86 protein-coding genes and 9 pseudogenes (2 of these 95 cut by a window edge) are annotated in these 115343 nt (G+C 56.8%); 47 read left to right on the plus strand and 48 right to left on the minus strand.

Annotated elements, in window-relative coordinates:
- The 6 genes from ACIP1X_RS02925 to ACIP1X_RS02950 form a co-directional block, all read right to left on the minus strand.
- Positions 1–501: the 5' portion of an amino acid ABC transporter permease gene (locus tag ACIP1X_RS02925; RefSeq protein WP_400749191.1), read on the minus strand. It extends 150 nt beyond the left edge of the window; the window shows 501 of its 651 coding nt (coding positions 1–501); it begins with the start codon at positions 499–501; its stop codon lies beyond the left edge, outside the window.
- Positions 502–522: 21 nt separating this feature from the next.
- Positions 523–1185 (minus strand): amino acid ABC transporter permease, encoded by a 663-nt coding sequence (locus ACIP1X_RS02930; RefSeq protein WP_320396038.1) that lies wholly within the window; start codon positions 1183–1185, stop codon positions 523–525.
- A 37-nt stretch (positions 1186–1222) separates the two neighbouring features.
- Positions 1223–2038, minus strand: coding sequence for a transporter substrate-binding domain-containing protein (locus tag ACIP1X_RS02935; RefSeq protein ID WP_400749194.1), 816 nt, complete (start codon positions 2036–2038; stop codon positions 1223–1225).
- Between the two features lie 612 nt (positions 2039–2650).
- Complete coding sequence (gene proC / locus ACIP1X_RS02940; protein ID WP_400749197.1) at positions 2651–3436, minus strand: pyrroline-5-carboxylate reductase; 786 nt, start codon at positions 3434–3436, stop codon at positions 2651–2653.
- A 29-nt stretch (positions 3437–3465) separates the two neighbouring features.
- Positions 3466–7425 carry a trifunctional transcriptional regulator/proline dehydrogenase/L-glutamate gamma-semialdehyde dehydrogenase gene (gene putA / locus ACIP1X_RS02945; RefSeq protein ID WP_400749200.1) on the minus strand — a complete coding sequence of 1320 codons (3960 nt, stop codon included), beginning with the start codon at positions 7423–7425 and terminating at the stop codon, positions 3466–3468.
- Between the two features lie 286 nt (positions 7426–7711).
- Positions 7712–7912 (minus strand): 4-oxalocrotonate tautomerase, encoded by a 201-nt coding sequence (locus ACIP1X_RS02950; protein WP_259198756.1) that lies wholly within the window; start codon positions 7910–7912, stop codon positions 7712–7714.
- A gap of 417 nt (positions 7913–8329) precedes the next feature.
- Between ACIP1X_RS02950 and ACIP1X_RS02955 the strand changes: the two are divergent.
- A pseudogene (locus ACIP1X_RS02955) lies at positions 8330–9388 on the plus strand (NAD(P)/FAD-dependent oxidoreductase); the annotation flags it as partial.
- A gap of 145 nt (positions 9389–9533) precedes the next feature.
- Here the strand turns inward: ACIP1X_RS02955 and ACIP1X_RS02960 are convergent.
- Positions 9534–10214, minus strand: a complete 681-nt coding sequence (locus ACIP1X_RS02960) for a GntR family transcriptional regulator (RefSeq protein WP_400749203.1) — start codon at positions 10212–10214, stop codon at positions 9534–9536.
- Positions 10215–10450: 236 nt separating this feature from the next.
- Here ACIP1X_RS02960 and ACIP1X_RS02965 point away from each other — a divergent pair, with 236 nt between their 5' ends.
- Both ACIP1X_RS02965 and ACIP1X_RS02970 read left to right on the plus strand, forming a co-directional pair.
- The gene (locus ACIP1X_RS02965; RefSeq protein ID WP_400749206.1) at positions 10451–11299 is read left to right on the plus strand and encodes a VOC family protein; all 849 of its coding nucleotides are present in this window, start codon (positions 10451–10453) and stop codon (positions 11297–11299) included.
- 699 nt (positions 11300–11998) lie between these two features.
- Positions 11999–12226, plus strand: a pseudogene (locus tag ACIP1X_RS02970) (hypothetical protein); the annotation flags it as partial.
- A gap of 160 nt (positions 12227–12386) precedes the next feature.
- On the opposite strand, the gene ACIP1X_RS02975 reads toward ACIP1X_RS02970, so the two are convergent.
- Together ACIP1X_RS02975 and ACIP1X_RS02980 are read right to left on the minus strand one after the other, a co-directional pair.
- On the minus strand, positions 12387–12620 hold the full coding sequence (locus ACIP1X_RS02975) for an AbrB/MazE/SpoVT family DNA-binding domain-containing protein (RefSeq protein ID WP_400749208.1): 234 nt from the start codon (positions 12618–12620) through the stop codon (positions 12387–12389).
- A 63-nt stretch (positions 12621–12683) separates the two neighbouring features.
- Complete coding sequence (locus ACIP1X_RS02980) at positions 12684–12965, minus strand: hypothetical protein (RefSeq protein ID WP_400749211.1); 282 nt, start codon at positions 12963–12965, stop codon at positions 12684–12686.
- Between the two features lie 473 nt (positions 12966–13438).
- Here ACIP1X_RS02980 and ACIP1X_RS02985 point away from each other — a divergent pair, with 473 nt between their 5' ends.
- Positions 13439–15097 (plus strand): ATP-dependent nuclease, encoded by a 1659-nt coding sequence (locus ACIP1X_RS02985; protein WP_400749213.1) that lies wholly within the window; start codon positions 13439–13441, stop codon positions 15095–15097.
- Positions 15090–16289: a UvrD-helicase domain-containing protein gene (locus tag ACIP1X_RS02990; RefSeq protein WP_400749216.1), complete on the plus strand. Its 1200-nt coding sequence runs from the start codon at positions 15090–15092 to the stop codon at positions 16287–16289. The genes ACIP1X_RS02985 and ACIP1X_RS02990 overlap by 8 nt, the downstream gene beginning before the upstream one ends.
- 200 nt (positions 16290–16489) lie before the next feature.
- On the opposite strand, the gene ACIP1X_RS02995 is transcribed toward ACIP1X_RS02990, so the two are convergent.
- The gene (locus tag ACIP1X_RS02995; RefSeq protein WP_400749219.1) at positions 16490–16765 is read right to left on the minus strand and encodes a hypothetical protein; all 276 of its coding nucleotides are present in this window, start codon (positions 16763–16765) and stop codon (positions 16490–16492) included.
- 142 nt (positions 16766–16907) lie between these two features.
- The gene (locus ACIP1X_RS03000; RefSeq protein WP_400749222.1) at positions 16908–17525 is read right to left on the minus strand and encodes an exonuclease domain-containing protein; all 618 of its coding nucleotides are present in this window, start codon (positions 17523–17525) and stop codon (positions 16908–16910) included.
- Positions 17526–18072: 547 nt separating this feature from the next.
- On the opposite strand from ACIP1X_RS03000, the gene ACIP1X_RS03005 reads away from it, so the two are divergent.
- From ACIP1X_RS03005 to ACIP1X_RS03025, 5 genes and pseudogenes are all read left to right on the plus strand, one after another.
- Positions 18073–19290 (plus strand): DUF262 domain-containing protein, encoded by a 1218-nt coding sequence (locus tag ACIP1X_RS03005; RefSeq protein ID WP_400749224.1) that lies wholly within the window; start codon positions 18073–18075, stop codon positions 19288–19290.
- Positions 19287–20354 carry a DUF3696 domain-containing protein gene (locus ACIP1X_RS03010; protein WP_400749227.1) on the plus strand — a complete coding sequence of 356 codons (1068 nt, stop codon included), beginning with the start codon at positions 19287–19289 and terminating at the stop codon, positions 20352–20354. Before ACIP1X_RS03005 ends, ACIP1X_RS03010 begins: the two co-directional genes overlap by 4 nt.
- A 5-nt stretch (positions 20355–20359) precedes the next feature.
- Complete coding sequence (locus ACIP1X_RS03015) at positions 20360–21244, plus strand: type II toxin-antitoxin system RelE/ParE family toxin (protein WP_400749230.1); 885 nt, start codon at positions 20360–20362, stop codon at positions 21242–21244.
- A gap of 292 nt (positions 21245–21536) precedes the next feature.
- Positions 21537–21689 (plus strand): annotated as a pseudogene (locus ACIP1X_RS03020) (transposase); the annotation flags it as partial.
- Between the two features lie 222 nt (positions 21690–21911).
- Complete coding sequence (locus ACIP1X_RS03025; RefSeq protein WP_400749233.1) at positions 21912–22490, plus strand: DUF6037 family protein; 579 nt, start codon at positions 21912–21914, stop codon at positions 22488–22490.
- A 502-nt stretch (positions 22491–22992) separates the two neighbouring features.
- Here the strand turns inward: ACIP1X_RS03025 and ACIP1X_RS03030 are convergent.
- The 3 genes from ACIP1X_RS03030 to ACIP1X_RS03040 all read right to left on the minus strand — a co-directional run bounded on the left by ACIP1X_RS03030 (position 22993) and on the right by ACIP1X_RS03040 (position 24305).
- Positions 22993–23619 (minus strand): hypothetical protein, encoded by a 627-nt coding sequence (locus ACIP1X_RS03030; protein WP_400749236.1) that lies wholly within the window; start codon positions 23617–23619, stop codon positions 22993–22995.
- Positions 23620–23770: 151 nt separating this feature from the next.
- Positions 23771–23995 (minus strand): AbrB/MazE/SpoVT family DNA-binding domain-containing protein, encoded by a 225-nt coding sequence (locus tag ACIP1X_RS03035; protein WP_400749239.1) that lies wholly within the window; start codon positions 23993–23995, stop codon positions 23771–23773.
- Between the two features lie 145 nt (positions 23996–24140).
- Positions 24141–24305 (minus strand): hypothetical protein, encoded by a 165-nt coding sequence (locus ACIP1X_RS03040; RefSeq protein ID WP_400749241.1) that lies wholly within the window; start codon positions 24303–24305, stop codon positions 24141–24143.
- Positions 24306–25678: 1373 nt separating this feature from the next.
- Here ACIP1X_RS03040 and ACIP1X_RS03045 point away from each other — a divergent pair.
- A complete protein-coding gene (locus ACIP1X_RS03045) occupies positions 25679–26047 on the plus strand; it encodes a hypothetical protein (protein WP_400749244.1) in 369 nt (122 codons plus the stop codon).
- Positions 26037–27317 (plus strand): relaxase/mobilization nuclease domain-containing protein, encoded by a 1281-nt coding sequence (locus ACIP1X_RS03050; RefSeq protein WP_400749247.1) that lies wholly within the window; start codon positions 26037–26039, stop codon positions 27315–27317. The genes ACIP1X_RS03045 and ACIP1X_RS03050 overlap by 11 nt, the downstream gene beginning before the upstream one ends.
- Positions 27318–27631: 314 nt before the next feature.
- Here ACIP1X_RS03050 and ACIP1X_RS03055 read toward each other — a convergent pair.
- Positions 27632–27727, minus strand: a pseudogene (locus ACIP1X_RS03055) (hypothetical protein); the annotation flags it as partial.
- A gap of 102 nt (positions 27728–27829) precedes the next feature.
- Between ACIP1X_RS03055 and ACIP1X_RS03060 the strand changes: the two are divergent.
- Positions 27830–27916: pseudogene (locus ACIP1X_RS03060) on the plus strand (integrase); the annotation flags it as partial.
- A 32-nt stretch (positions 27917–27948) separates the two neighbouring features.
- Here ACIP1X_RS03060 and ACIP1X_RS03065 read toward each other — a convergent pair.
- From ACIP1X_RS03065 to ACIP1X_RS03075, 3 genes and pseudogenes are all read right to left on the minus strand, one after another.
- Positions 27949–28672 (minus strand): annotated as a pseudogene (locus ACIP1X_RS03065) (tyrosine-type recombinase/integrase); the annotation flags it as partial.
- A 120-nt stretch (positions 28673–28792) separates the two neighbouring features.
- A complete protein-coding gene (locus ACIP1X_RS03070; RefSeq protein ID WP_400749250.1) occupies positions 28793–29209 on the minus strand; it encodes an N-acetyltransferase in 417 nt (138 codons plus the stop codon).
- Positions 29210–29285: 76 nt separating this feature from the next.
- Positions 29286–29969: a hypothetical protein gene (locus ACIP1X_RS03075; RefSeq protein ID WP_400749256.1), complete on the minus strand. Its 684-nt coding sequence runs from the start codon at positions 29967–29969 to the stop codon at positions 29286–29288.
- 773 nt (positions 29970–30742) lie between these two features.
- Between ACIP1X_RS03075 and ACIP1X_RS03080 the strand changes: the two genes are divergently transcribed.
- A complete protein-coding gene (locus ACIP1X_RS03080; protein WP_400749259.1) occupies positions 30743–31576 on the plus strand; it encodes a DUF4760 domain-containing protein in 834 nt (277 codons plus the stop codon).
- Between the two features lie 920 nt (positions 31577–32496).
- Here ACIP1X_RS03080 and ACIP1X_RS03085 read toward each other — a convergent pair.
- Positions 32497–32811 (minus strand): thioredoxin family protein, encoded by a 315-nt coding sequence (locus tag ACIP1X_RS03085; protein ID WP_400749262.1) that lies wholly within the window; start codon positions 32809–32811, stop codon positions 32497–32499.
- A 635-nt stretch (positions 32812–33446) separates the two neighbouring features.
- Between ACIP1X_RS03085 and ACIP1X_RS03090 the strand changes: the two genes are divergently transcribed.
- Positions 33447–33809: a DUF6124 family protein gene (locus ACIP1X_RS03090; RefSeq protein WP_400749265.1), complete on the plus strand. Its 363-nt coding sequence runs from the start codon at positions 33447–33449 to the stop codon at positions 33807–33809.
- A 45-nt stretch (positions 33810–33854) separates the two neighbouring features.
- Here the strand turns inward: ACIP1X_RS03090 and ACIP1X_RS03095 are convergent, their stop codons facing one another.
- A complete protein-coding gene (locus ACIP1X_RS03095; protein ID WP_400749268.1) occupies positions 33855–34223 on the minus strand; it encodes a hypothetical protein in 369 nt (122 codons plus the stop codon).
- A 16-nt stretch (positions 34224–34239) separates the two neighbouring features.
- Complete coding sequence (pseH, locus tag ACIP1X_RS03100; RefSeq protein WP_400749271.1) at positions 34240–34791, minus strand: UDP-4-amino-4,6-dideoxy-N-acetyl-beta-L-altrosamine N-acetyltransferase; 552 nt, start codon at positions 34789–34791, stop codon at positions 34240–34242.
- A gap of 136 nt (positions 34792–34927) precedes the next feature.
- Between pseH and ACIP1X_RS03105 the strand changes: the two genes are divergently transcribed.
- The gene (locus ACIP1X_RS03105) at positions 34928–35143 is read left to right on the plus strand and encodes a hypothetical protein (protein ID WP_082341465.1); all 216 of its coding nucleotides are present in this window, start codon (positions 34928–34930) and stop codon (positions 35141–35143) included.
- Between the two features lie 150 nt (positions 35144–35293).
- On the opposite strand, the gene ACIP1X_RS03110 is transcribed toward ACIP1X_RS03105, so the two are convergent.
- From ACIP1X_RS03110 to ACIP1X_RS03140, 7 genes are all read right to left on the minus strand, one after another.
- The gene (locus ACIP1X_RS03110) at positions 35294–36085 is read right to left on the minus strand and encodes a transporter substrate-binding domain-containing protein (protein ID WP_400749274.1); all 792 of its coding nucleotides are present in this window, start codon (positions 36083–36085) and stop codon (positions 35294–35296) included.
- An 80-nt stretch (positions 36086–36165) separates the two neighbouring features.
- Complete coding sequence (locus ACIP1X_RS03115) at positions 36166–36603, minus strand: PaaI family thioesterase (protein WP_053121970.1); 438 nt, start codon at positions 36601–36603, stop codon at positions 36166–36168.
- A gap of 28 nt (positions 36604–36631) precedes the next feature.
- Positions 36632–37069, minus strand: coding sequence for a hypothetical protein (locus ACIP1X_RS03120; RefSeq protein ID WP_400749277.1), 438 nt, complete (start codon positions 37067–37069; stop codon positions 36632–36634).
- Positions 37070–37208: 139 nt separating this feature from the next.
- A complete protein-coding gene (locus ACIP1X_RS03125; RefSeq protein WP_400749280.1) occupies positions 37209–38078 on the minus strand; it encodes a copper resistance protein B in 870 nt (289 codons plus the stop codon).
- 11 nt (positions 38079–38089) lie between these two features.
- Positions 38090–39787 (minus strand): copper resistance system multicopper oxidase, encoded by a 1698-nt coding sequence (locus tag ACIP1X_RS03130; protein ID WP_400749283.1) that lies wholly within the window; start codon positions 39785–39787, stop codon positions 38090–38092.
- 73 nt (positions 39788–39860) lie between these two features.
- A complete protein-coding gene (locus ACIP1X_RS03135) occupies positions 39861–41111 on the minus strand; it encodes a hypothetical protein (protein WP_400749286.1) in 1251 nt (416 codons plus the stop codon).
- A gap of 122 nt (positions 41112–41233) precedes the next feature.
- On the minus strand, positions 41234–41704 hold the full coding sequence (locus ACIP1X_RS03140; protein ID WP_159815491.1) for a hypothetical protein: 471 nt from the start codon (positions 41702–41704) through the stop codon (positions 41234–41236).
- A 165-nt stretch (positions 41705–41869) separates the two neighbouring features.
- Between ACIP1X_RS03140 and ACIP1X_RS03145 the strand changes: the two genes are divergently transcribed.
- Together ACIP1X_RS03145 and ACIP1X_RS03150 are read left to right on the plus strand one after the other, a co-directional pair.
- The gene (locus ACIP1X_RS03145) at positions 41870–42535 is read left to right on the plus strand and encodes a ribonuclease T2 (protein WP_400749289.1); all 666 of its coding nucleotides are present in this window, start codon (positions 41870–41872) and stop codon (positions 42533–42535) included.
- 312 nt (positions 42536–42847) lie between these two features.
- The gene (locus ACIP1X_RS03150) at positions 42848–44416 is read left to right on the plus strand and encodes a diguanylate cyclase (RefSeq protein WP_159815489.1); all 1569 of its coding nucleotides are present in this window, start codon (positions 42848–42850) and stop codon (positions 44414–44416) included.
- A 165-nt stretch (positions 44417–44581) separates the two neighbouring features.
- On the opposite strand, the gene ACIP1X_RS03155 is transcribed toward ACIP1X_RS03150, so the two are convergent.
- A complete protein-coding gene (locus ACIP1X_RS03155) occupies positions 44582–44881 on the minus strand; it encodes a hypothetical protein (RefSeq protein WP_159815834.1) in 300 nt (99 codons plus the stop codon).
- 187 nt (positions 44882–45068) lie between these two features.
- On the opposite strand from ACIP1X_RS03155, the gene ACIP1X_RS03160 reads away from it, so the two are divergent.
- On the plus strand, positions 45069–45509 hold the full coding sequence (locus ACIP1X_RS03160) for a carboxymuconolactone decarboxylase family protein (RefSeq protein WP_053121963.1): 441 nt from the start codon (positions 45069–45071) through the stop codon (positions 45507–45509).
- Between the two features lie 125 nt (positions 45510–45634).
- Here ACIP1X_RS03160 and ACIP1X_RS03165 read toward each other — a convergent pair whose 3' ends face one another.
- The 3 genes from ACIP1X_RS03165 to ACIP1X_RS03175 all read right to left on the minus strand — a co-directional run bounded on the left by ACIP1X_RS03165 (position 45635) and on the right by ACIP1X_RS03175 (position 49197).
- Positions 45635–47230, minus strand: coding sequence for a DHA2 family efflux MFS transporter permease subunit (locus ACIP1X_RS03165; protein ID WP_400749292.1), 1596 nt, complete (start codon positions 47228–47230; stop codon positions 45635–45637).
- Positions 47227–48336 carry an HlyD family secretion protein gene (locus ACIP1X_RS03170; protein WP_400749295.1) on the minus strand — a complete coding sequence of 370 codons (1110 nt, stop codon included), beginning with the start codon at positions 48334–48336 and terminating at the stop codon, positions 47227–47229. The genes ACIP1X_RS03165 and ACIP1X_RS03170 overlap by 4 nt, the downstream gene beginning before the upstream one ends.
- Positions 48337–48432: 96 nt before the next feature.
- Complete coding sequence (locus ACIP1X_RS03175) at positions 48433–49197, minus strand: AraC family transcriptional regulator (protein ID WP_400749298.1); 765 nt, start codon at positions 49195–49197, stop codon at positions 48433–48435.
- A 98-nt stretch (positions 49198–49295) separates the two neighbouring features.
- Here ACIP1X_RS03175 and ACIP1X_RS03180 point away from each other — a divergent pair, with 98 nt between their 5' ends.
- From ACIP1X_RS03180 to ACIP1X_RS03195, 4 genes are all read left to right on the plus strand, one after another.
- The gene (locus tag ACIP1X_RS03180) at positions 49296–50447 is read left to right on the plus strand and encodes an MFS transporter (RefSeq protein ID WP_400749301.1); all 1152 of its coding nucleotides are present in this window, start codon (positions 49296–49298) and stop codon (positions 50445–50447) included.
- 223 nt (positions 50448–50670) lie between these two features.
- The gene (locus tag ACIP1X_RS03185) at positions 50671–51162 is read left to right on the plus strand and encodes a sigma-70 family RNA polymerase sigma factor (RefSeq protein WP_400749304.1); all 492 of its coding nucleotides are present in this window, start codon (positions 50671–50673) and stop codon (positions 51160–51162) included.
- 88 nt (positions 51163–51250) lie between these two features.
- Positions 51251–52234 carry a FecR family protein gene (locus ACIP1X_RS03190; RefSeq protein WP_400749306.1) on the plus strand — a complete coding sequence of 328 codons (984 nt, stop codon included), beginning with the start codon at positions 51251–51253 and terminating at the stop codon, positions 52232–52234.
- A 98-nt stretch (positions 52235–52332) separates the two neighbouring features.
- Positions 52333–54759, plus strand: coding sequence for a TonB-dependent siderophore receptor (locus tag ACIP1X_RS03195; RefSeq protein WP_400749309.1), 2427 nt, complete (start codon positions 52333–52335; stop codon positions 54757–54759).
- Positions 54760–54805: 46 nt separating this feature from the next.
- On the opposite strand, the gene ACIP1X_RS03200 is transcribed toward ACIP1X_RS03195, so the two are convergent.
- Together ACIP1X_RS03200 and ACIP1X_RS03205 are read right to left on the minus strand one after the other, a co-directional pair.
- Positions 54806–56335 carry a trypsin-like serine peptidase gene (locus ACIP1X_RS03200; RefSeq protein ID WP_400749312.1) on the minus strand — a complete coding sequence of 510 codons (1530 nt, stop codon included), beginning with the start codon at positions 56333–56335 and terminating at the stop codon, positions 54806–54808.
- Between the two features lie 142 nt (positions 56336–56477).
- The gene (locus ACIP1X_RS03205; protein WP_053121948.1) at positions 56478–57629 is read right to left on the minus strand and encodes an MFS transporter; all 1152 of its coding nucleotides are present in this window, start codon (positions 57627–57629) and stop codon (positions 56478–56480) included.
- Positions 57630–57868: 239 nt separating this feature from the next.
- Between ACIP1X_RS03205 and ACIP1X_RS03210 the strand changes: the two genes are divergently transcribed.
- Positions 57869–58849 carry a diaminopimelate epimerase gene (locus ACIP1X_RS03210; RefSeq protein ID WP_400749315.1) on the plus strand — a complete coding sequence of 327 codons (981 nt, stop codon included), beginning with the start codon at positions 57869–57871 and terminating at the stop codon, positions 58847–58849.
- Positions 58850–59302: 453 nt separating this feature from the next.
- On the opposite strand, the gene ACIP1X_RS03215 is transcribed toward ACIP1X_RS03210, so the two are convergent.
- The 4 genes from ACIP1X_RS03215 to ACIP1X_RS03230 form a co-directional block, all read right to left on the minus strand.
- Positions 59303–59950, minus strand: a complete 648-nt coding sequence (locus tag ACIP1X_RS03215) for a carboxymuconolactone decarboxylase family protein (RefSeq protein WP_400749317.1) — start codon at positions 59948–59950, stop codon at positions 59303–59305.
- A 115-nt stretch (positions 59951–60065) separates the two neighbouring features.
- Entirely contained in the window at positions 60066–61301 is a 1236-nt protein-coding gene (gene codA / locus ACIP1X_RS03220) for a cytosine deaminase (RefSeq protein ID WP_053121942.1), read from the minus strand.
- A 15-nt stretch (positions 61302–61316) separates the two neighbouring features.
- Positions 61317–62588, minus strand: coding sequence for a cytosine permease (codB, locus tag ACIP1X_RS03225; RefSeq protein WP_008085403.1), 1272 nt, complete (start codon positions 62586–62588; stop codon positions 61317–61319).
- A gap of 303 nt (positions 62589–62891) precedes the next feature.
- Complete coding sequence (locus ACIP1X_RS03230; protein WP_400749320.1) at positions 62892–63704, minus strand: alpha/beta fold hydrolase; 813 nt, start codon at positions 63702–63704, stop codon at positions 62892–62894.
- A 359-nt stretch (positions 63705–64063) separates the two neighbouring features.
- Here ACIP1X_RS03230 and ACIP1X_RS03235 point away from each other — a divergent pair, with 359 nt between their 5' ends.
- Entirely contained in the window at positions 64064–71098 is a 7035-nt protein-coding gene (locus tag ACIP1X_RS03235) for a TcdA/TcdB pore-forming domain-containing protein (RefSeq protein ID WP_400749323.1), read from the plus strand.
- A gap of 60 nt (positions 71099–71158) precedes the next feature.
- Here the strand turns inward: ACIP1X_RS03235 and queD are convergent, their stop codons facing one another.
- Positions 71159–71515 (minus strand): 6-carboxytetrahydropterin synthase QueD, encoded by a 357-nt coding sequence (gene queD / locus ACIP1X_RS03240; protein ID WP_007915588.1) that lies wholly within the window; start codon positions 71513–71515, stop codon positions 71159–71161.
- Between the two features lie 85 nt (positions 71516–71600).
- A complete protein-coding gene (locus ACIP1X_RS03245; protein WP_400749326.1) occupies positions 71601–72680 on the minus strand; it encodes a patatin-like phospholipase family protein in 1080 nt (359 codons plus the stop codon).
- Positions 72681–72929: 249 nt separating this feature from the next.
- On the opposite strand from ACIP1X_RS03245, the gene ACIP1X_RS03250 reads away from it, so the two are divergent.
- The 5 genes from ACIP1X_RS03250 to ACIP1X_RS03270 are packed head-to-tail and all read left to right on the plus strand — an operon-like array spanning position 72930 to position 76131.
- Positions 72930–73238 (plus strand): PepSY domain-containing protein, encoded by a 309-nt coding sequence (locus tag ACIP1X_RS03250; protein WP_053121932.1) that lies wholly within the window; start codon positions 72930–72932, stop codon positions 73236–73238.
- Positions 73238–73549 (plus strand): PepSY domain-containing protein, encoded by a 312-nt coding sequence (locus ACIP1X_RS03255; RefSeq protein WP_053121930.1) that lies wholly within the window; start codon positions 73238–73240, stop codon positions 73547–73549. Before ACIP1X_RS03250 ends, ACIP1X_RS03255 begins: the two co-directional genes overlap by 1 nt.
- A 3-nt stretch (positions 73550–73552) precedes the next feature.
- Positions 73553–74221 (plus strand): response regulator transcription factor, encoded by a 669-nt coding sequence (locus ACIP1X_RS03260; protein ID WP_053121928.1) that lies wholly within the window; start codon positions 73553–73555, stop codon positions 74219–74221.
- Positions 74218–75531 carry a sensor histidine kinase gene (locus tag ACIP1X_RS03265; protein ID WP_400749327.1) on the plus strand — a complete coding sequence of 438 codons (1314 nt, stop codon included), beginning with the start codon at positions 74218–74220 and terminating at the stop codon, positions 75529–75531. Before ACIP1X_RS03260 ends, ACIP1X_RS03265 begins: the two co-directional genes overlap by 4 nt.
- Before the next feature lie 48 nt (positions 75532–75579).
- Positions 75580–76131 (plus strand): hypothetical protein, encoded by a 552-nt coding sequence (locus tag ACIP1X_RS03270; protein ID WP_400749330.1) that lies wholly within the window; start codon positions 75580–75582, stop codon positions 76129–76131.
- 38 nt (positions 76132–76169) lie between these two features.
- Here ACIP1X_RS03270 and ACIP1X_RS03275 read toward each other — a convergent pair whose 3' ends face one another.
- Positions 76170–76925: a methyl-accepting chemotaxis protein gene (locus ACIP1X_RS03275; protein ID WP_400749427.1), complete on the minus strand. Its 756-nt coding sequence runs from the start codon at positions 76923–76925 to the stop codon at positions 76170–76172.
- A gap of 102 nt (positions 76926–77027) precedes the next feature.
- Positions 77028–78548 (minus strand): annotated as a pseudogene (locus ACIP1X_RS03280) (HAMP domain-containing protein); the annotation flags it as partial.
- 196 nt (positions 78549–78744) lie between these two features.
- Here ACIP1X_RS03280 and ACIP1X_RS03285 point away from each other — a divergent pair.
- The 3 genes and pseudogenes from ACIP1X_RS03285 to ACIP1X_RS03295 form a co-directional block, all read left to right on the plus strand.
- Positions 78745–80064 (plus strand): Na+/H+ antiporter family protein, encoded by a 1320-nt coding sequence (locus ACIP1X_RS03285; RefSeq protein ID WP_212545675.1) that lies wholly within the window; start codon positions 78745–78747, stop codon positions 80062–80064.
- 201 nt (positions 80065–80265) lie between these two features.
- Positions 80266–81042, plus strand: a pseudogene (locus tag ACIP1X_RS03290) (cache domain-containing protein); the annotation flags it as partial.
- A gap of 312 nt (positions 81043–81354) precedes the next feature.
- Positions 81355–81948 (plus strand): annotated as a pseudogene (locus ACIP1X_RS03295) (methyl-accepting chemotaxis protein); the annotation flags it as partial.
- 214 nt (positions 81949–82162) lie between these two features.
- Here ACIP1X_RS03295 and ACIP1X_RS03300 read toward each other — a convergent pair.
- The gene (locus tag ACIP1X_RS03300) at positions 82163–83098 is read right to left on the minus strand and encodes a LysR family transcriptional regulator (protein ID WP_400749332.1); all 936 of its coding nucleotides are present in this window, start codon (positions 83096–83098) and stop codon (positions 82163–82165) included.
- Positions 83099–83210: 112 nt separating this feature from the next.
- Here ACIP1X_RS03300 and ACIP1X_RS03305 point away from each other — a divergent pair, with 112 nt between their 5' ends.
- The 3 genes from ACIP1X_RS03305 to ACIP1X_RS03315 all read left to right on the plus strand — a co-directional run bounded on the left by ACIP1X_RS03305 (position 83211) and on the right by ACIP1X_RS03315 (position 85297).
- Positions 83211–83696: a DMT family transporter gene (locus ACIP1X_RS03305; RefSeq protein WP_400749335.1), complete on the plus strand. Its 486-nt coding sequence runs from the start codon at positions 83211–83213 to the stop codon at positions 83694–83696.
- Positions 83696–84154, plus strand: coding sequence for a DMT family transporter (locus ACIP1X_RS03310; RefSeq protein WP_400749337.1), 459 nt, complete (start codon positions 83696–83698; stop codon positions 84152–84154). Before ACIP1X_RS03305 ends, ACIP1X_RS03310 begins: the two co-directional genes overlap by 1 nt.
- 975 nt (positions 84155–85129) lie before the next feature.
- Positions 85130–85297, plus strand: coding sequence for a metallothionein (locus ACIP1X_RS03315; protein ID WP_081730276.1), 168 nt, complete (start codon positions 85130–85132; stop codon positions 85295–85297).
- A 23-nt stretch (positions 85298–85320) separates the two neighbouring features.
- Here the strand turns inward: ACIP1X_RS03315 and ACIP1X_RS03320 are convergent, their stop codons facing one another.
- Together ACIP1X_RS03320 and ACIP1X_RS03325 are read right to left on the minus strand one after the other, a co-directional pair.
- Positions 85321–85596 carry a hypothetical protein gene (locus tag ACIP1X_RS03320; protein WP_053121912.1) on the minus strand — a complete coding sequence of 92 codons (276 nt, stop codon included), beginning with the start codon at positions 85594–85596 and terminating at the stop codon, positions 85321–85323.
- A 37-nt stretch (positions 85597–85633) separates the two neighbouring features.
- Positions 85634–85861: a DUF6555 family protein gene (locus tag ACIP1X_RS03325; protein WP_053121910.1), complete on the minus strand. Its 228-nt coding sequence runs from the start codon at positions 85859–85861 to the stop codon at positions 85634–85636.
- 136 nt (positions 85862–85997) lie between these two features.
- Here ACIP1X_RS03325 and ACIP1X_RS03330 point away from each other — a divergent pair, with 136 nt between their 5' ends.
- The 3 genes from ACIP1X_RS03330 (at position 85998) to ACIP1X_RS03340 (ending at position 88167) form a co-directional block, all read left to right on the plus strand.
- The gene (locus ACIP1X_RS03330) at positions 85998–86771 is read left to right on the plus strand and encodes a helix-turn-helix domain-containing protein (protein ID WP_212545678.1); all 774 of its coding nucleotides are present in this window, start codon (positions 85998–86000) and stop codon (positions 86769–86771) included.
- Positions 86772–87006: 235 nt separating this feature from the next.
- Positions 87007–87180, plus strand: coding sequence for a DUF1427 family protein (locus ACIP1X_RS03335; RefSeq protein ID WP_082341460.1), 174 nt, complete (start codon positions 87007–87009; stop codon positions 87178–87180).
- 30 nt (positions 87181–87210) lie between these two features.
- The gene (locus ACIP1X_RS03340) at positions 87211–88167 is read left to right on the plus strand and encodes a zinc-binding alcohol dehydrogenase family protein (protein ID WP_400749339.1); all 957 of its coding nucleotides are present in this window, start codon (positions 87211–87213) and stop codon (positions 88165–88167) included.
- A 143-nt stretch (positions 88168–88310) separates the two neighbouring features.
- Here the strand turns inward: ACIP1X_RS03340 and ACIP1X_RS03345 are convergent, their stop codons facing one another.
- From ACIP1X_RS03345 to ACIP1X_RS03355, 3 genes are all read right to left on the minus strand, one after another.
- On the minus strand, positions 88311–88670 hold the full coding sequence (locus ACIP1X_RS03345) for a DUF6124 family protein (protein WP_400749342.1): 360 nt from the start codon (positions 88668–88670) through the stop codon (positions 88311–88313).
- A 397-nt stretch (positions 88671–89067) separates the two neighbouring features.
- The gene (locus ACIP1X_RS03350) at positions 89068–91329 is read right to left on the minus strand and encodes a hypothetical protein (RefSeq protein ID WP_400749344.1); all 2262 of its coding nucleotides are present in this window, start codon (positions 91327–91329) and stop codon (positions 89068–89070) included.
- A gap of 228 nt (positions 91330–91557) precedes the next feature.
- Entirely contained in the window at positions 91558–92526 is a 969-nt protein-coding gene (locus ACIP1X_RS03355) for a nucleoside-specific channel-forming protein Tsx (protein ID WP_400749347.1), read from the minus strand.
- 526 nt (positions 92527–93052) lie between these two features.
- Between ACIP1X_RS03355 and ACIP1X_RS03360 the strand changes: the two genes are divergently transcribed.
- From ACIP1X_RS03360 to ACIP1X_RS03395, 8 genes are all read left to right on the plus strand, one after another.
- A complete protein-coding gene (locus ACIP1X_RS03360; protein WP_400749349.1) occupies positions 93053–103576 on the plus strand; it encodes an autotransporter-associated beta strand repeat-containing protein in 10524 nt (3507 codons plus the stop codon).
- Between the two features lie 232 nt (positions 103577–103808).
- Positions 103809–105812 carry a type VI secretion system tip protein VgrG gene (locus ACIP1X_RS03365; RefSeq protein ID WP_400749352.1) on the plus strand — a complete coding sequence of 668 codons (2004 nt, stop codon included), beginning with the start codon at positions 103809–103811 and terminating at the stop codon, positions 105810–105812.
- Positions 105809–106675 carry a DUF4123 domain-containing protein gene (locus tag ACIP1X_RS03370; protein ID WP_400749355.1) on the plus strand — a complete coding sequence of 289 codons (867 nt, stop codon included), beginning with the start codon at positions 105809–105811 and terminating at the stop codon, positions 106673–106675. Before ACIP1X_RS03365 ends, ACIP1X_RS03370 begins: the two co-directional genes overlap by 4 nt.
- Complete coding sequence (locus ACIP1X_RS03375) at positions 106672–110226, plus strand: toxin VasX (protein ID WP_400749357.1); 3555 nt, start codon at positions 106672–106674, stop codon at positions 110224–110226. The genes ACIP1X_RS03370 and ACIP1X_RS03375 overlap by 4 nt, the downstream gene beginning before the upstream one ends.
- Positions 110216–111346 carry a hypothetical protein gene (locus ACIP1X_RS03380; protein WP_400749360.1) on the plus strand — a complete coding sequence of 377 codons (1131 nt, stop codon included), beginning with the start codon at positions 110216–110218 and terminating at the stop codon, positions 111344–111346. The genes ACIP1X_RS03375 and ACIP1X_RS03380 overlap by 11 nt, the downstream gene beginning before the upstream one ends.
- Positions 111343–113508 (plus strand): hypothetical protein, encoded by a 2166-nt coding sequence (locus ACIP1X_RS03385; protein WP_400749362.1) that lies wholly within the window; start codon positions 111343–111345, stop codon positions 113506–113508. The genes ACIP1X_RS03380 and ACIP1X_RS03385 overlap by 4 nt, the downstream gene beginning before the upstream one ends.
- A gap of 46 nt (positions 113509–113554) precedes the next feature.
- Entirely contained in the window at positions 113555–114619 is a 1065-nt protein-coding gene (locus ACIP1X_RS03390) for a hypothetical protein (RefSeq protein WP_400749365.1), read from the plus strand.
- Positions 114616–115343, plus strand: the 5' portion of a protein-coding gene (locus tag ACIP1X_RS03395) for a hypothetical protein (protein ID WP_400749368.1). Its footprint extends 394 nt past the window's final position; the window shows 728 of its 1122 coding nt (coding positions 1–728); it begins with the start codon at positions 114616–114618; the stop codon falls past the right edge of the window. Before ACIP1X_RS03390 ends, ACIP1X_RS03395 begins: the two co-directional genes overlap by 4 nt.

Below are 115343 nucleotides of genomic sequence, written 5' to 3' on the forward strand. Positions count from 1 at the left end.
GTACAAACCCAGCCAGGTTACAAGAGCTGTATCCTTCATTGCCGCCAGGGTCATATTTACCCAAGATGGAAACGAAACTCGTGCAGCAAGTGGCGCACTAATGTAGCGAATTTCCTGCCAGTAAGTTAAGCCCAGTGAGCGCGCAGCACGGGTAACGTTGAATGACACTGACTGCAGTCCACTCCGGACGATATCTGTACAGTAGGCCGTGCAATAAAGTCCCAATGCGATACAGCCGATAGTGAAGGTTTGGAAGTGCCAGCCCAAGATGCTGTTTAGCGAGTTGGCGACTACAAATTGAATCAACAGTGGCACGCTTCTGAAAATATCCAGGATCCAGCCTAGTGGTAGTGTCAGTCTGGGTGCGTAATTTCGCAACCAGCCCAACGCCATGCCCAAGACGGTTCCTATTAGCACTGCCCAAAATGTCAATTGTATGGTGAGCCAAGTGCCTGATAGCAATATCATCAGGTCAGAGCTTGTAAAGCTTGTGGTGAGCATGTGTCTATCCCTCGCTGGTGTTTAATAGCGGAATAAGCGCCAACCCAAAAGGCGGGCTAATCCGACCACCAACTTGCAAATGCAGTAGTACATCACGGCTGCTGTTACAAAGAGTTCAAACGTACGGAAGGTCTTGATGTTGATTTCTTGGGTTACCCCGGCGAGATCATTATTCAGTCCTACAATAACTCCGAGGGACGTCATCAGTACGGCCCAAACCATCTGGTTAGCTATAGGATGGAACACAATTCGCAAAAGTTGTGGTACGACGATGTGTAGGTACGCTTGGGTAGCGGTAAGCCCAAGCGACCTTGCAGCTCTGACCTGAGTATCAGGTACCGCCTTCATCCCTCCTCGGAAACTTTCAGCCAGGTAGCCGGCATTGTTGAAGGTAATGCCGGCCACCAGAGCGACAAGCGATGGCACATGAAGGCCAAAGGAGCCAAGACCAAAGTACAAGATGTAGATCTGAAAAAGCGAAGGCGTATTGCGAGCAATCGACACCCAGCTCATTGCTATGCCTTTCAGGATACGGAACGGCGATTCCCTCATAACCGTCAGCAGCAGCGCAATGATGACTCCGAGTACCATTGAGATCGCTGCGATCTCAATGGTGACAAGGGCCCCGTCTAGCATAGCGGGGAGCGCTCGGCGTATTGCGCTCCATTGGATGTTGTAACTCATAACGGCCCTCGCAAATCAGATAACGGGTGACACAGAATCATAGGAGCTCGCCGGATTTGCTCGGATCCAGAACTGGCCCGCCGATCCACTTGTTCCACAGTTCGGTATAACGGCCGGAGCGCGTTTGTTGATTAACAAATAGGTTCAGGTAATTCAGAAAGCCATACTCATCTCGTGCTACAGCCAGAGACACATAATCAATCTGCCACGGTGCAGCGCCAACAATCTTCAAGCCTTTAAATTTCCCAGACTTAACCGCGTCCTGAGCAACGGTATTCACAACAACAGTGGCATCGCTGTGACCTTGGCTGACGGCCAAGATGTTGTCATTCATGTTCTGGAATGACTTAAGGCTTCCTTTAGGGTCGTTCCATCGTTTGATATCAGCGGTGATGAACTCAGTGCCGTAGTTGCCTTGAGGGGTACTAACGGTGTGCCCTTTCAAATCCTCGTAGCCTTTGATACCGGTATCTTCTCGTGTAAGTACGACGTACTGGTAAGCGAAATATGGAACCGAAAAGCCAATCGATCTGGCGCGTTCCATTGTTGGTGATGTCGATGCAACAGCGACATCGGCGCGGCCGGAAATAATGGATGGAATGCGGTCAGGAAATGGGACGTCAATGATCGAGGCCTTAACTCCCAGGGCGGCAGCGAGGTCTTTACAGTAATCTACGTCGAAGCCTGCCGGGTTGTTTTGGGCATCGCGAAAGCCTGCTTGACCATTATCCAGTGTGATTGCACAGCGAAGCGTTCCGTCCCCCACAATATCTTCCAATTTATCGGCATGAGCTGCGGAAACAGAAGCCAGGCTGATCGCGGTCGCGAGAGACACAATATTCAACTTGTTCATAACGTTTGGATGCCTTTGTGGGTTAAGCACTAAGTGCTACAGGATCGATAAGTGATAGAGCAGAGAGCGTGCCAGTCTTTGGCTATGGTGCATGTGGCGACCGGTAAGCCTCGAAGATTCATCACGTGTTTTTGATCCAGCTAGGAGAGTCGATATGCGTCGCAGCCCTGTTGGGGCAAGGGTTTACGGGTCACTGCAAATTTACGAAGGCGGTGAGAGGTGTCCTCGTAAAATCGGCAAAATTTTTTTTCTAAAAATTGTGCAGAAAACCGTGATTTTATTTTTGTGCAGAATTCCGTTTCTCACTCACGGCTTAAATCCACACTGCTACAAAAGGGAACATCTCTAAAAGCCACCTAGTTGCACACTTTTTGGGCCATATTTATAAGGGTTCTCAGGTGGCGCACCTAGCTGGTGCAACTGATTGAAATGAAAGCGAGGTAACGGCGAAATTTGCACACATTTGATTTTATAATGTGTGCAGTAATCCGCTGGAATAGGGTGGCAAGTTGTACCTTTGATTGGCGTTGGATGTAGGAATTTGCCGTTGGAGTAATCAGGGGAACTGGAGATGTAGGCCCTGGCAACAGGTTGCCAGGGTCTGGGAGGGGATTAGTCTTGGGACAATTCCACTGATCGTTGGCGAGCAGCCTCTGCCGCAGTCTTCACGAGCTCGCGTAGCGAGCTCTGCTTCTCAAATATATCGATCGCCGCAGCAGTCGTTCCATTGGGAGAGGTAACGGCCTTACGCAGCGCTTCAAAGCTAGCATCTGGTTGGCATTGCAGTTTCGCAGCCCCCAGCGCTGTGTGGCCCGCCAACCTTTTTGCAAGCTCCTCCGGGAGGCCCATAGCCGCGCCAGCATCAGCCAATGATTCGCTAAAGAGATGGTAATAAGCCGGGCCGCTTCCGCTGATAGCGGTAACCGCGTGGAGCTGCTCCTCTTCAGCAACCCAGCAGGCAATACCAACTGCTTCGAATAACCGAGTCAGATCATGGCGACGCTGTCCGATATCCGAGTCTGTATAGAGCCCGGTGCAGCCGGCATTTACCATTACCGGTGTATTTGGCATTGCTCGTACCACTGGAATAGCGCCACCGCTGGCAGATTTCAACGTGGCACTGGTGACCCCAGCCATTACCGATAGCAAAATTGCACCTTGGAGCGCTGAAGCAGGTAATGCTGAAATTGCCTGGGCAGCCATGTTGGGTTTGACCGCCACGATGACAAGATCAAACCCATGGGATGGCAATTGGGAGAGGTCGCTAGCTATCAGCGCCTGCATGCCGCTAGGTGCTCCCGGATCGTACGCAGTTACTTCTTCGACAAGGCCTGTGTTCAACCATGCCTCGCCCAGTGCACTGCCCATTTTCCCGTAGCCTAAAAACAAGACTTTCATTTAAATATCCTCGGATCGGTTTGGCTGACTTAGTCGATGGTCATCAAGCTTGCATTTCCGCCGGCAGCTGCCGTATTCACGCTCACCGCTCGTTCGATGACCAGACGTTCAAGCGCGATCGTCGTTTCGCCTTGGGATAGGCCTTGAACCCCAATAATGGCTCCTGCGCGCTTCGCAACCTGCTGGCAGATCATCCGCAACTGATCTGAATCGCCGTGGTGAAGCACCGCATCAAAATGCACATCATCTTTGTCCCAGTCAGGCACCATCTGAATTTGAGAGGTGACCTCTTTAGGAAGGTTCGTCAGGAGATGAGCTCCGGGCTCGGCATCGAGCCAAACCGCACTACTACCCACAGCCAAAACAGCCGCTAACTGGATCAGCAAATCGCCCTGTGTCTCTGCTATGCAGAGCACCCGATCGCGACCCAGGATGCTGTAAGAGTTGCGTTCTCCTGTTGGGCCCGGGAGCAGATAAGTTACCCCGCTCTCGGACTGCTCTGCGAACCTTACGCAGACCTCATGTAGCCCGATTTCTTTATTCGCGCCCGCCCAGGCAGTTAACACTTTTAGGGGGACGAGTTGCTGATATTTGGCCCGTACATCAGCGGCTGAGGAAGCGGTGCGTGTGAGAGTTTTGGAAACTGAGTCCGAAGAAGAGGTCGAAAGAAGTCGATATAGGTAGAGCGGGCCACCCGCTTTTGGGCCTGTTCCCGACAAGCCCTCACCACCAAATGGCTGCACTCCGACCACTGCACCTACGATGTTGCGGTTGACGTAGATATTGCCTGCATGGGCATTGTCGACGACTTTGGCAATGGTCTCATCGATGCGCGTGTGTACGCCTAGTGTCAGGCCGTAACCTGACGCGTTGATTTGCGCAATCAGCTGATCCAACTCTTTGCGTTTGTAGCGGACAACGTGCAGCACCGGGCCGAAGATCTCGCGTTTCAGTTCGTCGAGGCTTTCAAGCTCGATGAGCGTTGGCATTACATAAGTGCCACGCTTTACTTCGTCCTTATCGGCGATAGCGACCTGGTAGACGGGACGACCCTTATCACGCATGGCCTGAATGTGTTTTTCAATACCAGCTTTGGCTTCGGCGTCGATTACCGGGCCGATATCTACGGACAGGCGCTCAGGGTTGCCAAGGCGGCTTTCAGCCATTGCGCCTTTCAGCATCTCGATTACACGGTCGGCGGAATCTTCCTGCAAACAGAGTACGCGCAACGCCGAGCAGCGTTGCCCGGCGCTGTCAAAAGCTGACGAAACCACGTCTATGACTACTTGCTCAGTCAGAGCCGAGGAGTCGACGATCATCGCGTTCTGGCCACCGGTTTCGGCGATCAATGGTATCGGCCGTCCTTGAGAGTCCAAACGGCCAGCGACATTACGCTGCAGTAGGCGCGCGACCTCAGTAGAGCCAGTGAACATAACCCCTTTAACGCGCTCATCGCCGACCAAGCCGGCGCCTACAGTTTCCCCGTGACCGGGGATAAGCTGCAGCACCCCCTCTGGTACGCCAGCGCCTAGGAGAATACGGACTGCTTGCGCTGCAACGAGTGGAGTTTGTTCGGCTGGTTTGGCCAGTACAGAGTTGCCAGCGGCCAATGCTGCAGCGACTTGGCCAGTGAAAATGGCCAGAGGGAAGTTCCACGGACTGATGCACACCACGGGCCCTAGAGGTCGATGGGTGTCATTAGTAAGGTCTTGCCTGGCCTGCGCTGCGTAGTAACGCAAGAAGTCTACGGCTTCCCGGACTTCGGCGATCGCATTGGAAAACGTTTTACCCGCCTCGCGTACGAGTAAGCCCATCAACGGTTGAATCTCCGACTCCATTTGATCAGCCGCGCGATCAAGAATTGAAGCACGCTCACTTGGTGGGGTTGCTTGCCAGATTGGCCCCGTGATCAAGGAAGACTCAATCGCGGTGTTGACGTCATCAAGACAGGCTTCTTGAACGTATCCCACGATGTCTCGATGATCTGAAGGGTTGCGTACTGGAACGGATGTTCCCTGTGCTGCGGGGCCGCCAAGCAAAGGGCCTGCTACCCATTCGTTGTGAGCGGTAGCAAGCAGGGCGCTGGATAGGGAACCGAGACGATGCTCGTTGGCCATGTCGATGCCAGACGAGTTGACGCGTTCGCTGCCGTAAAGATCTCGCGGCAGCGGTATGCGAGGGTGGGGTAAGCCGAACCCTCCCTCCTGATTAGCCATAGTTTCGATGGTCAGGACAGGGTCTGCGACCAGTTCTTGTATGGAGATGGAGTGGTCAGCAATGCGATTAACGAACGAAGTATTGGCCCCGTTTTCCAACAGGCGACGTACGAGGTACGCCAATAAGGTTTCGTGCGTCCCGACCGGCGCGTACACGCGACATGGACGGTTCAACTTGCTATCGGCGATCTTCCCGACAACCTGTTCATACAGTGGCTCACCCATGCCATGGAGGCATTGGAACTCGTACTGACCAGGGTAGTAATTCTGTCCGGCAATGTGATAAATCGCGGACAGTGTATGCGCGTTATGAGTGGCGAACTGTGGGTAGATCGCTTCCGGCACTGAGAGCAACTTACGTGCGCAGGCGATGTAAGAAACATCGGTGTATACCTTGCGGGTGTAGACCGGATAGCCCTCAAGGCCCTCGACCTGTGCGCGTTTGATTTCACTGTCCCAATAGGCGCCTTTCACAAGGCGAATCATCAAGCGATGGCGGCTGCGGCGGGCTAGATCGATTACATAGTCGATCACATAGGGGCATCGCTTTTGGTACGCCTGAATCACGAAACCGATACCATTCCATCCGGCGAGTTGTGGCTCAAAGCACAGGCGTTCCAACAGATCCAGTGACAGCTCCAGACGGTCAGCTTCCTCAGCGTCAATGTTCAAGCCGATGTCGTACTGCTTGGCGAGCAAGGTCAGCGACAGCAGGCGGGGGTATAACTCGTTCATCACCCGCTCGTACTGGGCACGGCTGTAACGGGGGTGCAGGGCCGAAAGCTTGATAGAGATCCCTGGCCCCTCATAGATGCCACGGCCGTGCGAGGCCTTGCCGATGGAGTGAATAGCTTGTTCGTAAGACGCAAGGTATTTCTGTGCATCGACTTCAGTGAGAGCTGCTTCACCCAACATGTCGTAGGAGTATCGGAAGCCTTTGCTTTCGAATTTATTTGCATTCGCCAGGGCAGCGGCGATGGTTTCGCCAGTGACGAATTGCTCTCCCATCAGACGCATGGCCATGTCGACGCCTTTGCGGATCATAGGCTCGCCAGACTTGCCAATGATTCGACTCAGGGAGGATGTGAGCCCCGTTTCATTATGAGTGCTGACCAGTTTCCCTGTGAGCAGGAGGCCCCAAGTAGCCGCGTTTACGAATAGTGATGTGCTGTTGCCTAGGTGCGGTTGCCAGTTGCCGGTACTGATCTTGTCGCGGATCAAAGCATCGCGCGTGCCTTTGTCCGGAACGCGGAGTAATGCCTCGGCAAGGCACATCAACGCTACGCCTTCTTGCGAAGAAAGCGAAAACTCTTGTAGCAAGCCTTGGACGATACCGGCGCGGCCGCTGGCATTTTTCTGGTTGCGCAGTTTCTCTGCGATCCCCGCCGCGAGTTTATTGGTGGCTTCGATCATCGAGTCAGTTAGGCGGGCCTGTTCCAGCAACATTGGCACCGCTTCAGTTTCGGGACGGCGGTAAGCGCCTGTGATCGCCGCGCGCAATGTGGACTGGGGTAAAACGGTTTCGGCGAAATCCAGAAACGGCATGAGCGGGCCGGGGACTTCGATCTCTGACAATGACGAGGAGGGCTCATCATCGAAGGTCGGAAAATTTAGGAGATCGTTGACGATATCTCCGCGCTCGGATCGCTCGATGAAGTGGAGGATGAGTTGCTTGATGACAAAGTGAGGAGTTCTGTCGGCGCCGTGGGCCGCCTTCTTTAGGCGGTCTCGGGTTTCGGGGGATAACTTCACTCCAACAGTCGACGTGCTCATGTGTGATCCTTGCTAATCAGAGTAGCGTTTGTTCGGTGCTTGGCACAAACCACAACGCCTTGAAATATTATTCGTTAATTAGATTTCGTATACTTTAACGTCTGCATCAATTGATGCCGTGCTGGTCTGCTAAGCAGTTAGCCGGCGAGAGCGCCAAGTCAATGCCATTGACTAAAAGCTTTCCGCTGGGGTGATTTTGCTCGGAGCTTAAGCGTCTCTCCCTGTTATCGTCGCTCTACTAGGTATCCCCATCGCATGCGGTTGGATGGGGGGCGCCATTAGGATCTTAGCTAGCCTCTGTAGCGGGGGTTGAGTAAAAGCGGCCTCCATGGGCCCAGTTCTCAGGGGCGATTTCAGCAAATATGACATCCACACTTTCCGGAGAGCACTTCAGCACGTCTGCGGTCAGGCGAGTGACCTCCTTCACGTACTGAGCTTTTTGCTCTTGCGACCTACCAGTGCAAAGTTCCACACGGACTGTTGGCATCTCAGATTCCTCAGGTTGTTATCAGATTTAAGAACCGCTCACCGCCGGTACTCCTACCCACCACCTTTCCAGGGAATGAGGTAGCACCTAGGTGCAACCGTACACCGATATCCCAAGTTGCACAATCGTATACTATTGCAGTAGTGTGTATTCCGACTTACGGCCTTAGAAGCAGGAGCCAGTGATGCCTGCGCTGCTACGGGGGGGGGCGTAAGGCATACATAGGTGAAGCAGGTTGGCGGTCAGCGTCGACCATCAATCCCCACTCTGGATTACTCAAAGTCTTTGCGGCTTCGGGCGAACTGAGGTTTAAGAATGAGCAAGCGCCGCAAGGGTTCCCTATTGGGTGAACCACTCAATATGCCTACTTCGCTTTGGTCTACTACTGCCGAGGCTGGCCCGCCATCGGAGCACTTGATGCGCAGTGAGGCGGCGGACGTCATCATTGTGGGGGCAGGATTTACTGGTCTTACGGCAGCCATTCACTTGGCAGAGGCTGGGCTTTCTTGTGTGGTACTCGAAGCAGCTGAGCCGGGATGGGGCGCGTCTGGACGAAACAACGGTCAAGTAATCGCAGGTCTTAAACAGGATCCCGATGTCATCGAAGGTCTCTACCCTGGTGAGCAGGGGCGTAGGTTGGTGCAGTTTGGCAGTGACGCGCCAGCCGAGGTATGGAGGCTGGTGGAGAGACATTCAATTAGCTGCGCGCCGAACCAAAAAGGATGGATTCAGCCAGCCTTCACAGCAGCAGGCGCTGCAGCTGTAAGGTCACGACACTTGGCTTGGCAACAACGCAAGGTGGACGTGCAGTTGTTAGAAGGGGCATGTTTGCACCAGCTTTTAGGCACTACGAAATACAGCTTGGGATGGCTGGATCCGCGTGGTGGGTCTGTACAGCCCCTGAGTTATGCGCGAGGTCTTGCCAAGGTTGCAGTGGCGCTCGGCGTACGCGTATTTGACTCAGCTAAGGTAGATGATTTGCGCGCGTGCACAGGGAAGTGGACTGCATCAGTTGGCCGACACAAGGTCACAGCTCAGCACGTGCTGGTTGCCACCGGGGCATATGCTGACGAGCTGGTTCCGAAACTTCGTACCTCGTTTGTACCCGTGCGCACCGCACAGGTGGCGACTCGACCACTTTCTGAGGCAATGCGCCAAGTCATCCTTCCTAATGGTCACGTTTCATCGGACACACGGCAATTACTCACGTCTTTCCGATTATCGCCTGATGGGCGCCTTGTCATGGGTGGCTCCGGTGCAACGGCCGGCTTGGATCATTCAGCAATTGTGCCTTACCTGCATAAAGCGGGTCAGGAGCTGTTTGGCCACTTAGGACGAATGGAATGGGAGTTTCAGTGGAGTGGCTATTTTGCCGTCACTACAGATCATCTACCGCATGTGCATGAGCCTGAGCGCAATTTGCACATTTCGGTTGGCTGTAATGGCCGAGGAATCGCCGTCTCGACCTCGCTCGGAATTCAGATTACCAATCGAATCCTTGGGGCCTCTGCTTTGGAATTGGAGTTCCTGTTTCGTCGATTGGAACCGTGCATTTCCATATGCTTCGCGGGCTTGGTGTCAAAGCGGCAACGGCCTTCAAGCGACTTCAGGATCGACGGGGTTAGGAGGGCGTTGATTCTGCAAATTCAGCACGGATCGAATGGCGGAAAGAACCCTGAACCTCACGTTGTGTTTGTTCTATGTGTTTACGAAGTAGCGTTACGGCCTTGGCTGTATCACGCTGTTCGCAAGCATCGAGGATCTGAATATGTTCGTTATGCGACCTTGTATGTCCTGCAGCACCGGAGACGCGCAAGCGAAGCATACGGCCCATATGGTCTTGGACGGAACGAATCATCGCGACCAGGCGTGGTCTATTGGCCGGGGCGTAGAGACAGGCATGAAAGCTCATATTCAAATCACTCCAATCCGCTTGGGTCATAGCCTGGTCGTAGGCAGTCAAAAGCTGTCGCGCTTTAGCTATGTCCGAGGACGCCATATTGGGGACTGCCAACTCCAGCGCGCGACACTCCAGGGCCAAACGCATGTCGAGCATTTCGATGTAATCACTGACGGTCAGTGTTGCAACGGTTGCTCCAGCGTTCGGGGTCAACACCACCAAACCCTCGGACTCCAAGCGGGTGAGCGCTTCACGGACAGGTATTTTGCTGACGCCGATTACTCCGGCGATTTCGTCTTGGCGAATGGGAGCACCTTCGGCGAGAGTTCCGTCGGAGATACGCCGCTTGATTTCCTCATAAGCTTTTTGCGCGGCTGTGATTGCCTTCTTCGCTGGTTGCATGCCGACGGATACCTTAATTTGACCGCTTGGTTATGTTTTTACGATCACGAAAGTATACCAAATCTAGATTTTAAATATTCTGGGGCTTTCCGTTATCGACCTTACCGCTGCTGACCTGTCAGCAGGTGAGAAAAGATTTTAAAAAAGATCAGTGACCAAGCTCGTTCGATCTTGCTTCTGCAAAGACAAGGGCGAGCTGTTGATTTCAACTACACACCAATGGATAAGGGAAAGCTATGACTGCAAAAGTTGGACGGGTTGATCATCCTGTTGTAGCAGTACACGACCTCAAAGCTACCCGCGCTCAATTCCAGAAGCTGGGTTTCGTAGTTCCACCCAGCGGGAAACATCAGGAGTGGGGCACCGAGAACCTATGCATCATGCTCCCAGGGGATTATTTGGAAATACGTAGTATCGGGGATCCCAATAAATTTCTGGCAGGGGTCGATAAATTCCTGGAGAAGGGCGAGGGATTGTACAGCGTCGCGTTCAACGCGAAGTCCGCTGATGAAAGCTACCTGGCAGGTATTGAGGCAGACTTGGACATTGATCCGCCCAAGGCGTTGAACCGTAAACTGGTACTCGAAGACAAGGTGCTAGACCTTCATTTTCGGACAGTGATGCTTGGCCATAGTCTTTACCCTGGATTGACCCATGCCAATCTCTGCGAGCACCTCACGGCGGACACCTTGCGCCAACCAGGCTGGCTAGATCACCCAAATGGTGCCGTTTCGTTTGGTCGTCTAGTGGGTGTCATCAGTGATTTCGATGCTGCACAGACTGCTTACAGCAAGCTACTTGGGCCGGCGAACGTGCGCCGTGAAATCGATCGTATATGGCTGAACTTCGAGGAGGGCGCGGATGTAGAGTTGATCACCACCGAGGAAGCTGAATCGCGCGGTGACGCTCATCCCAACCGAGGTGATGCCTATCTTGCCGCCGCTACATTGTTAGTCAAGGACGTGGCTAAAACCGTCCACCTATTTGAAAAGAATGGCGTCCTGTTCACGCAGGTAGCGGAGGGGATACTCAAGGTGAGCCCGGGAGATGCCTGTGGGGCACATCTCTACTTCCAGCAGATCTAACTCCCTGATATGCCCAAAGAGGAAACTGTTTTGGGCACTTCTTTGATGGATGATTTCTTGGATTCTATGCTCCTGAGGAACACTTAATGACGTGGACTGTCTCCATAGTGGTGACGTAGGTCATTCGGCGACTCGCGATCTGAAACGGGTTGTTCATTGGCCCGCGAAGGTACGAATGCCAATCTGGCGTGGGTGCTCGGCATTTAGGATCGAACAAACTGCGTCTGCCTCTCCCCTGATCTTGAACACCCCATGCTTGCTAGCTGAACCTCCCTCTACGAGATCCACAACCCTATATCGCTTGCTGCCATCGTCCAGTGTGGTCGTTTCAATCACTCTGAATCTTGCTTGCATGGTTGCTTTCCCTGCATGGGATTGGTGTCCTACAAGTACCGGCAAAACAAGACGATTTCAAGAACGGGGCCAGCTCCAGCTGAGACAATTTATGACAGTGCAATGCGCTCGTCTTTGCAGGTAGGCCGGCTCAGTAGCAGGTGGTGCGTCGATTCATTTTCTTAAAGTCGCTGCTTCGGGCCGACGGGCCCGGCTGAGCCAGCTTCAATGACTTCGAGGGCTCTGACTGGAGACGGTAGTATGGTGCTGTCATCGATCAACCAGCTCCAACCTTATGAGCTACTGCTTGTCACATCCCGTCAGAATAAACACCAATCAAGAACCTGCTGAGACGAAGGATTAGAGATGGAATGTACTTTCACCCTGACGTACCAATTGCTGTCTGACGACAACGATATGGATGCGATTGTGGATCGCCTGGCGGAAGCAGGCTGTGATGATGCGTTGGTCGGAATCGGACAACCAGGTCGTCTGGCGTTGGAGTTTGTTCGCGAAGCATCATCTGCACATAACGCAATTGAGGGCGCGATAGAAGACGTGCGCCGAGCCGTACCTAATGCACGCTTGATCGAGGCCGTTCTCGCTCCCTGACTGACTGCGCGCGCCATAAATTGCGCGGGTGGCTCATGCGAGATTCGATAGGCGATATGTTCGGCTGCGGAGCTAAAGCTACTTGTTGCTATCGCGTATTCGGGCCTTAGGCCCGGCTCGTCGAGTGACTGCTTTATTTCACCTAGGCGCTGCCAGACTGTCCGCTATCCCAGGCTTCAGTGAGCTCGTCTATTCGATCCGCAATCTGAGGTGTTTTTGATAGGACAAGGCAGCGCGTGTTGCCGACAAATTCCTCTATCAGATACACAGCGTCGCCGACATCTAGCTCCAATTCCTGCAGCGCTTCATCGGGAATTCGAATCGCACCATCACCATCCCATTCTTCGATGACGATTTTCATCGGTGGCTTTTTCACATTTGGTCTCCGTTGCTATGAGCCGGCAAGCAGTACCCGCCAGTAGATTTTCCGTGGCACGTTTTACAGATCCGGATAATCATCAAGCTTAAGGCTAGGAGCTCCTCCTTCCTCCGGTTCGCGCTCAGGCGTATGTATCACTCCAGCTTCGGCATCTGCACGCATCTGCTCGAGCTCCTTGTGAAATGCCTTGTCCTGAACCGTGGGTTTGCTGGTGTACGGTTTTCGGTCTGGTACAGGCTGGGCCGCATAGGTCGTTACCGCGTCTGGGTCGTGCTGTAGTTTCTCTTGGACTTGCGACTCCAGCATTGCACGGAGTGCGTTTTTGTCGGGACGGTTAAGCAATTTGTTAATCCTATTCGGGAGCCAAGCACTAACTATTCGATTGGTACATTGAGCAGTTGGTTAGGGCAGGGCCGTTATTTGTGGTTGCATCGCAGATTGGTAGTTGCCCGGATTGCAGGTTAAAAATCCTGGTAAGCCTACCAAGGCTTGGCGGCAATCGTCTGTGATTAAAATGATGCCATAGCAACAGCCTCTGAAACGGCTTTAGAGATGACTGTAGTGGTCAGACCCTCACCTGCCATTTTGCATGGAGGCCCAGAGGGCAGCGAGCAATCGTTCGAGCTGTTCACGCTCCCAGGCACTCAATAGGTCGACAGGATCAGCTCCGTCACGCAGCCAAAGCTCTAGGTTCTCGACTCGACCGTCCGGCGACCTGCAGTACTCACAATATATGGACAGTTGACACCCTGCGCGGTACCGTTCGATTGCTTTGGCGATGGGCCATCATGGAAGGTTGTCTCGAGGGATTTAGAGTGCACGTTAAATCGATCAGGTTGATTAACTTCAAAAAATTCCGTGACGATCATCTCGAATTCAACGATGACGTGAACATTTTTGTCGGAGACAACAACGCTGGCAAAAGTACGATCCTTGAAGCGCTAGAGATCGTGCTAAATTACAGCCATCGTGGTCGCCCGTTCAACGGCGAATATAGCCCCGATCTATTCCATCAAAAGGCTGTTGATCAGTTTCTCGCCACCGATTTGAGCTCTAAGTATCTGCCCAGTCTGATCATTGAGGCGTATATCGATGGTGTTCCTGAATACAGGGGATCGAACAACAGCCTCAAAGCCGATGCCCAGGGTATTTTGGTGCAAGCCTGCTTCGACCCAGCTCTCGAGGCTGTGTACGAAAGCCGCAGGCTGATGAAACCGACTTTTACCAGCGTTCCTGTTGAGTTCTACAAAATAGAGTGGCTCGATTTCGGCTGGAATCCGATAAAGCCGATCGCCAAAAAATTCAAGGCGCTGTACATCGATCCCACACGCATTCACCCCACCCTGGGAAAGAATCAGTACATCTCCAGCATCCTTAACACAGCGTTGGCCAAGGAAGAGTTGGTCAAGCTGACGCTCAATTACCGTGAAAACCTTCAGGTGTTCAATCACTCTGGAGAGGTCATGGCGGTGAACGCGAATCTCGATGCCGAACATCTCATCACGGATAGCAAGCTCACCATCGCGGCTAGCACGTTGCCGGCTGGCTCCATTCAGACTGGGCTGCAGCTTGAGGTGGACGATGTTCCGTTCCATTTTATCGGCAAGGGTGAGCAGAGCAATGTGCAGATCAAGTTGGCCATCCAGAACAAATCTCATGACATTGATCTGGTAATGATGGAAGAGCCGGAAAACCACCTCTCCCACAGTAATCTGAACAAGCTAGTGCACTACATCGAAACTCAGCGTGGGGATAAGCAGCTTTTTCTGACCACTCATAGCTCGTATGTTCTAAACAAGCTGAGCATCGACAAAATTTGCCTTGTACAGTCCGGTTACAAAAGGCTTCACAAGCTTGACTCTGATGTCGTGAAGACGCTCAAGCGTCTCCCTGGGTACGACACGCTGCGGGTGGCGCTATCTGAGAAGGTGATCCTCGTTGAGGGGCCATCGGACGAACTTGTGCTCAAAAAGATCTATCTACGAAAATATGGTTGGCTTCCTGAAAAGGATGGGATCGATATCATCGTGGTGCGCGGAGTTGGGTTCAAAACCTTCATCGAGGTAGGTAAGGAGATCGGTACCCGCATTCATGTGCTCAGGGATAACGACGGCGATTTTCAAAAGCATGTGGTACCCGCTCGGGCATTTTATGCAGGCTTCGTGAACATCAAATTGTTTTCCTCTGAAGTCGACGAGGAGTTCTCGCTAGAACCAGCGATGATTTACGCAAACGCTATCAGCATCGCCAGCCTGGATGCCTTTGCAAAGGAAGTCCTGTCACCTCAGACATTCAAGCTGTATGACGAGGTTGTCACCCTGGAGGAGCGAAGGGAATTCCTTATCGAATGGTTCAGAAGCGTCAAGGGCAATGGGAAAGGAACGCGGAAGGTAGATTCGGCGATTCGATTGTTCGATGGGAAATTGGACTTCAGATATCCAGCGTTTCTGGAGGAGGTACTCGATTTTGCCTAATGAACTATGGATCGCTGGTGCCGGCTCTGGGAAAACTCACAAGATCATCGCTGATGCGATCAAGGTCATCGAGGCCGGCGGGCGGGTACTTGTCGTTACCTACACCACCAACAACCAGGCAGAGTTGCGTTCCCGCTTTGTTGAGCTTCACGGTGCGAGTAGTGAACACTTTGTCGTCAAAGGCCTGTTCTCGTTCTATCTGGAGGATATGGTGCGGCCGTACCAGAGCGCAGTATTTCCCGATCGAATCGCAAGGCATTTTTTCACTGAGCATAACCCCCATCACCTACCAGGTGTCTTCGTAAAAGGACGACCTGTTTACATTAAGGATAGGGCGGAAGAATTAGCGGACGGGTCAGTCAACCCATTCCACTACCTAACGGCCTGCAAGACCATGGCCTACTCGGGATATCTCGCGAAACTTGCTGCGCTTGTAGCCAAGCGATCCAAGGATGCACCAGCCAAGCGTCTCAAGGACATTTACGAGCGAATCTTCTTCGACGAAGTACAAGATTTGGTTGGTTGGGACTACGAGGCAATTAAGTCGCTCAGCAAAGTGATGCCCGATTCGATTTGTTGCGTTGGCGATTTTAGGCAGACAATTTACAGCACAACCTTTGGCCAGAAGGCACCGTTGAAGCCTCAGCAAAAGGCCGATTATTTTGTGGTAAAACTGAAGTTTGAGAAGCATTCGATGCCCACGAATCGTAGGTGCATCCAGCAAATCTGTGACCTATCAGACACCGTTCACCCGGGGCTGTATGACAAGACGATATCCAATGTAAAGAAGGTGCCCGATGAGGTGTCGCATCATCATGGCACCTTTATCGTTAAGCAGTCTCAAGTTGCCGATTACCTAGCTACCTTCCAGCCGCAGGTACTTCGCTGGTCTTCTACCACTGGTACTGCATATTTGCCCGCCAACTTGGAGTGCTACACGTTTGGTTCGAGCAAAGGGCTCGGTTTTGATCGCGTGCTCGTCATACCACCGGACAAGCATCTTAAATTTGTTCGAGGAGATGCGAAGGCATTCGACACGGACAAAACGGAGGAGTCTCGGAACAAGCTCTATGTTGCGATCACTCGTGCACGTTACAGCTTGGCTTTCGTTGTGGAAGATAAAAAGCTTAAAGGGCTGCCTTTTCCCGTGTGGGAAGCGCCGGCACAGCCCGTAGCGATCAAAGTTGAGTAGTGAGGCCGCGATCGTGCTCATGCAAAATCGGAAGCCCTCCGAGTAAAATCAACCTCACTCCGCACACTCACAAAAATCGATTCCCTATCCACAGCAAATCACGGGCCGTGCAAAACGCGACCACTCCATTTTCGGGCTCTATCTTCAATGCAGATAGACGTGCATTGTGAGCCTCGCCTTACGTGCTTTTGCGTACAGGCTCACAGCGCAACGAGCAAACGTTCGAGCTGTTCACGCTCCCAGACACCCAATAGGCCGACAGGATCAGCTCCGTCGCGCTGCCAGAGTTCAAGTGTCCCGACTCTTCCATCAGGCGACCTGCAGTACTCGCAGTAGTCCAGGGTGTCACAGCCGTTGAAGAGTGTGAGCTGCCAGCCATCAATCTCCACAGGCATGAGGCCGTGGTAGGTCTCATTCCATGACTGGGTGGTGCTTCGCGTCATGAAGCGATTGCCGAGCGCAACGTCCGTCAGCACTTGGCTAACCTCGCTTGCGGGGAGAGAGGAGGTTGTGTTCAAAATGTTCTGAGCTCGAGTCATCGCTTGCCCATAACTAAGCTGCGGTAAGTAACGTCAATGGAGAGATCGCACCTTCGGGCCTTAAGGCCCGGCTCATCAATTAGCCAAGCATTTCCTTCACGATAGAAGCCACATTTCTTGCATCGTCTATCCCCCGGTGGGAGGTACCCTGCCAAACCAAACCCAGTGACTCTACCGTCTGCTTAAGTGATTTCGGTCGATTGTCATACAAGCCTGCATGCCATTTCCTGGCATTGAAATGTGGCAAACCTTCGAGCAGGGAAGGGCACACAGCTAGTCCAGCATCGCGCTCTAGCTGTCTTGCATCATAGTCACCCCATGACGCCCAAGCCGCGTTTGGATAGCTCGCAGCAAACGTTCGTAACTCGTCGCCAACCTCTTGATAGGTTCGGGCGCCGTCCACGTCTGCTTGTTGGATGGAGGTGAGTTTTTTGCAGAAAGGAGTCAGGGTAGGGTTGATCTGAGGCCGAATAAAACGCTGGAACTCATCGACGATCTCAAGCGACTCCAAATCGATTACCACCAGGCCAATTTCAATCGTTTCCATCTGATCGGGGACGACTACAACCTGACGTGGTGGCTCCGATTTCTCAGCCTCATCACAGGTTGCCTCAAGGTCTACGCAATAGAGGTAGCGGTATGGCGCGAGGAGGTTTTGGATTGATTGGAGAAAAAGAAATTTTGCTTGAATACTCATCGCATGGGTGTCCTAGTTTTCATCTATCCAAGAAGCATCGACACAAGCATACAGCCACCTCTCAGGGAGTGATTACAGGGAGTGCTGTCTCGATTTCAGCGTGAATGCTAGTAGTGCCGATTGCAGTAGGACTCGTCCATGCTGCGATCCTTTTTTCCGGCGAGGCCCAGCTAGCTCGTGAGGCAGGCATGGCACGCCTTGAGATTGAACAACAGGTCAATCGTATAGACCTGGGCGATACCGAAAAATTCGGTTGCTCATCAGTTCACTGAGCGATCGGTAAGCAAATGCTTATGGTCGCCATACGCAAATCACTGAGGGTTACCAAAATAGTTACACCCGATACGCCTCACAGGTTCCCGCAGCTAGCTATCTAGGTAAGCCATTAGACGCTAGAATGAGAACCGTTAAACTGGGAATGATTGAACCATTACAGAGAACAAGCGCATTTCTCTGGCAATATATCTGGCGGATGACTGAGCACGGTATGATCGTACTCGGCGAAATTCATAAACCTATGCAGCTTAATTAAAAAGGGAGCTCCGAAATGGAAGAGGTCAACTACAAAGAGGAGCTTTCGGAAAGCGGAGAGGCTACGGGTATTGAGCGGGACTCGGAAGAAGAGTTAACTCTTGAGCCCTTTGATTCCGACTCTATCTCCATAGATCAAAAACCTATCCCAATGGATACACTCATCAGGCGACTTAATCAGAAATCAATCCACTTGAGTCCAAGCTTTCAGCGAAATGAAGTATGGGATGACAAGCGAAGAAGTCGCCTTATTGAATCCATTATGCTTAAAATCCCTTTGCCAATGTTTTATGTGGCGGCTAATGAACTTGGTAAATGGGAGGTTGTAGATGGTCTTCAGCGCTTATCCACAATACGAAATTTTATCTTAGGCGATAACGGAAACTTTCTAAAGTTGCGCGATTTGGAGTTTCTGGGCAGCAAGTACAACGGAAAATATTTCAGTGATTTTAACGAGGACGAACGAGACATTCGTCTCGTGAACACCATTATGGAAACTGAAATGCGTTTCACCGTAATTAATCCAGGTACTCCAGAAGCGGTTAAACGCAATATTTTTAAGCGGATCAACACTGGCGGGATGCCGTTAACGGCGCACGAAATACGTCACGCGCTTTATGAAGGGAAATCTTCTAAGCTCCTTCGGTGTTTAGCCGAAAGTCAAGAATTCAGAACGGCGGTTGACAGCAATATTAATGACACAAGGATGGGGGCACAGGAACTAATTTTGAGGTTTATTTCCTTCATGGTGTTCGGGAGACGGGACTTCAAATCAAGCATGGATTCCTGGCTTAGCAATACCATGCGCGTAATTAATTGCATGCCCGAGCTTGATGATAAACTCTTGCATAAGATTTTTCAAAGTTCCTTGGTTCCTACAATTAATGTCAGAAGCATCGAAACGATCAAAGAACGTTTCAAACTGGCTATGATCAGAAATAAGAAGATCTTTGGAGCGCACGCGTTTCGCAAATCCTTGCCATCCGGAAAAAAGACACCAATAAATAAAGCACTATTTGAAATCTGGTCTAACGTTCTATCCGAACTGACCGAACCTGAATTCGTGATTCTCGAAAATAGCAAAAGCCATCTTGTAGGCAAGTACGAATCGGTTTTAAATGACGAGGCATTCCTGAACTCAATAGGAAGAAACTCATCCCAACCAAAGGACGTAGTTGATCGGTACGGTACAATACTAGGTATTGTCCAGGCGACTATCATGGAGAACAAATGATCAGTTCCATTTCATTGAGGGCTTTTAAGTCCCTTCCAAACAAAACCATTTCCACCAGTGCGCTGACGGTATTATCCGGACTTAATAACAGCGGCAAAAGCTCTATCATACAGGCGATTAGAATGTATGACCTCGCCGCAAAAGGTGGATCGCCGTTGCTTGAAGGTCACGGTTCAATTTCTGAAATTCGCTCAAAATTCTCAACGAAAGATGAGCCAATTGAAGTAATAGTCGAAACAGCCGACAAAGAAAAGCACACACTCACACTCAGTGAAGGATCTTGCAGTCACCCGTCTTTCTCTCCTGTATTTAGCTATGTAGGCGCCGGTCGCCTTGGCCCACAAACAGTACTACCCTTGCGGCGCTCTATTGAAGAGCTACCGTATATTGGTGAAAAAGGGGAGTTTGTTTTTGATTTTATGCAGAAAATGGGTGATGCAATCATCCCAGAAAAACTTCGCCACCCCGAATCGCAAGGTGTAACCCTGGCTTTCGAGTTAGCGGGATGGCTTAGTGAAATTGCGCCTGGTGTAGTCATCGAGCTTTCTACCGATCACAAAGCTGATTTCGCTAGGGCAGAGTATGATAGTTTCCGCCCAGCAAACGTTGGATTTGGCCTAAGTTATACACTGCCGATTTTGACTGCAGTTCTCGGCATGGCTGCAAGTGCACCCGCGGCTGGCTGGGGAGAAGGTTGGGGAGATAAATGGGAGAAACAACGCACTAGTAATGGCACCCTCGTGATTGTCGAAAACCCTGAAGCTCACTTGCATCCGCAGGGGCAAACTGCCATGGGACGTTTGCTCGCTTTAGCTGCTTCTTGCGGTGTTCAGATAGTCACGGAGACTCATAGTGATCACCTGATTGATGGTATCAGAATCGCTGTTAAGGAGTCGCTGATCAAAGCCGAGGATATCTCACTACACTTCCTATCTAAGAGCAAAGAGGGTCTAACCGAAATTGTATCTCCCACTATCAATGACTCCGGGAAACTGGACTATTGGCCAGATGGTTTTTTTGATCAAACACTAAAAAATAGGGCTATTCTTGCCAGAAGGAACTAGGCGCGATGGAACACTTGGTCTGCTTAAATACGAATAGCTTTCCAGCAAATACCCCAGCGGAAGGGTATGCTCTTTTCGAGGATGCACTACAAGGCTTGCTGCAATTGAACGGCGGCGCAGATCGATTTACTCTCTACGTTGATAGCAATATAAAGGATTTTTCGGACTTTTTAATTGGTGAGTCGTTCACATATCAAGATTTTTTGATTCGATTAGCAGATGAAAACGAGCACGACATGCTGCTTTTTTTAACTGAAGTCGATGATAAAACACCCGCACTCGACCATCTCGAGGAAGAGGTATTCAACCAGCTAGCCGAATATACCTTCTATATTCCAGGTCAAGCAACAGCTCAATATCCAGACGTTCTAAGTTTGGCTTTTTTCACCAATGCCACTATGCTCAGCATTAACACTGCCGAGAGTTGGAATTTTTCAAAAATACCTTTGGCTCGGACTTCGGATGGATCTTTTACGGACGAAACTTTATCCGTGAACAATATCTCTTCCGAGCAGCACGGAAAGGAGCTTCTTGAGCTTTTCCGTAATATTGACATTTTTGCAATCTGCGGTAACCACCATGTAACGGAATATTTTCATGACTGGTTCATAAAACTCACAGACGAGAACAAACATCGAGTCGCCGAAAAAATGAAGCTAGCAGTCGAGCGGGAGTTCAAAGGAGGAAGGCCTCTCATTGACACCCTTAACGACGCTGAAGGTTTGAAAGAGATCAGATTTTCTGCGCATGCTGGAGGTGCGATTCGCGTCTTATTTAAAGCATTAAATGCTCCTAAGCATGCCGTGCTTGTAGGGTTTATAAAAAAACGCAACGATGAAGGTTATAAATATAATATCGATAAAGCAAAAGAACTTCTCAAGAGTATTTAACATCTAACCATGAATTCAATTAGATCTCCTGGTTTCAGACTCAGCACCTTTTCAGTATTGTACTGGAATACCTCCGCTTGCCCGGTTTTGACCAGCGCATTCATGCTGGTTGCGGCGTCTAAGGAAAGTAAGAGTCCGGCGAGCTCACTTATTTGATCCCGGCCATAAGGGCGATTGTGTTCATCTAAAACTACGTGGACACCATCACCCTTATCGTCAGGATTTCAATGCGCCAAAGAACCTCTTACCTCAAGCTCTTTAAAGCCCAAGTCGTCCAGCAATGCCCGCAGCCATCGATAATAATCAGGTGGAAAACCAGATCCGACCGTGGGCACTTGGGCGTTCAAACTGGTTGTTTGCCGGATCGCTGCGCAGTGGCAAACGGGCGACGGCGATCATGAGTTTAATTGAGTCGGCGCGCATGAATAGGCATGATCCGTATGCAGCGGCAGCCAGGTATTCCATTCCATTCGCCAGGTGAGCTACAAGGTAGATGAGATGCCGTTGCGAGAGAAAGACACGAAAGCTCTTAGTCAAGCTGACTTTTGAAGTGGCGGTCGAGCGAGTAGCCGGGAGGCAAGTGTGGTTGGGTAGATGGCGGACTGCCACTTGCTCGTCCCGGCGAGTCTCTCCATCATCAGAGGCTCTTGTTTAAGGAACTCATTACATGGAAATGACCTCGCTAAGGCTACTTCATCGCAGCATGATCTCGATCGGTAGTGATATGCAGCAATTTTTGGTGAGAACTGGTGCGGCGAGCTTCGATTGCCTGTTTTCCACGCGGGACACGCCTTTTGTGCTCACGCTCACGGCCCGAGGGTATGCCCGAGGATTCTTCCGATTTGACGTCCTTGCAGGCTATCGGATTCGAGATTTCCTAGGTGACATGTACGGTGATCTCGTCGAGGTTCTTAAAGAGGACGGTTCTAGTGGGAAACGACTGATACCCAAAGAATTCCTGGCCGAACTTAACGATGCCATTCCCACCCAGGCCACTGTGAAGGCCAATCCGAAGCCATCAGAAATCGTACGCTTGCGCCCCGACATTATCGAGGACAGAGAAAAGCCTTACTTCAACTGCTGGTCATACTGGACGCAAGGCCAGAAGCCCAGTGTTGAGAACCAGCACAAAACTTTGCTTCTCTTGGGCCCAGACGCCTTACGCCATAGCCAGGAGCGGAGTGCTTCTTCGCGTTGGAGCTCTACCGAAACTGGCGGCTCATGGACTAAAGATCTCTCGAAATAGTCAGCCGAACTGCTGGGCGCTGGGCACGTACCTATTGGGACTGGAAAGAATTTCCAATAGGTACCGAGCGCTCTCGCGAGAGGCGATAGCCTAGGCGCACTTTCTCTAAACAGGTATAGCCGCAGTTGTCCTCGCCGGACAAGAACATGGTCACCGCGTCGTTATCATCAAATTTCGGATGAGTATCCAGCTCGAGTCGAGCTCTTACCAACGCATGAAACAGGATGTGTTCGAGACCTTTCGGTAGAACCATTTCGCGGCCTCCGATGCGTGGTGAAAACACTTCAATATCTGGTCTAGCAGACAGCACCAGGTTTGCCTATATCCTCGACGGTAAGGCGACGGGCAAAGTCGCTTACTCACCTCACGGCGGAACCATGAGTCCCTGGCATTTTCGATGTGAGTGCCAGGAGTACATTTGTACTCTAGGCGTTTTATAAAGAATTATGGCTCACTGATATCCCGCCAAATGCAGCCGCAGGCTGCGGCTAGCTAAGTGGGCTCAGCCCTTTTTATTAGCCCAGACATACAAGGCAAACTGCGCGGTTTTCGGCCACTTCGCTTTGCCGTTGAGCCAATCACGCATGGTCGTCCAGCCGACCCCCAGGGCCTCGGCCTGATCACGCTGACTGACACCGTGGCGAGACTTGATGGAGTCAATTAGTTCCCGCAATACGGCAGGATCGGTCGAATAGTCCAATTGATCCGGGGACTCTAAACGCGGGCTCGCAAGCAACGCCGTCAGCGCTCCAAATGCGGCAGTGTCGTTGTGATAACGACCAACCGTGAGCTGAAGATTCAGCTCAGAGTCATGGCGACATAGCTCATAACTGCCATCTCCAGACCGGTACAGCACATGACATTGGTTGCGCTGTTCAGACAGTTTCTCAGTCATCGCGTCCAGATCAAAGTTAGGCTCGACCGCCTCGGCGGCGACATAAGCGGCCAGCGCCTCTACCAGTGCCTCGACATCCAGATCATGTAAGCGGTTGTTTTCGTAATCCAGAGTCAAGTTAGGGTTAAGTACAAAACGCTGCTCGAGCCCATCGACGACCGCAACGGCAATTACGCAGTCCGGCAGCTCTGGGTCTACCTCTTCAAAATAAATCTCGGTGATTTCGATGCTCATGCCAGGTGTCCTTGAACAGTGTGTCGCTGCTTACGTCTTTATAGCGGAGCGGAATCCGCCCCGCAAGCGGAATCCGCTCCATTCCCGAAAATAATCTGGTCTATCTATCAAGCTACGCATAACGAGCCAATGTCACTCTTGGAAGAAGGGGTTACGGCTTGATGGCTGCGTTCATGTCATCGATACTCACGGCGATCTCCGGCATGCGGATCATGCCCTTCAGGCGCTCAACAGATTGCGTGACAGCCACGATGGCGAACTGGCCGTTCTCTATCTCGATGAAGTCAACGCTATCGCCTGGCCGCAGACCGAGAGAAGCACGCACCTGAGCAGGGATTGTGATCTGGTTTCTGGAGGTAACAGTCGCGGAGGTCATGGGATACCCGTCAAAAAGGCCTGAGAGCTAGTTTCTTAAGCATAAGCTCTCGATCTCGGTCAGCTTGCGACCGCCGCAGTTCGATCATCTCAGCGAGCATTTGAGCTTCAAGCTCCGTCGCCCGTGCTCGATCATGTGCCAAAGGTTAGGCACTGTCGTAAAGCAGGTGGTGAGCCTCATCGCGGGGACTGATCACTCCGCTGGACTTGTCGATTTTCGCTGTGCCCGCCTGGCCCTGGAAAACGAATGCGTCCTCTCGATCCTCCGACAGCTCTCCCATGACCTCCCACAGCGCTGTGCCGATCATCATGCAGTGATCTCCTTTTTTTCCCGTTGGAGCTCCTTGAGCTCGCGCACGGAATCTGTCCACATTTAAATACTACATAAGCGATTGATTTTTAAGCGTTTATTTTTATAGCACGGCATCCGTCCACATTACCACGACGCTCCTGAGTGCTCGGTTTTGGATTGTTTGGAGGTGAAGGAGTTTTGCTTCAATGCTCATGGCAAGTATGGCCTCGCTTGGATCGGGTCAGGTTAGTCGCTCTCGGTTACTCCAATCAACGGCCTCTTTCACTTGCGTGGAGTGGGGCTTGAGATCACCTTTCCGCAGGGTTGAGAAAGGGGCGAACGACTGGTAGTTACCTACCAACCCGGGCAGATGTCTTAGCCGGACGGTTAGAGCTCATAGACTCTACCGTTTATTTTGGGCCTGTCGGTCGGTAGTCGTATAAATCTGCACGCCATACCTGTGATTGAAAAGTGCTAGATCTACGAGCACGGAAGAGTACTCAGCAAATGTGGAGCACCGCTATATACGTATCGCATCAAATTCGCGACTAGGCGTTAGGGTTCCGTTGTAACGCTTAGACGGGCCCTAAGGAGTCTGTTGAACACAGTTGGATCGAACGCATGCGACGGCGCTCCAGGCTGTCGAGAATGGTCGGTGAGTTGAAATATGTCGCCAATGCCATTTTCTCGAGCAGAGCTCTGAAGGCTTTTAGCTGTTGGTACTCAATAGAGTCGACCTCGATAAATCCGTGATCGTCGTGTCTAGACTCTAAGGTACACAGACGCGCTTCGATCCATTCGTCCACTTGGTGGACGGTAACGGTTGCTAGGTCAAAACTTCTTCCTTTTGTTGAATCTCGCAGCATGCGTCAGCTCCAAGGGTAAGTAACTGTGTTACTCGTAGTCTGCCTGTGGAGAAAGAATTAAATCAACTCCGTACACCATAAAGAGGTTGGTTGCGGCTGGTAGCTACATTGCTTGCAAGATGAAGAACGCAGGGAGTCGACTTATATGCTTATTACGGATAGACCTGTCATTGATCACTTTTCGAGCTTTAGGGGGCATTTAGCTTCTTTGTCTGGCTCTCTAGCGACCGATTTTGGCGTTCTTTGAGCCAGTACTGGTCTTTACTGAGCCTACGCGGGCTTGTCTTGATACTCTATGGGCCCGTATTGGGCCAGACGTAACAATGATATACGCGCTACTTAATGGGGGGCAAAAAAAGCGTTGTTCTAGAGCTATACAAGAAACAAGTTATGTCGGTGATATACCCGACGGTCGATTTCGTGCGAAATAATCTGATGCTCACCCCCTTTGTGGGGGTTGCGCTGGGTGCTGCTCCAAGAGTCATAATAAAGAATAGAAAAGTCTCGATAAGAAGAGAAATGCAGTATGAGTGACCATGTACTCATTACGAAGCCAGTAAAGTCTCCTAAGAAGGACAAAAGTCTGCTGATACGCATGAGCGTTGATGAGCGCGCTATTTTCGATGAGCGTCTCAGGGAGTCGGGCTACAAAGCGGCTGGAGCTTTCGTCAGAGACTACGTAATCAATTCTAAGCCCAAACGCAGATACGTGATTATTCCTCAAGCCCAGAAAGCCAGTGAGCATCTCGTTGAACTTGCCCAGATGATTATGGACGACAAAGAAAAAGAAGTGCTAATGAAAAAGATTATGTACGTGGCGATGAATGTTTTCGGCGAGCTGGAAAAAGTTAGGCTTGGTGGTAAAGGCGAGGAGGGAGAAGACTATGATTGGTAAGATCCTGAAATCTTCCACTGGCTCCTGTGCTAATCGCATCAAATATATCTATGGAGGAAAAAAGCACGACCATGACATCATCAATATTAAAACAATCGATACCAACTGCCTAGCTTTCTGCCCAGAGGTCGGAATACAGAAGGGCTGCGTAGAGAGTCTGGGTTGTATGATCCTCGACATGGATATCGCTACAAAATTGAAAATAGGCGAGCAAGGAAAGCCAAAGAGAAGCTTGAAGCCGGTTTTTCATGCGGTTCTTTCGCTGGATGCTGGTGAGTCACTCACCCCTGCACAGTGGAAGATAGCCGTACGACATTACCTGAAATCGATGGGCTTCAAGAGCAGCACAAAGTACACATCAGTCCTTCATGCTGATACAGGTAACGAACACGTTCATATCGTTGCGAATCGAATTAGCTATGAGTCGGGCTTTCCGATGGTTAGTGATAAAAATAATTTTGAAAAAAACTTGCAAGCGATTAGCGAGATCGAGGTCATGTTCGGCCTCAAAAAGTCCCCAAGACCAGAAGAGACTTGGAACATCGCTGTCAGCGGTAGGGAGGTCGACGGTGCCGCAAGGGCCCGCGCAATACCCTACAGATCCCGTCTTGCTGCAAAGGTTGGAGCTTGTGTCGAGAGTACCAGGGAGCGTAATGGAGACATTATCAATTTTGTCCGGGCTTTAAGGAGGCAACGCGTCTACGTCCACTTACGATACGGCACCGAAGGCCAACCAAAAGGGATTAGCTTTGAATTTGAGGATCGTGTCACCTCAGGTAAGACTTTGAAGAAAGCGCGTTTCACCTTTCAAAAACTGACGACACAGGAAGGCATTAGATATGAACCGAGCATGCTTCCGCAGTTACAAGCAGAGCTTTCTAAGCGAAATCCAGCGAGTAAAGGCAAGCCTAAGCCAACCGAGCAACGCTACTGGGTCAACCGTGGCTGGGTCTACATGTACTTCATCCCGGCCCACACTGCCCATGCGCCCTTCATCAGGCTCAAGGTGAAAAAAACCGGCGCTCAAGTTAGACAGGAGATCGCTCACGAGGAGGCGATGGCACTGGTAAAAGCCATCCTACAGATCCTAGCCGCGCTTTTCGGTGTTGGTGCTAGGTACAGGGCAAAGCCCGGCAATCCCGGAGTCAAAGGCTATACGGAGTACGATCAGGATGAGGCGTTCCCACTTCTTACCCCTGAGTTTGTCCCAATGTTACCGGGAGGGACAGAGGCAGTAGGCTTCAAGCCATCGGATCGCTGTCGTGTGTGACACGATGATATTTTGCTCGAGTGCACGTGCTGCATAAGGAGGTGGGCAGGATGGTCAGCATGGCGTCTCTTTACGGGCTGGTACGGCCAATGTGCCAGTACAAATAGCACGAAGAGCTCGAGATCTCACTCAACGGGTCGATTGAGCAGAATGGGTGGTGCAAGTCGGTAGTACCAAGGCTGGAGCCATCGACTCTCAGAGTCGAGTCCAATCGATCAGTCCAATAAATTGGGTGAAGGATACAGAGCGGGTAGAATTGGTTGAACATAAATTGCACACGAAGTTCATTTTGACCAATGAATTCAGACTTGGTAAGACCAATCCATCATCGGGGCCACACTGAAGCGGCGAGACGGCTCATGGCGGGCTTGGCTAGTATTTACGGGCGCTTCAGATTTTTCGGAATTCATTGATACTGATCTTTTATACAGCGGTTTTTACCCACTTTTCCTTGTTTTTCGAAGTCGGTAACTACAATGTAGCAAGTGAATGCGGCAATGTAGCAACTGGAAATGGGCACGATCACATCACGTAAGCGCAAGGACAACTCGACGGCCTACACGGCGCAGATACGGATCAATCGGGATGGGCGCATAGTTTAGCAGGAAAGCCAAACCTTCGACCGTAAGCAAGTCGCCCGGCCGCGCAGCGGCAAAAAAAAACGGCGCCTTCGGGTCTACTTGGCGATGCCCTGATGCCTCCAGGTAAACGTAAACCCGCTCGGAAGCGACTGGGTGCAACGGCAGAAAACGTGATTTGCCGCCCTTGACATGCCCCCTCAGGTGCTTGATGCCGTGGCGTTCCTGAATATAAGCGACCATCAGCTGCGCGGCCCGCTCGCGCCGTAAGCCGTGGTACAGCATCACGGCGAGAATCGCGCGATCCCGTTGACCTTTCAGGATGCTCGGATCGGTCGCCTCGAGCAGCGCCATGGCCTAATGATCGCCGAGGGCAGGGGGGCTTCGTTGCTGTCTATTCTTGGCCGCTTTGCCTATGCACCGGGTTGCCTTCGGCCACCGCATTGCTTTCCAGCAGGTGGTCGGAGAGGCTGGCCCGGGCGGCGAGCTTGCGACGGACAGTTGCGCCTAACCCGCGCTGCTCGAGCTGGGCGCGCCAGGCCAGTACATGCGCGCGCGTCACCGCGCGAAACTCATCCGCCACCGAGAGCCCTACAAAACCGCAGAAGTCTTCCAAGTCGTCCTGATAGGCGCGCCGGGTGCGAGAGTTGTCGATGTTAGCAAACCATTCCACCGCCGCCGGGACAGCGGCCAAGCGCAGGACTCCACGGCGGTTAGGCGGCGTTCGCCTGCAGTCCGCAGCGCGTCCGTGGTGTCTAGTGGTGTGAAGTCTTTCATCGTATACCCGACCCAGCAGATCGACCTGCGGCGTATTCACTCGCGACCAACTCCCAGTATTTACGGATCGACCGCTCAACCTCCGATTCCGGTACCAGGTGCTGCCAGCGCTGTTTCGCCTCATCCAGTTGGTAGCCGTACAACTGCGCTTCGAGCCGGGCGCCGGCCGCGGTGAAGCGCCGCCGACCAGAATGGCCCGGATATCTCGTATTGCTGAATCGGCACGATCGGCAGTTGGTGTTCTCGCCAGAGCTGCCAGAGTACTGCGAGATCGATCCCCCGACGCTGATGCTCCGACTCGATCTGGATCATGTCGATGTGCAGTCGATCGCATAGTGGGTTGATACTGAAATCGGCGTACCCCACACGCTGGTCATCGCGCTGGATCGTGGCGGCGCCGTTCTGCCCGGGAAATACGAAGGTATTGCGTTGAGCAGGCCGGTACTCACTGACCAGCTGCACCGCGGCCGCTTGTGCATCAAGCCATTTGGCTTTGCGACGCTGGGAAAAATCGCGAATCGGCTCGAACGCTTCCATAGGGTGTCGTTCCGTAGAAAGCTGAAACTCAGCGTCTCTTAGACGGAGATTCTCTTGGGGGATAAGGTCGGACACTTCAAACCCCTCGCCAGTTATTCCGATGAACCTCGCGGCATCGATGCACAACGTGCTCTACCAGCGAATTGCGTGGTTTGGCGTGTATCCAACCTTTCTCAAAAGGAGGAAGCGGCCCATCGGTCTCCAGCACCGCATTCAATTCCAACGAAAGCAAAATCAGCGTTTTGAATGCATTGGGTACCTGATCTGCTTCGAAGGACGCCCATCGTTGCCTCATGGCCGTTTCGGCTTTACCCGCACGATCCCATTCTGTGGTTTTGTGATGAACCAGCGCATTACGTGCCTTAACCAGTTGTTTAAGCCCATTAATGGCTGGACCGTCCTCGCGAAGGGATCGACCACACACCAGTCGCGGGATGACCACCCATTTGCCTACCACATCCAGCTTATCCAGATACATTTTCGCCAGAGGTTCACCCAGTTGGATGAGCGCAAATTCATAGGCCGCTGCTTCGATGGCCATCGCAGAAAACACGATGGTTTTGATGCCGACTACAGTTTTTCTGGCTTCCTGTTCGTCGTAGGCTGTCGCGTTGCTAGGCCATTGCGGCTTAGGAATCGGATTGCCCTTCTCGAATAAAAAACAGCCGAAAGCCTCTTCCGCAATTTCTGCGTAGGTCTCCACCATGGAATCGGCAATGACCCAGCTATCGCGAACCTGAAACGGTTCCTTTGACGTCATCGATCACGTCCCTTTAATAATTGGAACGTATTTTATCGCTAATAGATGGTGACTTATCTATGGACAAATTTAGATTTGCTTTGGCCGGATGCTACTTGTCAGAGGCATTGGGCCGCCAACGTTAGGAATACTGGCAGGATAGTGAGGCGAGAGTGGGCAAAAATGGGGCAAACCATACGTCAATCCATGCCATTCAATGCCAAACATGCGCTTGCGCATGGAATGGTGATATGAGCTGAGCCTCAGTGAATGCGTGGGTTTGAGGATTTTCGGGGAAGATACTGCAACACAATCGGAGTATTCTTAATGAAAAGCTGGCAGCTCGCAGCATTGTCAGTCATTTTCTGGATGTGAAATGCATATCCTGCTGCTCCCAGTCAAGCGACTCGGAAAATTTTCAAAAAAACTGAAATAGAAAGTAATCAATGTAATGATGTCGATAGATTTTTATCATGTATTTGCCTTGGCATAGCGTCTTCGTTCCGCTAAATTGGGTATCACCACAGGCACGAGTAGCCTATGGTTCAAAAAGGAAATAGAAGGAGTGGCGGGTATGAACGTATCAATTGGTTGCGAAGAGTAAGATTTCATAGCGTTGAAAAGGCCTCTATCTTTAGGGGCCTTTTTTGTGGCCTAAATAATTAAGGATATGAAAATTGTCAGAGAAACATGGATTTCATCAAGGGCTCTTGCTTGCTACTGCTTTGATCTTATGCATAGTCGCAGGCGTTCGGAATTATGATAGCCTTAGCCATTTATTAATGATTCAGAACTTGAACGAATGGATTGCTTTTGGGGTGTTTTCTTCATTGGCAGCCCTTTTGATAAATCAGCTTTATGCAAAAATATATCAAAAATATCAAGAGACACGAGCAGGTCTCAAATATATCGCTATTTCGTTTTTTGTTGTGATGGTAGCAACATATTTGGTCTTTCGTTTTCAAGGTCAAACTGATTATCAGACATCACTCGCGCTATTTGTTTCATCTTGCTTGCTAGGCGCCGGATGGTGGGTTCAAGCTACAATAAGTTCAGCTGCTGCTAGAAAAGCACACACCATCAATACTATTATGAATCAGAGAAATAGCGAGCTTTTCGTTCAGACAAATGATCGTCTGATTCACGCGTTTCCGCGTAAGAGAACCATTCCGTCAGTTTTTACTGAGTATCTTCAAGATATTAACAATAAGAAATTCAAGGATGCTAAGTTTCCTGAAGAGTTTCTTCAGGGCGCAAGGGATCTGTCCTACGTGCTGAACTATTATGAATTCATTGCTGTCGGGGTTCTCGGTGGGGACTTTGATGAGAAGCTCATGAAAGAGTGTTTTGTTGGAATAGTTATAGCTCTGGAGAAGAGAGCATATTTGGTGATTCAAAGTGCTCAAAAACAAAATGAGAAAACATTTGAGAGCTTAGTGGCGCTGGTTGATCGCTGGACCGACAACAAGTCGTTAACTACTAGCAGTAAAAAAGGTCAAAATTTTGATGCTTTCGAAATATATCCGGCGCAGGAGGAAATTGATAAGATGATGTGTGCAGGAGTATCTTCGACGCCTCATGCAGGTGTTGTAGACCTCCAGCTCGTAGAACCGGTATCTAGTAATTAAATCAATGGTTCTAAAAGCGCGCAGCTGAAGACGCGAAAGCGTTTTCGGCAGCATCAGTCTTGGTGTGAAGTGATTGCTTACCTAATGTTTTTCAAGTTGGCTCGATATGCGTCGCTTGTCTTAAGGTAAATACATGACACTTTCAGGTGCTGCATAATCCGGATCTGGCGCAAAAAACTTCAAAAGTAGCCTTCGCTCGTCCCTTAAGCTTGGCAAGCCCTTGCTTGAATGGCCATCATTCTCTGCAATCGACCACAAGGCCTCCCCGGAAGTCGCCGACCTCGACCAAACCTTGCTGTTCGGCATGAAGCGTAGCTCCATCACTTCCAGACCGAGTTGATTCTGGTACATCCTCTCCATCACATCCGATAACGAATATTCGTCTGCTATAGCAACGACTCCTTTCGAAAAAGAAAGAAGAATAGTTAACGGAGTGCGCCTTGTGGGCGGCGATTGATGCATGCAATTAGAAATTGCTACAAAGCATTGTGATTTTGAGGAATGAGCCATGGTAGCCGGGGTCGCGCGAGGGACTATGCGCAATCCATCATGGGTGCGACGGAGAAGCGGCGGGAGTGGGGCGGGTACTGCGGTGACATTGGCGATTCTGGATTGGGTGGGGCTGGGAGGTGGGGAGTTTATCAGTATTGTGCTATTGGGGCTGAGTCGACTCTTACGAGCGGTTGTTCGATCGCTCGAGGCGAGCAGAACTCCTCTTCCTCTGAATTTAGAGTTTCGGCAAAGGGTTAACGAATGGATTGGGGATGTGCAATCCAAACGTCATCCCATTTATTTTTTCTACAAAGGGCTTTGTTATCGGTTGTCGGGGTTTATGAGTGAAATAAAAGCGTGGAGCGTCAATCTCTAAGAAGCATGTAAGTGTCGTTAAGTTTTGAAGTTCGTTTCAGAGCGTCCGAACATTAGAGATTTGCCGCGAGTATTGATTCAATTTTTTCTATGTCTACACCTTCGATTCTCGTCATGATATTGCCATCCTTGAATAGAATAACTGTTGGCATAGCCCTTATTGAATACTGCGCTACAATATTCTGGCTTATGTCAACATCCACTATGCAAAGTTCAAAGCGAGCAATGTAAAGATCTGCAAGCTTATGAAGCCTCGGGGCGATCACCTTGCAGGGGCCACACCATTCAGCAGTGAAAAAGACGAGTACGGGTGTGGTAGATTTTAGAACTTTGGCTGCAAAACTTTCATCGTCGCAATAAATGATCATTATGATCTCTCTTTGGCTGTCAAGTATCGAGCTGTAGCAGCTTTCTTTTTTGGAATAGTGGCAATTATTTGTTTTTTGAAACGGGTGGGCAACTGTCAGAAATTACAGTTTTTTATATTTATTAGGAATAATGCTTATTCAGTTTTGGCGAGGAGGGGGGCGAGATTTTACAATCGCGACCTGTGCCGACAAAGAATAGACGGAGAGTGGGCGATTTTATCGAGTGGTTCTTTTCCTGCAAATTAATGGCGAAGCCTGGTTATGAGTTAAACAGCGAATTTCACTGTCGTTTACTGATGTTTTATATCAATAGCTTTTGCCTACAACCCCTTGCGCCATCCCCTACACGTAAGACAGAATCCGCCGGCTTGTGCGTCTAGACCGCAGGTTCTATCGTCCTTAGGTCACTGAAAACCAGTGATCGGGTTTGGTAGCCCGCTTCGTGTCTAGATGCATTGCATCACCTGATTCAGTCGCTTTCCCAGGACTCAGATTTCATGGTGGTCATGCGTGGGGCCCATTCGTGGGCGCCGGGTTCTAGTGCGACCGGTCTACCAACCCGCGTATGGCCACCACCCTTCGTTTGGTAGCGCGGGTGATGGCTTCTTTTAGTAATCGCGCTAGAGGTTCCATCGATGATCAAGCCAACACCGAATCCACCCCCAACCGATCCCGCATCCCCCTACGAATCTCTCGATTCAAAAAAACTCCACGAAGCCGCCGAACGCGCGCTCGATCATTATCTGCTCCCCGCCGACCGCATCATGGCCAGTGCCAACCAGCCTGAGCGCATGTACCTCGCCAATCCGAAGTACGACACCGAATCCCTGTTGGCGAACGCCAGTGAAACGTTGGGCTCAGCCTCTGAAATGCTCATCAACTTTGCCGCTGCGCTAGGTTCCTCGCATCGCAAAACCGCGTTGGGTATTGCGCAGGTGGTGATGTTGGGGGAGTTGGCGGTGAATCAGGCGTTGGATAACGTTGAAGTGAAGGTGTAAAGCACATCCCTCTGTGGCGATGGGGTTCCGGTGCCACAGAGGGAGTCAGTTCGATTGTTTGAGGTGAGCGGAAAGCTCTTCCCAGGCTTCTCTATAGCTATATCGCAACCGGGCGGTGTGCAACTTATGCAGTTGTCGCCGAATCCAGCTGTTCCTGTTTGCGAGCAGCATCTGTTCGATGCCCCGGTTTAAGGAGTCGGGTTCGAAACCTGTCCAGATTGGCGGAAGTACGCATTCCAGGTTCCCGGCGCAGACGACGGCAACTTCCGAATATAAAATCTCTTTGATCTGTTCCGGATCGTGGCCTTCGACTTGTCTGGCGATGTAGGCAAATTCAACTGCGGTGTCGACAAAGATCCACGACAACGCCTCTCTGATTTTGTATAGATCGTCCGGGCTCAGTTCACGTTTCAAAATCCGGCTCCCGGCGTTAAACGGCGCTGATTCGGTCGATCACCGGCGCCAGCGCTGGACGCTTGTTTTGCCATTCCTCTTTGGTGATTCCCAGCAGGACAACGTCGATCCGAGCGCCATCCCTCAGAATGTTCTGTCGCCGAACACCTTCCACCTCAAAGCCGAACTTCTGATGCATCTTCACCACCGCCGAGTTCATCGCCAGCACTTCGCAATTCAGCTTCTCCAGACCTGCGACACCAAATGCGTAATCGAGCATCCAGAATTCGACCACACTGCCCAGCCCCTTACCCTGCAAACCAACATCCAGATAAAACGCCCAATCCGCCGTTTTCTGCAGAACGTTGATTGCGTTCAACGAAACAACCCCAACCGCTTGCTCGTCCTTGATCACCACAAACACTTGCTGCCGCGCGTTTCCCTTTAAGGAGGCGAGCCAGTTCGCATGTTCCTGTTCGCTGATTTCGTGCGAGGTGTACATGTATTTGCGCACGTCCGGCTGGTTGCGCAGGGTGCGGACGTGGGCCTGAATGGCGGGGCTGGTGTCGGTGAGGGGTAGGAATTGCATGGGGATGTCCTTGTCGGGCGGAGGGTCGATTCTGAACCGCTGCTGTCGATCGGCAAAGTTTCATGTAAGCGCGTGCGGGGCGGGCCTAGGATGTTGGCACAAGATCGTCGTTTTTCATCCCGAGGGGAATCGTGCCATGCGCCTGAATGTTGCCAAAGTGCTGTTGGTTGCCGCTGTTGTGTCGGTTCTGAGTGCTTGTTCGGGGGCGGGTGGGTTGACCACGACCAGTTGTTTTTCTACTGATTGTCAGTCGCCGGATGGGCGCAATAATGCGACGACGTTGAAGTTTGGCGGGAACAGTATTGGTAGTAGTTTGAATCAGTACAGTTCCGGGATGTTGCATGAGGATTGATGGGGGAACACATAACTTGTGGTGAAGGGATTTATCCCCGAAGGGTCGCGTAGCGGCCCCCTGCTTCTAATGACATAAGAAGCCGGGACTGCTGCGCAGTCCAACGGGGATAAATCCCCTCGCCACAGGGTTTTGAGTGAAGCTGCAGGGTTATTGGACGGCAGGTACGGCAATCCATTCGCTCAGGGTTTGCTGGTATTTGCCTGTGGCTTTGCTCAGGTGCAGCCATTGATCGACGTACTGTTTCCAGCTGATGTCATCGCGCGGCAGTAAGTAAGCCTTCTCGCCGTACTGCATATATTTATGCGGATTCACCGCGCACAATCCCGGTTTGAGTTTCTGCTGATACAGCGCTTCCGAGGCGTCGGTGATCATCACGTCGGCTTTGTTGTCGAGCAGTTGCTGGAAGATCGTCACGTTGTCGTGCAACGCCAGTTGCGCCTTGGGCAGGAAGGCGTGGACGAAAGCTTCGTTGGTGCCGCCGGCGGGTTCGACCAGGCGCACGTTGGGCTGGTTGATCTGTTCGACCGTTTGATACTTGCTCACCTCTGAGCAGCGCACCAACGGGATCTTGCCGTCGGTGTCGAGGGTGTTGCTGAAGTAGGCTTTTTTCTGCCGCTCAAGCGTTACCGAGATGCCGCCCATGCCGATGTCGCATTTGCCGGCCTGCATGTCGGGCATCAGGGTTTTCCAGGTGGTCTGCACCCATTCGACTTTGACGCCGAGGCTGTCGGCCAGCGAGCGGGCCATGGCGATGTCGATGCCTTCGAATTCGCCGTCAGGGCGTTTGAAGGTGTAGGGCTTGTAGTCGCCGGTGGTGCAGACGCGCAACTGGCCTTGTTGCTGGACGCTGTCGAGGTGTGAGCTTGGCTCGTTTGCCTGAGCACCGAAAGCGAAAGACAGGAGGGTGCCGAGCAATACTGATTTTTTGGAGTTGTGCATATTTACCGGGCTTCTATGAATGGGTTGATCCGTAAATGATGGCGTTCAGTTAAACACGATCACACTATGGATCCGCAATCCTAGACCCTGCTAAACGAGTGGTCACTGATTCGAAAAGTTGCCGTTGCCGTAGCCAGGACGTTGCCTGACGCGTCACTCAGTTGGCCCGAGGTAAAACAGATTTCACGCTTGAGGTGCTCAATGCGCCCAGTGCCAAAAATTCGCCCTGGTAATGCCGGATTGATGTAGTTGGTTTTCGACTCGACGGTGACCGCAATCTGATTTGCTGCCAGGCACGCATAGAGCGCTGGCCCCATGCAGTCGTCAAGCATCGCTGCAAGCATCCCGCCTTGAATATTGCCCATGAGATTGGTGAGTGAAGCGCTGGCTTCAAAAACAATGTGCGCCTCGCTTTTTTCCTCGTCGTAATCAATGAATGTCCAGCCCAATAACTTGGCGGCGTCAGGCGTTGGCAACTCACCGTTAATGACTTTCCAGAACAGGGCATCGGTATTCATATCGAGTAGCCTCTCAGGGGGCCGAGGTTTATAAATATTGGCCAGATAACACTGCGAACGCAAAACCGGCGAGGGTCAGCAACCCGATTGAGCAGACACTCAACACTGGTGTGGGGGCCTTGGTTTTTTTTCGCACATAGAGGGTGACTGCGAGCGGTGGTACGACGGCAATCAAGCAGAAAACTTGAAAGGCAAGTAACTGTGGAAAACCCCATTGCTGCGAAAACAATAGGTACAGCATCAGTATTCCCGATACCCCTAGCGCGAAATTGGTAGCCCCGACCACTCGGATCAGCGCCATCAGCAGGATTTGCATTGCAGGGTCGACATCTTGCCAAGGTCGAGCAACCGCTACGCTGTGATAAGGCATGAACTCTGATCGCACAAGGTAAGCAGCGGCGAGTATCAGTACGCCAAGAAAAGCCAATCCGTAACAGATCAACGCAAACCAGGTGAGCACATTCATGTTCATGCCTCCAATCCACTCGGGACGGATGGGCGATTCACTGCATCGCGGAGAAGGGCTCTAACCTAGTTTTTTTATCGGAAGGCTGTCTACTGTCAGAAGTAACAGGTGGTTGTTTGTCCATAGGTTTGAAAGGCATTCAAAACCACATCCGCACGCCAATCACCAGGCGCGCTTCACTGCGATCTTCGCCATCTTCGCGGGCGTAATCGGCGGTGTTGCCATACGTGCGGTTCCAGGTCACGCCGATGTACGGCGCGAATTCGCGATGGATTTCATAGCGCAAACGCAGGCCGGCTTCGCTGTTGGAAAGGCCGGAACCGATGCCGCGTTGCGGGTCGTTTTTGCCGTAGACGTTGAATTCGGCCGTCGGCTGCAGGATCAGTCGATTGGTCAGCAGGATGTCGTAGTCGCCTTCAAACCGAATCGCGCTCTGGCCACTTTCGCCGATAAACGCCGTGGCTTCGGCCTCGAAGTTGTACAGCGCCATGCCCTGCAAACCGAACGCCGCCCACGTCTGTGGCGCGCCGGGTTTGAAGTCCTGACGCACGCCGCTGACCACGTCCCACCACGGCGAAATCGCGTGGCCCCACAGCGCCTGAATCTCGGCGTCTTCGGTCTTGCCGTTGCTGCGTTCGCCTTCGGAGCGCAGCCACAAGCGGTCGATGTCGCCGCCGATCCAGCCTGATAAATCCCAGGCCAATGCGCTGCCGTCATCGGCGTCCTGCCATTCGAGCTTGTCAGCGAGGAAGTAGCTGTTGATCGCACTGTCGTGCACCTGATGGCCGCCGGGGCTGGTGAAAACAGCGGCGCGGTCGGCATCGGTCAGCGGCGGGATCGGCGTGCGACTTTCGCTCGGCGCGGCGGGCTGCATCATGCCGTCGTCCATGCCTGACATCGTCGAGTGATCCATGCCGGACATCTGGCTGTGATCCATGCCCTGCATGTCGCTGGCAGCCATCGCCGAACTACCGACGAGCAGCAAAGTAAACGCCGTGAATCGAGTCATGTTCGGCCCCTTCATTCTTCCACCCGCACTTCGCGAAACATGCCCATTTCCATGTGGTACAGGAGATGGCAGTGATAGGCCCAACGACCGAGTGCATCGGCGGTTACGCGGTAACTGCGGCACGTGCCGGGCGGCATGTCGATGGTGTGTTTGCGCACCTGGAAGTCGCCGTTTTCGTCCTCCAGATCGCTCCACATGCCGTGCAGGTGAATGGGGTGGGTCATCATCGTGTCGTTGACCAGCACCAGCCGAATGCGCTCGCCGTATTTCAGGCGCAAGGGCTCGGCATCGGAGAATTTAATGCCGTTGAACGACCAGGCGAATTTCTCCATGTGGCCGGTGAGGTGCAACTCGACGGTGCGGCTCGGGTCGCGGCCGTCCGGGTCTATGAAGGTGCTGCGCAGGTCGGCGTAGGTCAGCACTCGGCGACCGTTGTTGCGCAAACCGAGGCCGGGATCGTTGAGTTTCGGCGCGGTGGTCATGGCTTGCATGTCTACCAGCGGATTGTTTTTTTCGCTGTCGGGATGCGTCTGCATCGGGCCCATCGCTGAGTGATCCATGGCGCTCATGTCCATTGAGCCGTGATCCATGCCTCCCATGCCCATGTCGTCCATGCTCACCAACGGGCGCGGATCCAGCGCGGGCACCGCCGCCGAGAGTCCGGTGCGGGTGGCGAGGGTGCCGCGCGCGTAGCCCGTTCTATCCATGGCTTGAGCGAACAGGGTGTAGACCTCGGCGTCGGGCTCAACGATGACGTCGTAGGTTTCCGCCACGGCGATGCGCAATTCATCGACGCTGACCGGTTTGACGTGCAAGCCATCCGCCGCGACCACGGTCATTTTCAGCCCCGGAATGCGCACGTCGAAGTAAGTCATGGCCGAGCCGTTGATCAAGCGCAGACGCAGTTTTTCGCCGGGGCGAAACAGCCCTGTCCAGTTGGAATCGGGCGCGTGGCCATTCATCAGGAAGGTGTACGTGGCGCCACTGACGTCGGCGATGTCAGTGGGATTCATGTTCATTTCCGCCCACATCTTGCGATCGGCGACGGTCGCGCCCCAGCCTTTTTCGCTGACGTCGTTGATGAAGTCGCCGACCGTGCGTTTGTGGAAGTTGTAGTAGTCGGATTGTTTTTTCAAGGTGTTCATCAGACTGGCCGGGTCTTCGTCGCTCCAGTCGCTGAGCATTACTACGAAGTCGCGATCGTACTGGAACGGCTCCGGCTGTTTCGCGTCGATCACCAGCGGGCCGTAGACGCCGGCCTGTTCCTGGAGACCGGAATGGCTGTGATACCAATAAGTGCCGTTTTGCCGCACCTTGAATTGATAGACGTACACGCCACCCGGTTCGATGCCGTGAAAACTCAGGCCGGGCACGCCGTCCATGTTCGCCGGCAACAAAATGCCGTGCCAGTGAATCGAAGTGCTGTCCTTGAGTCGGTTGCGCACGCGCAGCGTCACGGTGTCGCCTTCACGCCAACGCAACAACGGGCCGGGCAGACTGCCGTTGATGGTCATCGCAGTGCGCGGACTGCCAGTGAAGTTGACCGGGGTTTCGCCGATGAACAGCTCGAACTCGCTGCCGTTCAGCTCATTGATCTGCCCGGGGCCATTCAGCGCCCAGACCGGCGCGCGCCACAGGCCGAGGCCGCCGAGCAAACCGCCGGCTGCGAGGCCTTTGACGAAGGTGCGTCTTGAAGTGTTGGAAGGCATGCGCTGGAAGTCCCCGTTTGACACATGACGGGGAGGCTAACCAGCGCTGGCTTTCAGTTGGCTGAGGGCGGGATTACAGTTTTGACAGGTTCAGCGGTCTGGGCACAACACTGCTTGAGGCGGGGGCCACGTAGTGCTGAAGGATGGGTTTGAGAATAGCCGAACGCAGGTTGTCCAGTCCCACGACGTGCTCCGCGCGCTGCTGCCAGGTCAGCGAGCGCGCTAGGCCGGGGCGCCATGGTTTACGAGTCACTTTGCTATTGAGTGTGGCGATGCAAAAGCGGGTGTAGCGGGGCAACTCGTACAAGTTCAAGAACCGCAGATCGATAGAGCACAACAGCAACGTGTCACCGAAAGAAAGCAAAGGAAATGCCGTGACTTCCAGCTTGTTCTTTTCATTGATTCGGGTGCGCCATTGCCTGTTATCCAAGTCACCCAGGCTTATGTTTTCGTCGAGGATATACCGCGCGGGCTGTTGACGAATCGCGAGATTTTCGGCCGCCGCGTAAGTGATGCTGGGCATGGCGCCAGGCGAAAGCAGCAGGAATGCGCAAAACAACACGACTGCTGATACAACACCGTAGGCAACGCGGGTGAATAGATGACCTTTGCTGATGTAAAAAATCAATACAGGTATCAGGCTCAACGCAAGGGTGCCGAAGGAAAGCAGCCCGACCACAATCACAGCTCTGGAAGTGTTCTCACCGACGTAAGTTGAAAGGATCAAAAGTGCTGGGAGCGACGCAAACAGGACAGCTAGCCCAACTACGATACCGACTGAGCCGCGAAAGAATTTCTTTTTCCATGGTCCCAAACCTACAGTGTCTTTGTCGAAAGTCTTACGAAAGGTTCTGAATGAGAACAACAAAAAATAGGCAGCCAAGGTAATGGCCAGAATAATCCCCAGCGAAGCCGCTGCGCTGAACGTATCCGAGAATATGAACAGTAGGACGGTGAATGCACAGAATCCGGAAAGCAAAGGGAAAAGTAGCCACTTCGCGATTCGATAGTGCTTGTCCGGCACCTTATCGAACATGGAAACACTGATGCCATAGAACCATGCACTGGTGGAGAGAATGAACAGATAACCCACCATGATCAATACGATCAACAGTAGCCAAATGGCAAGCGCGGACTTGGCGTCGGTGCCTGCAAGGAACAAGTCTGTACGACCAATTGCTCGCGTATAGATGTACAGACCAAGAATCGCCAGCCCTGCTCCCAGAAAACCCAGTGTGACGGTGATTTGGCCCCAGTAATCCAGAACGCGTTTAAAGTTGCGTCTAAAGAATTGCGAAAACGTTGGTACGGTTGAAGCATCCATGCGATCAAATTATCCAAAAAAGAGAGTGGGTGGTTCTTTAACGACAGTCGGCCAGGCTTCTTTAGGAAGTCTGGCCGCTAATGGAATGGTTCTGTGATTCCCCGACTGGCTGGAGAGTGATGTTATAGCCCCAGACCTTCCTGCACCACCAACAACAAATTGTTCTCGGTCAACGCAATCGCGTCCAGCTGTTGCCCGGTTTCGATCGACTGCATCCACCAATGGCTTTCGCCATGTTCGTCAACAGTGCGCAGCAGAAAAGTGTCTCTGCCCGGCACAAGGATCTGAACCCGGCCGGCACCGTCCTCGGTAAACCGCGCAATCGGATCAAACGTAAGGCTGTGCTCATTGCCTTCGATCACCAGTTGATCCACCGCGTAATCATGACTTTCGCCATCCGGCGACGTTTCACACACGTGGGTCGGGTTGCGCCGGATCTTCAGGCCGACTTCCGCCACGGGCTGCAACCACGCCTCGATGCGGTGGTACAGGCTGTCCACTTGTTTGGCCCAGCAATCGATCTCCAGCGTCGCGTCCGCTTGGGTGTGCCGGGTTTGCTTGAGCTTCGCGGCGAGTTCGTCTGCTTTACTCATTTCGGTTCCCTTGGTTTGATGTCTGCCTGTTAATCGTAGACCTTGCAGCGGCGTACGGCCTTGCCTTGCGTCATGCGCCGGCGCTGTCAGCGTGCCTCATTCATTACAAATCACGTCAGGTCAGCATCGAAAACCACGGGCGCAGGCGTCTCAGGGAGCGGGTACATGAAAAAGCTGTTTACAATTTTCGCGCTGATCGTGCTGACGGCCGGTAGCATCGGGCTGATCTCGTCACGTCAGTCGCCGAGCCACAAGGAGCGGCCGGAAGCAGTGGCGGGAGCGTTCGATTATTACTTGCTGACGCTGTCGTGGTCGCCGACGTTTTGCCTGACGCACAAGGACGATGCGCAGTGTTCCGGCAAGGGTTACGGCTTTGTTTTGCATGGATTGTGGCCACAGTATGCGCAGGGCGGCTGGCCGCAATCGTGTCCGCCGCTGAGCAAGCTTTCGGCTGAACAACGTAGCCAAGGCCTGACGTTGTTCCCGACGCAGAAATTGCTTTATCACGAATGGCGCAAGCACGGCACGTGCAGCGGGCTCGGTGCGACTGGCTATCTTGATGCGGCGGACAAAGCGCTGGCGGCGGTGAACATTCCTGAGCAGCTTCAGCCGTTTGGTGATTCCTATTACTTTAAGGCGCAGGAAATTGCTGATCTGTTCCGTAAAAGTAATCCGAAGATTCCGGCTAATGGCATTGCGGTGATTTGCAGTGGGCCGGAGTTGGCGGAAGTGCGTGTTTGTCTGGACAAGGATTTGCGCTTTGCAGCGTGTGGCAAGGGGGTGAGGACGCAGTGTCGGAAGGGGGATATTCGGGTGCCGCCGAAGCGTTGAGGCCATCTGTGGTGAGGGCGCTTGCTCCTGCTTGAGTGCTCAGCGCTCATGAGATTTTTTGGGGCCGCTTCGCAGCCCAGCGGGGATAAATCCCCTCGCCACGGGGATTTGTGTGATGTCTGGCACTTCAGAATGGATTAACCGTAAAGAAGCAATCGAAAATAAATCTGCCAACAGCGATCATCCTAATTCGCGGCGCGCCGATACAACGGGGCGGGATCGTGGCGTTTGCCCCGAGCACCCCGGTGGACTACGCTCAGACCGTAAGGGTTTCGGGCCTACGCCCTTGTCGTACCTGCCCAGGACACGCTTTTGCCTATTCCCATTCACGATCCGCAACAGGCTCCCGGCGCGCTGAAGCGCCTGCCACTGCGTAAAGCGGCTGTGCTGTTTATCGTTGCGGTGTGCCTGTGTCTGTTCGGCTTGCTCTACCTGCAACTGGAGCAGTCGCGGCGTCAGGATCTGGCCGTGGCGAAAGTGGCATCGAGCAACCTGACCCGGGCGATGGCGCAACAGGCCGAGGACACGTTTCACTCCGCCGATCTGGTGATGACCAGTCTGGTCGACTGGATTGAGGACGACGGCTACGGCGCGACGCAGAAGCCGCGTTTGCAGAAAACCTTCGCCCGGCGCGTGCAGCAGATGGAGCAGTTGCACGGCATCTTTTTCTTCGACAAACAGGGCCAGTGGATCATCACTTCGTTCGCCGATTTGCCCCGTGGCAACGGCGTGGCCGATCGCGATTACTTCAAGTTTCATCAGCAAAATGAATCGACGCTGGCGCACATCGGCCCGGCAATTCGCAGCCGTGAGAACGGCGAATGGATCATCCCGATCTCGAAACGCGTCAATGACCACGCCGGCAATTTTCAGGGCGTGCTGATGGCCGGGATCAAGATGGCGTACTTCGATCAGTTCTTCAAAAGCTTCAGCCTCGACGACAACGGCATCATGTTCCTCGGCCTGACTGACGGCACGCTGTTGGCGCGGCGACCGTTTGAAGAAAACCTCATTGGTACGTCGCTGGCGCAGGGGCGGATTTATCAGAAGTTGCTGCCGGAAGCCCAGTCCGGCACGGCGATGATCAGGTCGGTGGTCGATGACGTCGTGCGTTTGTATGGCTATCGGCAACTGGGGTCGTATCCATTGGTGGTCGCCGCAGCGTCGTCGCGCGACACGATTCTCAAGGGTTGGTATGAGCGCGCGTTTCAGTCCAGCGTGATCATTGCGCTGGTGATTCTGGGCGTCGGACTGTTTGGCTGGGTGTTCATCCATCAGGTGCGCAACGGCGAGCGCATCGAGAAAAATCTGCGCCGGGCTCAGCTAGCGCTGGAGCAGATTGCGACCCACGACAGCCTGACCGGACTGGCCAATCGGCGCTTGTTCGAACGTTCGCTGGAGATTGAGTTTGCCCGAGGCGCGCGGCAGGTGAGTCCGGTGAGCCTGATCATGCTCGATATCGATTTTTTCAAGCGTTACAACGATGCTTACGGCCATGTCGCCGGTGATCATTGCCTGATGCAAGTGGCGCAAGTGGTCAAGACCTGCTGCCAGCGCAAGGCGGATCTGGCGGTGCGTTATGGCGGGGAAGAGTTTGCGGTGTTGCTGCCGGACACTGACATCAACGGCGCGTTGGCGATTGCCGGGCAGATTCGCCGCAGCGTGATCGATAAACACATCATCCACAGCGGCTCGCCCACCGGGTATCTGACGGTGAGCCTGGGTTGCTATGCGTTTATTCCTAGCGGCAATGACAGTCTGGAAACGTTCATCCACCGCGCTGACGCGGCGTTGTATCAAGCGAAAAATGCCGGGCGCAATCGCGCGGCGGTGTTATCGCTGGACGGCGGAATCACCGAACTCATGCGCTCCGATCGCTAATCCAGAATCCAACACAAAACCTGTGGGAGCGAGCCTGCTCGCGAAAGCGGTGTGTCAGGTAAAAATTGTTTATCTGACACGACGCCTTCGCGAGCAGGCTCGCTCCCACAGGGGTGTTGCGTTGATTGGGTGATGGGTTGATCACCACGGATGGCTCTTGTTCGTTCAGCCGCCTGTGCCACCGCCCGCACCGCCAGTCCCGCCGCCGGCCGAACCGGTGCCGCCGCCCGCGCCTGAGCCCGAACCGCTGGAACCGCCATTGGTACCGGTGCCCGAACCGGCGCCGTCGGAACCGTTGCCGCCAGAAGGCGCGCCCGGTGTGTTGTCCGGTGGCATGGTCGAGCCGCTGGTGGCGCCGGATTTGGTGCCCGTGGCGTCAGCGCCATCGTTGGCCGCGAAGCTGGCGGCCGAGGCCGTGGCGAGCAGGCCGGCGAGCATTAACGAAGTGAAAGTGCGCGTCTTCATGGTACGTCTCCAAAAAGGGGATTTACCTGGTATTGGTCTGACGCGTTTGAGCGTTGGTGCCGGTCGGCTGACCAGCGGTCGATCGCGTGGCCAAGTGGCCTACTGTTCTTCTGGAATATTGGCTATTTGCCGAACCCCGCGCCGGGACTACCGTAGTCACACATTCACTCGCCCCCGGATACTCACCATGAAAGCTCGTACCGATTTCTACACCGCTTCCCCGGACGCCCTGAAAGCGATGATCGCCCTCGAAACCGCCGTTTCCAAACTGCCACTGGAAAAGACCCTGGTTGAACTGGTCAAGCTGCGCGCTTCGCAAATCAACGGCTGCGCCTTCTGCATCGACATGCACACCGCCGATGCCATCAAGGGCGGCGAAACCCCGCGTCGTCTGTTCGCCGTGACCGCATGGCGTGAAGCGCCGTTCTTCAGCGACCGCGAACGCGCTGCGCTGCTGTGGACTGAATCGCTGACCCAACTGAGCCTGACCCACGCACCGGATGAAGATTACGAAGTGGTCGCGGCGCAGTTCACCCCGAAAGAACTGGTCGACCTGACCGTGGCAATCAGCACCATCAACAGCTGGAATCGCCTGGCCGTCGGCTTCCGCAAAACCCCACAAGCCTAAACCCCAACACAGCCCTTTGTAGGAGCAGAGCTTGCTCGCGAAAGCGGCTGCTCATTCAACCCTGATGTTGACTGTGACGACGATTTCGCGAGCAAGCTTTGCTCCTACAAGGGCTGCGGTGATGATCAATGCCCATCCGCACTCGGCGCGGCCGGTGGTTGTACTTTGCGCATCAAGGGCACCATCGCCGTGGCGATGACGAAGCAGACCATGATCATCAGAAAGGTGTCGCCGTAGGTTTGCGTTTGCGCCTCGCGGTACGTCAGCAACCACAACTGGCGCAGGCTGGCGGTGACGCCGACGTCACCGCTCTGGCCCAGCGTGGCGAAGTTGCCGCCGACCTGCGACAGCCACCGATTCATCGCCTCATTGCTACTGTTCAGATGCTCGGCCAACCGCGTGAAATGCAGGTTGGTACGGTCATTGAGGATGGTCGCGCACGCCGCAATCCCAATCGCTCCACCCAAATTGCGCATCAGGTTGAACAGGCCCGAGGCATGCTTCAAGCGTGCTGGCGCCAACCCTCCCAAGGTCAATGTCACCGCCGGCGGCACCGCCAGTTGCTGAGCAATTCCGCGCAGTGCTTGCGGCAGCATCAATTGCCCCGCACCCCAGTCGTGGGTGATCGGGCTGAATTCCCACATCGACACCGCGAACAGGCCCAACCCGACCATCATGATCCAGCGCAGATCGACGCGATTGGCGAGAAAGGCGTACAGCGGAATTGCCATGATCTGGAACACGCCGGTGGAGAAAACCGCCAGACCAATGTCCAGCGCGCTGTAGCCGCGTACCCGGCCGAGAAACAACGGCGTCAGGTAAATCGTCGCGAACAGGCCGATGCCGGTGACAAAGGAAAAGAAGCAGCCGAGGGCGAAATTGCGATCCTTTAAGGCACGCAGATCAACGATCGGATTGGCCACGTGCAACGTGCGGCCAATGAAGGCCAATCCGGCGAGCCCGCTGATCCACGCCGTGGTCAAAATCGTCTGGTCGCTGAACCAGTTCCAGCGCGGGCCTTCTTCGAGGGTGTATTCGAGGCAGCCGAGAAACAGCGCGAGAAAGACCATGCTCAGATAGTCCGCGCCCTTGAGCAGCGACAATTCCGGTTGGTCGATTTTCACCAGCATCGGCACCGCCACGGCGACGAAAATCCCCGGCACCAGGTTGATGTAGAACAGCCAGTGCCACGACGAAATATCGGTGATCCAGCCGCCAATCACCGGGCCCATGGTTGGCGCCAATGAGGCGACCGCGCCAATAGTTGCCGCTGCGATTACTCGCTGTTTGCCGGTGAAGAAAAAGAACGCGGTGGTGAACACCAGCGGAATCATCGAGCCGCCGAGAAAACCTTGCAGGGCGCGAAAAGCGATCATGCTCTGGATGTTCCAGGCGATGCCGCAGAGCAGACTGGCGAGGGTGAAACCGACTGCCGACGCGCAGAACAACCACCGCGTCGAGAACACGCGCGACAGCCAGCCCGACAGGGGAATCACGATGATTTCGGCGATCAAATAACTGGTCTGCACCCATGCGGTTTCATCGGTGCCGGCGGACAATCCACCGCCAATATCGCGCAACGACGCGGAGACGATCTGGATGTCGAGCAACGCGATAAACATGCCGATGCACATCGTCGCGAAGGCGAATACCTTGGTCGCGGTGGCCATGTCCGCCGCGTTGAACGGTTGCGCAGGGGCGGCGAGGGCGGCGGCGCTCATGGCGCGACGGCCACGGCGCTGGTTTCAGGCTGGGCGCGGGTGTCGACTTCTGCTGTCACTGACAGCCCCGGGCGCAGGTGGCCGAGCACGCCGTCCGCCGGGTCGAGGAGGATGCGCACCGGCACCCGCTGAACGATTTTGGTGAAGTTGCCGGTGGCGTTTTCCGGCGGCAACACGCTGAATTGTGAACCGGTGGCGGGAGCGAGGCTGTCGAGACGACCGTGGAATTCCTGACCGGACAGCACATCGGCGCGGATGCTTACGCGTTGGCCGGGTTTCATCCGTGCCAATTGGTCTTCCTTGAAATTGGCATCGACCCACAAGCCGCTGGCCGGCACCACCGACAGTTGTTGCGAACCGGCCTGCGCATAAGCGCCAACCCGTGCGCGGCGGTTGCCGATCACGCCATCCACCGGCGCACGCAATTCGGTGTAGCCGAGGTTCAACTGCGCCAGATCACGTTCGGCGCGGGCCTGCTGAAGGGCGGCGCGGGCCTGTTGTTTTTGCGTATCGATCACCGCGAGTTGGCGTTGCGCGGCGAGCAGTTCGGCCTGGGCGCGGGCGCTCAAGGCTTGCGCTCTTTTGAAGGTGGCGTCGGCGCGTTGCGCACTTTCGACCGACACGGCATTGGTCGTCACCAGGCGTTTGTAGCGGGCGTTGTCATCCCGCGAGCGCGCGGTTTCGGCGCCCGCCGCATCGATGCCGGCGCGGGCCTGGCCGATCACTGCTTGCTGCAATTGTTCCGTGGCGTCGAGGTTGGCCAGCAGCGCTTCTTCAGCGGCGACCGCGCCTTCGCTTTTCGCCAGATTGGCGCGGTAGTCGCGCGCGTCGAGACGGATCAGCACATCGCCGGCCTTGACGTGCTGGTTGTCGCTGACCAGCACTTCGTCGATGTAACCGGCGACTTTCGGCCCGATCACCGTGACGTCGCCACCGATGTAGGCATCGTCGGTTTCTTCAAGAAATCGCCCGGCGCCCCACCAATGCACGGCGTAGACGCCGGCGAAAATCAGCGCGAGTAAACCGACGCCCGCAAGCAGCACGCGTCTAAGCAGGGGAGGTTTGGCCTTCACCGCAACAGGTTCGAGGGTGGGCATGCTGGTCATGGCGGAATACCTGCGCAAATGGTTCGTTATTACGGCCGTAATATGACGCAGGTAATATTTGCTGGCAATTTATTTCGGATGCCGATCGTCAGTTGTTTATTTGAGCCAGTGTCCGGGTGTGCTGCCAGTCATTGATTTGAAGAAAGCGATAAACGCGCTGTCGCTGGCGAAACCCAGTTCGAACCCGCAATAGCTGAGGCTGCGCCCGGTGGCGAGCAATTCCATGGCGCGCATCAACCGCCATTGCTGGCGCCATTGTTGATAGCTCATGCCGGTTTCGCGCTGGAAGATCCGCCCGATAGTACGGCTGCTGGCGCCGATCTGTTGTTCCAGCATTTGCAACTCTGGTGGCAGACGCTCGGGCGTATTCAGCAGCGGCGCCAGACGCTTGTCCCGAGGCAGGGGCAATAGCATCGGTTGCTGCGCCGCTTCGGCGATTTCGCTCAGGCACAGACCGAGTAAATGGGCGAACTTGCCCTGTTGCCAATCAATGTCGAAATCCGCTGTTGCGATCGGCTCCAGCACGGCGCGCAGCAGTGGGCTGACTTCGATCACGCAGACTTGCTGCGGCAGCTCGGCGCACAGTTCGGCAGTCAGGTAGATCGAACGGTAATCGACGCTGTGCTGCATCACCGCGCGATGACTCACGCCCGGCGGAATCCACGCCGCCCGCGACGGTGGCAACAGACACAATTGCTGGGCCAGCGTAATCCGCGTGCAACCCTGACGGGTGAATAGCAGTTGCCCGCGTTGATGTTGATGCAGTCCGGAATCATGGTCGCCCAAGGTTGCGGCGATACCGATCACCGGCGCGCGGTAACTGTCAGCGTCAAACGTTGCGTGGGCATCGAGCCAAGCCATGGGTTGTCCGATTTCAGCGATAAGTTGGCAGGATTCGGATAATACGCCAGACGCCGCTTCTTAAACTCCTCTGCGGTTTACTTGAGGAGTCATGAAGGATGAACAACAGAAATCTGTTGCTGCTGGCGATCGCGCTGCTGATGTTTCCGCAGATCGCGCAAACCCTGTACAGCCCGGCGCTGGGCGATATCGGCCGGGTGTTTGACGTCGGCCCCGAAGCGGCGGCGCAAACTTTATCGGTGTATTTCCTCGCGTTTGCCGTAGGCGTGGTGGTGTGGGGGCGGTTGTGCGATCGCATCGGCCGGCGTCCAACGATGCTTGCAGGGCTGGCGATCTATGCATCGGCGACGGTGATCGGCTTGCGGGTTGGCAGTTTTACCGGATTGTTAGCGGTTCAGGCGGTGGCGGCGTTTGGTGCGGCGGTCGGCTCGGTGGTGACGCAAACCGTATTGCGCGACCGCTTTAAGGGCGCAGAACTCGCGCAGGTTTTTTCAATAATGGGCATCGCGCTGGCGGCCAGTCCGGCGATCGGTTTGTTCAGCGGTGCCAGTCTGGTGCAGGCCTTTGGTTATCGCGGTGTCCTCGGCGCTTTGCTAGTGCTTGCCGTACTGCTCTTGCTGTGGAGTATGTACACCCTGCCGGAAACCCGGCCGGAGCAACTGCCGCCGGTGAGTCTGATTGAAACCCTTGGGCGCATGTTGCGTGACCTGGGTATCTGGCGTTCGGCGTTGTGGATTGCCTCGTTCAACGTGGCGCTGTTCAGCTACTACAGCCTCGCGCCGTTCCAGTTTCAGCGGCTGGGCTTGAGTGACACGTTGTTCGGCTACAGCGGCGTGATCCTCGCGCTGGGCTCGGGGTTTGGCGCGTGGTTCAACAAGCGTTTGTTAAAGGCCGGGGTCGCAGCGATGCAGTTGATTCGCCTCGCGGCTGTCAGCGGTTTGCTCGGTGGTCTGGGCGTTTGGTGGTTGCAGGACAGTGCGGCGTTTGTGCTGCCGATGTTGCTGATCGTGCTGGCGTTCGGTATGGCGATCCCGAATATCTTGGGGATGGCGCTGGTTGATTATTCGGATCGATTGGGTACCGCCGGGGCGTTGTTGGGGCTGTTCTATTACCTGTTGATTGGCGCGGGGTTGATGCTTGCCGGTTGGTCTCAGGCGCTTGGCGAAACCTTGATTGCGTGCAGCGCCCTGGCGTTGCTCCTGACCACTAAGCTGCCGCATCTGCAATCGGTGAAAGACAAACAGGCCTGAGCCTGACTCAACCCCCTGTGGGAGCGGGCTTGCTCGCGAAAGCGGAGTGTCAGGCACCTCGATGCAATGTGTGCCGACGCCTTCGCGAGCAAGCCCGCTCCCACATTTGTTTTGTGTTCACAGCACAACAGCCCATCGTCGGCACGCAGAGGAATGAATTGCCGAGGTTAATAGGAAGCATTACTATTCGCACCCCTTTCCTCAGCACGCCGCCCATACCCCCATGCTTCCCCGCAGACCCGGCTTTTTCGAGCATTACGAAGAGTTGATCGGCACCTGGACTCGTCGCCTGCGCAATCGCGCGCAGGCCGAGGATCTGGCGCACGACACCTTTGTGCGGGTGCTCGAATCCGATTCAGCGGCGGTGCAGCAACCTCGGGCGTATTTGCATCAGACCGCGCGCAATATCGCGGTCGACGGTTATCGGCGTGAGGATCGGCGGGGTGCCATGGAGTCGGAGGCGATCGATCACAGTGCGTCGTCGTCCGGCGACCCGGAGCATTACATGCATGCGATCCAGTTGGCCGACTCCATCGAGCGGGCGCTGAGCGAGCTGCCGGTCAATTGCCGGAAGATTTTTGTCTGGCAGAAGATCGAAGGCCTGACTCAGGCCGAAATCGCCGAACGCCTGGGCCTGTCCAAGAACATGGTCGAAAAGTATATGATCCGCACCCTGCGGCATTTGCGTGATCGCCTGGACGGGTTGCAGTCGTGAATGGGCGTTATGGCGAAAAGATCGCAGCCTTCGGCAGCGCCTACAAGGGGCTGTGTGTCTTTATATTCCCGGCCAAACAGGACATTCCATGATGGATACTCGTGATTGCGCGTGCGGGCAAACAACCGTGCGCGATGACGCAGCTCGCTGGTTTGTGCGTTTGCAGGAGCCGGTGGTCAGTGCCGACGAGCAGCAGCGCTTCGATGCCTGGCTGAATGAGCATCCGCAGCACCGTGACGAATTCCAGTTGCTTCAGGGGCTGTGGACGGCCGCTGATCTACTGCCGGCGCCACGCCTCAAAGCTTTGGTTGAAACTCCACCGACGCGCCGCGAACGACGTCCGTTGTTACGTTATGCCGTGGCCGCGAGTGTGGTGGCAGTGGCGCTCGGCCTCGGTCTGTTCAGCGGTTTGAATCATCCGGGCGGTTACAGCGCCGAATTCAGCACCGCGTTGGGCGAGCGCAAACACGTAGCGCTGCCGGACGGTTCGGTGATCGATCTGAACAGCCGCAGCCGCTTGCAGGTGCGCTTCGAAAAAGATCGCCGATTGATCGAATTGAGCGAAGGCGAGGCGATGTTCAGCGTTGAGCACGACACCTCGCGACCGTTCGTGGTCGAGGCCGGCAGCGGCAAAGTCACGGTCACTGGCACCCGTTTCGATGTGCGCCGCGACGTCACGCAAACCCGCGTGGCGGTGGAGCAGGGCACGGTGAAAGTGCAGGGCCACAATGCGCCGGACAACGACTTCATCAGCCTGACCGCAGGCCTCGGTACCTACGTCGATGCGCAGGGCAAAGTCGCTGCCGCCTATGCGGTCAACCCCGCAGAATTCACCGCATGGCGCAGCGGCAAACTGGTGTTCAACAACGCCAGCCTCAGCGAAGTGGCCGCGGAAGTATCGCGTTATCGCGAGAAGCCGCTGACCGTCAGCAACCCTGCGGTGGCCAGTCTGCGCCTGACCAGTGTGTTCAAATCCGACAACACCGAAGCCTTGCTCAAAGCCTTGCCGAGCATCCTGCCAGTGGCCGTTCGCACCCATGCGGATGGCAGTCAGGAAATAATTTCAAAATAAAATTCAGGTTTTTTTCGAGTTCATCGTCTTCCTGTTCAACTGCAACTGGTTTGCATTAACAGCCGCACACTCTTGCGATCCACAGGACTACGTTCGACGTGAAAACCACCACTGCCCACAATAAAAAATCCCCTTGGTTGCCGCTGGCCCTCGCGCTCGCGGTCAACGCTGCGATGCCGCTGGCGTTTGCCGGCGAAGCCATTCATATCCGCGCCCAGCCATTGGGTCAGGCGCTGAGCGAACTGGGCCAGCAAACCTCGCTGCAAGTGTTTTTCAGCCCTGATCTGGTCGCCGGCAAACAAGCCCCGGCCGTCGATGGCGACATCTCCCCGGAGCAGGCGCTGCGTCAGTTGCTGCAAGGCAGCGGTCTGGATTATCAGATCAACGAAGGCTCGGTAACGCTGTCGCCCGCTGCGACTTCAGCTGCGACCAACGGCCCGCTCGAACTGGGCGTGACCGACATCAAAGTAGTCGGCGACTGGCTCGGTGATGCCGACGCCGCCGTGGTGCAAAACCATCCCGGCGCACGCACGGTGATTCGCCGCGAAGCCATGCTCGAGCAAGGGGCGATGAACGTCAGCGACGTGCTCAAGCGTGTGCCGGGCGTGCAGGTGCAGGATTCCAACGGCACCGGCGGCAGCGATATTTCGTTGAACGTCGGCGTGCGTGGTCTGACGTCGCGCCTGTCGCCGCGCTCCACGGTGTTGATCGACGGTGTGCCGGCGGCGTTTGCGCCGTATGGCCAACCACAACTGTCGATGGCACCGATTTCCTCCGGCAACCTGGACAGCATCGACGTGGTTCGTGGTGCCGGTTCCGTGCGTTATGGGCCGCAAAACGTCGGCGGCGTGATCAACTTCGTTACCCGCGCGATCCCGGAAAAAGCCACCGGTGAAATCGGCACCACCCTGGAAACCACCCAGTACGGCGGCTGGAAACACATCGACACCGCGTTCCTCGGCGGCACCGCCGACAACGGCATGGGCGTGGCGTTGTTGTATTCCGGCGTCAACGGCAACGGTTACCGCGAGCGCAACAACGGCAACGACATCGACGACGTGCTGCTCAAGACTCACTGGGCGCCGACCGATCAGGACGACTTCAGCCTCAACTTTCACTACTACGACGCCAGCGCCGACATGCCCGGCGGCCTGACGCAGAAACAATACGACGACAAACCGTATGACTCGGTGCGTGACTACGACCAATTCAGCGGCCGCCGCAAAGACGTGTCGTTCAAGTGGATTCGCCAGATCGACGAACGCACCCAAGCCGAAGTGCTGACCTATTACACCGACAGTTTTCGCGGCAGCACCATCGCCGCTCGCGACCAGAGAACCCTCAGCTCGTACCCGCGTTCCTACTACACGCTGGGCATCGAGCCACGGGTATCGCGGGTCTTCGATGTCGGCCCGACCAGCCAGGAAGTCAGCGTCGGTTATCGCTATTTGAAAGAGGCGATGCACGAGCAGTCGAGTCGTCTGGCGCTGGTCAACAATCAGCCAGTGGTAACGCCGACGTCTGATGGTCACGTCTTCCAGGATCGCACCGGCGGCACCGAGGCCAACTCGGTCTACGTCGATAACAAAATCGACGTCGGCAACTGGACGATCACGCCGGGTATTCGCTTCGAACACATCAGCACTGACTGGCATGATCGCGCCGTGCTCGACACCGCTGGCAAACGCGTACCGGAGAAAAATCGCAGCATCGAAAGCAACGAACCGCTGCCGGCGCTGAGCGTGATGTATCACCTGTCGGACGCGTGGAAACTGTTCGCCAATTACGAAACGTCGTTCGGCAGCCTGCAGTATTTTCAACTCGGCCAGGGCGGTTCGGGTGATCAGACCGCCAACGGTCTGGAGCCGGAAAAGGCCAAGACCTACGAAATCGGCACGCGCTACAACGACGACGTGTGGGGCGGTGAAGTGACGCTGTTCTACATCGACTTCGATGACGAACTGCAATACATCAGCAACGATGTCGGCTGGACGAATCTTGGCGCGACCAAGCACCAGGGACTTGAAGCGTCGGTGCATTACGACATGGCGGCGCTGGATCCGCGTCTTGATGGCCTGACCGCCAACGCCGGTTTCACCTACACCCGCGCGAGTTATGAAGGCGAGATTCCGGGCTTCAAGGGCCGCGATCTGCCGTTCTATTCGCGTCAGGTGGCGACGGTGGGTTTGCGTTACGACATCAACCGCTGGACGTACAACATCGACGGCTTTGCCCAGTCGAAACAGCGTTCGCCGGGTACCGGAGTGAACGCCGATGGCAGCTTCAACGGCAACTACATCACCGAGGGCACGGCGGACGGGCAGTACGGCGACATTCCGGGTTACGTGACCTGGAACGTGCGTGGCGGCTATGACTTCGGGCCGCAGGTGTCGAATTTGAAGTTGGGCGCGGGGGTGAAGAACGTTTTCGACAAGCAGTATTTCACCCGCTCCAGCGATAACAATTCGGGGATGTATGTGGGCGCGCCAAGGACGTTCTTTGTGCAGGCCAGCGTTGGTTTTTGATCGACGTACAGGCGGCTGCTGACAGCCGCCTGCTTACCAATGCGCTTCAGTGACTCTGTTCGGGCAGTTGAAAGTCCACTATCGGCGAGGGATTACCGGCCATATCGGCGGTCTTCAGACATACCTTTTTCCGGCCGTCTGCCACGGGTACCTGGAAATCCAGCAGGGGTGGTCGAACAACCTGGTAGCCTTCTGTGTCATAACAGTCGAGAGTGTTCGGCTGGCCAATCTTGTACTGGTAGCGACTGAGATCCAGGTCAGGTGAAATGCCGACAGGTCTCACTGTGAACACATCTTTTGAATCTTCAAAGACTGAGTAGACAGGCGACGTTTGCACGGGCTCGGCCAGTAGCCAGCGGTAGTAGATCCTGGCATTGAAAGCCGCCCAACGACTTGCAGGCCCCGCTTTGTGTTGTTGTCCGATGATGCACATGAAGTAAAGTCCCGGCCCTTCGCGCAGGTCGTGGCTGGCATGGTCAGCACCGTTGCCAAGGCTGGTCTGTACCGGACCATAGTTGTCAACCAACGCACAATCTCCCGGCGTGCGCGCGAGTTTTACCCGGTAGAACGGTTGATCAGTGGTAAAAGTCTGCTGCCATTGCAGCGGAATGAATTCTCCGTTCTGGTCGCGGAGTATTCTGAGGAAAACGTCACCAAACGCCGCTTCGAAGTTCGTCACTGGACCCAGCATGCAGGCATTGCTTCTAGGGCTGAAATGGCCATCGTTGAAGCAGGCAGGCAGTTGCGTTATTGCGGTGGCGTAGTTTGTTGCAGGTAACGTGACGGCGTTGCCGTTACTGACTTCGCATGGCGTGTTAAGGGTGCATCGGGAGCGTCCGCTGTCTCGCGTCGTTGTGCCGATAATTGCGACAATTTCATTGGTATAGCGATCCAAGACCGGCGAACCCGAAACGCCGGGCGTTACGTCCAGGCAACGATTTTTGAGCTGGTCAATCCACGTCCAGCCCGCTTCGAAAACATCTGCGGCTTGTTCTTGAGGACAGGCGACTCGATGCAGGTGGTTGTCCACAGGCGCACCCACTACCAGTACATTGCTGTCGACAGCCAACGGTTGAGTGGCCAGCTTCAGCGGCATGATGCCGTTATCCATCAATTGACCAAGTGTGCGATCGAGTTCAAGGAGCGCGATGTCCCGCCCACGCAGGGTGCTCCACGCAATACTTTTGACGGTGTAGCTAGTTTGCCGTGATTGGGTGTCATGGAAAAAATTGAACTGGACGCTTCCCGACGCGGGCGTATCGACGAGGTACCGATTGCTGTCGCCTTTTGCGCAATGACCTGAAGTCAGAACGTACGCTGATCCGTCGCTTTCAGGGTTTGCTCCGCGGGTGTCGATCAGGCTGCCAGAACATATGCGTCCGCCATCGACGCGTACGCGACCAATGGCTTGCCAATGAGCATAGCGTCCGTCGGCATTACTCAACAGTTCGGCTGATTTGAAGTTTTCGACGCCTTCACCCCAATCCTGTTGATCCGATAGAAGGGGCGGCGTACACCCACTTGCAGCCAAAACGAGAGCGAGGATAAGTAACGGTTTTCTGACATGTAATTGCATGATTTCAGCACCAGATTGAAGTCGTCTGATGCTGGAACCCATTAAAGAATCTGACTACTGTCACATCTGACAGGTAAGAGGTCCGAAACATATCCGTCTATCGGAAAGTGGCGTCTTCGGCGTTGGCCGGACGCGATAGAGATCAGACTTTGAGCACCTTCCCACCAATCGCCACGGCAACCAACAGCACCGCCATCAACCCAAAGGCAAAGCTCAAACTGCTGGCATGCGCGACAAAGCCAATTACCGCCGGCCCCGCCAAAATCCCCGCGTAGCCCAACGTGGTAATCGCCGGCACCGCGATGCTTTCCGGCATCACCGTCTGTTTGCCCACCGCCGTGTACAGCACCGGCACGATGTTCGAGCAACCGGCGCCGACCAGCGCATACCCGACCAATGCCGCTTCCCAGCTCGGTGCGAACGTCGCCAGAAACAAACCGCCCGCCGCCAGCAAACCGCCAAATAGAATGATCCGCGTGGCGCCGACGATCCGCACAATCCGGTCACCCATCAAGCGTCCCGCCGTCATGGTCAACGCAAACGCTGCATAACCCAATCCGGCATAGGCCGTGTCGATCCCGCGTTCCTGCGCCAGAAACACCGCGCTCCAGTCCAGCGCCGCGCCTTCGGTGAGGAAGACGATGAAGCACATCCCGCCGATAAACAGCACGATGCCGTGGGGAATGGCGAATGCCGGGCCCGAGCTTTCACTGCCGTAAGGCAGCATGTGCGGCACGCATTTGCACAGCGCCGCGATCAGCACCACGACCACCACCAGCATCGCGGCGAGCGGCGTCAGGCCGAGGCCGAGCAGGGCGCTGACGCCCGCCGCACCGACGATCCCGCCGAGGCTGAACAAGCCGTGAAAGCCCGACATCATGTTCTTGCCGCTGGCACGTTCGACGATCACCGCTTGCAGATTGACCGTCGAATCCACCGTGCCGAGTCCGGCGCCGAACATGAACAACGTGGCGACCAGCGCCGGGATCGATGAGACCGTCGCCAGCAACGGCAACGCTGCACAGATCAACAACGTGCCGCCCGTGGCCACGCGCCGACAGCCGAAGCGCGTAGCGAGAATCCCCGCCAGCGGCATTGCCAGAATCGAGCCGACGCCCAGACACAACAACAGCAAACCCAACGTGCCCTCATCCAGTCCGGCGCGCGCCTTGGCGTACGGCACCAACGGCGCCCACGCCGCGATGCCGAGCCCGGCGATGAAAAAGGCGATGCGCGTGGACATCTGTTGCAGGCGTCCGGGGACGAAGGTGGCTTGGGCGTTGAGGCTGGTCATATCGATCCTTGGCAAAAAACTTCGCGTCCCCGAAGGACAGTGATACGGCGTCGAGGTTCGATCGCCAGTCATCCGAGGAAGTACAGATGACATCCTACCTTCTCCTGTAGGAGCTGCGGCACGCTGCGATCTTTTGATCTGTGTTTTCAGGATCAGAATCAAAAGATCGCAGCGTGCCGCAGCTCCTACAGTGGATTGCGGTTTACAGTGGGTTTTTTCGGTTGCAGGGATTACGAGTGATGACGCAGTTTTATGATGCGCGGGGCAATATCTACGGTGTGGTTTCGCCGCAAGCCTTGCGCGAGGCGGGCATTGATCTGCCTGCCAGTGCTGCCGAATGCGCATCCTTGCGCCAGTCCTGGACTGAGGCCGCTATCAAACGCTGCTGCGACTGGCCCGATGGCCAGCGCCCAGCCAACAGCAAATCCCACCGCAGCGACGGCCTGCTGATCGGCCCGTTCCAGACCTCGCCGCCGTTCGATGTGCTGATCGTCAACACCGACGGCACCCTCGCCGAGCGCAGTGGCAACGGTTTGACGATTTTCTCCCAGGCACTGACCGAGCAAGGATTGCTGCGGGAGGAAGGTGCGTTGTTGCGCGTTCATCACGACAAGGGTGACGCGGTGGAAACGTCGGTGAAGTCTGCCGAAGTCGAAGGTGTGCGAGGCTTCTGGCTCGATCTCGGTCAAGCGGATTTCGGGCCGTGCGCGGTGGGTGCGCAGGGCGTTGAAAGTGTTGATTTCAATGGCCGGGAGGTCAGCAGAATTCAGCCATTGGCGGCACTTGATCCGACCTGGGAGCACAGCCAATTTGTGCGCATCGGCAATCCACATTGCGTGACGCTGCTTGGCGACAAGTCGGCGTTGCCGAGTAACGAACAGATGCGTGAGTCGCCACTGAATGAAGGCCTGACCCAGATCGCCTACGCCATGCCGACCGGCGCTGGCGACCCGTGTCCGGCGGGCGTCAATCTGCAATGGGCGGCACGCGATTCCGAGCAACGCATCGTCGCGCGAGTCTTCGAACGTGGCGAAGGGCCGACGGCATCATCAGGCACCAGTGCCAGTGCGGTGGCGTGTGCGGCATGGCGGGTGGGTTGGGTTGAAGCAGGAGAAGTGCAGGTGATCATGCCCGGCGGCACGGCACCCATTTTGCTGGAAGCAATCGACGGCGAGCGGGTGCGCGTCAGGTTGTTTGGTACGGCGCGCTTGATTGGCTGAATTCGAAACCGCCATCGCTGGCAAGCCAGGCTCCCACAGGGTTTTGCGGCGACCACAAACACCAGTCCAAATACATAACCCTGTGGGAGCGAGCTTGCTCGCGAAGGCGGTATGTCAGTCACGTTGATGTTGAATGTGCGGGCCTCTTCGCGAGCAGGCTCGCTCCCACTGTGAATTCTGTTGCACCCAAATAATGTGCCAACCGCAATCGCGAGCAGGCTCACTCCTACAGTGGCTCAGATGTGAACACAAACACCAGTCCAAATACATAATCCTGTGGGAGCGAGCCTGCTCGCGAAAGCGGTATATCAGTCACGTTGATGTTGAATGTGCGGGCCTCTTCGCGAGCAGGCTCGCTCCCACATTAGATTTTGGTGCCCCCAAATAATGTGCCCAACCGAAAACCCTGTGGGAGCTTGGCTTGCCAGCGATAGGGCCCGCCAGGACACCTCGTCAGTGCGCCTTGAACAACGTCACCGACACCACCTGCTCACCCTGCACCTCCAACCGCAGCAATGCGCGGGGCGATGGCTCATCCTCGAAACATTCAACAATCACCGCGTGCGCCGAACTGGCCTGCAATGCCAGCTGCCGCGCATGTTTCAACAGGCGTTTCACCGCTGCACTGACCGGCATCGGCGCGTGCCCGCCGCGCACTTGCTCACAGAATTCCAACGCGATTTCACGGGGTGTCGGTGCCGGCGGTGATGCCAAACCAGACTCGTCGAACAGCCGATTGAGTTGTTCCGCCGCACTCACTGCCCGCGGAAACCCCGCGAATGCCGAGGCCTGCAACAGCACCTCAGTCATTTCACCGGGGGCCAAACCCGAGGCCAGCCCTGTCTTCAGATGCACACTCAATGGCGGGCCGACCATGCCCGACGCCACGATGGCGGCAAACGACACCGCTTCCCGCAGGCGCGGATCGAGGCCAGGGCGGGCGTGCAAATGCCCATAGACCACGCCAACTGCCAATTCACCCAGCGCGGGCACGGTGTGAAACAGCGCATCGAGCCGAGCGCCGCCGTCGGGTACAAGATCGGTAAACGTCTGTCGGCCTTCGTGGTACAGCGAGGCCATGGGTGAGGGTGTGTGGTTCATTGGGAAATCCTCAAGAAAATGAGGATGGTGGCTGATCAACTACGCACGAACTTCAGCATGAAGGAGCATCCATCGCAGGGGTTGCCGGCGTCATTGCGACGCCGGTTTCTTTACCTTAGACGAACTCCACCACCGGCATCTGCCGTTTCATCAGCACTTTGCCGGCGCGAATCGAATATAGCGGCAAACCCTGACTGCGGATCACCTCATAATCACTGTCCGCCGACAGTATCAGTAGGTTCGCCGGGCGCCCCTGTTCCAGCCCATAACGCTCGCCCAGATGCATCGCTTTGGCGCTATTGTCGGTGACCAGATCCAGCGCACTTTGCAGGTTGCGATAACCGAGCATGTGGCAAATGTGCAGCCCGGCCTCAAGCACACGGAGGATGTTGCCGTTGCCCAGCGGATACCACGGATCGACGATTGAATCCTGGCCGAAACACACGTTCATCCCGGCTTCGAGCAACTCGTTCACCCGGGTGACGCCACGGCGTTTCGGGAAGTTGTCGAAGCGCCCTTGCAGGTGGATGCTTTCGGTTGGGCAGGAGACAAAACTGATCCCGGAATGCCCGAGCAAACGGAACAGTTTCGCGCAGTAAGCGTTGTCGTATGAACCCATCGCCGTGGTGTGGCTGGCGGTGACGAGGGCGCCCATGTCGCGGCTGCGTGCTTCTTCGGCGAGTACTTCGAGGAAGCGTGAGTGAGGGTCGTCGGTTTCGTCGCAATGCACATCGACCAGGCAACCGGTGCGCTCGGCCAGATCCATCAGAAACTTCACCGAACTAACGCCTTGATCGCGGGTGTACTCGAAATGCGGAATGCCGCCAACCACGTCAGCACCCATGCGAATCGACTCTTCCATCAACTCGCGGCCATTGCGGAACGACTCGATGCCTTCCTGTGGGAACGCGACGATTTGCAGGTCGATCAGGTGACGGCTTTCTTCGCGCACTTCGAGCATGGCTTTCAGTGCGGTGAGTTGTGGATCGGTGACGTCGACGTGGGTGCGCACGTGCTGAATACCGTGCGCGGCGAGGGTCTGGATGGTTTTCTTGGCGCGGGTCTTGGTGTCTTCTTCGGTGATGGTGACCTTGCGCTCGCCCCAGCACTCAATGCCTTCAAACAGCGTGCCGCTCATGTTCCAGCGCGGCTCGCCAGCGGTGAGGGTGGCGTCGAGGTGAATGTGCGGTTCGACGAAGGGCGGCACCACCAGATTGCCGCCGGCGTCGAGATCGTCGGGGCCCAGCGTCGGCGCTTCGGTCTGCCGGGCGATGCTGCGGATCAGGCCGTCTTCAAGGTGCAATTCGTGCAAACCTTCCTGGTTGCGCAAACGGGCGTTGATGATGTGCATCAGGCGAATCCTTTTTTATAAGTCTTGTAGTGGCGCGGCCGCGCTGCGAGCGCCGAGCGCGCCGGTGACGATGACATACGTTAACGCGGCAGCGGCGATGCCTACCAGCGGCGCAACCCATGGCGAGCTGAACGCGGCGACGGTACCGACCGCGTAAGCCCCCAGGCCCGGCCAGTTGAACGCCGGCAGCCGTGCGTCGGCCAGGCGCGGATAACGCCCGCGCCAGCGGTAGAAAAAGTCGGCCATGATCACCCCGCCAATCGGCGGGATCACCGTGCCGAGCAGAATCAGGTAGGGCACGAGCATGTCGTACATGCCGAGCAAGGCGAGCAGGGTGCCAATCACCGCGCCGGCCAGGGTCACGGTCTTGCGCCGACCGGTGCGCAGCAGGTTGCAACCGGCGACGGCGAAGTTGTAGATGGTGTTGTCCTGGGTGCTCCAGATGTTCAGCAACAGCATGGCCATCGCGGCCATGGCGAAGCCTTGCAACAGCAGCACTTCAACCACGTCCGGCTGCTGATAAACGATGGCGCCGTACGCGCCGATCAGCACCATCAAACCGTTGCCGATGAAGAAACCGATCAGGCTGGCCAGCACCGCGACACGCGCCGAGCGCGAGAAACGCGTCCAGTTGGTCGCTTGCGTCGCGCCGCTGACGAAGGTGCCGAACACCAAAGTAATCGCCGTCGACCAGTCCAGCGAACCACTTGGCACGACGCTGAGCAAACCCTCGAAGCCGCCGACTTTCACTGTCGCCACCCACATCGACAACATCAGCAGCAACATCATCGCCGGCACCGCGATGTACGACAGAATCTCCAGCCCGCGATAACCGACGTAAGCCGTGGCACAGAACACCAGACCGAACAGCACCATCAGCCCGAGCACCGTGCCCTCATCGAGTTCGAAGTATTTGCCGAGCACCACCGCAGCCGTGGCAGTGCCCCAGGCGTACCAGCCGATTTGAGTGAAACCGAGGATCAGGTCGCTGAGTTTGCTGCCGACTTCGCCGAAGCAAAAACGCCCCATCAACACCGAATTGAGGCCGCTTTTGAAGGCGATGTAACCCAAACCTGCGGCATACAACCCAAGCAGCAGGTTGCCGACGATGATCACCGCCATCATCTCGCCGAAACTGAACGCCACGCCGAGCTTGCCGCCGGCAAACATGGTCGCGGTGAAAAACGTGAAGCCCAGTAACACCATCGCCGTCGAGGCCAGGCCTTTACGCGCGTGCATCGGTACTTCGCTGAGGGGGTAATCGTTGCCGGGGGCGTGCTGCGTCATGGGGCGGTCCTTGCTGAAAAGGGAAGACGCGGGGGAGGGTTGCAGTGGTCGTGCCATGTTCCGTTTGGCGCGGGTTATGTATAGACGAGTCGCGTCAAACGGCGCGAAAACAGTGCGCCCGAACACACCAAAGCCCAATGTAGGAGCTGCCGAAGGCTCGGGCCGCGATCGGACGATCTTTTGATTTTGCTCGTTCCCACGCTCTGCGTGGGAATGCAGCCCCGGAAGCTCCGCGTCCCACCCAAAGCCGAACGCGGAGCGTCCGTTGAGGCATTCCCACGCAGAGCGTGGGAACGATCAAGGTCAGAGGAAGCGTAATAGGGCGGCGACGATGGCTTCGGGGGCGTCTTCCTGGACGAGGTGGCCGGCGTTGGGAATCGGGTGGAATTGTGATCCCGGGATCATTTGATGTAACGCTCGGCCACGCTCGATGGGAATCCACTGATCGTCTTCGCCCCAGAGAATCTGTACCGGGCAGCGGATGCCCGGATACAACGGTTCTGCCTCACGGGTATAGCGCTCATCCATCTGCGCAATCTGCCGATAGAACGCCGCTTGCCCGGGATCGCCGAGCCACGGCTCTATGTAAGGCGCGAGTTCGTCGTCGGGAATCGCCCGGTGAATCGCCCCGCGAATGTAAGTCGGCACGACGGCGCGCTGGATGTAATCGGGCAGACCGCTGAATGCCGCTTCGTGCTGGCGAACATGCTGCACAAACGGCGATCCCCATGGCGTCAGCGCCACCGGATCGATCAGCGTCAGGCTGCGGTAATCCTTGCCATTGAGCAGGTGAGTGCGCAGCGCGGTGGCACCGCCAAAGTCATGGGCGACCACGTCGGGATTTTGGATGTTCCAGTGATCGAGCAACTGCGCCAACAACTGGTTTTGCACACCGAGGGAGACATCGGCGTCAGGTTTCGCGGAGCGTCCATAACCGAGCAAATCGAAGTAATACACGCGGTGCGTGGCAAAGAAGTGCGGCGCGATCCGATGCCACACGTAAGACGAGAAAGGTGTGCCATGCACGAACACCAGTGGCGGGCCATCGCCACGTACGGCATGGCGCACTGAGTGACCGTTGAAGTCAAAGACCTGATCCAGCAGCCAGTCTGTCATGGGGCTGTCCTCTTCGCGTGTTTAAGCCAATAGCATAATCAATAATCGGCCAATAGGTTGTGCCGCTTCTATTAAGTGTCTTTCTCAAAGTTTCTATTGTTTGTTGCATGTTTCCGTAATGGCTTGTAGTGCGTTGTTTTTGGTTTTTTTGTGGGCGTGGCGTAGTTTAGTTCTCGTATTTAATTCCAGATCGAATTTTCAACTTCAGTGTTTGTGAAGTTGGATGAACGGCTGCGTGTCGCTTTTATTTTCGAAGTTATCGCTAAAAAGGATGTTTAAGAATGGCTTCAGAAAGTTTTGTAATCAGTGAATATCAAGAATGGCAAAAGATCGCTGCCCCTTCGGAGGTTGAGAGCATCTTGAACGCCTTCAAAGGCGCCGAACACTACGAAGCCGCGCTCAGGTATCAGGCGGCGGCGCTGTTGCAAGAGACATCGGAGGGCATGCTCCAGACCATCAGCCTGTTCCAGGAAACGTTGCTGGCGTTGCAGAGTCAGGAGGAAGTTGCGGGGCTGTCTGATCTTGTGCGTACAGTGGAAAGTTATCGTCAACGTCTGCAAAACACCGTCATGCTTACGGCCCATGAAGTGCCGAAACACCTGCATTTTGTCTGGGTGGGCGGCGCAATGTTTGGCGTCAATCAGCGCGACTACTTCAACATCTGGAAAGCCCGGGCCCCGGCAGACTTTACTTTCAGTCTCTGGTACGACCCCGAGGCGTTGATGGCGTTTGATGTCAATCGCACCCTGGTGCAAGCCGCCAAGGCAGACGCCATGCTTTCAGGGGGCGATCAGCCGATTTCCAGTTTTGCCTTGAGTCAGTTGTACGAAGCGCGGTTGGCGGTCTTGCGGCGACAGGCCTTCGATTTCATCCAGCAGGCACAAGTACGCGGGCTGAGCCCCGATGAAGCGCGCATCGAATTTCTGGTCGAAGCATTTGCTCAGGACAAGTCGCAACTGCGGGCGGCGCGAGAGCGCTACTTGCAAAGTCACTTGGACATGGCCGACGAACGTGTGCAGGTACGCAATGCCCGGCAGGCGTTCAAGGAACACTTCCTGTGGTCTGCCTATGACCGTGAAATATCCTTGCGTGGCAACTTTGCGGCGGCTTCCGATGTGGTGCGGCTGCAAGCTGTGCATGGGGAGGGGGGTGTTTACAGTGACCTTGATTACTTGCCGCCGCTCGCTGATGAGATCGGTGGTATCAATATCGCGAAGATGGACTCGTCGGCGCGAGCCGGTGTCTTGCAGTTACTGCTCAATCACAACCCGCAATTAATGCCTGGGCGCGATGGCAGTCGATATCAGGACGTGTTGGTTAATATTCCTCAAGCACAGTTTGCTGAACTTGAAGCGTTGGCGAAAAGTTTGCCAACACTTGATCAGATTTTTGCACCGGTGAATTCGCAGTCCACCGCCACTGATATGTTTGGCATGGGATCACCGACCGATCCCGGTTCGCCCAATCCAAAGTTGATGAATGCTTACATCGTTGCGCATTCGCAAGCGGACATGACGCTTTTTACGATGAAACTGGTTCGGTATTACTACGACGTCATCGAAGCGGTTGAGCGCGAACTGGATAAAAAGGGCCTTGCCTGGGACGAAGCGCAGGTACTGAGCGAGACGCAAACCAGGTTGGGTGAAATTGATTCGCCATTCGCCGGAAATGAAACGCTGCTACGTCTCTGGAAAGCGTATGAGTTTCGGATTATCAGCGCGATTGTCACGTATCACCGGGACGGTGTCGTACCGGGAGCCGGTGCAACGATCGATCTCACGGGCCCCGGTGCGTTACTGGCGGGGACGGAGCTCTTTACCGAGCATCGATACACGTCGCGCGGGGCATTGCAGGTCAAAGCGTTACAGCACGTAAAATACGGCTACAACACGGCCACTGAAGAGGAGTTGATCAGCGGCTGGAAGGAGCGCGACGACAACGAATCTTCCTGGGTGGCGAACGAACAACAAGCCTGGCGCGACGGCAAATTCAAGGCACGTTACACCGCCAATCTGCAGGAGCTGCTCAAACCGGCGAATACCCTGACCTTCAAGCGTGGCTGGCCGGTGGTTGAGGGCAAACCGGTACTGATCACCGCTATCGTGCAACGGCTGATCGATGAGCTGGGCGAACCGTTCATTCTGGCCATGACCGACAAGCTCAGTGGCGATGTGGTGTTTGCGGGCAACGCCAGCCTGAGTTTCGATGAGCGTCGTCAAATACGAAGCCAACAGATCGACGACATCCCGGCGTCCGTCGGCGCACAGCACCCGGAAAATCTCAATGAACTGCTGGTGCATCTCGGGCGTGGTTCGCTACCCCTTGAGCAACTGAGCCCGGTGCATCGCGTGGTACTTGGCGGGCTGTTTGCTGCTGAAAGTCTTGATAGCGCAGGGTTTGAACCCGCGTGGCAAGCCGCGCAAGCACTCGCCAGAGACAGCGCTGATGGCGGGTTATTCGCGCGTTTTGCCGCTATCGAGAAAACCTTGTCTGAACGTCAGGCCCCGGCCTTCGTAGCGGCGCTGGCGCGTAACGTCAAACGGGGCGAGCAGTCGGCCCGTGAACTCAAGGTACTGGCGCTGTCGCGGTCGCTGACGCTAAGTCATTGGGGCCAATCCATTGCGCAAATCAATGCCACCGCGCAGTGGGAATATCGCACCCGGATCCTCAAGCAGGCAGCGCCCGTGCGCGAGCAGTTTTTCAAGGCGGGCGCGGTCTCTGCGCGGCAAATGCCCCAGGCCTTTCTGGTGCACGCGGCGGGTGATCCCGGCCGCCGTTGTTATCCGCTGGCGTTGCTGATGGCGGCGGCATTCAGCCGTGGTGAGAGCGCCGAACGCGCGCTGATCGGCAGGGTCGCCAACGCCAGTCTGGCACCAGCGGACGCTGACTCCCGGGCGTTACTGTTGTCGCTCGATGAGCTGCGTGAGGTGCGCATGAGCCACGTCGGCACGTCACTGGGTAGTCACGATTTGCAGGGAGTTATTGCGGCGCTGGAAGCGAAAGCGGCGTCCAGTGTGCTGCTGCTCGACACCGGCAATCATGTGTTGCTGGCGGCCCGAGTGGTGACCGCTGACAGCACGGCCTATCGCTTCTTCGAGCCGAATTTTGCGGTGTATGGTTTCGAGCATGGATCGGCGATGCAACAAGGCATCAAAGAACACCTGCTTCGCGATGGTGGTGAGTTGGCAAGGTTGTATGGTTTGGCGGATGCCGGCGATCTGCGCTTCAACGTGGTTGAGCTGAACACTGCCGCCATTGCCGAGACCGTGTTGCCCTCGAGTCTGCAGGTTGGCAGCTTGCTGGAGAACACTGCGCTCCCGGGGGTTGAGTCGATCAGTGTGTGGGAGAAGCAATCAGCGCTGAGGGCACGCTCGCTGTCGGAAAATGCCCGACTGGGCGAAAGCCTCGCGCAAGTGGATGCACGCTATCTGACGCAAGAGTTCGATCTGGCGACGCGCCAATTGCGCAACGAGCATGGGCTGCGCAGCGAATACATGCCGCTACTGGAAAGCGTCAAAAGCACCGCCGACGGCCGCTTTTCGCTCACCATGATCGACGCGCGACGTCCGGCCGACAGCGTCCACATCAACACCACCGATGCGCGCTTCTTGAAAGTAAAAAAAGGAATTCAGCAGTTGGTCGATGCGGTCTCCGGCAATAGCGGCGGCCCTGGCGCGGAGGAGGGTGGCAGTCGGCTGAGTTTCGCTTTTGCCATCCAGACCCTGGTGACGGAAATGCGCGACCGCGAACGTCAGCTCGATGCTGGTTCGCTGCCGACGCTGTCCATCGCCCTGCAGGTTCAGGTCTATGTGAGCTATGCGCAACTGGCATACGGCGTGGTGACAGACACGGTGCAGATGATCAATCTGGTGCGTCAGGTGGCACTCAGCGAACAGGCGTTTATCAAGCAGCAAACCTCGGTGTCGGGTCGGCTGTTGGGGCGTGTTTCGGCGGGTATCGGTATCGGCTTTTCACTGATCAATATCGGCTTCGACATCCATGGCCTGACGGTGGCAAGCAATGATGAAGAACGTTCGCGGCTGACCACGCAACTGGCGTTCAATCTGGCAGCGCTGGGCCTTGATGTGACCGCGTTGGCCGTGGGCGGAACCGTGGGTGCGGCAGCTTCGTTTTTGGCGGTGCCGCTGTTGGGGCTGGGCATCGGTTTCACGGCCATCGCCAGCAACCTTGGACAAATCAGTGACAAGGCACGAAACGTCGGCAGACATCTGTTGATGATTCACGATGCCTACGGGCTTGAAGGGGTCGAGCGTAAGGACGGTGTGCTGAAGTTTGCCGTGGAAGCGGTGATCACCGAACTTGATCTGCAGGCACGTCAGGTCAAGTTCGATAGCCAGCGGTTTTTCCCATTGGAGCCCTACACATTGGGTGTGCCTAGCTACAACTCGTTCCCTGAGCATCTGCATCGGGCCATCAATATTCGCGAGGCGATGTCTCGCGCAGGCACGCTCAAATTCGGCAAGACGGATGATCGGGGTATAGAGATCGTCGTTCTGCCCTGTACGCCCCAGTGTTACTACGGGTATGAGTACCAGTTGGGTTCTTCGGGATTTAAGCCGGACGATGATCTTTACCCGCGCGTAAAGGCCTTGCATGAGGCTTACGATGGCGACCTCGAAGGCTATTTCGAAAGCTCTTCAATGACCCTGTATCCGAACATTCTGGACAGTTGGAAAAAACGCCTGGAATTTGCCAGTGACAATGACGAACAGCGCTTCCAGTTTTTCTCCACCTCCCCGTTTGCACACATTCTTTACAAGCTCCTGCCCGTCAACAAACCGACGACCATCACAGTAACGCTGGATGATCAGGCGCGTTACTTGGTCATCCCTGAATTACCGAAGGGATGGCACAACCTGCTGAGTTACGAGATCACCGGTCAATCCGGGCTTTATCAACTGACACTGACGCCCGGTGTCATCACGGTTCGATTGAGCAAACCCGGCGGCTTGCATGAAGTCGACTGGTTGATCAGGGCCCCTTGGGCGAGCGAGAAACAGGTCGGTTTTGGCGGTGGGGATCTGATCGTCGGCGGCGTACGGGTCGCCGGCTTCAAAGGTTTTCTCCTGCTCAGAGATGGTGAGCTGTTCCAGTTTGATCGAGAGAAAGACACGTGGATGTTGGTGTCGATCACGCTGAGCAAAAGTACCCCCGAGTTGCCAGATGCCAAGCCTGCTGTCATGCCCACGGTGTTGGCGCGCCTGCGCACGCTGGCCAAAGCCAATCGACTGGCTGGCCGCTATGTGCCCCTGTATCACTTCATCGTGCCGTTTAATCACGACGCCGATGTGCAATACACCACCGCTTACTACGACGTGGCACTGGATCGAGTGCTGTATGTGCGCGACATGCCGGCCGCATTACGCGAAGGCATGGCATTGGGCGGCGTCTCCGGTCAAAAGGCGTGGTTCTACCACCCGGATTACGCGACGGTATGGCACGTCGATGCCGCCATGGGCCGCGTCAAATCTGCCTATCGCCTGCTGAGTCCGCGCAAAGGCTCGAAGATCATTGGCTGCGAGCAAACCGCTGACGGCAAGCTGCGTGTCCTCCAGGAAATGATCCAAAATGAAGGCGTGCGCTGCACGCTGGAGTACCTGATCGCCGACAACACCGTCACCTTCGTCCACATCAACGCTGACTACGCATTCAGGAGCGATACTGCGTGGTTAGGCGGGACGTGGGCGGGGCGGCTCAGTCGGTTGAGGGAGTCTGACCAGCAGTCCGCAGCGTTGGCCGGGGTCGAGGTGCCGCTGAGCACTTGGACATCCGCTCCATTCGTGGGCGTGCGTGGATCCTTGTTGGGCGATCCCGTGATGTCGGGCTGGATACGTCTGAGTGATGACCGTTTTTACGCCAATGACGGTGCGGATGATAAGGCGCCGGTGCAAAAAATCATGCTGATGTGGGATCAGTCGGACAATGAGTCAATGCTCTTTTACGACGTGGCGAAAAGCGCGCTGATACGTGGTTTTTCCAATCCCGCAGGTCCGGATAGCGCGCTTGATCAAACCTTGATAAGCGATGTGGCTGAAGTGACGCAATCGCAAGGTCGCTACATCTTGACCAGGGGCGATGGGCAGATGTTCGAGATCGATAAGGACGCTGCGCCGACGTTCATCGGTGTCGGCAAGCGTTGGCTCGACCATCACCCCGACTGGATTTCCGCGCTGCCTGCGCTGGTCATCGAGCACGGCAAACGACCTTTCCCGGTGATTGGCCTGTCGCAGTTCAGCGAACATACCCTGCTGGCGGCCTGGTGTGTCGACGGCAAGCTGTGTGTGAGTCAGGTCAATCCTGGCAAAGAGCTGGCATTGCTCAGTCTGACCCCGGATGGCCAGGCCGTATGGTTTTTCGATACCGAGGCCGGTCAGCTCTATCGTCAGGAGTTCAGCAGCGCCGAAACACTTCGCGAGGCATTTGCCGGTGGTTCGCGGCTGCTGCATCCGGAGCGGTTACCGGCGGCGCAAAAAGTATGGGCCGAGTGGTGTTTTGCCGACGTCGTCAGCGAAGGACAGCGGTTGCGCGGTCGCACTCGCGAAGGCGTCAATCTTGAACTGGTGGATGAGCAGCCAGCGCGGATAGTCAGCGTGGAAAATGCATGGGCTCGTGCCGATCAGAGCGGCTTGTCACTTCAGGCGCGTCTGCACAATCTGCTGGCGGGACACGCCCACGCACCGGTGCTCGCGGTTGAGCACAGTGGCGATCAGTATGCTTACTACCTGGTGGAGCAAGAGCAACTGTTTGTCCTCAAGGGGCGTCCCGACGGTCAGTGGGCGCAGTTCCTGGGGGTGAAAAACGTGTGGCAGACGCTGTTGTTCGATGCGCTGGACAAAGTGTTTTACCGCCGCGATTCGGATAACCGGTTCAACCTTGCGGCCAGTCACGCGGCGCGGGACGGTGAGGTGCTCACGCTGGAAAGCACAATCGATGTCGACGACTTGCAACCGTTGTTGCTTGATGGGGTCGAGACGTTGGTTCTGGCATTCGGTTTGAATGCGCAGACGTTCCGGGTATCAGATGAGGACTGGCAACGGCTGGACTGTATTGTTGTCGATCGCCGGCATGTCTCCGAAGACGCTGCGCCAGGCGAGCATACGCTGCTACTGGAACGGGTCGGCAGTGCGAATTGGCTGGTGTCGGAGGCGCGGGGCAGCCTGTTGCTGGTCGATCCGGACACTGCGCAAACGCTGATTATCCGCGACGTCGAGCCACAGGATGGACAATTGCGGGTGCCGATCTACTTGAGCGTCGCCATTGAGGGGCGCGATCACCGGCTGAATGTCGAGCAACTGCTGAGCACTTTGCAGCAAGTGCAGACTGCGGGGGAGGTGATCGAGTTGAAGACGCTGATTGACTCACTCAGCGACTAAGTCCGCTGAGCGAATAAAAAAAGGGTCGTGAGCAGTAATGCTCACGACCCTTTTTTACGTTTATTCGCCGCGATAGATGCAGCCGCTGGTGCACGTCTCGTGAATACGGATCGCGCTGAGTTCTGGCAGCAACGGCTTCATTTCATTCCAGATGAATTTGGCCAGTACTTCGCTGGTCGGGTTTTCCAGGCCAGGAATGTCATTCAGGTAGTTGTGATCCAGACGCTCGTACAACGGCTTGAAGATCGCTTTGATTTCCGAGAAATCACGGATCCAGCCAGTGTGCGGATCGAGGTCGCCGCTCAGGTGAAGCGCCACTTTGAACGAGTGACCGTGCAGACGTCCGCACTTGTGGCCGTCCGGGACGTGCGGCAGGCGGTGGGCGGATTCGAAGGTAAACTCTTTGAAGATTTCCACGGTATTTTCAGCTCTGTTCAGATGGCGTTCGCCGCAGCGATTCGGGCAGGCGGCGAGTTTACCAGCTTGTGTTTGGCCGTGCTGACTAAAGGGTCAGCAAGCGCTCGGCGAGGCGACCGTTGGCAGTCAGTTCGAGAAACTCATCGCCCAGACGGCGGCTCTCGTCCATCGCCGCGTGCCAGTATTTCTGCCGGCTCGGCGCATCGCCCATGAAGCGTTTGAAGTCGTTACGATCGGGCAGTTTGCCGTAGGGCAGACGCGCCAGATATTCCTTCGACGGCGCGAGCAGCAGCACGTCCTGCAAGCGCTGCACCGAGGCTTTGCGCCACGGCAGGGTCTTGTCGAACCAGCCCGGAATCACCCGGTCGGTGAAGTGCGGATAAAGCACGATGCCGTCACCGCTGTAGGGCAGGTCGAGGTGATAGTCGAGCAAACCGCCGTCGCGGAAGGTGCCAGCCCCGGCGCCCGGCAGATCGCGCACGCCTTCCATGACCATCGGGATCGACCCCGAGGCCAGCAAGGCCTGACGTAAGTTGCCGGCATTCAGGGCGACGAAGCGTGACGGGAAATCGTCGAGCGCATTCACCGGCGGGGCGAGGCGCGGATCGTGGATGATCAGCCGTTCGAAGTGCCGCGACAGTCGCGCACGACCGCGCAGGTTGTCGACGATCACCGAACCCAGCGCCAGACCGAGCCGACCGCGATGGTCATCAGCCAGACGCCCCTGACTTTTCACCACCATGATGTTCAAGCGGTAATGCGCGTTGTCGAGGATGCTCGCGTCGCGACCATCAAGCAGGTCATTGAGCATGCGCTGCGAGCTCTGACTGATCTCGGCCATGGTCACGCCTTTGTTGAAATTCTGCTCGGCGTAGAGCTCGCCGAGGCGGCGGATGCCTTCGGCGGCGTCCGGCAGGCAAGCGCTGGCGAAGCGCCAGGAACCGACCGAGGCACCAATCAGCGAACGCTCACGCGGCGCACTCGGCAGCCATTCATCGAACAGCGCCAGATCCAACCCCTGAATCCCCAACGCCTTCGGCCCACCGGCCGCACCGGGCAGGGTGCCGACGTCAGCGGCGTTCAGACCCTGCGCGCGAATCCGCGCCATGGCCCGTGGGCCGGCCTTGAGGGTGAGGGCGGGGAACTTGATGTGGATGGCGGTCATACCGGTCTCGATCGTTAGCAAGCGAACAATTATAAGCACATGTTACAGATCCTTGTAGGAGCAGAGCTTGCTCGCGAAGGCGGCGTGTCATTCAGCAATGATGTGTCTGAGGTTCCGCCTTCGCGAGCAAGCTTTGCTCCTACAGGGGTGTGTATGGAGCGGGAGAATGATGGCAATTCAGTTTCAGTTAAGTTCATCTGGTTAAGGTGCCGACCGTGAGCAATACATAAAAAATACGGAGACACCCTTTTGAAAACCCTGACTGCCCTGTCCATTTGCGCGATCATCGGCTTCACTGCCAGCATCGCCCATGCCCGCGATCTGGGCCCGGATGAAGCCCTGCGCCTGCGTGACGCTGGTACTATCGTTTCCTTCGAGAAGCTCAACGCGACCGCGCTGGCCAAACATCCGGGCTCGACGATCACCGAAACCGAGCTGGAAGAAGAGTACGGCAAGTACATCTACCAGGTCGAAATGCGTGATCCGCAGGGTCTCAATTGGGATCTGGAATTAGACGCGGTGACCGGGCAGGTTCTCAAGGATCATCAGGATACGTAATGAAGCTTAATGTTCGCGCCACCAGCCGCACGGCGCTGGCGCTGGTAGTTTTTTGCTCGGCGGCGATGGCCCGCGACCTCGATCAGGACGAAGCGCTGAACCTGCGTCGCCAGGGCGTCATCCTGCCGCTGGAGCAAGTGCTGCAGCAGGCGATGGATCGTTATCCGGGCGCCAAACTGCTGGAAGTCGAGCTGGAAGAGAAACACGACGTCTACATTTATGAGGTCGAGTTGCTTACCGTCGAGGGTGTCGCCCGTGAGCTGCACCTCAAGGCCGAAACCGGTGAATTAGTGAAAGACAAGGAAGATTGATCGATGCGTTTGCTTTTGGTGGAAGACCACGTACCGCTGGCCGACGAATTGCTCGCCGGTCTGCAACGCCAAGGCTACGCAGTCGATTGGCTGGCGGACGGCCGTGATGCGCTGTATCAGGGCAGCAGCGAGCCGTACGACCTGATCATCCTCGACCTCGGTCTGCCCGGTGTGCCGGGGCTTGAGGTGCTGGCGCAGTGGCGCGCGGGCGGTCTGGCGATTCCGGTGCTGATCCTCACCGCGCGTGATTCCTGGGCCGAACGCATCGAAGGCCTGAAAGCCGGCGCCGACGATTACCTGACCAAACCGTTTCACCCCGAAGAGCTGTTTCTGCGCATACAGTCGCTGCTGCGCCGCTCCAAGGGCCAGTCCAATCAGGCGACGTTGCAAGCCGCCGGCCTGCATCTGGACGAGGGCCGTCAGTGCGTGGTGCGCGACGGCACCGACATTCAACTGACCGCCGCCGAATTCCGCCTGCTGCGTTATTTCATGCTGCACCCCGAACAAATTCTTTCCAAAAGCCACCTTGCCGAACACCTCTACGACGGTGAAACCGAGCGCGATTCCAACGTCCTCGAAGTCCACGTCAATCACCTGCGCCGCAAGCTCGGCAAAAGCGTGATCGAAACCCGTCGCGGTCAGGGTTACCTGTTCGGCGGGCAGGCTTCATGAGGTCAATCCAGCGCCGCTTGAGCCTGGGTTTGATCAGCGTGATGGTGATCGTCGGTCTGGTGCTGGCGCAAACCAGTTTGTGGTTGTTCGAAGTGGGTTTGCAGCGTTACCTCGAAGCCGGCCTGCGCGACGACAGCGAAACCCTGTTGGTGGCGCTGGTGCGCGGCCCCATGGGGTTGCAGCTGGATGAGCGGCACTTGTCGCCGGCGTATCAGCGACCGTTTTCCGGGCATTACTTCCGCATCGATTTTGCCGACAGCCACTGGCGTTCGCGCTCGCTGTGGGATCAGGATCTGCCGCTGCTGGATCAGCCCGGTCTGCACAGCAACTTGCAACTGGGCCCGGACGGTCAACGCTTGTTGGTGCTGCGTTCGGACTATCGGCGTCTGGGTCAATCGATTTCGATCAGCGTTGCGCAGGACTACACGCCGGTCAGCGACAGCTTTCAGCGCATGCGCCAGATCGGCCTCGGTCTGGGGTTGGCGGCGTTGCTGCTGATTCTGTTTTTGCAACGGCTGACCGTGCGCCGCGCACTGAAGCCGTTGGAAAAGGCTCGCGAGCAGATCGCGCAATTGCAGCAGGGTCAGCGTTCACAACTGGATGATCAGGTGCCGGTGGAACTGGAACCGCTGGTGGCGCAGATCAACCATTTGCTTGCGCACACCGAGGACAGTCTTAAGCGTTCGCGTAATGCCTTGGGCAACCTCGGGCATGCGTTGAAAACGCCGTTGGCGGTGCTGTTGAGCCTGACGTCGAGCGAGAAACTCGATGCCCATCCCGAGCTGCGCAAGATTCTTCTCGAACAACTGGAACAGGTGCAGCAACGGCTCAACCGTGAACTGAATCGTGCACGATTGTCTGGTGATGCGTTGCCGGGGGCGTTGTTTGATTGCGATGCAGAACTGCCAGGGTTGCTGGCGACGCTGAACATGATTCATGGCGAGCATCTGGCGTTGAGTTATGTCGCGCCGGCGGGATTGCAGTTGCCGTGGGATCGTGAGGATTTGCTGGAGCTGCTGGGCAATCTGCTCGACAACGCCTGCAAGTGGGCGGATGCCGAGGTGCGTTTGAGCGTTGTTGAGAGCGCCGAAGGTTTCGCCTTGAGCGTGGAAGATGACGGGCCGGGGATCCCTGAAGAACAGCGCGCGCAGGTGTTCAGTCGTGGAGCGCGGCTGGACGAGCAGACGCACGGGCATGGGTTGGGTTTGGGGATTGTGCGCGATATTGTCGATACGTGGGGCGGGACGCTGATGTTGATGGAAAGCGAGTGGGGCGGGCTGAAAGTGTTGATTGAACTGCCTCGGCGGTGAGGCTTTTAGAAGCCCCTCACCCTAGCCCTCTCCCGGAGGGAGAGGGGATTGACCGAGTTGGATGGCCGAGGTCCGCCGACTTGGGATAACGAGTCGAACTCAAGTTTTGAAAAGCAAAAGCCCCTCACCCTAGCCCTCTCCCGGAGGGAGAGGGGACTGACCGATTTGGATGGCCGAGATACGCCGACTTGGGATATCGAGTTGAACTCAGGTTTTGAAAAGCAAAAGCCCCTCACCCTGGCCCTCTCCCGGAGGGAGAGGGGATTGACCGAGTTGGATGGCCGAGATACGCCGACTTGGGATATCGAGTTGAACTCAGGTTTTGAAAAGCAAAAGCCCCTCACCCTAGCCCTCTCCCGGAGGGAGAGGGGACTGACCGAGTTGGATGGCCGAGATACGCCGACTTGGGATATCGAGTTGAACTCAGGTTTTGAAAAGCAAAAGCCCCTCACCCTGGCCCTCTCCCGGAGGGAAAGGGGACTGACCGAGTTGGATGGCCGAGGTACGCCGACCTGGGATATCGAGTCGAACTCAGGTTTTGAAAAGCACATAGATCGGCTCCCTTTCCCCTCTACCCCTTGGGGGAGAGGGCTGGGGTGAGGGGGAAAGGATTTACCTGACACCCCCAAAATCCCGGGTCACACCCGAAACTGATCCATCAAACTCTGTTGCTGATTCGCCAGGCTGTTCAGCGACTGACTCACCCGCGCCGACTCATTCGCCTGGCCGGACAACGATTCCGTCACATCGCGAATCGTAGCCACGTTGTTGTTGATCTCTTCCGCCACGGCGCTCTGTTCTTCTGCCGCGCTGGCGATCTGCAGGTTCATGTCGCTGATCACCGTCACCGCGTCGCCGATCTGGCGCAGCGCAGTCACCGCTTGGCCAACCTGTTCGACACTGCCCTGCGCCTGACGATGGCTGTTGCCCATCGAACCGACCACTTCCTGCGTCCCGGTCTGCAGTTGTTCGATCACCTGACGGGTTTCTTCCACCGATTCCTGCGTGCGGCGCGCGAGGTTGCGTACTTCATCAGCAACCACGGCAAAACCACGTCCGGCTTCACCGGCGCGCGCTGCTTCAATCGCGGCGTTGAGGGCCAGCAGGTTGGTCTGCTCGGCGATGGCGCGGATGGTTTCCAGCACAGCGCCGATTTTCTCGCTGTTCGCGGCAAGGCCTTCGACCTGCACCATCGCCGCGCTCATGTCGGCGGCGAGGGTGTCGATGATCGCGGTGGTGCGGTCGATCACGGTGAGGCCTTGACGGGTGGCGCGATCGGCGTCCTTGGCGGCTTCGGCAGCTTGCGCGGCACTGCGCGCGACGTCTTGTGCGGTGGCGCTCATTTCGTGGGACGCGGTGGCAACCTGATCGACCTGACGGTATTGCTGCTCCATGCCGGCGCTGGTTTGCGTGGCGATGGCCGAGGACTGATCGGCCGTGTCGCGAGCGTCCTGCACCGAGCGTTTGACGTCGGCAATGATCGGCTGCAATTTATCGAGGAAGCGGTTGAACCAACCGGCCAATTGACCGAGTTCGTCCTTCTTGTCGTAGGCCAGACGGCGGGTCAGATCGCCTTCACCGCTGGCGATGTCTTCGAGCATGTGCGCCACACCGAGGATCGGTTTGGTCACGCTGCGCGCCATCAGCCACACCAGCAGCAGGCCGATCAGCGCGGCGAGCACGCCGAGACTCAGCTCAATCAACGTGCCTGAGGTGTTGCTCGCGTCCAGTTGTTGCTTGAGCGATTCAGCGCGGCTGACGAGGACTTTTTCCGGTACATCGAGCAGCACGCCCCACGACGGGCCGCCGGGAATCGGTTGGAATGGCGACAGCACTTTCAACTGGCCGTTGCTGTGCAGGCTGGTGACGTTGCTGTTCGAGGCCAATAGCCGCAGCAGCTCAGCGCCGCTGGTTTTGTCGACCGCATCCAGACGCTGGCTGAGTTTGCCGGCGTCCGGGCTGTAACCGGCGAGCAAGCCGGCGGGGCTGATGATGCTCACGGCGGTCTGGCCGTCATAGAGCTTCTTGCTCGCGCTCTGGCTGGTGGCTTGCAGGCTGTTGAGGTTGATGTCGACCGACAGCGAGGCGATGACTTTGCCATCCACCACCAGCGGGAACACGATGCTGGTCATCAGCACGTTGTGGCCGTCGATCACGTAGAAGTACGGTTCGATCACGCAGGGTTTGAGTGTGGTGCGCGGGCAGGTAAACCAGGCATTGGCCGCCTGACCGGACGGGCCGGTGCTGGTGTCGGCCATGTCGCTTTCCGGCAGCGCCATCGAGCTGATTTTGCCCGGCGTCGGTTGCGACCAGTACAGAGCGAAACGGCCCTTGTCGTTGCTGCCCAGTTCGGCCTGGTTGGCGAACAATTCGTCTTTGCCGTCCAGTGCATTGGCTTCGAACACCAGCGACAGACCGAGCAGATCCGGGTTGGCTTGCAGCGCGGATTTGACCTGACGGGTCATGTCTTCGCGCAGGTCGAAAGCGTCGAGGAAGCGCTTCTCGGCCTGTTCACGCAGGAACAGCACCTGACGCGAAAACCCGTGGCCGTACTGATAGGCGTCCATGAATTGCTGGCGAATGCCCGCCGATTGCACTTCGCCCTGGGACTCGATGCGCGCCTGCGCCGACTCGGTGAGCATCTCCATGCTCGAAGCTTTCACCAGTGCGGAACTGTGCTCCATGCGATACAGCGAAAGACCCACCAACAGGGTCACGATACCGGCCAGGCAAAGGCCGGCGAGCAGGGTGATTTTCCATTGGATGGAAAGTTGTCTGAGCGACATGGAGACGTCCTTATTCGATAAATATCTGCGACTTTGCACTGTAACGGCCGCGAATCGGCTTTCTTTATCCCTGAAACACAATATGACTAATTGCCACAGGCCATGGCTGAAACACCTTTTTGGGGCAAACACAAAGTTTGTGCCTGGCCCCGGATATTGATCGTTCCCACGCTCCGCGTGGGAATGCAGCCCGGGACGCTCCGCGTCCCAAAGCGGACGCAGAGCGTCCATTGAGGCGTTCCCACGCAGAGCGTGGGGACGATCAAGGGTTGTGAGTAGCCTTCGATGTTTTGACACCGCCGCCACTCTGCGGCACAGTGCGCGCCCTTCTAATAAGACCCTCTTTACAAATCCGCCGGTTTAGCGTTGGCGGACTCATTCTGTCTGGCGGTCGGTTGTCCACCGCAGTGTTTTTTGAGGTAGTGAAATGAATGCAGTCATAGCGGCGGTCGGCGTCATGCTGATTCTCAGCCTGTCGCGCGTGCACGTGGTGATCGCTTTGATCGTCGGCGCGCTGGTCGGCGGCCTGACCGGTGGTTTGGGTATCGACGCCACGCTCAAGGCGTTCAACAGCGGCCTGGGCGGCGGCGCGACCGTGGCGTTGTCCTACGCGTTGCTCGGTGCTTTCGCCGTGGCGATTGCCAAATCGGGCCTGGCCCACGCATTGGCCGACAAGGCGCTGGCGATGGTCGATCGTCAACATTCGAGCGGTGGCGGCAGTGTCAAATGGCTGTTGATCGGTCTGTTGTGGGTGGTTGCGATTGCTTCGCAGAACATCCTGCCAATCCACATCGCCTTCATTCCACTGCTGGTGCCGCCACTTCTATATGTACTGACCAAGCTGCAACTCGACCGCCGCTTGATCGCCTGCGTCATGACCTTCGGTCTGATCACGCCGTACATGGTGTTCCCGGTCGGCTTCGGCAACATCTTCCTCAACCAGATCCTGCTGGCCAACGTCAGCAAGGCCGGCGTCGACATCAGCCAGATCAATGTCATGCACGCCATGGCCATTCCGGCGCTGGGCATGGTCTTCGGTCTGTTGGTGGCGGTGTTCTTCAGCTACCGCAAAAAGCGCGTTTACGATCTGGAAAAGATCGAGCAGGTCGAGCAGGTCAGCGTTGCCTACAACCCGAAAACCATTGGCATTGCCGGTCTGGCGATTGCCGCGGCGTTCATCATTCAGTTGCTGCTCGACTCGATGATTATCGGCGCGCTCGCCGGTTTTCTGATCTTCTCGGCGTCGGGCATTGTGAAGTGGCGTGAAACCGACGACCTGTTCACCGAAGGCATGAAGATGATGGCGATGATCGGCTTCATCATGATCTCTGCCTCGGGTTTTGCCGAAGTGCTCAAAGCCACCGGCGAAGTGCGCACGCTGGTCGAAAGCGCAGCGGCGTGGATCAATCACAGTCGGGCGATTGGCGCGTTGTTGATGTTGCTGGTGGGCCTGATGGTGACCATCGGGATCGGTTCGTCGTTCTCGACGGTGCCGATTCTGGCGGCGATTTTCGTGCCGTTGTGCGTGCAACTCGGCTTCAGCCCGATGGCGATCGTGTGCATCGTCGGCACCGCCGGGGCACTGGGCGATACCGGCTCGCCAGCGTCGGACTCGACATTGGGGCCAACCTCCGGTTTGAACGTTGACGGCCAGCATCACCATATCTGGGACACCGTGGTGCCGACGTTTCTGCACTACAACCTGCCGCTGCTGGCGTTCGGCTGGGTGGCCGCGATGGTTCTCTAAGCACCACAAATCCCAACTGTGGGAGCGGGCTTGCTCGCGAAGGCGTCCTGTCAGTCACCGTCATTGTTAACTGACACAGCGCATTCGCGAGCAAGCCCGCTCCCACAGGGGGAATGGGGTGAGCCTCACGATTCAACTTTTGCTTGTGCGTGCCGTTAAAGCCTTTAACCACGCCAATAAAACCAAAAGAGTGAGCCCCCAATGCGCCTGAGCCTCAAGGCTAAAGTCCTGTCCCTCGCCGTCCTCCCGGTGCTGCTCTTTGCGCTGGTCATCAGCCTGACCACGCTGTTCATCCTTCAGCAACAGGCGCACAACGAGGTCGAGCAGACGCGCGAGCGCTTGCTCGGCGACGCCAAAGCCACCCTGCAAAGTTACGTCGCCGTGGCCATGACCACGATCAAACCGCTCTACGACGCTGCCGCCCCCGGCGATGACGCGGCGCGCGCGCAGGCGATCAAACTGCTCTCGGGCATTCGCTACGGCAAGGACGGCTACTTCTTCGGCTACGACTCCGAGACCGTGCGCCTGTTCAAGGCTAACGATCCGGAAGGCGTGGGCAAAAGCTTCAAGGACAACCGCGACCCGAAAGGCGTTTACGTCAACCAGGGCCTGGTGAAAGTGGCGAAGGACGGCACGCACTATCTGCAATACAGTTCGCCGCTGCCGGGCAATGCGCAGGTGCTTGTGCCGAAACTCGGCTACACCGAATACCTGGCGAAGTGGGACATGGCGGTCGGTACTTCGGTCAACCTCGACGGCATCGAAGCGCAAGTGGCGCTGGTGCAAACGCAAGTGCAGGAGCGCATGCAAGGCGTGGTGCTGAGCATCGTTGGCGTCGCCGTGATTGTGCTGCTGGTGATCGCGGCGGCGGGCATGTTGCTGGCCAATACCATCCTGCGTCCGCTGACGCTGATGAAGGCGAATCTCGATGACATCGCGGCGGGCGAGGGCGATCTGACCCGTCGTCTGAACATCACCAGTCAGGATGAACTCGGCGAACTGGCCGGCTCGTTCAACCGCTTCGTCGACAAGATTCACGGACTGGTGCGGCAGATCACCGAGATGACCACGCAACTCACCGGGCTGGTGACGCAAGTCTCGGATCAGGCGCAGCGCTCGGATCAGGCGATGGAGCGCCAGCGTCACGAGACCGATCAGGTGGCGACGGCGATCAACGAAATGTCCGCCGCCGCGCAGGAAGTGGCGAAGAGCGCGCAGAATGCCGCTGTCGCTGCGCAACAGACTGACGAAGAAGGCCAGAGCGCCAAGCGCGTGGTGGCCGGCAGCATCAAACAGATTCATGCGTTGGTCGATGACATCCGCAGCAGCGGCGTTTCGCTGGATAGCTTGCAGCAGGACGTGAGCTCGATTGTCGGCGTGCTCGGGGTGATTCGTTCGATTGCCGAGCAGACCAACCTGCTCGCACTGAACGCAGCGATCGAAGCGGCGCGGGCCGGTGAGGCCGGGCGTGGGTTTGCGGTGGTGGCGGATGAAGTGCGCGCGCTGGCCAGTCGCACGCAGATCAGCACCCAGGAAATTCAGGGGATGATTGATCGTTTGCAGGCCGGGACGCAGTCGGCGGTGGAAGCGATGCGCCGATCCAGTGAGGCGGGTGACGGCACGTCGGCGCAGGCCAATCAGGCCGGGGCTTCGCTGGATACCATGGCGTCGTTGATTGCGACGATCAACTCGATGAACGCGCAGATCGCCAGCGCGGCGGAAGAGCAGACGGCGGTGGCGGAAGAAATCAATCGCAGCGTGCACCAGATTGCGGTGGCGGTGGACAGCGTGGCGGATGAGACGCAGTTGGGGGCGCAGACTTCGCGTAGTTTGGCGGATCTTGGTCAGCGGCTTGGCAAGCTCGTAGGCCAGTTTCGGATTTGACTTTGAAAAGCCCCTCACCCTAGCCCTCTCCCGGAGGGAGAGGGGACTGATTGGGGGATATTGCAGAAATGCGCCGACCTGAAAGCTCTGCTATGAATCCATAATCGACTCGATATTTCAGGTCGATGTAAGGCGCGAGACATCTCGGTCAGTCCCCTCTCCCTCGGGGAGAGGGCTAGGGTGAGGGGCTCTTGATCTTCAACCCTTCACCCCTTCAAGCCCGATCCCAATAAGGCACTTCGCCGAAGCATTCGATAAAGAAGTCGATGACGGTGCGCACCTTCACCGACAAGCGCCGACTCCCCGGCCACAGCACCGCAATCTGCTGCGGCTCCAGACTGTTCGACACCTGATACTCGCCCAACACCGGCACCAACGTGCCTTCGCGCACCGCCTCGCCAATCAGCCACGACGGAAACATCACCAGCCCCAAGCCCTGTTCGGCGGCTTGGGTGAGGGTGTCGGCGTGGTTGCCGGTGATCGGGCCTTTCACCGAGTACGGCGTCCAGTCCTGCCCATCGCGCCGGAAAAACCAGCGCTGCAGTCCGGCCGCGCCTTTGTACGCGAGGCACTGGTGTTGCGCGAGATCGTCAGGGTGTCGCGGGGTGCCGTGGCGTTTTAGATACGCCGGGCTGGCCGCGACCTGAAAGCGGTGCGGTGCCAGAATCCGCGCTTGCATGCTGGAGTCGTGCAGCGGGCCGATGCGGAACAGCAGATCCGCGCCTTCTTGCAGCGGATCGACGTAATGGTCGGTCTGCTGAATATCCAGTTGCAGCTTCGGGTAGCGCGCGCACAACTTGCCCAGCCACGGCGTCAGATGGCGCTGGCCGAACACCACCGGGGCGTTGATGCGCACCAGGCCGGTGGGTTCGCTTTGCTGTTCCTGCAACGCCTGTTCGGCTTCTTCCAATTGCACCAACACCAATCGCGCGTGATGGCCGAGCATGCGCCCGGCTTCGGTCGGCGTGACGGCGCGGGTGTGGCGGTAGAGCAATTGCTGGTTCAGCGCTTGCTCCATCAACTGGATCTGCCGCGAAATCGAGGAGGGCGCCACGCCTTCGCGACGGGCGACTTCGGAAAAACTGCCGTGATCGAGCACGGCCACAAACAGTCGCAGCGCTTTGAATCCGAGTTCGTTGAGGCCGAGCATGGTCTGTCCTGCTGTGCGTGTTGCGCAAAAGTGTTGTCCGGATGCTCCCATTTATCGCACAGCGACGCCAGCCGATAATCCGCGCCATTGTTGACTGGGCTGGATTGTATTTATGCAAACGTTGGATGAAGTGAGTGTTGCGCCGCCGGTGGCCAAGCCGGGGTTGCGCTTATTGTTGCTGCCGCTGGTGATTCTGGCGGGGATGGGTTTGTCAGTGGAGGCGGGTTTGCTCGGGCCGTTGGGTGCGCAGGTCGGGCATTTGTGGGCGACGTTGAGCATCTTTGGCGTGGGCTCGGCGATTCTGTTTTTGCTGCTGTTGTTTGCGGGGCCACAGAAAGGGCCAGCGCTGAACACGCTGCCGCGCTGGCAGTTGATCGGTGGTTTGCTCGGGCCGATTTATGTGGTGGTGCTGACCTTGGCCACGCCGCACATTGGTATCGCCATGACGATGATCGCGATTCTTTCCGGGCAGGTCGGCAAGAGTGTGATGATCGATCATTTCGGCTGGTTCGGGGCGACGCGCAAGAAGGTCAACGGTGAGCGTTGGTTGGCGCTGCTGTTGATTGTCGCGGCACTTGTTTTGATTGCGCGGGGTTGATGATGAATCTGGTTATTTTGTTGGCTGTGGTGGTGGCGGCGGGTGCGGTGTTGAGTGTTCAGGCGGCGATCAATGGGCGCTTGGGGGAAACCGTTGGTGTCTTGCGCAGTAGTTTGTTGACGTTTGCTGTGGGTGCGTTGGTGACCGGGTTGTTGATTTTGTTTTTTGAACCGGCGCATGCGGTGGGGTTGTTGGATGTGCCGAAGTGGCAGTTGAGTGGGGCGCTGTTTGGGGTGGTTTATATGATTGTCATGGTGGGCGCGGTGCCTCGTGTGGGGACGGCGGTGGCGACGGTGGCGGTGATTGTCGGGCAGTTGGGGATGGGGATGTTGATTGATAATTTTGGCTGGTTCGGGAATCCGGCGATTGAGTTGTCGGGGAGTCGGGTGTTGGCGATGGTGCTTTTGGCGGGGGCTTTGGTGTTTATGTATCGGAGTAGTGTGCGGGGTTCTGATTGATTTTGTTTTGGGGGTGTGGGCATATCCGTTGCTGCGGTGATGGCTGGTTATGGTTCCGCCCTTACGGCGGGTCACTTTTGGCAAACGCCCCAAAAGTAACCAAAAGGTCTGTGCCCTGACGTTCGGCCCGCTCGCTGGGGCTCGGGGTTCCTTCGCTGCGGGATCGATCCGGGGGGCAGCGCCTACGGTTTGCTTCGCTGCACCTCCTCTCGCTGTGTTTGGCTGCGCCAAACGGTCGCTGCGCTCCCACCCCCGGATCGATCCCTCCACTCAGCCTGCCGACGGGCTCTAAGATCAAAAGCAGGCGAGCTGACACTCGGCCTATTGAGTGGTGAAGAGCGGGGTGCGCACGGCTTTTTGATTTGCGTTGGATTCGCCCCTCACCCCAGCCCTCTCCCGGGGGAGAGGGAGCCGATGGTGGGCCTTTCAAAATGTGCATTCAACTCGGTATATCACGTCGGCGTAGCTCTTCCATTCCACGCAATCAGTCCCCTCTCCCTCCGGGAGAGGGCTAGGGTGAGGGGCTCTTGATCTTGATCTTGATCTTGATCTTGATCTGGCTTTTGATTTTGGCCCCCATCGGCAGGCCGAGCGTAGGTGTTCATCCGGGGTAGGCGCGTAGCGCCGTGCGGCGTAGCCGCATACATCGAGAGGAGGTGCAGCGAAGCAAACCGTAGGCGATGCCCCCGGATGGACACCGTAGCGAGGGAACACTGAGCCTCAGCGAAGTGCCGTACGCCGGGGGCCAAGCCTTTTGCTTACTTTTCGGCGTTTGGAAAAGTGAGTCGCTGTAAGAGCGAAACCGCCAGAAGCCCCACCCGCAGCAACGGATATGCCCCCAAAACCCCAAACCCCCAAAACCCCCAAAAACCCAAACAAGCAAAATCAAAAGATCGCAGCCTTCGGCAGCTCCTACACTGGTAATCACGGCTTACCTAAAAGCCCCAGACAACCACCACCCAAGGAGTCTGCCCCATGCCCGATAGAAAATGCGATTGCCCAAACTGCAAATGCACCATCAAAGAAGGCGATCATGCCTACGCCGTACACGGCAAACACTACTGCTGCGAAGCCTGCGCCCACCACCACAAAGGTGGCGAAGAATGCTCAAGCAAAGGCTGCCACTGCGCACATCCCAAATAAACACAGGCAAAAAAAAGTGGAGCCTAATCAGGCTCCACTTCCAGTTTCAGACTTTCATCATCCAGCCGCTCGGTATGCCGCACCGTGCCTTGCAATCGCCGCCCCTCAACCCGAACCACCACGGTTTTCGCCTGGTCGAGGTCTTCCGGTAACGGCGCTGGCACTCTCAGGGCGAAGCAATACGGATCATCATCGACCGCTTCCAGACCCACGCGGCAATCCACGCTTTTGGTGATACGCCCAAACAATGTGTCGAGGCCGTAGTCCAGATGCGCCGGGCTGCTGCTGAAATCGATCATGGTTGCATTCCCCCGAATGTTCGCGTGCAGGCTGAGCTTAGCTGGTCGGTCGCCAGACGACGTTTTCCACGCCGAATTTTTCCGCCATCGGTTTGCTGGTCTTCTGTACTTTTTCACGACCAAAGCGCGGAATGCGACCCACGCCGGCATCGCAACTCGCCCAGTGCCACGCCTCGGTGTTGTCCATTTTGTCCGAGCGGATAATGAACGACTTGGCTGTGCCGTGAAGGGTGTACTCGATGACGTAGAGTTTTGCGTTGTTCATAAAGCCCGTATTCCTCCCTGTGGTAATAGAGGGATCGCTGAGCACCGGGAAAATTCATTCGGATTGTCCGACGGTATCTATCGTTGGCGAGGTTTCGGGCGACTGGTTACCATGGCGGCTCCGTCAACCCCAATGAATGCTCACCATGGCCCTCGCCACGCCCCCCGATTTCACTGACATCGATGTGCCCGTGCAACCGCTGGCGCGCACGTATCCGCGCGGGTTGTTTATCGAGCCGCATGAGCATGACTGGGGCCAGTTGCTGTACGCGATGAGCGGGGTGATGTGGGTCGAGACGCCGCATGAAGCGCTGGTGGTGCCGCCGCAGCGCGCGGTGTGGTTGCCGCCCGGGGTGCCGCACGGGATTCGCGTGGTGTCGGATTTGCAGATGCGCAATATCTACCTGCGCCCGGCGCTGGCGGCGACGCTGGATCAGACGGTGCAGGTGATCGAGGTCGGTGGTTTGCTGCGCGAGTTGATCGTCGGGCTGGTGGAGCAGGGCGACAGCGGTGAGCCGGCGTATTACGAGGCGTTGGTTGGTTTGGCGTTGTTGGAGTTGCAGCGCGCAAGGCGTTCGCAGCTGAAAATCCCGATGCCGGATGATTCCGATCGGCGCCTGATGAATCTTTGCCAGGCAGTGATGGCCGCGCCGTCGCTGGAGATCCCGTTCGAACAGCACGCGGAAAACGCCGGGGCCAGCGTGCGCACGTTGGCGCGGTTGTTCAAGGACAGTCTGGGCATGGGCTTCGCCGAGTGGCGGCGACAGGTACAACTGGCGACGGCGGTGGCGGAGTTGATTCAGGGTGTGGCGGTGAGTGTGATTGCCCGCGAACTCGGCTATTCACCGAGCAGCTTCAGCGACATGTTCCGCCGCGAACTGGGCGTCGCCCCGTCTCAGTTCACGTTGTAACGACGCTACTTCCTGAACCTGCACAAACTCTGTAGGAGCATGGCTTGCCAGCGAAAGCGGAGTGTCAGCAATATCAATGTTGGCTGAATGGACGCCTTCGCTGGCAAGCCATGCTCCTACAAGGTTTTGTGGTGATGTCGGCAGGTTTGTCCGAAATTCAGAAGTCCTTGGCCGGTGCCCTTCGCCGAGCCTCCCTACACTCTGCCCATTCCTTTCAAACGGCAGAGTTCTCCCCATGAACTACCTGATTTCGCTGGCCATCGGCCTCGGCGTTGGCCTGTTGTACGGCGCGCTCGACTTCCGTTCTCCCGCGCCGCCGGCCATCGCGCTGGTCGGTCTGCTCGGCATGCTTGCGGGTGAGCAGCTGTGGCCGATGGGCCGGCAATGGGTCGCCGCTTGGTTGTCCTGAATCTTCCTTTCTCCTTCGGTGGATCACTCCATGAAAGCACTGCAATTCGATAAAACCGGCGACCTGTCCTCCCTGCGCTTCGTCGACGTGCCGACCCCGGTGGCCGGCGCCGATGAAGTCCTGGTGCAGATCAAAGCGGCCGGGCTCAATCCCAGCGACGTGAAAAATGTGCTCGGACGTTTCCCCTACACCACGTTGCCACGGATTCCCGGGCGCGATTTCGCCGGTGTCGTGGTCGAAGGCCCGCAAGCGTTGATCGGTCAGGAAGTCTGGGGCACGGGCCGTGAGCTGGGCTTTTTCGCCGACGGTTCCCACGCGCAATTCGTCAAGCTGCCGGCCAACGGTGTCGCCCTCAAGCCGTCGCGCCTGAGCTTCACCCAAGCCGCCAGCCTTGGCGTGCCGTACACCACGGCGTGGGATGCGTTGGAGCGCAGCCTCGTCAAAGCCGACACGCGTTTGCTGGTGATTGGCGGCGGTGCGGTCGCCACAGCGGCATTAGCGCTGGCCAAAGTGCGCGGTGCAAAAATCCTGGCAGCGGCGCGGCGTCCGGAGCAGGTGGCGGAGTTGCACGCGCAGGGCTACCAGACGATTCAACTGGATAAACCCGAAGACCTCGGTGCGCAGGTCAACGCGGTGTATCAGGGCGGCGCTGAAGTGATCTTCGACACCACCGGTTTCTGGCTGCCCGCCTCGGTGGCGGCGCTGGCAATCTTCGGCCGAATCGCAATCATCGCCGCACCGGTAGACGGCCAAGTGCAGTTGCCGGCACTGGCGTTGTATCGCAAGGGCGGTTCGGTGGTCGGCGTCAACACATTGCTCTACGGCGTCGAAGCCTGCGCAGCGATGTTGAACCAGTTCGGCCAACTCTTCGACGAAGGCTCGCTGCCGTTGCCGCAAGGCCTTGTCGAATCACCACTGGCCGACGGCCTGGCGCGCTACACCGAAGTCAACGAGGGCGGCGGCGACAAAATCATCCTGATTCCCTGAGCCCCCCAAATTCCCCTGACAACGCAAAACCTGTAGGAGCCGAGCTTGCTCGCGAAAACGGTGGATCAGCCAACCTCTCAGTCGACTGACCCACCGCCTTCGCGAGCAAGCTCAGCTCCTACAAGGGACTGTGTCGTCTGGGGTTACGCGGGCACTTCTAGATTATCCAGCGCCCGATTCACCGCCAGTTCCCCGAGCATCACCACCTGCTGAATCCCCAGCAACGTGTGGCGATACGGCGTGTCGAGCGCCGCGGCAAAATCACTGAGCATCACACTGGCCGAAGCCATCGATTCACAAGCGTGGGCTAGCAGATCTTCGGTTTTGATATTGGGCGCGATGACGAACATCAGGCTCGGCAGACGCGGATCATTGTGAGTCGCACCGGGGCAGAGGTAGTGATCAAGCGCACGTTCAGCGGCGTCGTGGAGTTTGCGCGAATGAGGGGATTCGTAGGGGGACGTGGTGTCGATGTCGGGTGGGTTGGGTGTTGGTTTGAACATGGTGAAGCTCCTTGATTGTTGGAGCCGCCACGGTTCGCTGCGAAACGAATGGGGTGGCAGCTGTACGCAGGTTCGCAGACCGGGAATCAAGGAACCCGGCATACCCGAAGGTATCCCGCGCACAGCCGCCATAACGCAATGCTGTCAGCTGCACTGTGCGCCTCGATTGATCCGGGCTGCGAAACCCGATCGCTGATTCGTCAACGACCCACAAACGATAAGGCCCGTCTCCAAGGCGCACAAGCCGGCGGATTCTGGCGTAGCTGTAGGCAATGGCGCAAGGTTGTGTAGCCTTGGAGAGTTTCTGCAGGTGTCTGTTAAACATCCCCGTTTAAAAATTCGGTTATTGAACCCTTCTCGGCCTTGGCCGCCGTCTTCGTATGTGGGGTAGGCAGCGTCAAAGCGTAAAAGTGAAATAGTCAAAATATAAGTGGTCGGATGTTTCAGTTTGGAATCGGCTTATAGCCTCGCCAGCGGGCGCGGAGTACTCGATCCATTTATTATTTGGTGTGTAATAGTCGGGGCTTGCTGGAAGCGTGAGTTGTCCAATGGGTTGCTGATCGAAGTTGTAAAAAGTAATTAAGGCTTTGTGACTTTGAAATGTGCAGGAGAATTTTATTTTTATGCATGGAACATCCAACGCGAAGGCCACAGTGTCAACCCCCGTGTGTACGGGTAAAGTTTTATCTCCGGATACATAAATCGCCGGGCCATCCAGCATTCCAGGGTGTTGGTGATGAAATTGGATGCCGCACGGTCCAGTTCCACTAATGCAGAAAATCCTCATTCTGGATACTTTTGCGCTATTCCCGGCAAACAATTTGACGGCGGGATGCCCGTCAAAGTTTTCTGTTATAAGTGGGCGCAGTAGCGATGTTTGTAATTCTGGGAGTGCAATGTATTGTTTTTCTTCCATGCCACCATCAAAAGATACTTTGAATGAAGAATTGATCGTGGTGCCGGATTTTAAAGTGTGCAAAATTTTTCGCGAAATTTTCGCGACAACACCACTGATAGATTCCGTTTGGTCAATCTCCCGTCCCTGCTCCAGAATAATCACGTCGGGTTGTCCGCTCTCAAGTACAACATGGACGGACAAGGAAATTCTTTGCCTTGCAGCAATCATTGGCCAAGGTGGGACAAACACTGTGGCATCTCCAGGAAATGTTTGAAGGTCGAGTACTTTCTGCCCAACTGATCCCGTCGCTTCCTTGATTTCAGGTGTCGGAAATCGCGGATCTCCGTCAATCATTTTGATAACCCTCAATTCAAGTGCCGGTGATTCTCCAATCGGTTCGTTACCCTGATGCAAGCTCCACTTGAATTTCAGATCCTTGCCATGACGTGCAGCTAAAAACTCCGGTTTCAGCTGCATATTTGCCTGTTTATTACTGTCGAACGCCACCAGTGGAAACAGCGGTGAGCCTGCGGGTGCGTCAATCTCAATCAAGCGCGCATGGTCTCCTACTTGAGCATCAGGATATTGAGCCTGTAAGGTCACACCCTGCGGGTAAGCCAAAGCGTCAATAGGATTCACTGCGGGTTGTAGCAACTTCGGTGGCTGCAAATTGCTTGTGTCTCGTCCTATGACTTGCGCATTGGCGGTTGCGGAGGTTCCGATAATGACGCTATGGCGAATCAACTGATAAAGCACTTTTACCGAGCTATCCCTCACGACTTTGGCATGAGGGATATCCCACGCCAAATGAGTCGGTACTTGTGTAATAGGCAGTGTTTCCTCATTGCGCGCAATCACAACACCATTCAGTTCGGCGCTGAATAACAGGTAAATTGAGTCACCCACTTTCCAGAGTGAATCCGGTAAATGCACCAAGGCCCAGAGCGGCCCGCCTTTCATTTTTTCCAAATCGACAACCGTAGGATCGTCGTTGTTTTCGGTCGGTATCTCCCTGAGCACTGCCATTGGCAGCGTTAATCGTTTCAAGTGCACATCCGCCGTCACCACATCCGACCAAGTCGGTGGTCCTGATGGATTCGTCACGTAATCGAGTACTCGGAATTTGAATTCGAAGTCCGAATCATCACCGCCCTGTTCCAAAATAGTTCTCGTGATCGGAATCTGGAAATTTTGTGGGGTCGGAGGGAAGGGAGAGGTTCTCTCGGGTAACACTCGATGTTCAACACGTACACCGTTGCAGTCGACGAGAATGCGGTCGTACCACTGGGTGTTTTTATAGGTGATGCTAACGCTCACGGCGTCCGCCTCATCGGGGCCGATGCTGTCGTGACTGACGCTGATAGTTAGTACTGGCGGCGTGTCGCCCGGGGGAGACGTACGGTGCAGCAATATCAGGTCTGGGGTGAACTCCTCTTCCTGGGAAGTGCGTTTAATGCCGAATTTGATTCGGTTGTAGCCTTTTTGAAAGACACCGGTAGGTATCCGCAATGGCGTGTCATCGTTTTCCGCGCCCTTGGCGATTGTTGTACTGCTCACTACATCATCGTTCAGGTAAAGCTTGAGTAAGTCGTTTTCTGCCTGAAGCAGATAGGCTCGCATGATCACCAGAAATCCGTCAGCCACGTTAGTGTCCGCAAGGGTTGCGCCGCCATGGGCTTGAACATCGGCGGGCACGAGGTCGACCATTTTTGGTGCCTTGGGCAGGGTCAGTTCTACAGCTTTGACTGCGCGGAAATTCATCGCCATCTCCAGATTTCAGGGGGGATTGCCTTGGCGATATCTAATGCGATGTGGGTGATGGCGTCACCTGTCAGATCTGACAGGGTAGGGTGGGTTTCGGATGGGCGGTTCTAGTTGTTGGCAAGCGTTTTTAACATCAAAAGATTGCAGCCTTCGGCAGCTCCTACAGGGGGAACGCGAATTCTGTGTAGGAGCTGCCGAAGGCTGCGATCTTTTGATCGGTGTCCCTTAAAACTGGTAGCCCACGCCCGCGTAATACCCCCAGCCATTCGAGCGCGCACGGAAGTTGCCGTCGCCAAAATTCAGCTCGCTGCCGTCTTCCCAATTGCCGCCATTGTGGAAATACCGGCCCACCAGCGTGAAGCGCAAATGCGTGAACGAGTACAGCAACACGTTAGTCGCCACCGTCGCATTCGCGGTGCGGGCGGGGTTGTCTTTGTGGATGTCGGAGCCGAAGTCGAAGTTGGTGAAGCCGATGTAGGTCAGTGAGGCGCCGTTGCTGAATTTGTCGATGGGCACGATGTATTTGAGTTGCGCGCGGTAGCCGTCCCAAGAATATTCGTTGCTCGCGCCGTAGTTTTCCCACTGATAACGGCCGTAGAGGTTGGCTGACAGGTTGACCCGCGAGTGCGTGTCGATGTCGGTGCCGAAGCCGCTGTAGAGGGTGTTGGCGCGGTTTTCCTTGCGGCTGCCGTGATCGTAGATCCAGTCGAACGCGACGTACCATTCCTTGAAAGGGCCGATGGCCAGGCTGCGGCCGGCGAGGTAGTCGATGGAGATGCGCGGTTCGTGTTCCATGAACAGCGGCGAGCCGTGATCCCACACGCCTTTGTCGTGGCTGTTGCCGATGTTGAAGATCTTCGGGATGTCGACGTAGCCGTACAGCTCGAACGGGCCTTTGCGGCCGAAGTACTCGTATTCCAGATAAATGTCGTCAGCCGGTTGCGGGCCAAAGCTGATGTCTTTGCTGCCAATCAGCATCAAGTCCTGGTTGTACCAGTCCGACAGGTACGCGCCTTTTTTCGGCGGGCTCGCTTCCGGGCTGAGTGCTTCGCCTTGAGCGGATTCTTCTGGCAGAACGGGCTGAGCAGGTTGCGCGAAAACGCTGTGGCTGAGAAGTCCGGTAACGCCGGTCAGTAGCAAGGAAACAGTCAGCGTGCGCGCAAACGAAGCGCGAAGGGGGAGTGCGGCGTGCATTCAAAGTCCTTTTTTGCAGATCAAGGCCCGGCGTTCTGCGGGTCTGTAGGGTTTTGTTACGAAAATGCCGTGATTGACGCTGCGCAAACGTTTGCACAAGGCGTACCAATTCTTTTAATGGGCTGAAATATTGAGGGTTTTACGGAGATTTTTGACGAAGTGGTCAGTCGAGTAGGTCGTCATAAAATTCATGTTTGGAATATGTCCTGTGGCGAGGGGATTTATCCCCGTTGGCCTGCGCAGCGGGCCCTCTTTTTTTGGGGCCGCTGCGCGACCCAACGGGGATAAATCCCCTCGCCACAGGGGTTCTTCTACTGATTCGGAAAGGTGGAAAGGCTTATTCCAGACTGCTCTAGCACCAAAGTATTAATGCCATTTAACCAAGGCCCCATTGCAGGGCATCAACTAGCGTGTGTCAGGAATAGAACGGTTTTGTAATGACCGTCGCAGTCTTGATTCGCGTGTCGAATAAGCCGCTGCTTGTCCACGCCGTCAAGGAAGAATCTGGCCATACAAGGAGTAGCCCGTGGAAGCAAGGTTTGGTGTCGCCCTCGTCTCGCGTTTTTCCCCTCTTTCCCTTGCTGTGCACTTGAGCGTTGCCGGGCTGTTGTTCGGCGGCGTCAGCGCACCTGCGTTGGCCACGTGCTCCACGGCCGGTTCAATCGTGACGTGTACGGGGGTGCCGCCACTGCCACTGGTTCCCAACGACTTTGCCAGTGCCTCTAACAACTTGACGGTCAACGTCAACAGCGGCGCGCAGATGAACGCGACACTTGGCGGGCATGTCATGGACCTGACGGGGGTCAACATCACCCTGAACAACTCCGGCATCATGGATCCGGCAGTGCTCGGTCTGGTGTCGGTTTTGAGTGGCGGGGCATTCATCGGCAGCGGCGCTACCAGCACGGTCAGCGTGCTCAACAATGCTGGCGCGATCATGCGGGGCACCGGGATGTTACTGGGGCTCAACCTGACCAGCATCGACGGCCTGGCCCTTTCGGTTAACAACGCGGCAACCGGCACCACCAGCATCACCAACAACGGCACCATCACCTCGACCGGACTCTCGATCGGCGGCATCACGTTGGCGGATACCCCGGTGATCGGCGTCTATGGTGGTTCACAAGTCAACATGACCAACAGCAACACCGGCGTCATCAACGGCCGGATCGCATTCGAAACCTCGGCGGCGGGCAACACCTTCACTAACGCCGGTGCGATTACCGGTGGTGTGTCGATGGGGGCGGCGAGCACCAACACCTTCACGGCAGTGACCGGATCTTCGGTGCAGGTGGGTGACGGCGTGCAGATCAGCGTCGGCCTTGGCGGTTTGATTGGCATCAACCTGACGTTTGCGCCAACCGGCACGGTCGATGGCGGTGCGGGCGGCACCAACAGCCTGATCCTGCAAAACCCGGCCGGCGTCGGCGGCGGTATCACCGGGACTGGCACGGCATCGAGCGCCACCTACGTCAACTTCAACAATCTGACGATCAACAGCGGCACCTGGACGTTGCAGGGGCCATTGGTCAGCGGCGCGACCACGCTCAATGGCGGTATCGCGAACTTCAATAACAACGCCACGTTCGGCAGCGGTGTGCTCACCTCCAACGGCGGGATTCTGCAGGCGAGCAATGCCGGGTTGAATATCAGCAATCTGATTTCCCTCGGTGCTGGCGGCGTCACGGTACAAGGCGGCAATGCCACCACCCTGAGCGGGGTGATTTCCGGCAGCGGCGGTTTCACCAAGGCCGGTACCGGCCAACTTAACCTCGGCGCCGCCAACACCTATCTGGGCAACACCACGCTCAATGGCGGCACGGTACAGGTCAGCAACAATCAGGCATTCAGCACCGGCAGCCTTAACGTCACCGGCGCGACGACCCTGAGCGCACCGGGCACCATCAATCTGGCAAACGCCATCAGCCTCGGCGGCACACTGACCGCTGGCGGTACCGGCGCACTGACCCTCGGCGGCTTGATCAGCGGCAGCAGCGGCTTGACCAAAACCGGCACCGGCAGCCTGACCCTCAGCGGCGCCAACGCTGGTTTCACCGGCACCACCACCCTCAGCGCCGGCAGCCTGCTGGTGACCAACAACAACTCGCTGGGCAGCGGTGTATTGAACACCGCCGCCGGCACCAGCCTCGACAGCACCGCCAACGTCACGCTGGCCAATAACATCGGCATGACCGGCGCGCTCAACGTGCTCGGCAGCAATGCCTTGACCCTCGGCGGCGTGTTGAGCGGAACCGGCGGCATCACCAAATCCGGGACTGCCAGCCTGACCCTGACTGGCAACAACACCAACAGCGGTAACACGCTGCTCAATGCCGGCACCTTGTTCGTTGGCAGCAACACCGCGCTGGGCACCGGCGCCCTGAACGCGGCGGCGGGCACTGTGCTGGATGCGACCGCCGCGGTGACACTGGCCAATGCCGTTGCACTGGCTGGCGGCGTGACCATCGGCGGCACCCAGGCATTAGGCTTGAGCGGTGTCGTCAGCGGCGCCGGCAACTTGATCAAGAATGGCACCGCCAACCTGAGCCTCAGCGGCAACAACACCTTCTCCGGCGGCACCGCACTCAACGCCGGCACATTGATTGTCGGCTCCAACACCGCGCTGGGCACCGGCGCGTTGACCACCGCAGCGGGCACCACTCTCGATGCCAGCACGGCGGTCGCACTGACCAACGCAGTTTCCCTCGGCGGCAATCTGAACGTCGGCGGCAGCGCCAACCTGACCCTCGGCGGCATCGTCAGCGGCAGTGGCGGGCTGACCAAAAACGGTGCGGCCAACCTGATTCTCAATGGTGCCAACACCTTCCTCGGTGCCATTGCGCTGAACGCCGGCACGATTACCGCAGGCGCCAACGCGGCGCTGGGCAGCGGCAATATCACCGTGGGCGGTGTGGCTACGCTCGACAGCAATGCAGCGGTGACCTTGAACAACGCCGTCATTCTCAACAACAGCCTGGGGATCGGTGGCAGCAACGCGTTGACCCTCGGCGGCGTGATCAGCGGCGCCAGCCAACTGGTGAAAAACGGCGCCGCGAATCTCACGCTTAACGGCAGCAACACCTACAGCGGCGGCACCACGCTGAATGCTGGCAGTCTGACCGTCGGCAACGGCGCAGCACTGGGCACCGGCGCCTTGTCGGTAGAAGGTGCGGGCACGCTCAACAGCAGCGCTGCCGTGACCCTGAACAACAACGTGATTCTCAACGCCAACCTCACCGCCGGCGGCGCCAATGCGCTGACCCTCGGCGGGGTGATCAGTGGCAGCAACGGTCTGATCAAAACCGGCGCTTCGAGCCTGACCCTCAATGGCAACAACACTTACACCGGCACCACGGCACTGAATGCCGGTTCACTGATTGTCGGCTCCAGCACCGCACTCGGCACCGGCACACTCAACGCCTCGAACGGCACCACCCTTGATGCCAGCGCCGCCGCGACCCTGGCCAACAACGTAAACCTCGCCGGCACCTTGACCTTGGGCGGCAGCAATGCGCTGACCCTCGGCGGTGTGGTCGCCGGTATCGGTGGATTGACCAAGAACGGCGCTGCCGATCTGACCCTCAACGGCGCCAACAGTTATTTTGGCAACACCGTGTTGAACACCGGCAAACTGACCGTCGGCACTAACACCGCGCTGGGCTCCGGCACATTAAACGCGGCTGCCAACACTTCGCTGGACGCCAACACGGCCGTCAGCCTCAACAACGCCGTGGCGCTCGCCGGTGCCTTGAACATCGGCGGCACAGCGAACATGACGCTCACTGGTCTGGTCAGCGGCGCCGGCAGTCTGGTGAAAAACGGCACGGCCAATCTGATTCTCAACGCGGCCAACAACTACCTCGGCGGCACCACGCTGAATGCCGGCACACTGACCGTCGGCAACAGCTCGGCGCTCGGCTCCGGGGCATTGACTGTTGCTGGCGCTGCAACGCTGGACAGCAACTCGCCGCTGGTCAGCCTTAACAATGCGGTTGCGCTGAACGCGGCGCTAACCGTGGGCGGTACACAGAACCTGACCCTCGGCGGCGTCACCAGTGGCACCGGCCAGTTGATCAAGAACGGCGCGGCTAACCTGACCCTCAACGGCAACAACACTTTCAGCGGCGGCACTACTCTGAATGGCGGCACGCTGACCCTGGGCAATGCCAGCGGTCTGGGCAGCGGCACCCTGATCGTCGGCGGCGCGGCGACGCTGGATAACAGCGCCTCGTTCGGCATCGGCAACGCGATCACGTTGAACGCCGGACTGACCGTTGCCGGCAACAATGATTTGAGCTTGAACGGCATCATCGACGGCGCCGGCAACCTGACCAAAAACGGTCTTTCCGACCTGACGCTGGCCGGCAACAACACCTTCACCGGCGCGCTGAATATCATCTCGGGCAGCGTTACCACCCTCAACAGCAATGCGCTGGGCAACACGGCTGGCGTCAACATCAGCGCCGGCGCCGGGCTGAATCTGGGCAGCAACGCCAGCCTCGGTGCGCTGACCGGCAGCGGCAGCGTGCAACTGACCGGCAGCAACCTGCTGACCGTCGGCAGCGGCAACGTCACCAGTACCTTCGACGGTGATCTCAGCGGCAGCGGCGGTCTGGTCAAAGTCGGCACTGGCACCCTGAACCTCACCGGGATCAATGGCATCAACGGCAACACCGCGATCGATGGCGGTATCGTGAATCTCAGTGGTTCGCTGGGCAGTGCGCAGGTCAACGTCAATACCGGTGGCACGCTGACCGGTACCGGGTCGGCGCTCGGCGCGGTCAACATCAACAACGGTGGGCATCTGGCGTTGTCGTCGGGCAACACCTTGTCGGCGAGTGCTCTGACTCTTGGCGCCGGCAGCAACGTTGATGTGGCCCTGGGCACACCGTCGACCGCGTCGCTGATGAATGTCGGCGGCAACCTCACCCTCGACGGCAATCTCAACGTCAGCGATGCCGGCGGTTTTGGCGTTGGTGTATATCGTCTGTTCAACTATACCGGCGCCCTGACCAACCTCGGTCTGGACGTGGCCAGCGTGCCGTTCGGTTATGGTCTTGGCGATCTGCTGGTGCAGACTGGCGTGGCCAATCAGATCAATATTCAGGTGTCGGCGCCGAATTCCAATATCCGCTACTGGGACGGCAGCCAGACCATCGCCAACGGCGTGGTCGATGGCGGCAGCGGCACGTGGAATGCGGTCGGCACCAACTGGACCGACGCCAACGGTTTGGTCAACCAGCCATGGGCCGGCGACTTCGCGGTGTTCCAGGGCACGGCCGGCACCGTCACGGTCAACGGCACGCAAGCGTTCACCGGCATGCAATTCCTCACCGACGGCTACAACGTGGTCAACGGCGCGGCGGGGCAACTCACCGCCGTCAACGGCACCGGCGGCACGACTTCGTTGCGGGTTGATCCGGGCGTGACCGCGACTATCAATGCCAATATCGACGGCAGCGGCATCCTCAACAAACTCGACGCCGGCACGCTGGTGCTGGGCGGTTCCAACACTTATACCGGCGGCACTCAACTCGATGGCGGCAAAATTATCGTCGGCAGCAACACCGCGCTGGGCACCGGCACATTGACGACGAATGCCGGCACGCAACTGGACAGCAACGCGGCGGTGACGCTGGCCAACGCTGCGACACTCAATGGCAACCTCACCGTGGTCGGCAGCAATGCGCTGACCCTCAATGGCGTGATTGGCGGCACTGGCGGCCTGATCAAAACCGGCACAGCGAATCTGACCCTTGGCGGCAATAACGCCTTCCTCGGGCCGGTCGCACTGAACGCTGGCGGGCTGATTCTGGCGAGCAACTCGGCGCTGGGTTCCGGCACGTTGAATGCTGCTGGCGGTACCACGCTGGATGCGAGCACCGCGGTTTCGCTGAACAACGCGGTCAACCTGGCCGGCAATCTCGGCATCGTCGGCACGGCGGATTTGACGCTGGCCGGCACGGTCAACGGCACGGGCAGCCTGAGTAAAAATGGCGCGTCGAACCTGACCCTCAGCGGCAACAACAATTTCCTCGGCGGCACCACTCTCAATGCCGGCACCCTGACCGCCGGCAGCAACTCGGCGCTGGGTCTGGGCAACCTCACCGTCGCCGGTGCCTCGGCGCTGGACAGCAACAGCGCGCTGAGCCTGGGCAACAACGTCGTGCTCAACGCCAATCTGACTAACAGCGGCAGCAACAACCTGACGCTGGCGGGTGTAGTCAGCGGCGCGGGCGGACTTATCAAGGACGGCGCGTCGAACCTGACCCTCAACGGCATCAACACCTTCACCGGCGGCACCACGCTGAACGCCGGCACGCTGACCCTTGGTACCGGCGGATCTCTGGGTAGCGGCGTGCTGACCGTGGCCGGTGCTTCGACCCTCGACAACTCGGCGCCACTGGTGCTGGCCAACAACCTTAACGTCAATGCGAATCTGGCGCTGGCCGGTAACAACAACCTGACCCTCGGCGGCGTGATCGCCGGCGCCGGCACGCTGACCAAAAATGGTCTGGCCGACGTAACTTTGAGCGGCAACAACACCTTCAGCGGCACCTTCGATGTGGCATCCGGCAGCCTGACCACGCTGAGTGGTGCGGCGCTGGGCAACAACGCCACGGTCAATCTCGCGGGCGGCGCGGCGCTGAATCTCGGTGCTTCGGGCAGCCTCGCCAGCCTCACCGGCAGCGGCACTGCGTTGATCGGCACCGGCAATACGCTGAGCCTCGGCGGCAACAACGTCAGCAGCACCTTCGCCGGCATTCTCAGCGGCGATGGCGGGCTGAGCAAACTTGGCACCGGCACGCTGACCCTCAGCGGCATCAGCGACCTGACCGGCGATACCAACGTCAACGCCGGTACCTTGCAGGTCGACGGTTCGCTGGCCAGCGGTAATGTGCTGGTCAACAACGGCGGCACCCTCGGCGGCAGCGGCACGTTGACCGGAGCCGTGACGGTGGCCGATGGCGGTCATCTGGCGGGCGTTACCGGCAGCACCTTGTCGGTCGACTCGCTGGTGTTCAACGGCAACTCCAACTTCGACGTTGGCCTCGGCACACCGGTCTCCGGCGGCGGTAATACGCTGGTCAATGTCGGCGGCAACCTGACCCTCGACGGCACGCTCAACGTCAGTGACATCGGCGGCTTTGGCAGCGGCGTGTATCGCCTGATCAACTACACCGGCGGCCTGACCGATAACGGCATGCTGATCGGCACCGTGCCGGGCAGCGTCACTCCCGGCGATTTGACCCTGCAAACCGCGCTGGCCAATCAGATCAATCTGCTGGTGACCGCGCCGGGCGTCACCGTGCAGTTCTGGGACGGCAATCAATTGGTTGCCAACGGTTCGGTCGAAGGAGGCAGCGGTACTTGGGGCACTGGCACCACTAACTGGACGGACGTCAACGGCACGACCAATCAGGCCTGGACCAGCAACTTCGCAGTATTCCAGGGCGCGGCGGGCACGGTCACGGTCAACGGCGCGCAAACCGTCACCGGGCTGCAATTTGTCACCGACGGCTACAGCCTGCAAAACGGCACGGCTGGTTCGCTGAATCTGGTCAACGGCTCCTTGGGCAACGCCACTGTGCGTGTTGACCCGAACGCCACCGCGACCATCGGCGTAGCGCTCAACGGCGCCGGCACGCTGGGTAAATACGACACCGGTACGCTGGTGCTCAACGCGGCCAACGGTTACACCGGCGGCACGGCGCTTAACGGCGGCAAGATCGTCGTGGGCAACGACGCAGCGCTCGGCACGGGCGTATTGACCGCCGCCGACGGCACCGCGCTGGACAGCAACGCGGACATCAGCCTCGCCAACGATGTGCTGCTCAACGGTGGCTTGAACATCGCTGGCTCTAACGCCTTGACCCTCGACGGCGACGTCAGCGGCAGCGGCAGTCTGATCAAGTCTGGCACTTCGAGCCTGACCCTCAACGGCAACAACACTTACAGCGGTGGCACGCAACTCGCCGACGGCTCGCTGGTGCTGGGCAATAACAGCGCCATCAGCAGCGGTGCCTTGAGTGTGACCGGCAACGGTACTCTCGACAGCACCTCGGCGCTGCAGCTGGCCAACGCGATCAACCTCGGAGGACAACTGACCCTGGCCGGCAACCAGGACACCACGCTGCTCGGCGCCATCACCGGCACCGGCAGTCTGCTGAAAAACGGCACGGCTGATCTGACGCTCAGCGGCGCCAACACTTACAGCGGTGGCACCACGTTGAACGGCGGCAACACCTTCGGCGACACCAGCAGCCTGCAAGGCGCGATCGTCAACAACGCGACGCTGACCTTCGAACAAAACGCCGATGGCAGCTACACCGGCAACCTCACCGGCACCGGCACGCTGAACAAAACCGGCACCGGCCAATTGCTGCTGACCGGCAACAACGGCTTCACCGGCAACACCTCGGTGCAGGCGGGCAACCTGAGCGTCAACGGCGTGCTCAACAGCGCCAACGTCGCGGTGGCCAGCGGTGCCAGTGTTGGCGGCAGCGGCACGCTCGCTGGCAACGTGCAACTGGCCGACGGCGCAACATTGCTCGGTGGCGGCGCAGCGGCGCCATTGTCGGTCGGTGCGCTGACCTTGTCCTCGGGCACTAACCTGGACTTCAGCCTGGGCTCGGCGGCGAGTTCCACCACCGTGGTCAATGTCGCCGGCAACCTGACCCTCGACGGCACGCTGAACATCAGCAACGCCGGCGGCTTCGGCACTGGCGTCTATCAACTGTTCAGCTACGGCGGCAGCCTGACCGACAACGGTCTGGTCTATGGCAGCCTGCCGGTGCCGGTCGACAACCTGACGCTGCAAACCGCGATTGCCAACCAGATCAACCTGCTGGTGCAAAACGCCCCGGGTGAAGTGCAGTTCTGGAACGGCGGCAAAACCAATCCGGACGGCACCATCGATGGCGGTAGCGGCGTGTGGGGCCCGGACACCAACTGGACTGACCCGACCGGTACTCAGGCGCAAGGTTCGACCGGTCAATTCGCGGTGTTTGGCGGCACGGGTGGCACGGTCACAGTGGTCGGCAATCAGCAATTCACCGGCATTCAGTTCCTTGCCAACGGCTACAACCTGACACCGGGTGCGGGCGGCACGCTGACCCCGGTCAACGGTGCTGACGGCAGCCTCGCACCGGTGCGGGTCAATGCCGGGGCGAGCACCGAAATCGCCGTGCCGCTGGTGGGCACCGGGGGTATCGAGAAACTGGATTCCGGCACGTTGATTCTCAGTGGCGCGAATACTTACAGCGGTGGCACCATCATCAGCGGCGGTACGCTGATCGGAAACACCACCAGCCTGCAAGGCAACATCCTCGACAACGCTGCCCTGGTGTTCCAACAGAATGTTGACGGTCGTTTCAATGGGACGCTCAGTGGCAGCGGATCGATTGCCAAGCGTGGTGACGGCACGCTGTTGTTGACCGGTAATCAACCGTTCAGCGGCACGGTGGCGGTGGATCAAGGTGTGCTGCAAGTGGGCAGCCGCGCTGCGACGGCTTCGCTCGGTGGCCAGGTGACCGTGGCCAACGGTGCAGGTCTGAGCGGCAACGGCAGCGTCGGCTCGGTCGTCAACCACGGTGTGGTGGCGTCGGGCGGCGAGGCGGGCAATCTGAGCGTCGCCGGCAACCTGACCAACGCTGCGGACGGTGTGCTGGCCTTGACGGTCAACTCGCCAACCGCCACGCCGTTGGCTGTCGGCGGCACGGCGGCACTGGACGGTGGTCTGCAAGTGACAGCACTGGCGCCGTTCACGGGCGCCACCACTTACACGCTGATCACGGCGGGCGGCGGTGTCACTGGCACCTTCAGCGCAGCGGATCTGCCGCAATACGCCCTCCTCAGCACCGCGCTGGTGTATGACGCCAATGCGGTGAACCTGGCGGTCAGCCGCAACGGCAACTCGTTTGCTGATGTCGCTGCCACCGGCAACCAGAGTCGTACTGCTACCGCGCTGGACAACAATGGCCCGGCCGGCGCCGAGTTGCAGAACCAGATCATCAACCTCAGCGTGGCCGGTGCGCGCAATGCCTTCGACAGTCTGTCCGGGGAGATTCATGCCAGCACCGCCAGCGCGATGCTTGAGGATTCGCGTTACGTGCGCGAGGCGGTCAACGATCGCATGCGCCAACCGTCGTGCAGCGCTGCGGATGATCCACGCCGCGCGCTGGCGCCAAGTGACAACCAACTGAGCAGCAACGGTTGCCACGGCGAAATGGTCGGCTGGGCGCGCGCACTCGGCGCCTGGGGTGAATCGGATGGCGACAGCAACAGCGCCAGCCTCGATCGCAACCTCAGCGGCTTCATGCTCGGCACCGACAAGCAACTCGACGATTCGTGGCGCGTGGGCATGGCGGCCGGTTACACCCGCAGCGACCTCGATGCGCATGATCGTCAGTCGGATGCCACGGTCGAAAGCTACCACTTGGCGGCGTACCTCAACTCGCAGTTCGATGCACTGGCGGTGCGCCTCGGCGCGGCGTACAGCTGGCACGACATCGAGACCAAACGCGACGTCAGCGTCGGCAGCTACAACGATCGTCTGGAAGCCAACTACGACGCGCGCACTGCGCAAGTGTTCGGTGAAGTCGGTTACACCGTCGAAGCGGCCGGCATTGCGCTGGAGCCGTTCGCCGGTCTGGCGTACGTCAACTACGACAGCGACAAGGCCAAGGAAAAAGGCGGGGTAGGGCGTCTGAAGGCGGAAGCCGATCAGGACATCACCTTCTCCACCCTCGGCCTGCGCGCCGGCAAAGTCATCACCCTGGCCAACGGTGGGCAATTCACCCCGCGCGCGGCCATCGGCTGGCGCCATGCCTTCGGCGACACCAAACCCGACGCCGACCTGACCTTCATCGACGGCGGCGCCTCGTTCAGCACCCAAGGCGTGCCGATCGCCAAGGACAGCGCGATCGTCGAAGCGGGCGTCGACTTCCAGATCAGCCCGACCGGCAAACTGGGCATTGGTTATTCGGGGCAACTGTCGAATGACAACAATGACCATGCGATGACGGTGAGCTTTAGTCTGGGTTTCTGATTAGGGTTGAAGCACCTGTTTAACCGCCCGCAAGGGCGGTTTTTTTTTGGTCAGAAGATCGCAGCCTGCGGCAGCTCCTACACAAATTCCAATGTAGGAACTGCCGCTGGCTGTGATCTTTTGATCTTGAGCGTCTCGGATATGTCCTACACGATTAACCGATTCGCCTGACTGCGCCTGTTTGCAAACCCACGCAAAGTCCCGAGCCCAAAAAAGGCACAGGGAAATGTGTATGTCCGGCGTCAGCAAACCTATTGTTTTCAGGCTCGAAATCGAAGGTTTTGCGCACGACTTCCAGGTATTCGAATTTCGAGCCAGTGAGGCGCTCAATCAAACCTTCGAGGTTGCACTCGAACTGGTCAGCGAACGCCGCGATATCGATCTTGAATCCCTGCTGCATCGTCCGGCATTTCTGTCTTTCTGCCCGGACGGCTCCGGTATTCACGGCCAGATTTATCGAGTTGCCCAAGGTGACTCCGGCACACGCCTGACCCGCTATCAGATCGTTCTGGTGCCACATCTGGCTTATCTCGCTCATCGTCACAATCAACGAATTTTTCAGCACCAGAGCGTGCCGCAAATCATCGCCCAGGTGTTGGGTGACCATGGCATGCAGCCGGATGCCTGGCGCTTTGGGCTCAGCGGCGATTACCAGCCCCGCCTGTATTGCGTGCAATTCGACGAGACAGACTTGTTCTTCATCCAGCGCTTGTGTGAGGAGGAGGGACTGCACTTCCATTTTCAGCACAGTCGCGATGGGCATTTACTGGTGTTCGGCGACGATCAGAGCGCTTTCCCCTGTCCGGCAGCACCGACGCCTTATACACAAGGCAGCGGCATGGTTGCCGAGGCCGCAGTCATAGACCGCTTCAATGTCCGACTGGAAACCCGCACCACGCACGTCAGTCGCCGTGATTACCACTTCCAGAAGCCCACGGTGCAACTGGAAGCCGAAGCCAAGGAGACGCGCCTTCCAGCGCTTGAGGATTACAGCTTTCCTGGGCAATTCACCCATCGTGATCAGGGTAAACATCTAAGTCAGCGCGCGCTTGAGCGGCATCGCGCCGATTATCGACAGGGACATGGGCGCAGCGATCAAAGCTTGATGCGCAGTGGAAGTTTCGTCGACATGAGCGAACACCCTCGCGCCGACTGCAATGGCTTGTGGCTGCTGACGCGTATCGAACACATCGGCCGACAGCCGCAAGTGCTGGAAGAGTCGGCGTCTGACCCGGGCGCTGACGACGGCTTCACTCAGGGCTATCGCAACCACTTCGTCGCGACGCCTTGGGGCGTCAGTTTTCGTCCCGCGCTCGAACACCGAAAACCGCGAATTAACGGCAACCAGCATGCGGTAGTAACCGGTCCGCCCGGCGAAGAAATTTACTGCGATGCCTACGGCCGAGTGAAAGTCCAGTTGCTGTGGGATCGCGAAGGCCAACTCAATGAGCAATCCAGCTGTTGGCTACGTGTCGCCACTGGCTGGGCTCAGGACCAATACGGCAGCGTGCAGATTCCGCGCGTTGGCATGGAAGTGCTGGTCGGGTTCACCGAGGGCGATCCCGACAAGCCGTTCGTGCTGGGTTGCTTGCCCAACGCGGTGACGCCGGTGCCGCTGGATCTGCCAGCAGAGCAGACCCGTAGTATTTGGCGCAGCCAGAGCACCCCCGGTGGTGGCGGTTACAACGAGTTACGCATCGAGGACAAACAAGGCGCTGAAGAGATCGCCATCCGCGCGCAGCGTGATTTTGTTCAGCTTGTGCTCAATGACCAACGGATCCAGGTCGACCATCAGCGCACCGTCGTCGTTGGCGGGATTGCCAGTCATGAACTGCACAGCGATGAGCACCATCTGACCCACGGCAATCGCCTGACCGAACTGAAACAGGACGATCACCTGTGGGTGCAAGGCGACCGACATATTCGGGTCGCCAGTCAGCGGCTCAGTGCCGGCCAGCAAATCCATCTTGGCGCCGGGCAGCAGGTGGTTATCGATGGCGGCACCCATGTGACGATCAAGGCCGGCGGGCAATGGTTGACGCTGGGTCCTGAAGGCATTTACAGCAGCGTGGCGATTGTTCAGGGCGGCGCGCCTGCCTTGGGAATGGCGGCCGAACCGTTGGTGCCTGGAGCGTTGTCATTGTTGAAGGTGGCGTTTGATCCGGTTCAGCAGCGACATGCCTTGGTTTCCACGCGCGCCTCGCGTTGCCTGATTTGCGAGGCGGCCCGCGCATGAGTGGTTTGACTGCTTTGCCTGACGATTTGCCATGGGCCGAACAGCAGGCCTTTTTGCTGCTGGACGGGGCGACGATCAGTGATCTGCCTACGCGGTTAAAGCAGATTAGCCCTGTTGTCAGCACATTCGCTTTTTATGATCAGCCACCTTTCGCGGCGCTGCGCGATGTATCACCTCTGCTCGTGGCCATCCAGCGGGCGGACGAGCCATTGGCACGGTTCTTCTTGCAACACGCGGAGCAGGAGTGGGGCGTGCTGCTGTTCAGCGCCGCGCCGATGCACAGAGTTGTCGAGCACCTGTGCAAACTGCTGACTGTCGAATTGCCGGCCGGGCAATCAGCGTTAATGCGGTTGGCCGATGCCGCGGTTGTTCATGCGCTGTTTGCCAACGCCGATCAGCGCCTGTTTGGGCCTTTGACCTGTATGTTGACGGCGGACTGCGTCAACGAGGTCTGGCACATTCATCGGCCTCGACAGGCTGAGTGCCCGGTGCTTCCTGTCCCTTATTGCCTGAGCCCCGAACAGAACGCGGCGTTGGATCAGGTTGATCGGCGCCGGGCGTTGATTGATCTGGATGCGCACCTGCTCAAGCACTTTTGCGGATTTCATGTCGGGGCAACCCTGAGTCTGCGCTGGCCAACGCTGCAGCAAATGGAAGACCAAGCCAACGCGCTTGGGCTGAGCAGCCGATCCGAGTTGTTCAACTACGCCAATCTGCTGGCGTTGCTCGGCAGTCGCGATATCGCCCAACACCCGCCAATTCACCACTTGCTCCACACGCCCTCTCTGCAATCACCGGGCGAGCGCATCACGCTGGCCGTTGATCTGGCGCAGCGTTGGGCCAGTCAGAGGGAACGACCATGACCCATCCCGCTATCCTCGACGCTGCCGCCGCCTCGAAAGCTCCCATCGTTGCGCCCGCGGCTTGCCCGCTGCAACAAACCCATGTGCAACTGCTGCCGTTGAGCTACGGCCTGGTGGAAAAAGCGTTCGATCCGAGCAGCGAATTGAAATTGTCGTACACCTTGACCGCGCGCCCGCTGGGCATCCGTCGGCTGCGCGATGGCTGGCTGTACATCATCGACAGCCTCAGCGGCGAGCTTTACGAGTATCAGGTGCTCGACGGCACCGTCACTGCATTGTTACACCAGGGCAAAACGGTCAGCGAGGATCAGCGCGGGGCCATCGAAGAGCGTCCGGCGCTGATCTTCTCCCGCAACAGCACGCTGCACGTGACCTTCGCCGAGGTGCAGTGGACGGCGGGCAAATGCGCTCAGGTGCTCGACAGTCGCGAAGACCGTGAGCATTTCATGCAAGCGGTCGATCTGGCCGCCGTGAATTGTCTGGTCGGTGGCGAACATTTGCTGACTGTCGCTCAGGCCAAACAGTGGCTAGCAGAGGTAGTGACCGGTGTTGAGCCTGTTGCTGAAGAGGGTGCAACCCGGATACCGGCCGTGCAGGTCAGCGACGCCCCCGAGCACGAACGTGAACCTTATCTTTGGGAACAGCCCCGGCGGTTCCGCGAGGCGCATATCGGCGAATTTCTTGGTCGAGTGCGCGGACCTTATCAGGACGACACGCTTTTTCTGCTGGTCAATGATGATCTGGGCGTGATGCGCGATCTGGCCGAGTATCAGGACACCGTGGTCGGTTGGGTCGAAGCGTGGAGCAACACGCCCGACAACGAACGTGATTATCTGCTGGCCAGTTATATCGAATCACTGAGCCAACTGAGCACTGCCGATTTCGACGCACTGGCCAAGGCCAGTGAGCAGCCGCAGGCCAAGGCCCTGTTTGCCGATATTGAGCAGTTGCCGGAACCAGATCGGGAGAACACGCGCAAGGCCTTGCTCGATTACTTGAACAAGGGCGGGGATGTCCAACCCGATGCACCGGCGCCACCAGACTTGCAAAAGCTGCGTGCCAAGGGGCCTGACGACGAAATGCAGACAAACCGCTCTGCGCCCACGGCCGAAGTGGATCGGCGTTTTTACACGCGCCAGTACTTTGAAATGGTCGCTCCTGAGGACTTTGTTGAGCAGCATCTGGCGACTCTGATCAGGCTCGGCAAGGATCAGGATCGTCGCATGCGCGATGTACTCGACGGCCCGATACTCAGCGGCAAACGCGGGGTCAACGACCTGATCGACCGTCCGGCGATGGACGAAAGACTGAACCTGCTGCGCGACGACCTCGGCCGCTGGAACCGCTTGCTCGAGCGTATCACTGCCGACCGCACGCAACTGTTGGTCGCCGGCCGCTTTCATCGCGCAGCCTGGTACTACGACGCGCAAGTGGCGGCCCAACTCCATCAAGCCCTGAGCGCCGAATACGCCTGCCTCAAGGATCTCTGCCGCAGCGACGAAGCAAGCGAACAAATGCTCAGCTATCTGGAGGAACACCCGGAACTGACCCGAACCGTCTTCTACACCTTGCCGCTGCGCCTGCAAGCGGAGCAGAGCGGACAATACTCAACGCTGTTCAATGCGCTCATGGCCTCGTTCAACAACTTGCCGGACTGGCTGGCCAAACTGAAAAAGATCGAACAACCGCAACTGCCGGCCCCCGAGGACATGCCCGAGCACACCCGCACCGTCGCGGCTGCCGTGCAGGACACTTACAGCCCGGCACTGAACCTGGGCCTGAACCGTGTGCTCGAAGGCTTCGACCTGTCGGGCGAGAAAATCCCCGACCTCGATGAACTCTTCCAGCGCCTGCCCAAAGCGCTGCGCCTGCGCCTCTTCGACGCGGCAAAAACCAGCGGCGTGACCTTCACCGTCGCCAGCCCCGCGGAACAATCCGCACTGCAAACAGCGATCAAGGAATTGCTGCGTGAGCGCGACTACCTGAAAACCCTCAACCGCGAACGCAACCAGATCACCCACAACAAGAATCACCAAGGTCATAAAACGCCGAGGGCGGTGCAGTTGCAGGAAGAGATCGTGCGGGTACGGGCGCAATTGACGCAGATCGAAGGACGATTGGCGGCGGCATTGAGCCCGATTGCGGAGGTGCCGGATAGCTCAGCCAGATTGTACGGCGCGACGCCTGCGCGAGCGGGAGTGACGGTGCAGTTTCCGCCGGCGCAGCAGGGGGAGTTGAGGAGTTTGTTGGGGAATATTCGGATGGGAGTGAGTGGGGTGTCGGCTGGGAGTTTGGTGAAGACGGAGGGGATGGGGTTGGTGGTGGTTTTGGTGCAGGTGGTGAATTTGGTGGGGGCGTACCGTGAGGTGCGCAGGCAGGTCAGCAACGAGAGGACGTGGAAGCCATTCATGAATGCGGTCGTTGCAACGGGCGCAGCGGGGTTTAGTGCTGCTCAAAGCCTTGCGGATACAGCGATGAAGGCTCGTAGTACAGCGCTAATAACTGCGCTTCAACCTCAAGCCTTACAGCACGTGCATGTACAGATGGGGAAATTGCATACTGGATTAGGCATGTTTACCTATGGCCTTGGCCTAGTGTCATCTGCGATCAATCTTAAAAAGCAAATTGAGAATTGGCAGCAGTCGATTCGGAGCGGTAATCAATCGGCTCAAGGTGCCGCAGCTTTGGCAGCTTTGGGGACCGGAGGAATGACGACAGTCAATGCATATGGTCTGGGACAGACTTTATATGCCAGTTACACGGTAATTTCCGCACCAAACAGTACCGCACGCACAGTCGCTTGGGCTGCCGCTGGTACGCGTCTTTCTACAGTGTTCTTCCGGTTCAATCTGGCCGGTGCTTTGTTTACCGTACTTGAATTAAGCGGCTCTTGGCTGTTCAACCGCTACAACCTCAGCGCTCATGACAAGTGGCTGAAACTCACACCTTGGAGTCGGGATACCGAGACGCGTGGTGACCACTCCCTGGATGACTATCAAAGTTATCTAGCCTTTCTGATACACGCGCCATATGCGCAGCTTGGTTCGAACCTATACGATTCTTGGCTGAAAAATCTGCTGCTGAAGGCAAAACCCAGCGATATTCATTTGGTACTGCCAAGACTGACGCTTAATGATCTTCTCCCTCCCTTGGGTGGCACACCGACTCATCGTCTAGGTATCGGCGCACACCGTATTTCCATGCCCCTTCACAGTCGAGGAACCCCGCAAGAGCAGCGGGACGTTATCAGCGACGAAGTTTTAAGCAGCCTGCGCATCGTTAAATCCAGTTCTGAGGGACTTGTGCTTTGTCTTCAGTATCCAGTGAACCCCAGTTCTGAGTTCACTCCCGCGAAAGAAACGCTGGAATTGGCTGTTTGCATTCAGGCATTGAATGAAAAAGGTGAGTGGACATCGCGAACCCGTGTAATTCATCTAGATCCTCGTGGAGAGGGGCATTTTTCGATAGTTGATCCACAACTGGCTAAAGGGAAGCCTCCAATTCTGCTGGTCGAAAGCCAGTTTCTTGAGGGAGCTAACCATGCTGAATAGTCACGATAAGCCGATAGGAGCGCCGAGATATGGGCTGCTCAAAAAAGCTGGAGATATCGAGCTGTTTCCAAGTGGAAACATGACTTATCTCGCGCCTCTGCCATTACCAACACCAACGCCACCCTATGGGCCACATATCGGTGAACTGAATGACATCTACATGGATTTTGGCTTAGGTTCACCGCAGATATTTTCATGGCAGATGACATTGGGTGGACCATTCAGCGTCGCGTTCTCAATCGCTTTTCTCATTCCATTATTAGGAGGCATCCTTGGGGTGGTGTTTGGGGATGGCTGGTATACCAGTTGGGTCTACGTAGAAGAGATTTTCGAAGAGTCTAAAATGCTCGGCTTAAAAACCTATTTACTCATGCTCCTTATCAGTCTTGGTGTCTGGCACCACGTCCACAAAAAACGCGCCTCAATCATCCCAACCCGCTTCAACCGCCAACGCCGAGAAGTCTGCTTCATGCCCGCAGGCGAAACCGAACCTGTCTTCGTTCCATGGGAGTCCCTCAGCGCCTGGATCATCGAAGCCCAAGGTGCAACCCAATACGGCATCCACCGCCAATACGGCATGGGCATCGGTTTCTACCAAGGCGAAACCCTCACCAGCCTCGAATTCCAATGCGCCGGTTTGCCTCTCGCCATCAGCCACTGGGAAGCGATCCGCGGCTACATGGAATACGAAGTCAACGACCTCAAATCGATTCAAGACTTGCAAGACCTGCAAGGTCCCGACGACCCGCCTCACGAAGGTCTGCACACTTTTCGCAACGCCCGCGCCCGCATGCATCAGCAGATTCGCGACGGCTCTCGCACGCGGCTGTCCGGGTTCTTCTGGTACCTGTATCACGTCATGACGTTGTGGACGATTCCCAACCACCTCGTCGAATGGGAAGTGCGCCGCTTCGAAAGGATCGGCAAGCAAACGCTGCCGGATGTCATGCGCGAGTGGTCGGAGCCGCTGCCGAAAGAGCAGTGGGCCAAACCGAGTGCAGAGTTGTTGCGCTTGAGCGAACTGGTGCGCCAGATGCAAAAGCGCCAACCGCATTGGCCAATTACCGAGATTTTTGCTGAGGTACAGCGCATTGGTCCAACCGGCAAGTGTCGTGCATGAGTTGCTTTTCAAATGTCACTCACCAAGCCGTCATAGGCGAGCAACTCAGCCAAACCCTGAGCACCGAATACGCCTGCCTCAAGGATCTCTGCCGCAGCGACGAAGCAAGCGAACAAATGCTCAGCTATCTGGAGGAACACCCGGAACTGACCCGAACCGTCTTCTACACCTTGCCGCTGCGCCTGCAAGCGGAGCAGAGCGGACAGTACTCAACGCTGTTCAATGCGCTCATGGCCACGTTCAACAACCTGCCGGACTGGCTGGCCATACTGAAGAAAGTCGAACAACCGCAACTGCCGGCCCTCGAAGACATGCCCGAGCACACCCGCACCGTCGCGGCTGCCGTGCAGGACACTTACAGCCCGGCACTGAACCTGGGCCTGAACCGTGTGCTGGAAGGCTTCGACCTGTCGAGCGAGAAAATCCCCGACCTCGATGAACTCTTCCAGCGCCTGCCCAAAGCACTGCGCCTGCGCCTCTTCGACGCGGCAAAAACCAGCGGCGTGACCTTCACCGTCGCCAGCCCCGCGGAACAATCCGCGCTGCAAACAGCGATCAAGGAATTGCTGCGTGAGCGCGACTACCTGACAACCCTCAACCGCGAACGCAACCAGATCACCCACAACAAGAATCACCAAGGCCATAAAACGCCGAGTGCGGTGCAGTTGCAGGAAGAGATCGTGCGGGTACGGGCGCAATTGACGCAGATCGAAGGACGATTGGCGGCGGCATTGAGCCCGATTGCGGAAGTGCCGGATAGCTCAGCCAGATTGTACGGCGCGACGCCTGCGCGAGCGGGAGTGACGGTGCTGTTTCCGCCGGCGCAGCAGGGGGAGTTGAGGAGTTTGTTGGGGAATATTCGGATGGGAGTGAGTGGGGTGTCGGCGGGGAGTTTGGTGAAGACGGAGGGGATGGGGTTGGTGGTGGTTTTGGTGCAGGTGGTGAATTTGGTTGGCGTCTTTAAGGAAACGTTTAGGCAGTCAAAAAACAAACGAACTATCGGGCCGATTTTGTCTGCGGCAGCTACGACTGGAGCTGCTGTATTCACTGCGGCGCAAAGCCTCGCTGATATGGCTTTGAGAGCTCGAAGCGCTGCGCTTGTTACTGCGCTTCAACCTCATGCCATGCAGCATTTATATGTGCAGATGGGCAAGTTGCATGTTGGATTGGGTGCTTTCACCTATGGTTTCGGATTGGTGTCATCAGCAATGAGCCTTAACAACCAGTACAAAAATTGGCAGGAGGCGGTTCGCAGTGGAAAGCAATCGGCTCAAGGTGCCGCCGCGCTTGCCGCGCTTGCCGCATTAGGCGCTGGCGGCATGGTAACGGTTAACGCTTACGGACTGAGTCATATCGTTCACGCCACTTTTACTGTATTGAAAGCTCCGAACAAGGCCGCACGAACTGCCGCTTGGGCCGCCGCCGGTACACGCCTTTCAACCGTATTTTTTCGCTTCAATCTTGCGGGTGCGCTGTTCACCATTTTGGAGCTTAGTGGTACTTGGCTTTACAACCGCTACAACCTCAGCGCTCACGATAAATGGCTGAAAATCACTCCTTGGAGCAGAGATGACAAGATGCGCGGCGATCATTCACTGTATGACTATCAAAGCTATCTGGCCTTTCTGATCCACGCTCCTTACGCACAACTTGGGATTAACCCGTACGATTCCTGGCTGAGAAACCTGTTGTTTAAAGCCAAACCCAGCGATATCCATCTGGTGCTTCCAAGACTGACATTGATTGATCTACTGCCTCCTTTCGGAGGTAAATCGAAATATCGACTGGGCATCGGCGCGCACCGTATTTCCATTCCCTTACACATTCAGGCAACGCCACGAGAACGCAAAGACGTGATCAGTGATGAGGTCTTAAGAAGCCTCCGTATTGTCGAGTCTACCCCGGAAAAATTGGTGCTCTGCCTTCAATACCCGATCGATCCCAACTCTGAATTCACGCCTGCGAAAGAAACGTTGGAACTGGCGGTCTGCATTCAACACTTGAACGACAAAGGCGAGTGGGTTTCGCGAACTCGCGTGATCCATTTGGATCCGAGGGGTGATGGTCATTTTGCAGTGGTTACTCCTCAGTCGAGCAAAGAAAATCCACCAGTTTTGCTCGTTGAAACTCAGTTCCTGGAGTTAGCCGATCATGGGGAATAAACCAATAGTTACTTCGCAGATTAATCGGCATCGAAAAGCAGGAGATATGGAGCCGTTTCCAAGCGGAAAGATTACCTATCTAGCACCGTTGCCTCTTCCCACGCTGATGCCACCCTACGGCCCGCATATCGGGGAGTTGAATGATGAATACATGGACTTCGGTTTGGGATCGCCGCAAATATTTTCGTGGCAGGTGATTTTAGGGGGGGCACTCACCATGACCTTCATGTGGTCTGTCTTACTACCTATATTCAGTTTTTGTTTCGGTCTCGTTTTGGGGTACGACTGGCTGTATTCATGGGAGTTTGCGGAGCAATTATTTTTTCCGTCATCAAAACTAGGATTGTTGACCGCATTTGCAATGCTATCCATAGGACTCGCCGTCTGGCACCACAACCACAAAAAACGTGCCTCAATCATCCCAACCCGCTTCAACCGTCAACGCCGCGAAGTCTGCTTCATGCCCGAAGGTGAAACCGAACCGGTCTTCGTCCCATGGGAATCTCTCTCCGCCTGGATCATCGAAGCCCAAGGCGCCACCCAATACGGCATTCACCGCCAATACGGCATGGGCATCGGCTTCTACCACGGTGAAACCCTCACCAGCCTCGAATTCCAATGCGCCGGCCTGCCCCTCGCCATCAGCCACTGGGAAGCGATTCGCGGCTACATGGAATACGAGGTTAACGACCTCAAATCGATTCAAGACTTGCAAGACCTACAAGGCCCCGACGACCCACCCCACGAAGGCCTGCACACTTTTCGCAATGCCCGTGCGCGCATGCATCAGCAAATTCGCGACGGTTCACGCACGTGGCTGTCAGGGTTTTTCTGGTACCTGTATCACGTCATGACGTTGTGGACGATTCCCAACCACCTCGTGGAATGGGAAGTGCGCCGCCTCGAAAGGATCGGCAAGCAAACGCTGCCCGATGTCATGCGCGAATGGTCGGAGCCGCTGCCGAAAGAGCAATGGGCCAAACCGAGTGCAGAATTGTTGCGCTTGAGCGAACTGGTGCGCCAGATGCAAAAGCGCCAACCGCATCGACCGAATACCGAGATTTTTGCTGAGGTACAGCGCACGGCACCAACCGGTAAGCGTCGCGCATGAACTGGCTTTCAAATGACACGCTGCCGCTTGAACAGTCTCGAAAAGCAGGTGATATCGAGCCGTTTCCGAGCGGTAAAATCACTCATCTCGCACCGCTGCCCCTACCAACTCAGATGCCACCATACGGCCCACATATATGCGAACTGAATGATGGTTACATGGACTTTGGTCTCGGATCACCGCAGGTATTTTCTTGGCAGGTAATTTTGGGCGGGTCATTCACTGGCACTTTCATGGTCATAGTTTTATTCCCTTTAATTACTGGGTTTTTGGGTATTATTTTTGGCTACGGGCAAGAGGCAATCTGGGAGTCAGTAATTGGTATGGTTGAAGTGGGTTATGAAAACGAGTTAATTGCCGGCCCTTTAATCTTGCTCATAGGCCTAGCCGTCTGGCACCACAACCACAAAAAACGCGCCTCAATCATCCCAACTCGCTTCAACCGCCAACGCCGAGAAGTCTGCTTCATGCCCGCAGGCGAAACCGAACCTGTCTTCGTCCCATGGGAATCTCTTTCCGCCTGGATAATCGAAGCCCAAGGCGCAACCCAATACGGCATCCACTGCCAATACGGCATGGGCATCGGCTTCTACCACGGTGAAACCCTCACCAGCCTCGAATTCCAATGCGCCGGCCTGCCCCTCGCCATCAGCCACTGGGAAGCGATTCGCGGCTACATGGAATACGAGGTTAACGACCTCGAATCGATTCAAGACTTGCAAGA

This window comes from Pseudomonas sp. NPDC088885, from assembly GCF_044750025.1.
Taxonomy (GTDB): Bacteria; Pseudomonadota; Gammaproteobacteria; order Pseudomonadales; family Pseudomonadaceae; genus Aquipseudomonas; species Aquipseudomonas rustica.

Bases quoted from the DNA above. Each gene is read 5' to 3' on its own strand.
- ACIP1X_RS02930 (WP_320396038.1), bottom strand. From the start codon at position 1,185: ATGAGTTACAACATCCAATGGAGCGCAATACGCCGAGCGCTCCCCGCT.
- ACIP1X_RS02935 (WP_400749194.1), bottom strand. From the start codon at position 2,038: ATGAACAAGTTGAATATTGTGTCTCTCGCGACCGCGATCAGCCTGGCT.
- proC (WP_400749197.1), bottom strand. From the start codon at position 3,436: ATGAAAGTCTTGTTTTTAGGCTACGGGAAAATGGGCAGTGCACTGGGC.
- putA (WP_400749200.1), bottom strand. From the start codon at position 7,425: ATGAGCACGTCGACTGTTGGAGTGAAGTTATCCCCCGAAACCCGAGAC.
- ACIP1X_RS02950 (WP_259198756.1), bottom strand. From the start codon at position 7,912: ATGCCAACAGTCCGTGTGGAACTTTGCACTGGTAGGTCGCAAGAGCAA.
- ACIP1X_RS02960 (WP_400749203.1), bottom strand. From the start codon at position 10,214: ATGCAACCAGCGAAGAAGGCAATCACAGCCGCGCAAAAAGCTTATGAG.
- ACIP1X_RS02965 (WP_400749206.1), top strand. From the start codon at position 10,451: ATGACTGCAAAAGTTGGACGGGTTGATCATCCTGTTGTAGCAGTACAC.
- ACIP1X_RS03000 (WP_400749222.1), bottom strand. From the start codon at position 17,525: ATGAGTATTCAAGCAAAATTTCTTTTTCTCCAATCAATCCAAAACCTC.
- ACIP1X_RS03005 (WP_400749224.1), top strand. From the start codon at position 18,073: ATGGAAGAGGTCAACTACAAAGAGGAGCTTTCGGAAAGCGGAGAGGCT.
- ACIP1X_RS03010 (WP_400749227.1), top strand. From the start codon at position 19,287: ATGATCAGTTCCATTTCATTGAGGGCTTTTAAGTCCCTTCCAAACAAA.
- ACIP1X_RS03015 (WP_400749230.1), top strand. From the start codon at position 20,360: ATGGAACACTTGGTCTGCTTAAATACGAATAGCTTTCCAGCAAATACC.
- ACIP1X_RS03025 (WP_400749233.1), top strand. From the start codon at position 21,912: ATGGAAATGACCTCGCTAAGGCTACTTCATCGCAGCATGATCTCGATC.
- ACIP1X_RS03030 (WP_400749236.1), bottom strand. From the start codon at position 23,619: ATGAGCATCGAAATCACCGAGATTTATTTTGAAGAGGTAGACCCAGAG.
- ACIP1X_RS03035 (WP_400749239.1), bottom strand. From the start codon at position 23,995: ATGACCTCCGCGACTGTTACCTCCAGAAACCAGATCACAATCCCTGCT.
- ACIP1X_RS03040 (WP_400749241.1), bottom strand. From the start codon at position 24,305: ATGATGATCGGCACAGCGCTGTGGGAGGTCATGGGAGAGCTGTCGGAG.
- ACIP1X_RS03045 (WP_400749244.1), top strand. From the start codon at position 25,679: ATGAGTGACCATGTACTCATTACGAAGCCAGTAAAGTCTCCTAAGAAG.
- ACIP1X_RS03050 (WP_400749247.1), top strand. From the start codon at position 26,037: ATGATTGGTAAGATCCTGAAATCTTCCACTGGCTCCTGTGCTAATCGC.
- ACIP1X_RS03070 (WP_400749250.1), bottom strand. From the start codon at position 29,209: ATGGAAGCGTTCGAGCCGATTCGCGATTTTTCCCAGCGTCGCAAAGCC.
- ACIP1X_RS03075 (WP_400749256.1), bottom strand. From the start codon at position 29,969: ATGACGTCAAAGGAACCGTTTCAGGTTCGCGATAGCTGGGTCATTGCC.
- ACIP1X_RS03085 (WP_400749262.1), bottom strand. From the start codon at position 32,811: ATGATCATTTATTGCGACGATGAAAGTTTTGCAGCCAAAGTTCTAAAA.
- ACIP1X_RS03090 (WP_400749265.1), top strand. From the start codon at position 33,447: ATGATCAAGCCAACACCGAATCCACCCCCAACCGATCCCGCATCCCCC.
- pseH (WP_400749271.1), bottom strand. From the start codon at position 34,791: ATGCAATTCCTACCCCTCACCGACACCAGCCCCGCCATTCAGGCCCAC.
- ACIP1X_RS03105 (WP_082341465.1), top strand. From the start codon at position 34,928: ATGCGCCTGAATGTTGCCAAAGTGCTGTTGGTTGCCGCTGTTGTGTCG.
- ACIP1X_RS03110 (WP_400749274.1), bottom strand. From the start codon at position 36,085: ATGCACAACTCCAAAAAATCAGTATTGCTCGGCACCCTCCTGTCTTTC.
- ACIP1X_RS03115 (WP_053121970.1), bottom strand. From the start codon at position 36,603: ATGAATACCGATGCCCTGTTCTGGAAAGTCATTAACGGTGAGTTGCCA.
- ACIP1X_RS03120 (WP_400749277.1), bottom strand. From the start codon at position 37,069: ATGAATGTGCTCACCTGGTTTGCGTTGATCTGTTACGGATTGGCTTTT.
- ACIP1X_RS03125 (WP_400749280.1), bottom strand. From the start codon at position 38,078: ATGACTCGATTCACGGCGTTTACTTTGCTGCTCGTCGGTAGTTCGGCG.
- ACIP1X_RS03130 (WP_400749283.1), bottom strand. From the start codon at position 39,787: ATGCCTTCCAACACTTCAAGACGCACCTTCGTCAAAGGCCTCGCAGCC.
- ACIP1X_RS03135 (WP_400749286.1), bottom strand. From the start codon at position 41,111: ATGGATGCTTCAACCGTACCAACGTTTTCGCAATTCTTTAGACGCAAC.
- ACIP1X_RS03140 (WP_159815491.1), bottom strand. From the start codon at position 41,704: ATGAGTAAAGCAGACGAACTCGCCGCGAAGCTCAAGCAAACCCGGCAC.
- ACIP1X_RS03145 (WP_400749289.1), top strand. From the start codon at position 41,870: ATGAAAAAGCTGTTTACAATTTTCGCGCTGATCGTGCTGACGGCCGGT.
- ACIP1X_RS03155 (WP_159815834.1), bottom strand. From the start codon at position 44,881: ATGAAGACGCGCACTTTCACTTCGTTAATGCTCGCCGGCCTGCTCGCC.
- ACIP1X_RS03160 (WP_053121963.1), top strand. From the start codon at position 45,069: ATGAAAGCTCGTACCGATTTCTACACCGCTTCCCCGGACGCCCTGAAA.
- ACIP1X_RS03165 (WP_400749292.1), bottom strand. From the start codon at position 47,230: ATGAGCGCCGCCGCCCTCGCCGCCCCTGCGCAACCGTTCAACGCGGCG.
- ACIP1X_RS03170 (WP_400749295.1), bottom strand. From the start codon at position 48,336: ATGACCAGCATGCCCACCCTCGAACCTGTTGCGGTGAAGGCCAAACCT.
- ACIP1X_RS03175 (WP_400749298.1), bottom strand. From the start codon at position 49,197: ATGGCTTGGCTCGATGCCCACGCAACGTTTGACGCTGACAGTTACCGC.
- ACIP1X_RS03180 (WP_400749301.1), top strand. From the start codon at position 49,296: ATGAACAACAGAAATCTGTTGCTGCTGGCGATCGCGCTGCTGATGTTT.
- ACIP1X_RS03185 (WP_400749304.1), top strand. From the start codon at position 50,671: ATGCTTCCCCGCAGACCCGGCTTTTTCGAGCATTACGAAGAGTTGATC.
- ACIP1X_RS03190 (WP_400749306.1), top strand. From the start codon at position 51,251: ATGATGGATACTCGTGATTGCGCGTGCGGGCAAACAACCGTGCGCGAT.
- ACIP1X_RS03200 (WP_400749312.1), bottom strand. From the start codon at position 56,335: ATGCAATTACATGTCAGAAAACCGTTACTTATCCTCGCTCTCGTTTTG.
- ACIP1X_RS03205 (WP_053121948.1), bottom strand. From the start codon at position 57,629: ATGACCAGCCTCAACGCCCAAGCCACCTTCGTCCCCGGACGCCTGCAA.
- ACIP1X_RS03210 (WP_400749315.1), top strand. From the start codon at position 57,869: ATGACGCAGTTTTATGATGCGCGGGGCAATATCTACGGTGTGGTTTCG.
- ACIP1X_RS03215 (WP_400749317.1), bottom strand. From the start codon at position 59,950: ATGAACCACACACCCTCACCCATGGCCTCGCTGTACCACGAAGGCCGA.
- codA (WP_053121942.1), bottom strand. From the start codon at position 61,301: ATGCACATCATCAACGCCCGTTTGCGCAACCAGGAAGGTTTGCACGAA.
- codB (WP_008085403.1), bottom strand. From the start codon at position 62,588: ATGACGCAGCACGCCCCCGGCAACGATTACCCCCTCAGCGAAGTACCG.
- ACIP1X_RS03230 (WP_400749320.1), bottom strand. From the start codon at position 63,704: ATGACAGACTGGCTGCTGGATCAGGTCTTTGACTTCAACGGTCACTCA.
- ACIP1X_RS03245 (WP_400749326.1), bottom strand. From the start codon at position 72,680: ATGACCGCCATCCACATCAAGTTCCCCGCCCTCACCCTCAAGGCCGGC.
- ACIP1X_RS03255 (WP_053121930.1), top strand. From the start codon at position 73,238: ATGAAGCTTAATGTTCGCGCCACCAGCCGCACGGCGCTGGCGCTGGTA.
- ACIP1X_RS03260 (WP_053121928.1), top strand. From the start codon at position 73,553: ATGCGTTTGCTTTTGGTGGAAGACCACGTACCGCTGGCCGACGAATTG.
- ACIP1X_RS03265 (WP_400749327.1), top strand. From the start codon at position 74,218: ATGAGGTCAATCCAGCGCCGCTTGAGCCTGGGTTTGATCAGCGTGATG.
- ACIP1X_RS03275 (WP_400749427.1), bottom strand. From the start codon at position 76,925: ATGGAGCAGCAATACCGTCAGGTCGATCAGGTTGCCACCGCGTCCCAC.
- ACIP1X_RS03285 (WP_212545675.1), top strand. From the start codon at position 78,745: ATGAATGCAGTCATAGCGGCGGTCGGCGTCATGCTGATTCTCAGCCTG.
- ACIP1X_RS03300 (WP_400749332.1), bottom strand. From the start codon at position 83,098: ATGCTCGGCCTCAACGAACTCGGATTCAAAGCGCTGCGACTGTTTGTG.
- ACIP1X_RS03305 (WP_400749335.1), top strand. From the start codon at position 83,211: ATGCAAACGTTGGATGAAGTGAGTGTTGCGCCGCCGGTGGCCAAGCCG.
- ACIP1X_RS03310 (WP_400749337.1), top strand. From the start codon at position 83,696: ATGATGAATCTGGTTATTTTGTTGGCTGTGGTGGTGGCGGCGGGTGCG.
- ACIP1X_RS03315 (WP_081730276.1), top strand. From the start codon at position 85,130: ATGCCCGATAGAAAATGCGATTGCCCAAACTGCAAATGCACCATCAAA.
- ACIP1X_RS03320 (WP_053121912.1), bottom strand. From the start codon at position 85,596: ATGATCGATTTCAGCAGCAGCCCGGCGCATCTGGACTACGGCCTCGAC.
- ACIP1X_RS03325 (WP_053121910.1), bottom strand. From the start codon at position 85,861: ATGAACAACGCAAAACTCTACGTCATCGAGTACACCCTTCACGGCACA.
- ACIP1X_RS03330 (WP_212545678.1), top strand. From the start codon at position 85,998: ATGCTCACCATGGCCCTCGCCACGCCCCCCGATTTCACTGACATCGAT.
- ACIP1X_RS03335 (WP_082341460.1), top strand. From the start codon at position 87,007: ATGAACTACCTGATTTCGCTGGCCATCGGCCTCGGCGTTGGCCTGTTG.
- ACIP1X_RS03340 (WP_400749339.1), top strand. From the start codon at position 87,211: ATGAAAGCACTGCAATTCGATAAAACCGGCGACCTGTCCTCCCTGCGC.
- ACIP1X_RS03345 (WP_400749342.1), bottom strand. From the start codon at position 88,670: ATGTTCAAACCAACACCCAACCCACCCGACATCGACACCACGTCCCCC.
- ACIP1X_RS03350 (WP_400749344.1), bottom strand. From the start codon at position 91,329: ATGAATTTCCGCGCAGTCAAAGCTGTAGAACTGACCCTGCCCAAGGCA.
- ACIP1X_RS03355 (WP_400749347.1), bottom strand. From the start codon at position 92,526: ATGCACGCCGCACTCCCCCTTCGCGCTTCGTTTGCGCGCACGCTGACT.
- ACIP1X_RS03365 (WP_400749352.1), top strand. From the start codon at position 103,809: ATGTCCGGCGTCAGCAAACCTATTGTTTTCAGGCTCGAAATCGAAGGT.
- ACIP1X_RS03370 (WP_400749355.1), top strand. From the start codon at position 105,809: ATGAGTGGTTTGACTGCTTTGCCTGACGATTTGCCATGGGCCGAACAG.
- ACIP1X_RS03375 (WP_400749357.1), top strand. From the start codon at position 106,672: ATGACCCATCCCGCTATCCTCGACGCTGCCGCCGCCTCGAAAGCTCCC.
- ACIP1X_RS03380 (WP_400749360.1), top strand. From the start codon at position 110,216: ATGCTGAATAGTCACGATAAGCCGATAGGAGCGCCGAGATATGGGCTG.
- ACIP1X_RS03385 (WP_400749362.1), top strand. From the start codon at position 111,343: ATGAGTTGCTTTTCAAATGTCACTCACCAAGCCGTCATAGGCGAGCAA.
- ACIP1X_RS03390 (WP_400749365.1), top strand. From the start codon at position 113,555: ATGGAGCCGTTTCCAAGCGGAAAGATTACCTATCTAGCACCGTTGCCT.